Consider the following 114,864-nt stretch of genomic DNA (forward strand, 5'->3'; position numbering starts at 1 on the left):
CGAGCTGGGCCAGCGCGTACTCGGGATGGAACTGCTCCACCACCAGGCCCTGCGCGGCGAGCGCGCCGACCAGGGCACGGGCGTAGTCGGCGACCTGCTCGAGCCGGATCAGCCCGTAGCCGGGGCCGTCGAAGGCGGGCACGAAGTCGCCGCCGGCGGCGACCCGGCCGAGCGCCCACTCGGTCTCGAACGCCATCCGCAGGTGCAGGCCGCGCTCGGCAGCGGCGGCGACCTGCCGGGCGGCGAACGCCCGCTGGCAGGCGACGAACCGGGGGCCGTCCTGGGTGAACTTGTCGGCCGGCGCCCACGCCCAGCCCGGTTGGGCGGCCAGCCGCACCAGCCGGGACAGGTCGGGCACCAGCCGCAGATCACCGTCCGGCCCGCCGAGGTGGCGGCCGCGGACCATGACGTCGTCGAAGCAGAACGTCTCGAAACACGGGGACGCGCCGATGCCGTGCATGGCGGCGGTGGCCAGCCGGCGCAGCGGCACCGTCTTCACCCGGGTGGTGCCGGCGTTGTCCACGAAGGTCAGCGCGACCAGCTCCACGCCCTCGGCGTGCAACCGGCGGACCATCGCCTCGGCATCCCCGGCAGCGGCCGGGAGGTGGTCAGGCGTCACCTTGCCTGCCTACTCCGCCCCGGTGCGCCGCGCCAGCCCCCGCCCGGGCGGTTGGGAATCCGTGCCAGGATGGCCGGGTGCCTGACGACGCTGGAGCGCGGGGAAACGGGCGCCGACTGGTGCTGTGGGACGTCGACCTGACCCTGGTGGACTACCGCGGCATCGGCGGGGACTGGTACCGCAGGGCGCTGGCCGCGGTGACCGGTCACGAGATGGGCCGCGTGCCAACCTTCCCGGGCCGCACCGAGCGGTCGATCACCCGGGAAATCCTTGCCGCGCACGGGTTCGCCGGCTCCGACGAACTCATCGAGCGGATGTACGCGGAGCTGGTCGCGATCGCCGAGCGGGAGCGCGCCCACCTGCCGGAGAAGGGGCACGCGCTGCCCGGCGCCGCCGAGATACTGGCCGCGCTGGACGAACTGCCGCACGTGGTGCAGACGCTGGTCACCGGGAACCTGGCCGAGGTCGCGCACTACAAGCTGGCCGCGTTTGGCCTGGACGAGTTCGTCGACCTGGACATCGGTGGCTACGGCTCGGTGTCGGAGCACCGGGCCGACCTGGTGGCCGACGCGGTGCGGCGGGCCGGCGACAAGCACGGCGTGGACTTCCCGCCCGATGCGGTGGTGGTGCTCGGGGACACGCCGAACGACGTGGCCGCGGCGCTAGCGCACGGCGCGGTCGCGGTCGGCGTGGCCACCGGCCGCAGCGACGAGGCGGAGCTGCGCGAGTCCGGCGCGCAGGTGGTGCTGCCCGACCTCACCGAGATCGACGCCGTGCTCGCCGCGGTCCTCACCGACCCGGTTGGCGCGTAACCGGCGCGCTCAGCGGTCGCCGCGCGGGCCGGCGAGGATGTCCTGGACCGGCGTGTCCACGCGGACCGGCCGCGATGCCGAGAAGTCGCCCGTGACACGCGCCCGGCGAACCTCCAGGGGAGGCGCCGGCCGGGCTTCCCGCGGCTGCTCAGGACGGCGACCGGGCATGGTGCTCAGCCGCGGACGAGGGCGGTCAGGTGGCGGACGGCGTCCTCGACCGGCACCTCGGTGCGCTCGCCGGTGGCGCGGTCCTTGACCTCCACCACGCCCTTGGCCAGGCCGCGGCCAACCACCAGGATGGTGGGTACGCCCACCAACTCGGCGTCGGCGAACTTCACGCCGGGGCTGGCCGGCCGGTCGTCCAGCAGCACCGCGATGCCGGCGGTGTCCAACTCGGCGGCCAGCTCCTCGGCGCCCCCGCGGACCGCGTCGTCCTTGCCGGCGGTCACCACGTGCACGTCGAACGGGCTGACCTCGCGCGGCCACACCAGACCGAGGTCGTCGTGGTGCTGCTCGGCGATCGCGGCGACCAGCCGGGACACCCCGATCCCGTAGGAGCCCATGGTGATCCGGATCGGCTTGCTGTCCGGTCCGAGCGCGTCCAGCGTGAACGCGTCCGCGTACTTGCGGCCGAGTTGGAAGATGTGCCCGATCTCGATGCCGCGCGCGGCGACCAGCACGCCGGCGCCGTCCGGGGACGGGTCGCCCTCGCGCACCTCCGCGGCCTCGACGGTGCCGTCCGGGGTGAAGTCCCGGCCGCACACCAGATCAACCACGTGGTGGTCGGCCCGGTCGGCGCCGGTGACCCAGGCGGTGCCGGTGACGACCCTCGGGTCGACCAGGTAGCGCACCCCGTTCGCGGCCAGCGCCCCCGGTCCGATGTAGCCCTTGACCAGGAACGGGTTGGCCTCGAAGTCGGCGTCGTCGAGCAGCGCCACCTCGGCCGGTGACAGGGACGCCGCCAGCCGCTTCATGTCCACCTCGCGGTCGCCGGGCACGCCGACGCCGAGCAGCTCCCACTTGTCCTCGCCGGGCTGCCGGATCTTCACCATGACGTTCTTCAGCGTGTCCGCGGCGGTGAAGGTGCGGCCCAGGTTCGCGGCGTTGAGGAAGTCGACCAGGCTCTCGATGGTCGGCGTGCTCGGCGTGTGGTGCACCTGCGCGTCCGGCTTGCCCTCGATCGGCTGGGCCGGCGGCGCCGGCGTCGTCACCGCCTCGACGTTGGCCGCGAACCCGGACTCGGGGCAGCGCACGAAGGTGTCCTCGCCGACCTCGGACTCGGCCAGGAACTCCTCGGACGCCGAGCCGCCCATCGCCCCGGACATCGCGTGGACGATCACGTAGCGCAGGCCCACCCGGTCGAAGATGCGGATGTAGGCGTCCCGGTGCAGCAGGTAGGACCGGGACAGGCCGTCGTCGTCCAGGTCGAAGGAGTACGAGTCCTTCATCAGGAACTCGCGGCCGCGCAGGATGCCGGCGCGCGGCCGCTCCTCGTCCCGGTACTTGGCCTGGATCTGGTACAGGATGACCGGATAGTCCTTGTAGGAGCTGTACTCACCCTTCACGGTGAGCGTGAACAGTTCCTCGTGGGTCGGGCCGAGTAGGTAGTCGGCGCCCTTGCGGTCCTTGATCCGGAAGATGTTGGGGCCGTACTCGGTCCACCGGCCGGTCGCCTCGTAGGGCTCCCGGGGCAGCAGCGCGGGGAACTGGATCTCCTGCGCGCCGATCGCGTCCATCTCCTCGCGCACCACGCGCTCGACGTTGCGTAGCACCCGCAGCCCCAGCGGCAACCACGCGTACCCGCCCGGCGCGACCCGCCGGATGTAGCCGGCGCGAACCAGCAGCCGGTGGCTGGGCACGTCGGCGTCGGCCGGATCCTCGCGCAGGGTGCGCAGGAACAGCGACGACATCCTCGTGATCACGGCGGGTGCTCCTCGTGGCGCGATCGGTGCTCTCTGCCGCCTCGGCGGGCGGGCGTGCCTCGGCGGGTTTGTCCGGCGCCCCGCCGGGCAAGAGGTGCTTCGGCGGGTGCGGCCTCGACCTGCGCAGCCTAGTGAACACCGGCCGGCGCCGACCAACCGGTTCCTGCTGGCGGGGGCCACGGTTAACCTGACTCGACCGATCGGAAGGCTGCGTAGTCCGGATGTGATCTCGTTTCAGCCGGTCGGCGCGGAGCGGTCCGCGGGCCGGGTGCCGACCCGCCCGGTGCGGATCGGCTTCACGGCCGTCGTGATTCGCCCGAGCTGACCGACGACGACGTGGGAGCGTGAGGTGGCCGGCAACGAATCCGCGGGATCCTGGCCGGAGGCGATCCAGCGGGCCGACGAGCTGGCCGGGCAGGGCAAGCTCACCGAGGCCCTGGAGTTGTTGCGTGGGCAGGACGGCGGTGACGGCGGGAACTCCGAGGAGGACGCCCGCGCCGAGGCCGTCTGCTACGGGCGGATGGGCGCGCTGTGCTGGCAGCTCGGCGAGTGGGAGGAGGCGTGGCGGTACACGCGCCACGCCTACGACCTGTGCCACGCGCTCGGTGACGGCGTCGCGTGCATGGCGTACCTGGAGACGCTGTGGGTGCTGTGCGAGGAGCGGGACGCCCCGGAGGACGCCAGGACGATCGCCGGGCTGGCCGCGCAGGACTGCCGGGACGCCGGGCTCGGCCGGCTGCTGCCGCGCTGGCTGGCCCGGTACGGGCAGGCGCTGCTGCGGCTGGACGACACCCCGGCGGCGCGGGAGTTCGCGAACGTCACCGTGAGGTACGCGAACGAGCTGCTGGACACCGACCCGGACGAGTTCAGCCGGGTACTGGGCAACGTGGCGGACGTGCTGCGCCACACCGGTGACCGGGCCGGCGCGCGGTCGCTGTACGAGCAGGCGCTGGACCGGCGGCGCGCGGCCGGGCTGACCGACGCGATTCTCGGCGTGCTCTACGGCAACCTCGGCCACCTGCTGCTGGAGGAGGACTCCCCGGACGCCGAGTGGGCGTTGACGGAGGGTCTGGCGCTGCTGGCGGGCAGCCCGGACTCCGATCCGGCGCGGCTCGCCGACGTGCGGAACAACCTCGCGGTGTTCCACTACCGGCGCGGCGACCGCGACCACGCCCGGCAACTGCAGCGGCAACTCGTCGCGGAGGGCGTGGTGCCGGGCACGGCCCGGCAGCACCTCGACCTCTTACCCCGCAGCCGGCCGGAGGCCACGGGTGCGCCGCCGGACCCGGAGCCGCCCGGCCCGCAACCGGGAACCGGGGGACCGGCCGGCGGGCCACCGGCACCCGAGCCGCCGCCGGAACCCACGGACCAGCCCGGCACCCTGCCCGCCGATGAGCCGGTCGCCCGGCCCGCCGACGGACCGGTCGGCGAACCGGCCGAGCCCGCAACGGCGGCGGAACCCGCGGAGCCCGCGCCGGGGGACCGCACCCTCGATCTGCCGGACACCCAGCCCTACCGGCTGCGGCCCGACCCCTCGCTTGACCCGCCGGACCGGGTGCCTCACCCGGCGGCGCACCGGCCGCACGAGCCGGAGGCCGGTCGGAACCACCCCGATGTGCCGCCGCACGATCCGCCCATCGGGCGGTTCGCCGACCTGGTACTGCGTGCGGGAGTGGAGCGGCAACTCGGCGACCACGAGCGGGCCGAGGAACTGCTGCAGGAGGCGGAGTGGCTGGCCGACCACGAGGCCGGCCCGCACTCCTGGCAGGCGGCGGTGGTGCGTGCCGAGCTGGCCACTGGCCACGAGGGCGACGCCGAGCGGCTGTTCGCCGACGCGCTGGCGCTGGCCAGGCAGGCCACCGACTGCCCGTCGCGCATCGTCCAGCACGTCCGCAACGACCTGGGGCTGTGGCTGCTGTGGCGGCGCCGCCCGCAGGACGCGGTCCGGGTACTGGAACACGCCGCGGTCAACGTGGACCCGCGCGCCGTCGACCACCACGGCCTGGCCACGCTGACCAACCTGGCGCTGGCCTACCACCACACCCGCCGGCTGCGCCGCGCCGAGCAGCTCTACCGGCTGATCCTCAAGCGTCGCCGGGAGCTGCTGCCCGAGTCGCATCCGCTGCTCGCCCAGTCACAGTTCAACCTGGGCATCCTCTACCTCGGCACCGGGCGGCTGGACGACGGGCTCGCCCTGCTGCGCGAGCAGTTCGACCTGGAGGACCGCTGGCTGGACGAGACGTTCGCGTGTGCCGACGCCGAGCAGCATGCCGGGGTCGCGGAACGGCTGGTGGAGTACCTCGACACGCTGGTGAGCGAGCTGCTGCCGGCGGTGCGCCGGGACGCCGCCGGGCCGGCCAGCGAGCTGCTGCTGGACGCTCTGCTGCGCCGCAAGGGCGTGGTCGCCGACGCGGCCGACGGCGGCTGGCTGGCCGGGGCGGACGACCAGGCGCGGAAGGTGGTCGCCGAGCTGGCCGCGGTGCGGCGCCGGCTGCACCGGCTGGCGCTGGACGATCTCACCCCGGACCGGCGGGCCACGGCGGAGCTGGCCGAGCGGCAGCGGATGCTCGGCGACGAGCTGGCCGAGCGCCTGCCCCGATTCGGGTACCGCCGGTGGTTGCGCGCGACCCGCTGGCACACCGTGGCCGAGGCGCTGCCGGAATCCACCGCGCTGGTGGAGTTCTACCGGATGCGGGTCGGCGACCAGGCCGGCTACCTCAGCGTGGTGCTCGCCGCCGGCGCCGGGCCACGGGCGTTCGTGCACGGACCCGCGGACCAGCTGGACCGCGGCGTCGACGCGTGGCGCGAGCTGGTGCTGCGGGACGACGACGCGTCCGCCGAGGCGGAGCTGCGGCTCGGCCGGGAGTTGCACTGGGTCCTGATCGGCCGGATCGCCGCCGCGCTGCGGTCAGTGACCCGGTTGCTGATCGCGCCGGACGGTGCGCTGCACCGGCTGCCGTTCGCCGCGCTGCCCGACCCGGAAGGGCCGCGGCTGATCGACCGCTTCGAGATCGGCTTCCTCGGCAGCGGCCGGGACCTGCTGCGCCCCCGGTTGCCCGGGGCGTCCGACCGGGCGCTGGTGGTGGCCGATCCCGACTTCGACGCCGGCGACCCGGCGGTGCCGGTGGCGTCCCCCCGGTTCGATCCGGTGCCGCACGCCTGGGCGGAGGGCTCGTGGATCGCCGAGCACCTGGGCGCCGACCTGTGGGCCGGCGGCAAGGCCCGCAAGTCCCGCATGCGGGTACTGCGGGCGCCCCGGGTACTGCACATCGCCACGCACGCGTTCGCGTCGAACGTGCCGCTGCGGCCGGATGTCCCCGCGGGCGGCTGGCCGGCCGGGGCGGCGGCCGACCCGCTGCGGTGTACCGGGCTGGTGCTGGCCGGGGCGAACCGATGGCTGGCCGGGCAGCCGCAGGAGGACGGCGACGACGGTGTGCTCACCGCGGCCGAGGTGGGCGGGCTGGACCTGGCAGGCACCGAACTGGTGGTGCTGTCGGTGCGCACCGCGGACCCGGACGGGGCGGGCCGCCTGCACGTGCTGCGCCGGGCGTTCGAGGCGGCGGGCGCCCGGTCGGTGGTGATCGGCGCCTGGGCGGTGCCCAGCGAGCCGACCACGCTGCTGATGCGCGAGTTCTACCGCGGCCTGGTGCGTGGCCTGCCGAGGACCGGTGCGCTGCGCAACGCCCAGCAGGCGGTGCGCCGCCGCTTCCCCGGCCCGAAGGTGTGGGCGTCCTTCGCCTGCTTCGGCGACCCCACCCCGGTCCGCGGCTGGTCCTGATCAACGGCCGTACCGCAGCCCCTAGGCTGGCGGGCCGTGCTGGTTCTGCTGCCTCCTTCGGAGACCAAGGCCGCCGGTGGCGACGGCCCACCGCTCGACCTGCACGCGCTGTGCTTTCCCGAACTCGGCCCGGTGCGCGCCGATCTGGTCGACACGCTGGTGTCGCTGGCCGCCGACCTGCCGGCGAGCCTGGACGCGCTGCGGTTGTCCGCCCGGCAGGCCGACGAGGTGGACCGCAACGCCAAGCTGCGGGACGCGCCCACCATGCCTGCGCTGGCCCGCTACACCGGGGTGCTCTACGACGCGCTCGACGCGGGCGGCATGACATCGGCCGAGTGGGGCCGGGCGTGTCGGCGGCTGGCCGTGGCGTCGGCGCTGTTCGGTGTGGTGCGGGGCGGTGACCCGATCCCGGCGTACCGGTTGTCGGCGGGTTCGTCGCTGCCCGGCGTGGGGGCGCTGCGCCGGGTGTGGCGGCCAGCCCTGGAGCCCGTGCTGTCCACAGTGGACGACCTCGTGGTGGATCTGCGCTCCGGCGCGTACGCGGCGCTGGCGCGGGTGCCGCACGCCGTCACCGTGCGGGTGGTCACCGAGGACGGCGACGGCCGGCGGAAGGCGGTCAGCCACCACAACAAGGCACACAAGGGACGGCTGGCCAGGGCGCTGGCCACCACGCGGAAGGAGCCCGCCGACGTGGCCGACCTGGTCCGCACCGCCGCCGCGGCCGGCCTGCGCCTGGAAGCCACCGGCGACCGCGCTCTCGACCTCTTCGCCCGCGCATCCTGATGCGACGATGATAAGATGCACACATGCGCACGACGATCGACCTGCCCGATGACCTCCATCGGCAGGCGATGTCCATCGCCAGGGACACCCACCGAACCCTGAGCGAAACCGTCGCGGACCTGATGCGCCGCGGTCTGGTCGGGGGTGGCACCACCGAGACATCGCGAAGCGACCGCACGGGTCTTCCGGTGGTGCGTCTCGGCACCGTTATCACCACTGAGGACGTCCGCGCGCTGGAGGACCAGGAGTGACCGTCCTTCTGGACACGAATGTCCTTGTAGCGCTGTTGGTCGCCGATCACGTGCACCACGAAGCCGCCGAGACATGGTTCGCCCACATCGATCGGCGCTTCGCCACCTGCCCGATCACCGAGGGCGGCTTGGTACGGATACTCATCCGCCAAGGCCAGCCGGCCGAGTCGGTCTCGTCGGTGATGTCTGCGGTGTCCAGCCACCCTGGGCATGAGTTCTGGCCCGACGACCTGCCGTACCGGGTCATTCCGATGACGGGAGTGATCGGCCATCGCCAGGTCACCGACGCGTACCTGGCACAGCTCGCACGAACCCGCGGCGGGCGACTCGCCACCTTCGACCAGGGTTTGGCCAAGCTGCATGATGACGTCGCGGACCTCGTGCCGACGAAGGGATAGCCACCGCGACCGGCGCGGGCCGATCAGGTAACATCGTTCGCGCATCGCGGTCGGTGCACCGTGGCGTTCTGCCGATCATGGTTCACCCCGAGACGTTGGCCGCCGATGCGATCCACCCACAAGTGGCGCGATCACGCGCCGGGCCCGTCCTTGCGAACCGCCCCGTGCCCCGACGTGCGGAGCCTCCCGGGACGCGCCGTCTCCCGGAGGTTCTTCTTGCCATCCACCCCGAACCGCCGCCCTGACCATGGCTTCCGCAAGCCGCGCCACCGCCGTGGCGCCCAGGGTGGCCCCGCCCGGCAGCACCACCTCGCCGAGCACGTTCTCACCGACCACGACCTCGATCTCACCGCCGTCGAAATCCCGGCCGGCCCGCCGCCGTCGTTCGCCGAACTGGGCCTGCCCGAGCCACTGGTGACCGCCCTCACCGACGCCGGCATCACCACACCGTTCCCGATCCAGGCCGCGACCCTGCCGGACGCGCTGGCCGGCCGGCACGTGCTCGGCCGGGGGCAGACCGGCTCCGGCAAGACGCTGGCCTTCGGGCTGGCCATGCTGGCCCGGCTGGCCGGCGGGCGGGCCCAGCCCCGGCAGCCGCGCGGCCTGGTGCTGGTGCCCACCCGCGAGTTGGCCATGCAGGTCAGCGACGCGCTGCTGCCGTTCGCCCGGGCGCTGGGCCTGTGGTGCCGGACCGTGGTGGGCGGTACCTCGTTCACCCGCCAGGCGGATGCGCTGCGCCGCGGGGTCGACCTGCTCATCGCCACCCCGGGCCGGCTGTCCGACCACGTCCGGCAGGGCACCTGCGCGCTCTCCGACGTGGTGGTGACCGCGCTGGACGAGGCCGACCAGATGGCCGACATGGGCTTCCTGCCGCAGGTGCGGGCGATCCTGGAGTTGACCCCGGCGGACGGCCAGCGGCTGCTGTTCTCCGCCACCCTGGACCACGACGTGGACGCGCTGGTCCGCGAGTACCTGCACGACCCGGTGACCCACTCGGTCGCGCCGGCGTCGGCCAGCGTGACCACGATGGAGCACCACCTGCTGCTGGTCTCCGCGGAGGACAAGCTGGCGGTGGTCGCCGAGGTGGCCGCCCGGGAGGGGCGCACGATCCTGTTCGTGCGCACCAAGCACCAGGTGGACCGGCTGACCCAGAAGCTGCGCTCGATCGGCGTGCGAGCCGGTGCGCTGCATGGCGGCAAGGCGCAGAGCGCCCGCACCCGCGTGCTCGGCGAGTTCCGCGAGGGTCGCACCCCGGTGCTGGTCGCCACGGACGTCGCCGCGCGCGGCATCCACGTGGACGACGTGAGCCTGGTGGTGCATGTCGACCCGCCCGCCGACGCCAAGGACTACCTGCACCGCGCTGGCCGCACCGCGCGCGCCGGCCGGTCCGGCACGGTGGTCACCCTGGTCACCCACCGGGAGCGCCGGCAGGTGCAGGGCATGACCGCCAGGGCCGGCGTGCGCCCGCTGGCCACCCGGGTGCGGCCGGGCGACGACGACCTGGCGCGGATCACCGGCGCCCGGCGCCCCAGCGGCGAGCCCGTGGTGGACGAGCCGGCGCCGCGCCCGCGGCGGCGCGGTGGCCCGGCCGACCGCCCGGCCCGCCGAGGCCGCCCGAGCGGCGGCTTCCGTGGCGACCGGCGGCCCCGCGCGGAGCGGCACAGGCCGCAGCCGGCGCGCTGAGTCCGGGCGGGTCGCCTACTCCCGCCGCCGCGGCCTACCAAGCTCGCGGCGGCGGGAGTTCCTTGTGCCCGGCGCCGCACCCGGCAGCCCAGGAAGCGCGGCCGGCCGGGCAGGCGCGCCGTCATTCCGACGAGTGCCCACGGCGCATCGACGGGACCAGTCACGTCAACGGGGATAACCACCGGTTCGCACGGACTGGACCTCCGTCACCGGGAAAGCCCAGCTCGGCGGGTCCACCCAGGTAATACCCTTCAGGACGCTTGCCGCCAATCGCGCCGCGAACCGATACTTTCGCTCAGGCATATCGCCACTCGGTTCGGACGAGGAGGTCACCGTTGAGTGACGGTTCACGCATGCCCGGGTGCGAGCACGGAGATATCCGAGCGGAATGGTTCTACCGGCGCACGCCCACCGCCGCGGGTTTCTTCGCCAATACCCTGCCATGGTGAGGAAAAGGCGGATGACGACCATTCCACCGCAGGTCATGAGCCATATCCATGACGGCGCGACATATTATCCGGACAATCCTGCCGAGTACTACCGGGCCCTGCGGAAGGAGGTGGTCTCCCTCCGGCAGAGCACAATGGTCGCGGCGGCGCTCCGGGCCAACCATCGCGCCGGCGGTCACCCGGCCGTCCAAGCATTCGTGGAGCGGGTCAGAAGCCTCGCCGAATCGTCGACCGACTCTCGCCTCAGCCTGATGACGCATCCGGCGTTCCTGGTCTGGCTGCGCCAGGTCGCCACCCTCTCGGACGCCGAGGTCGACGGACCTCCCCGCGAGGAGGCGCTCCACTGGCTGGGCGAGTTCCACCGGGTGTGCGACCGCTGCCTCGGGTCCGGCTCCGGGCCGACCCCGTTCGTGGAGAACCGGATACCGGTGCGGCGGGACGACGTCGACCCGCTGATCGCAGAGATCGCGCCGCCGACCTACGACTTCTCGCCACTGCAGGGCACCGAGGGCGTATGCCGCGCGGCGGCGTGGTCGGCCTATCCGCTCGGCTTCTTCGCCGAGGCGGCGTCGGTCGCGCTCCGCCGGTGCGGAGCGGTGTGGCCGGAACTCGCGGAGATGGTGCCGCATTTCGTGCACACCATCGTGCACGTCCCGGACGGAGAGTTCCGCAGCGCCTCGGCCGCCCGGTACACGGGAGTGGTGTTTCTCGCCGCCGACGACCAAACCCTGCTCGAACTGGAGGAGTCGCTGGTGCACGAGTTCGGGCACCAGGTGCTGTACTGGGTCATGGAACTCGATCCGGTGATCCTCAACGACACCGACACCGAGTTCGCGCTTCCCTGGTCCGGCGCGGAGCGCGATTTTTACGGCTTCTACCACGCCTTCTACATCTACATCCTGCTCGCGCTGTACTACGACCGCGTACGAAAGCTGCGACCGACCGAGCGGGATGTGGCGACAACCCGGCTCCATGAGATTGCCACCGGGCTGTCCGCGGCCATACCGGAGATCAACAGAGCCGGGAGGTTCACACCCCTGGGACGGGCATTCACCGACAACCTATGCCGTGCCGCGACCGGCGTGATCCGCGAAGCGTCGTGATATCCGGTGGCGGCCGCGACATCGAGGAGAAACCATCCGTGAATTCATCAGTGACCAGCACCGACGAGAACGCGGACGGACCTTTCCAACCCGAGACCGTCATCCAGCCGGCACTGGCGGTCCAGGACATGAGCGTGGGTGAGGACACCGTGCTCTTCGACGCGCTCCGTAACAGGGCGTACCGGCTGAGCCCGGCGGCCGGCGACGTCTGGCGGTTCGTGCAGCACCGGCCCGACGCCAGCTACGAGCAACTGGTCGACCATCTGGTGACCGCCCACGACCTCGACCGGCACGACGCGGCATCCGCCGCCTCCTCGTTCCTGACCGAACTCCTGGCGCGAGGACTGATCGGCACCACGTAACGCCCGACGGCACAACAGGAGGAAAAGATGACCTGCGATCCGAGCTCTTCCGCGCGGCTGGAGATCACCGATCTGGGTGCCCTTTCCGAGTTCAGCCTCCGCGCGGGCACCGAGCAGCAACAGCAGCAGCAACAGCAACAGCAGGCGCAGCGTTCGGTCCGCCGCTTCATCGACCCGAGCACCTGCCTGCCCCAGGAGGAGGTGGTCGAGCGGCTGACCACCGAGATCAGGCAGACCAACGCCATCGCACCCAGCTAGGCGTGGACAGCGGCTGAACGCGGCTTTCCGGCGTGCCGGAAAGCCGCGTTCAGCCCGCTCGGTGCGGCTCGTCCGTCGAGTGCGGCACGTGGTCGGGCAGCCCGGCGCCGAGGGCGGCGACCGGGCCGACGACCACCACGGCCGGCGGCCGGATGCCCTGCGCGGCCACGTCCGCGGCGACGGCGTCCAGGGTGGACCGCAACACCCGCTGGGCCCGCATGGTGCCCTCCTGCACCACCGCCACCGGGGTGTCCGCCGGCCGCCCGTGGCCGACCAGCGCCTTGGCGAACGCCTCGATCCGCTCGACGCCCATGAGCAGCACGATGGTGCCGCGCATCCGGCCGAGCGCGGGCCAGTCGACCAGCGAGCGGTCGTCGTCCGGGGCGACGTGCCCGGACACGACCACCACCTCGTGCGCCACCCCCCGGTGGGTGACCGGCACGTCGGCCACGGCGGGCACGGCGAACGCGCTGGTCACCCCGGGCACCACGGTGACGGGGACACCGGCCTCCGCGCAGGCGATGAGTTCCTCGAAGCCGCGGCCGAACACGTACGGGTCGCCGCCCTTGAGCCGCACGACGAACTTCCCGGCCTTCGCGTGCTCGACCAGCGTCCGGTTGATCACGTCCTGGCTGGCCGCGCGGCCGTACGGGATCTTGGCCGCGTCCACCACCTCGACCTGTGGCGGAAGCTCGTCGAGCAGTTCGCGCGGGGCCAGCCGGTCGACCACCACCACGTCCGCGCGGGCCAGCAGCCGCCGGCCCCGGACGGTGATCAGCTCTGGGTCGCCGGGACCGCCGCCAACCAGGGCCACCCCTGGCAGCTTCCCGCCCTCACCGGGGTGGTCGGGCACCCGGCCCTCGCGCAGCGCGTCCAGCAGCCCGTCCCGCACCGCGGCCGAGCGGCGCGGCCGGCCACCCGCGAGCACGCCGACGAGCAGCCCGTCGTGCTCGCCGACCGCCGGGGTCACCGCGCTGCCCCGGGCGCCGGCGTCGGCCCGCACGCAGAACACCCTCCGCCGCTCCGCCTCGGCGGCCACCGCGGCGTTCACCTCCGGGTCCGGCGTGCAGGTGAGCGCGTACCAGGCGCCGTCCAGGTCGCCGTCGGCGTAGCGGCGGCGGTGCCAGGTCAGCTCCCCCGCGGCGGCCATCGCCTCCACCGCCGGGGTCACCTCCGGCGCGATCAGCTCGACCGCGGCGCCGGCGGCGACCAGGCGGGGCAGCCGGCGCTGGGCCACCGTGCCGCCGCCGACCACCACGACGCGGCGGCCGGTCAGCTCCAGCCCCACCAGATAGTGCTGCTCAGCGTGCATGTGAGGAAGCATGCCCGTGCGCGGCGGCCACGTCAGCGCCGTGCCCGTGGCTGTGACCATGGCCATGTCCACCAGCCGGGTCGTCCGGGTGATGGTGCGGCGTCTGCGGCGCGCCGAGCTTGCTCTCGAAACCGGGCAGCAGCACGCGGTAGGCGCAGGTGTCGCAGTTCATCCGGATGTCGCCGTGCAGGGCTTCGTGGTAGCGCTCCACCACCAGGTCGACGAGTTCGTCGCAGTCGCCCAGGTAGCCGGCGACCGCCACGTCCACGTCCGGGGTGGCCGCGCCGAACTCGACCGACTGGCGGGCCACCCGCTGCGGCAGCACCCCGTCGAAGAGGAAGTACGGCGCGACGACCACCCGGCGGGCGCCGAGCCGGCGCACCCGCTCCAGGCCGTCCGGGACGGCGGGCCGGGCCAGCGAGACGAACGCGGTCTCCACGAAGGCGAACCCGCGGGTTTCCTGGAGCAGCCGGCTGACCTTGCACACCTCGGCGTTGGCGTCCGGGTCGGTGGAGCCGCGGCCGACCAGCAGCACGGCGGTGTCCGCCCACTCCGCCCGGTCGGACACCGCGGCGATCCGCTGTTCCAGCAGGTCGAGCAGCACCGGGTGCGGGCCGAGCGGCCGGCCGAAGCGGAACGAGGTGCCGGGGTGGCGGCGCACCTCGCGCTCCAGCGCGGCCGGGATGTCGCCCTTGCCGTGCCCCGCCGCGACCAGTACCAGCGGCACCGCCGCCATCCTGCGGTGACCCCGGTCGACCAGTTCGGCCCACGCCTCGGTCACGGCGGGGGCGGACAGCTCGATGAACCCGCCCGCGGTGTCCACCGTGGACGGTGCCATCCGGGCGCGGACCCGCTCCACGAAGGCGTGGAACTCGCGCACCCCGGAGTCGTCCACGGTGCCGTGGCCGACGAGTAGCAGCGGTTCGGGTCGGTTCATCCGGTGCTTTGCCTTTCCGCGAGTTCGCGCCGCCACGGCGCGCGAGAATGGTTGCGATCGGTGCCGCGAGGTGGCACGGGCATCAGCGTCCGCCATCCGGGTTGAAGTACAGCAACGCGTTCAGCGCCGCCGCGGCGATCGCCGCGCCGCCGCGCTCGGTCACGGTGCGCAGCGCCGGCAGCCCGGACCGGCCCAGCGCGGCCTTGGCCTCGACCGCGCCGACGAACCCGACCGGCACGCCGACCACCAGGGCCGGCCGCATCCGGCCGGTCTCGGCCAGCCGCACCAGTTCGGCGAGCGCGGTGGGCGCGTTGCCCACCGCCCACACCGCGCCGTCGTAGTGCGCGGCGGCGGCCAGCCGGATGCCCGCGGCGGACCGGGTGATGCCCTGCTCGGCGGCCAGCTCGGTGACGCCGGGCTCGTCGATCGCGACCACCGCGTCCCGCGCGGTGACCCCGGCGGCCACCATCCGCACGTCGGTGACCAGCGGCGCGCCGGTGAGCAGCGCGTGCCGGCCGGCGAGCAGCGCGTCCTCGTCGGCCACCACGTCGCCCACCCAGGTGGGGTCCGCGGTGGTGTGCACGATCCGCTCCACCACCGCACGGGTCAGTGCCGGCAGCGCCGAGGTGTCCACCCGGGACCGCAGGATGCGGTACGACTCCTCCTCGATCGGGTGCACCACGCGGGTCATGCGCGCCCCCGGTAGCGGCGGTCGTAGCCGCCGAGCTTCCACCACAGCAGGGCGGACCCCCAGGTCAGCACGAACATCCCGGCGATGCCGTACCCGAACCACTCGAAGTGCTCGGACAGCCCGCCGAAGCCCGCGAGCCAGCTCACCCCGGCCTTCTCGGCAAGCATCTCGGCCAGGTACACCGCGGCCACGAACATCGCGATGACCACGGTGATCCCGGTGGTGGCGGTGTTGTAGAAGAGGGTGCGCACCGGGTTGCGGTAGGACCACGAGTACAACCGGGTCATCAGCAGCGAGTCCGCGGTGTCGAAGGCACTCATCCCGGCGGCGAACAGCAGCGGCAGGCTGAGCACGCCGAGCAGCGGCAGTCTCCCGCCGGACGCGGTGGACGCGGTCAGCGCGAGCAGGGTGACCTCGGAGGCGGTCTCCAGGCCCAGGCCCATCAGCAGGCCCACCGGGTACATGTGCCAGGACGACCGGATCAGCATCCGCATCCGGCCGCCCATCAGCCGGTTCAGCAGGCCGCGGTCGGTGAGCGCACGCTCCACGTCGCTGTCCACCAGTTCGCCGCGCCGCAGCCGCCGCCACAGCCGGGCCAGGTTGCCCAGCACCGCCGCGTTCAGCGTGGCCACCAGCACGAGGAAGGTGACCGCGATGACCTGGGCCACCGTGCCGCCCACGTCCCGCACGCCCTGCATGTCGGATTGGGTGAGCGACCCGGCGGCCGCGGCGACGACGAGCGCGAGGACCAGCACGACGGTGGAATGGCCCATGGCGAAGAAGAACCCGACCCCGATCGGCCGGCGGCCGCGCAGCAGCATCAGTCGGGTGGTGTCGTCGATCGCGGCGATGTGGTCGGCGTCGAAGGCGTGCCGCATGCCCAGCACGTACGCGAGCGTGCCGGCGCCGGCCAACCCGCCGGCCTCGGCGGCGTGCCCGGAGTACGCCAGGTACAGCGCGACGCCGAGCACGTGCAGCAGCACGACCACGCCGAGCACGCCGGCCAGCCGGCGGCGTTCGGCCACGGTCCAGGAACCGGTGGGGGGTAAAGCCGCCGACACCGCGGCGGGAGACGGGGCCGTCATGCCGGACCTCCTTGGGTGCCTCGCCCGAGAGGTGGATCCACGCGCCGCGGCGCGGCGCGGGGCCGGCGCGAGTGTCCTGGCTCCCGGATCGTCGTCGGCGCCCCGGCCTTCCCAGAGCGATGTACTCCAGTGGCGCGCGGTGGGGCGACGGCTCCCCGGTCACAGTGGCGGGACCGCCCCGGATTCACACCGGGTTCCTCCGCAACCGACGCGGGCATCCTCACCCGACCATGACCACCCGGTCAAACCGCCCGGCGGATAACCGCCCCCGTGTCCCACATCCTGACGCCGTCCGACCAGGTAAGAAAGGTCACACCGGGTCCACGGCCGCCCTCGTCACCACGCTCGGCCCATCCAGCCGGCCACCGCTTGAACCGATCACGGGTGCCGAGAGTGGTGTATGCGACACGTTTCGCGCGGAGGGGGTGCGGCTGAGACGGGCTGGCACGTCGCCGTGCGAGGGAGGGAGGCGTGATGCAGTCCGACCAACTCCCGTCGCTGTATGACCGCCTCGGCGGCGTCTACAACATCCGTTACAACATCCGTCCGCCGCACCGGCCATGGCCGGCGGGGTTCAGCGCCGGGAGGCGGCGTGGTGGGCGACCGCCGCGTGGTCGTGGGCGTCCGCCGTGGCCGCGGGGTGCGGGTGGACGTGGGCGCGCAGCAGGTGGCGCAGGCCGTGCAGCAGCCGGTGTTCCACGTCGTGGGCGATGCGGTGCGCGTCGACCAGGCTGGCCGCGCGATCCACCACCACGGTCAGCTCGGCGAGTTGACCGTGGCCGGACCAACGCAGCCGCACCTCCTCCACGGCCAGCACGCCGGGCGCCTCGGCGGCGATCCGCCGCGCGCGGTCCACCTCGGCCGGGTCGGCGGCGTCCAGCAGCCGGCCGAGCACCTGCCGTGCGGCGCCGACCAGCACGTGCGCGATCGCCACCGCGACCAGCAGGCCGATCACCGGGTCCGCCCAGCGCCAGCCCAGCGCGGCGCCCCCGGCGGCGAGCAGCACGGCCAGCGAGGCGACGCCGTCCACCCGGGCGTGCATCCCGTCGGCGACCAGCGCGGCCGACCCGATCCGCCGGCCGACGCGGATGCGCCACCGGGCGACCAGTTCGTTGCCGGCGCAGCCGAGCACCGCAGCCGCGGCGACCGCGCCGAGGTGGTCCAGCGGCTGCGGTTCGATCAGCCGGCGCACCGACTCGAACACGGCCAGCACCGCGGAGAACGCGATGAGTAGCACCACGACCAGGCCGGCCAGATCCTCGGCGCGGCCGAAGCCGTAGGTGAACCGCCGGGTGGCCGCCCGTCGGCCGAGCAGGAACGCCACCGCGATCGGCACCGCGGAGAACGCGTCGGCCACGTTGTGCAGGGCGTCCGAGAGCAGCGCGACCGACCCGCTGAGCACCACCACGCCGCCCTGGGCCAGCGCGACCAGCAGCAGCGCGCCGAACGACAGCCACAGCGCCCGCATGCCCGCTCGGCTGGCCGCCAGCCGGTCGTCCACCTGGTCGGCCACGTCGTGCGAGTGCGGGGTCAGCCAGTGCCGCAGCCGACCACCCCGAGGCCGGTGGCCGTGCCCGTGTCCATGGCTGTGTCCGTGACCGTGCTCACCGCCCATACCCGCAAGGCTACCGGAAGCTGTCCACTGTGGACTAAGTGCCAGAGTGCTGCTGTTGCCAGCGCCCCTTTGCTGCAACTGGTGCGCAACGCGGTACCGGCCAACCCACGGCGTCCGGGCCGGGCCAGGCACGCCACCGACACGCCCCGCTCCGCCGCCGCCCACGGCGAGCTGACCCGATCAGCCGCCGGTTCTCGTCGGCTATCGCGGTCAGCCGCTCCCGCCACGGCCGGCCGGTCGTGTCCGCGCGCGGAGACGAGATACCAGAGTGTGGCGATCGCGACGACGACGCCGATCCAGGCCCAGGGCCAGCTGATCAGTGCGGGCGGGCAGCCAGCCGTAGTCACCGGGTCGTCACGCGGCCGGCGACGAGGCGCGTCCGCGAGCAATCGACCCGCATTCGGGGTGCCATGGCCGGGCCTGGGTAGGACGCAAGGCTTCGTAGACCTCACGGAGTTCGGTGGCTTCCGGGAGCCCGCGGGCCTCGACGGCGGTGACGACCTCGGCGGCCCGCCAGTGGCTGGACGGCACCATGCGCCCGGAGGAGATCGCACGCATGGTGGCGTCGCACGCCTCGTCCAGGCGGTCGGTCACGAGCAGGGTGAGCGCGAGGTCGATGTTGGTGGTGGCCACCCGGCGGGGCCACTTCTCGACGTCCTCGGGCGGGGACAGTCGGGCGATGGTTTCTCGGGCGTAGCGTTCCGCCGCCGGATCACCGAGCCACGCCAGCGTGGTCGCGGCATAGGACACGGACTTGTCGGGGTCGTAACGGTAGTGGTGTTGGGGCCGCTCCGGTCGCGTTCCGGGAGAGACCAGCTTCTCCACCCTGGCGATGGCGGCATACGTCTCGGCGGGGCGGCGCAGGCGGGCCAACGCGCGTCCCTCCTGGGCCGTGGCCTGAATGGCGGCGGAACTGCCGGCTGGGGCCGCCGCCTGCGCGGCTCTGGACAGTTCCAGCGCCCGCGGGTAGTCGCCGCCGGTCAGCATCCGCCATGCTTCGGTCTCCAGGCACCAGGCGTGGATCTCGCGGTGTCCCGCGTGACACGCCAGGCTGGCCGCCGTCCTGAGCCGGGCGGTGGCGGCGTGCCACTGCCCGAGGTCGATGTGGACGGTCGCGCCCAGCAGCGACAGCCAGCCACCGATGACCAGCAGCCGGCGATGCTCGGCCAGGGTCTTGCGCGCGTCGAGCAATGTGTGCACGTAGCCGAGGTGCTGGCGGATACGGCCCAGCAGTGCCATCGGCAGTGTGGTGGCATAGGCGACGGCGAGGTCGTCGACGATGGTTTCGAGCCGCAAGAGGGTTTCCTCGCCGACGTCGCTGGCGGCGACCCGGCGAGCGAGTTCGAGTGCCTCCCGCTCGTCGTCAACGGTTGCGACGGACGCCAGCCCGACGGAACCGACGGGTTCGCCGCGGAATCGCGCCGCCTTGGCGAGCGTTTCGGCGAGCTCGGTTTGCCGCGTGTGCTTGTCGTGTGGGTGACATGCGGCGACCACCTCGTGGAAGGCCGCCAGCAGGGCGCCACCAGCGTGACACGCATGGTCGGCGGCCTGCCAGAAGGTCTCGTCCGCGCGCGTCCGGCCCTTCTCGATGTGCGCGACGCGGGTGCGGTCGCATGTGGTGGCCGCGGCGAGCTGTGCCTGGGTCAGGCCGGCGGCCCGCCGGAACGTGGCGAGCCGTTCGCCCAGGGCGCGCCGTAACTCCATGATCGGTTCTGGCTCTCGTGCCATCGCTGCACGCTCCCGAGGTGGGTCGCTCGGACGCTGATGCGCTCCAGCGTGGCACAGGCGATCACGTGGTGACAGCCGCCGTCACCTCGTCGCGCACCTTCCACGATCTTCGGTGTGCTGCTGCCGACCAGGACCTGCGTGGGAGGGAGCGGCCAACCACATGACGACGCGCCTGAACGCGAATGGTGTGCGCAGCGTGACCGTGCCGGACCGCTGGCTGGTGCCGCCGTGGCCAGCCCGCGCCGATGTGTGCGCGGTGGTGGGTCATTTCCTGATCCGTTGGCCGCATCCCAGCACGAGCGCCGACGACCAGGTGGCCTACTGCGAGGGTTACCTCGCCGCGCTGGAGGCGGCGCCCGAACACACGCTGACCCATTCCGGTCACGAGCGCTGGTACAACGAGCTGCGGGACTGCCTGCTGCGGTGGGTGATCGTGTACCGAACGCGGGCAGCGGGTGTCAGGTCATCCAGCGGTAGCCGCGGGGGGTGACCATGCGGCCGGCGACGAGGCGGGTCTGGGACGAACCGACCACCACGGTGGTGAACATGTCTACTTCGGACTGATCGAACTCGGCGAGCGGGGCGTACCAGACCCGCTGGCCGTCCCGGCTGGCCTGGCGGACCGCGCCGACCGGAGTCTCCGGCGGGCGGTGCGCCCGCAGCAGGTCCAGCGCCGTGCCGAGCTGCCAGTCGCGCTGCTTCGAGCGCGGGTTGTAGAAGCAGACGACGAAGTCGCCCTCGGCGGCGGCGCGGACCCGGCGCTCGATCGCCGGCCACGGCGTGTGCAGGTCGGACAGGCTGATCAGCGCGTGGTCGTGGCCGAGCGGCGCGCCGAGCAGGGCGGCGGCCGCGAGCGCGGCGGTGATCCCGGGCACGCCGACCACCTCCACCTCGGCGGTGGCCCGCTCCAGCGCGGGGCTGGCCATCGCGTACACGCCGGCGTCGCCCGAGCCGATCAGCGCGACGGCGCGGCCGGCGGCGGCCTGCTCCACCGCATCCCTGGCCCGCTCCTCCTCGGCGCCCAGGCCGCTGGTGCGGATCTCGGTCCCCGGCCGCAGCAGGTGCCGCACCTGATCCACGTACTGGTCGAGGCCGACGACGACGGACGCGCGGCGCAGTTCGGCGTCGGCGCGGGCGGTGCGCAGGTCGGCCGAGCCGGGTCCGAGGCCGACCACGGCGAGCCGGCCGCGCGGGTGAATCCGGGCGGCGGCGACGGTGACGTTCTCCCCCTTGGTCTTCGGCGCGACCAGGGTGACCCGGGCACCATGCGCCAGCTCGCGCGCGGCGTGCAGTGCGGCGGCCTCGGCGACGCTGGGCGTGCCGACCTCGGCGCGCACCACCTCGCTCGGGTTGGGAACGTCCACGGTGGACAGTACGTCCGCCGGGTAGGACAGCAGCGGCAGTTCGGCCGCGCCGTGCCAGAAGCCGTGGTCCTCGACGGCCTCGAGGATGCCACGCTCGCCGGCCTTGCGGTCGACGGTGGCGAACGCCCGCACCGCGCGCAGGTCGAGGCCGTGCCGGTGTTCCAGTTGGGACAGGGTGCTGGCCACCGCGGTGGTGGACACGTCCCGGGCGGAACCCACGCCGACGACCAGGGTGCGCGGCACGATCCGCAGCAGCTTGCCGTGCTCGGGCAGTACCGGCCGGCCTGGCCAGGCCGCGGCGTGTTCCCGCTCCACCGGGATCCGGTCGTCCACCACGACCGTCCACTCCGGATCGTCGGCGTGCGGGTCGACGTTGGCCGGCAGGGCGGGCAGCGGGAAGCCCAGCGGGTTGACCAGCCGCACCGGTGCGCCGTCCAGCACGGCCACCCCGCAGCCGGCCAGGTCGCCGTCCACCGTGGCGTCCAGCAGCTCGACCAGCTCGTCCAGCGGGGTGGTACCGGTGGCGTCGCTGGCGGTAGTGATCACCGGGGTGCAGCCGAGCGCTTCGGCGACCCGCTCGGCCAGCGCGTTCGCCCCGCCCGCGTGGCCACCGGTGAGGGCGACGGCGAACCGGCCGGCCTCGTCCACGCACACCACGCCCGGGTCGGTGTGCTTGTCCGCCAGCAGCGGCGCGACCAGCCGCACGGTGGCGCCGGTGGCCAGGAAGAACACCGCGGCGGACAGCTCGGGCCAGAGGCGGTGCAGCGCGGGCCGGATCGGTCCGTCCACCACCATGGCGTCGTCACCGAGGCACTTGGCCAGGTCGGTGGCGGCCCGCCGGCCGGCGGCGGTGACCGCGAAGAGCCCGATCACGCCCGCACGCCCCAGAGCACGGTGACCGGGTTGGTGGCCGCCCACCGGCTGGACCCATCGGGCAGCTCGGCCAGCCGGGACGCGGTGAGCTGGCAGCCCTCCACCTGGTAGCCGGCGTCCCGCAGGGCATCCCGGGCGCCGACGATCCGATCCACCGCGACCAGCGCGACCACGATCCGGTTGGCCCCGGCGGCGGCGCAGGCGCGCACCACGTCCGCGCCGCCGCCGCCGACGAACACCGCGTCCGGCTCGGGCAGGCCGTCCAGGGCGGCCGGCGCCTCGCCCTCGACCATGCGCAGTTCCACGCCGTGCGCGGTGGCGTTGGCGACGATCCGCACGCACTGCACCGGGTCCCGCTCGACGGCGACCACCGCCGCGCCGAGCCGGCCGCATTCCACGCCGACCGCGCCGGAGCCGGCGCCCACGTCCCAGACCAGGGTTCCGGGCCGGGGCGCCAGCTTGGCCAGCGCGAGCGCGCGCACCTCGGCCTTGGTGACCATGCCGTCGCGGTGCGAGAAGGCATCCTCGGGCAGGGCCCAGCCGTCCGCCGGGGGCAGCGGCTCGCCGCCGGCCACCCAGCCGCGTGCCGGCACGGTCTCCGGGTCGGCCAGGCAGAACACCATGTTCGGGTCGCGCCACTGCCGGGCCGCGGCCTCCGCCGGCTCCAGGGCGGTGATCTTCTCGTCGCCGCCGAGATCCTCGGCCACCACGAGGGTGCGGTGCCAGCCGACCAGCCCGGCACCCAGCTCGGCCGGTCCGGCGCCGGGCGCGGTGAGCACGGCGACCGACGGCCGGGCGCGGCACACGTTCAGCGCCGGCCGCAGCTCACGGCCGTGCGCGCTGACCACGGTGAGGTCGTCCCAGGGCCGGCCGATGAGCGCGGCCAGCCGCTGCACCGAGGACACCGACGGCAGCACGGACACCCGCAGGCCGCGCTCGCGCAGGGCGCGCAGGATGCCGAAGTATCCCGGGTCGCCGGAGGCCAGTACCACGGCCGGACCCTCGCCGTCGGGGTGCGCGGCCAGTGCGTCGAGCGCCGGCTCCAGCGGGCCGAGTTCGATGGTCCGCGCCCCTTCCGGGGCGTGCGCGTCCAGGTGCCGCCGGCCGCCGACGACCAGCGCGGCCTTGCCGACCAGTTCGGCTCCGCCGGGCGGCAGTTCCGAACCGTCCACCCCCATCACGGTCACCGTCACGGTGTCTCCCACCTCGGTTGTCCCCAGTTGCTCGTTGTGCCGACGCACACCATGGTGCCCGCCATCGCCGGCCGGCAGCCCACCTGGTGATCGGCTCGCGGTGCGCCTCAGCCGCCACGCCTGGTGCGGCGGGTCCGGGCGGTGCTCCGGCCCTTCGCCGCGGGCGCCGCCTTGCCGCCGGCGCCCTTGGCCTGCGACGCCTTTCCCGCGGAGGCGTTGGCGGCGGACTTCTTCGTGGCCGGCCGGCCCGACGCCGGTGATTCACCAGCCTGGTCAGCCGCGCTGGTCCTGTCGGCGGCGCCGGGTTTGTCGGCGGAGGGCTTGCCGGCAGCGGTGCCGCGTTTGTCCACAGTGGACGACTTCGCGGCGGACGCCGTGCGGGACGCGCGACCACGGACCGCGATTCGCGTGTCCGCCCCCATTCGGCCAGCCGGTTCGGTGCGCGCGGACTCGGTCAGCCGCACCCGTACCGCCTTGCCGGGGCTCGTGCGCTCCGGCCGGCGGACGGCGGCCCCAGCCAGCGCGACGGTGCCGGCGGTCGCGGTGCTCGGCTCGGGTTCGGCCTGCTGCGACGCCGCGCGCGGCGACCAGCGGCCGGCCTCCCCGGCGGCGGTCGGCGCGGCGAACCCGGTCGCCCGCCGCAGCCACCGGCCCCGGGTGGTCGGCCGGCGCGCTGTTTCACCCTCCGCGGAGCCGGACGGCTCAGCCCGCCCGGCGCGCAGCGCGCGGCGCGCCTCCGGGTCGGCCCTGCGGAAGGTGTGGAAGTGGCCGGCGTGGTACAGCCGGGACCGGGTGCCCTTGGCCTGCAACGACTTTCCGACCAGGAACAGGGTGTGCCGCCACAGCTTGTGCCGCTTGACCGTGGCCTCCAGCTCGCCCAGCGTGGTATGCAGGATCAACTCGTCCGGCCAGGTCACCTTGTAGGCCACCAGCACCGGCGTGTCCTCCGGGTAACCGCCGGCCCGTAGCTCGTCGGCGAGCGCGCCGGTGCGCGCGGCGGACAGGAAGACCGCCATGGTGGTGCCGTGCCGGGCGAACTCGCGCACGTGCTCGGCGTCCGGCATCGGGGTCTTGCCGCCCTCCAGCCGGGTGAGGATCACCGACTGGGCCACCTCGGGCACGGTCAGCTCCCGCCCGGCGACCGCCGCGGCCGCGGTGAACGCGGACACCCCGGGCACGATCTCCACCTCCAGGCCGAGCCGCCGGCAGGCGTCGTGCTGCTCCTGCACCGCACCCCACAGCGTCGGGTCACCGGAGTGCACCCGGGCCACCTTCAGCCGCTCCGCCGCCGCACGCCGGTAGATCGCCAGCACGTCCTCGTGGGTGATCCGGGAGGAGTCGACCAGTTCCGCGTCGGCGCGGGCGTGGTCCCGGACGCAGGCCGGGTCGACCAGGCTGGCCGCCCACACCACGACGTCCGCCTCCGCGATGCGCCGGGCGCCGCGCAGCGTGATGAGGTCCGCGGCGCCCGGGCCGGCGCCGATGAAGGAGACCCGACCGGTCACAACTGCTCCCCTCTCCCGCCACGGGGCGGGAGTACCACGACGGTTGACAGGTAGGGCGCGCGCTCCGCCTCGACGTCCACCTCGCGCAGGGGAAGCACCCGCGCATCCGGCGTGCCGAGGTGTTCCGCGTACACCGAGCGGTCCAGCGCCCCCGCCGCCGCGATCACCGAGCGCAGCTCGCCGAGCCGCCGGCCGCCCTTGTAGGCGACGACCGTACCGTTCCCCCGCAACGCCTCGGCGAGCCCGGTCACCTCCCGGGTCACCGGCACCACGGTGAGCGGTTCCGCGCCCTCCACCAGCGGAACGCCGGCGGCGGAGGCGGTGGCCTGCATCGCGGTGATCCCGGGCACGGTGGCCACCTCGACGCCGGGCAGCAGTTCCCGCACGGTGGCCGCGAGGTAGGTGAAGGTCGAGTAGACGCACGGGTCGCCGATGGTGGCGAACGCGGCGGTGCCGCCGTGCTCCCGCAGGTGCGCGGCGACCCGCCGGGCGGCGGCGTCCCAGTGGTCGTGCCGGCGCGCCTGCGGGCCGCGTACCGGGTCGTTGAGCGCGAACACCAGCCGCTCCACCGGCGCGTCCGGCTCGACGTGCGCGCGCACCACGGCCTCCGCCCGGCCCCGCTCGTCCGGGCCGAGCACCGGCACGAACACGCGGCCGGCGGTGCGCAGCTCGCGCAGCCCGGCCAGGGTGAGCAGTTCCGGGTCGCCGGGGCCGACGCCGACGCCGACCAGCCGTGGGGCGCTCACCGGCCCGCCTCCGCGGGTTCGTAGCCGACGGTCGTTCGCGGAGCGGGGAGCTGGGTCGCGGCGGCCACGAACCGGGTGACCGACTCGGGGTTACCGGCCGGGTGGGTGTGCAGGTAGGAGGCGTGCACCCGGCCGGAGACGAAGCCCTCGGTACCGCCGCGCCAGTGCCAGGCCGGGGTGGCGCCGTGGCCGGGGCGCAGCGCGGTGCGATGGAACTCGTGCCCGGTCACCCGCGCGCCGGCCGGGTACAGCGCGGAGTCGGCCGCGGCGACCGCGTCCCGGTAGCCCAGGGTGAGCCGGCCCGACATGGTGGCCTCGGCGTCCAGCACCCCGCACATGGACTGGCCGTCCAGCTCGCGGGCCAGGTAGAGCAGGCCGCCGCACTCGGCGTGCACCGGCGCGCCGCGTTCCGCCAGCGCTGCCACCGCGGTGCGCAGCGGCCGGTTCGCGGCGAGGTCGGCGGCGTGCTGCTCGGGGAAGCCACCCGGCAGCACCAGCGCCGAGGTGCCCTCGGGCAGGGCCTCGTCCCGCACCGGGTCCACCACGGCCACGTCGGCGCCGGCCGCGCGCAGCAACTCGACGTGCTCGGCGTAGCCGAAGGTGAATGCCGGCCCGCCGGCCACGGCAACAACCGGGCGGCCCGCAGCGGTGCCCACGGGGCGGCCCGCCGCCGTGACGACCGGGCGGCCCGGGACCGCGGCGACCTCGGCGGCCGGGTCCCACGGCGGCGCGGTGAGCGGCGGCGCGGTACCCGCCAGCCGGACCACGGCGTCCAGGTCGACGTGCGCGGCCACCGCGTCCCCGATGGCCCGCACCGCGGCCACCGCGGCGGCGCCGTGCTCGGCCGCGGTGACCAGGCCGAGATGCCGGGATGGCACGGCGAGCGCCGGGTCGCGGGGCAGCGCGCCGAGCACCGGCAGCCCGACCTCGGCGCACGCCTCGCGCAGCACCTCCTCGTGCCGCGCCGAGCCGACCCGGTTGAGCACCACGCCGCCGATCCGCACCGCCGGGTCGTAGCCGCGGAAGCCGTGCAGCAGCGCGGCCAGGCTGCGACCCTGGCCGCGCGCGTCCACCACGAGCACCGCCGGCGCGGCGAGCAGGGTGGCCACCTCGGCGGTGGACCCGGCGCCCTCGGTGCCGACCCGCCCGTCGAACAGGCCCATCACGCCCTCGACCACGGCGATCTCGGCGCCGCGCACGCCATGCGCGAACAGCGGAACGATCCGCTGCGCGCCGACCAGCACCGGGTCCAGGTTGCGCCCCGGCCGGCCGGCGGCCAGCGCGTGGTAGCCCGGGTCGATGTAGTCGGGGCCGACCTTGAAGGGGGCGACCGCGGTGCCGCGCGCCCGCAGCGCCGCGATCAGCCCGGTGGCCACCGTGGTCTTGCCGCACCCCGACGCTGGCGCGGCGACCACGAGCCGGCTCACCACTCGATCCCCCGCTGGCCCTTCTGGCCGGCGTCCATCGGGTGCTTCACCTTGGTCATCTCCACCACCAGGTCGGCGGCGTCGACCAGGGCGGCGGGCGCATTGCGGCCGGTGATCACCACGTGCTGCCGGCCGGGCCGGGCGCGCAGCGTGTCGACCACCTCGGCCACGTCGACCCAGCCCCAGTGCAGCGGGTAGGTGAACTCGTCCAGCACGTAGAGCTGGTGGCGTTCCTCAGCGAGCCGGCGGGCGATCTCCCGCCAGCCCTCCCGCGCGGCCTCCGCGTGGTCGGACTCGGTGCCCTTCTTCCGGGTCCACGACCAGCCCTCGCCCATCTTGTGCCACTCGACGGGCCCGCCCTCGCCGGTCTCGTCGTGCACCCGGCCCAGCGCGCGGAACGCGGACTCCTCACCAACCCGCCACTTGGCCGACTTGACGAACTGGAACACCGCGATCGACCAGCCCTGGTTCCAGCCGCGCAGCGCCAGTCCGAACGCGGCGGTGGACTTGCCCTTCATCTCGCCGGTGTGCACCACCAGCAGCGGGCGGTTGCGGCGTTGCCGGGTGGTCAGCCCGTCGTCCGGGACCACGGACGGCTTTCCCTGCGGCATCTCGACCTCCCGTTCAGGCGGCGCCGCGCCGGCGGTCGGCGCGGGCGGCGTGGACGACTCCGGCGACGTGCTCGGCGGACAGATCGGACAGCCGCAGGCAGGGGCCGCCGAGCGCGCCGGCCAGCCGGGGCGCGAGGCCGATCCGCACCGGGCCGTGCTCGCAGTCCACCACCACGGCGGCCACGCCATCGGCGGCGAGCAGTGCGGCGGCCCGCAGCGCCGCGCCCACCGGCTCATGCCCGGCCGGTGCCGACGTGGCCCGGCCGTCGGTGAGCAGCACCAGCAGCGCCCGGCGGCGCGGGTCGCGCAGCCGCTCGGCGGCCAGCACCCGGCGGGACCGCAGCAGGCCGTCGGCCAGCGGGGTGCGCCCGCCGGTGCGCAGCGCGCGCAGCCGGGCCGCGGCGGCGTCCACAGAGGACGTCGGTGGCAGCGCCACCTCGGCGCCGGAACCGCGGAAGGTGACCACGCCGACCTTGTCCCGCCGCTGGTAGGCGTCCCGCAGCAGGGACAGCACCGCGCCGGTCACCGCGGACATCCGCTGCCGGGCGGCCATCGAGCCGGAGGCGTCCACCGCGAACAGCACGAGGTTGCCCTCCATGCCCTCGCGCACGGCCAGTCGCAGGTCGTCGCGGTGCAGCCGGAGGCCGGGGCCGGTGCGGCCACGGGCGAGCTGGTGCGGGGCGGCCGCGGCCAGGGTGCCGGTCAGGTGCAGCCCAGAACCGTCCGATGTGGACGCCCGGACCACCCGGCCGGTGCGCGCCCGGGACCGGGAGCGCCGGCCGGGCGCGCCCTCGCCGAGCCCGGGCACCTGCAGCAGCCGGGCGCGGAAGGCCGGTGACGGGGCCGCCGGGGACCGCTCGCCGGACCCGCCGCCCGCACCGTCCGGTGTGGACTCTCCGGAGCCCGGCGCGGACCCATCGCCGTCGCCGGGGTCCGCGCCGCCGTCCGGGCCGCCGTCGGGCGGCTCCGGCGGCTCGGGGGGGTCGTCGCCGTCCGCCTGCTCGGCGGCCTCGCGCAGCGCCTCCCGCAACTGCTCCTCGTCCATGCCCGGCTCGTCGAACGGGTCGCGCCGCCGGCGGTGCGGCAGCGCCAGCCGGACCGCGGTCTCCACGTCGGTCTCCGCCACCGCGTCCGCGCCCCGCCACGCCGCGTGCGCCGCCGCGGTCCGGGCCACCACCAGGTCCGCGCGCATGCCGTCCACCTCGAACGCGGCGCACACCGCGGCGATCCGGCGCAGCTCGGCATCGGGCAACGCCACGCCGGGCAGCGCGGCGCGGGCGGCCACGATCCGCTCGGCCAGTTCCCGGTCGGCGTCCCGCCACGCGGCGGCGAAGCCGTCCGGGTCGGCCTCGTAGGCGAGCCGGCGGCGGATCACCTCGGTGCGGGTGGCCACGTCCCGCGCGGCGGACACGCCCACGGTCAGCCCGAACCGGTCGAGCAGCTGCGGGCGCAGCTCCCCCTCCTCCGGGTTCATCGTGCCGACCAGCAGGAACGACGCCGCGTGCGACACCGAGACGCCCTCCCGCTCGACGTGCGCGCGGCCCATCGCGGCCGCGTCCAGCAGCAGGTCCACCAGGTGGTCGTGCAGCAGGTTGACCTCGTCGACGTAGAGCACCCCGCGGTGCGCGGCGGCCAGCAGGCCCGGCTGGTAGGCGCGCACCCCCTCGTTCAGCGCGCGTTCCAGGTCCAGCGAGCCGACCAGCCGGTCCTCGGTGGCGCCGACGGGCAGCTCGACCAGCCGCGCCGGGCGCCGCTCGGCCACCGTCACATCGTGCTCGGCATCCGGGCAGCGCGGGTCCGGCGCGGCCGGGTCGCAGCCGAACCGGCAGCCGGACACCACGTCCACCTCGGGCAGCAGGGCGGCCAGCGCCCGCACGATCGTCGACTTCGCGGTGCCCTTCTCGCCGCGCACCAGCACCCCGCCGATGCCCGGGTGCACCGCGTTGAGCAGCAGGGCCAGCCGGAGGTCGTCGTGCCCGACGACCGCGGAGAACGGGAACGCCGCGCTCATCGCCGCACCTCCGGCGACGCGGCGGCCGGCGCTAACGGAGAGCCAGGGAGATCGCGGGTCATACCCACCGGTCCTTCCTCGGGTGTCCACGCCCGGGGTCGACGTTGGCGGGCGCGGCCGGTCGGCCGCGCCCTTCAGGCGGGGGCGGAGTGTCCTGGCTCCCGGATCGTCGCGCCGCCTCCGGCCTTCCCAGGGCACTCGCCCCGGTGGCACGCGTGGGAGACACGCTTCCCGGTCACAGTGGCGGGACCGCGCCGGATTCGCACCGGCTTCCTCGCACACCCTCGCTTCGGGTCAGCGCGCATCGTCGCACCCGGCCGGCGGCGAAACCAAGTCCGCCGGCGGTGCGCTCCCGGTCAACACGGCGTGGGTGTGGGCGAGGACACCGGCTCGGACCCGTTCCAGGGTCATGCCGCCGCGCTGCGTGAGGTGGTCGACCAGGTCCCCGCGCAGGCCGGCCAACACCGCGTAGGCCAGGTAGTCGGCGTCGGCGTCCGGCCTGGCCTCGGCGATCAGCGCGGCCGCTCGCGCCTCCACCGGCACCGTCCCCATGATCGAGCCGGTCATCGGCCAGGCACACCCGCTGGCCGAAGCCGCCGCCGCGCACCGGGAGTTCGAGGAACGCACCGCCGTCGGCAAGACGGTGCTCCTCCCCTGACGGCGTCGTGGCCTCCCGCCCGGCTCGCCGGGCGGGAGGCCACGCACCCGTGCCCGCACGGCGGTGCCGCCGGCGGCCGGTGCGACACTGGCTGCCGTGAGTTCCAGCAGGCAAACCCCTCCGGAGGCGGTCTTCGACTGGATCGACGCGCGCGCCAGGGAGCGGGACGGCGCGGGCCTGCGCCGCCGGCTCCGCCCCCGCCCCGCCGAGACCGACCTGCTCGACCTGGCCAGCAACGACTACCTCGGCCTGACCCGGGACAAGCGGGTGACCGGCGCGGCGGCCGCGGCCACCATGCGCTGGGGCGCGGGGTCGACCGGGTCCCGGCTGGTCACCGGGTCCACCGACCTGCACGCCGAACTCGAACTGGAGCTGGCCTCATTCTGCGGGGCGCAGGCGGCGCTGGTGTTCTCCTCCGGGTACGCCGCCAACCTCGCCGCGGTCACCGCGCTGTCCGGCAAGGACACCGCGATCGTGGCCGACCAGTACATCCACGCCTCGCTGATCGACGGCTGCCGGCTGTCCAAATCGGACGTCGCGGTCGCCGGGCACGCCGACGCCGGCCAGGTGGCGCATGCGCTGGCCACCCGGAAGGCGCAGCGCGCGCTGGTGGTCACCGACTCGGTGTTCTCCGTGGACGGCGACGTGGCGCCGCTGCGCGAGCTGGCCGGCACGTGCCGGGAGCACGGCGCCGCACTGGTGGTGGACGACGCGCACGGGCTCGGCGTGGTCGGCGACGGCGGCCGGGGCGCGGTGGCCGCCGCCGGTCTGGCCAGGGCGGCGGACGTGGTGACCACGGTCACCTTGTCCAAGTCGCTGGGCGCCCAGGGCGGCGCGGTGCTCGGCCCCCGCCGGGTGATCGACCACCTGGTCAACACCGCGCGCACGTTCATCTTCGACACCGGACTCGCGCCGGGCTGCGCCGCGGCCGCGCTCACCGCGCTGCGGGTGCTGCGCGAGGAACCGGAACGGGCCGAGCGCGCCCGCGCGGTGGCGGTGGAGCTGGCGACCCGGCTGCGGGACGCCGGGCTGCACACCAGCGACCCGGAGGCGGCCGTGGTGTCGGTGCGTGCGCCCTCCCCGGATGCGGCGGTCGAGTGGGCCGCGGCCTGCCGGGACGCGGGCGTGCACGTCGGCTGCTTCCGCCCGCCGTCCGTGCCGGACAAGATCTCCCGGCTGCGGCTCACCGCCCGGGCCGATCTCACCGAGGCGGACATCGAGCGGGCCATCGATGTGATCATCCGCACCCGCCCGGCCGGCGAGTGAACGGATGGCCGGCGGTCAGCGGGTGGCCGGCCGCCGCATGCTGACGTGCGGGATGCCGTCCTCCAGGAACTCGCCGCCGACCGCCTGGAAGCCGAGGGAGGCGTAGAAGTCGCTGACGTAGGTCTGCGCGTCCAGCACGCAGCTCGCGTCGCCCACCTCGGCCAGCGCGGCCTCCATCAGGCGGCGGCTGAACCCGTGCGCCCTGGCTTGGCGGGCGGTGCACACCCGGCCGATCCGGTACTCCCCGGCGTCCTCGGTCAGCCGCAGGTAGGCCACCACGTCGCCGGTGCGCTCCTGCTCCAGCCAGAAGTGCCGGGTGCCCGGTGCGAGATCGAGGCCGTCGAGCTCGCGGTAGGCGCAGGACTGCTCGACCACGAAAACCTCGACGCGCAGCCGGAGTACCGCGTAGAGCTGTTGCGGCGTCAGGTCCGCCGCCCACACCCTGCGCAGGGTGGCGGTGAACGGTTGTGCTGGCACTCGACGTGGATACCACACGATCGACGCCGCGGTTCAGCCGTTGACCTGCGCGGCGACGTCGTCGTGGTAGGTGGCGAGCCGTGCGTACACGCCCGGCTTGCCCGGCCGGCCGCAGCCCTCGCCCCACGACACCAAGCCCACCAGGCGGCCGTCCACCACCATCGGGCCGCCCGAGTCGCCAAGGCAGGCGTCCCTGCCGCCGCGCGGATCGCCGGCGCAGACCATCGCGGGGGACTTGAAGTCGGGTTCCGCCCTGGCGCAGTCGGCGTCGGCGACGATCGGCACCGTGACCGACCGCAGCCTGCTGGACTGCGGCTCGTTCTCCCCGGTGCGGCCCCAGCCGAGCACGGTGGCCATGGTGCCCGGCCGGTAGCTGGCCGTGTCGCCCGCGGCGACCAGCGGCAGCGTCCGGTACGGCAGCGCGTCGGCCAGGGTGAGTACGGCCACGTCGAAGCCCTGCGTCGCCGCGGTGAACCGGGGATGCACCCAGATGCGGGTGACGTCCACCGTGCTGCCCGCGGTGCTCCGCATGTCGGTGCGGCCGGCGACGACCCGCACCGACGAGGCCGGGTCCGGCCGGCCGTTGGTGGTCACGCAGTGCGCGGCGGTCACCACCTTGCGGGCGGCGACCAGGGTGCCGCCGCAGAACGGCGCGTCCCCGTCGGTCGTCAGCTCCACCGCCCACGGGTACCGCTCCGTGCTGGTCTCGGTGCCGCCGACGATCCGAGGCGAAGCGTGCCCGCCGCCCGCCGGCGCGGCCGGCTCGGCCAGGGCCGTGCCAGTGGTGTCAGCCATCGGCCCCAGCAGCGTCGCGGCCAGCAGTGCCGCATACCCGGCCAGCGAGCGACGGCCGGGTCTACCCGAAGAACTCCGCACGGACGCCCCTTCTCCCGGTGCCGCGTGCCGGCACCGTCGCAGTGATCGACAGACCGTCGGCCGCTCGGCGCCGCCGCCCCCGCCGGCGGCACGCCCACGCGCGCCGGCCGGGTTCCGAGCACCCCGGTCCTGGTGCGCACGAAGAGTAGCCGATCGCGTGCGGAGCGCACGATCCGTGCCGGGAACGTCCACCCGGTCCGGTACCGCCCGGGCGGATGACCGCGGCTACTCGCCGCCCTCGGCGCGTTCCAGCGGGCGGACCGGCCGCGGGGGCCGCACCCGCCAGTGCCGGCCCCGGGGTCGGCGGTGCTGCCAGACGGCTCCGGTGGTCACCGCGATCGTGGTGACCACCAGGGTGAGCGCGAGCGGCTGGCGGCTGGCCGGCGTCCAGGCCATCGCGCCGATCACGGTGATCAGGGCCCCGACCACGAAGCAGGACAGGTAGGGGAAGCCCCACATGCGCACGGTGAGCCGCGCGCCCTCGCGGTCCCGCCGCCGGCGGCCGGCGATCTGGGTGGCCGCGATGCACAGGTACACCACCACGGCCACCGCCGCGGACGAGTCCAGCAGGAAGCTGAACACGATGGCGGTGGGCAGGAAGTAGTTGGCCACCACCGCGAGGAACCCGGCGGCGGACGCGGCGAGCACGGCAAGCACCGGCACGCCGGAGCGGGTGGTCAGGGACAGTGCGGCCGGCGCCTCGCCGAGGCGGGACATCGCGTAGAGCATCCGCGAGGACGAGTAGATTCCGGAGTTCAGGCAGGACAGCACGGCGGTGAGCACGATCAGGTCCATGACCACCGCGGCGCCCGGGATGCCCAGGTGGGCGAGCACCGCGGTGTACGGGCTGGCGGTGACCTGGGTGGCGTTCCACGGCAGCAGGGTCACCACGATCAGGATGGAGCCCCCGTAGAACACCAGCACCCGCCAGGCCACGCTGCGCATGGCGCGCCGAACCGCGTGCGCCGGGTCCTGCGCCTCGCCCGCGGCGAGGGTGACCACCTCGGTGCCGAAGTAGGAGAAGAACACCACGAGCAGGGCGGTGAGGATCGGCGCGGGCCCCCGGGGAAACAGCCCGCCAAGGCCGGTGAGGTTGGCCAGCCCCGGCGGCCGGACGCCGGGCAGCGCGCCGAGCAGGGCCAGCGCGCCGAGCGCGATGAACACCACGATCGCGGTCACCTTGATCAGCGCGAACCAGAACTCGAACCGGCCGAACGACCGGACCCTGGTCAGGTTGACCCCGGTGAGCAGCGCCATGAACACCAGCGCGGCCACCCAGGACGGCGCCCACGGCGCCTCGCGCACCGCGATCGCCGCGCCGGCGATGGCCTCGAAGGCGACCACCACGCACCAGTGGTAGGCGTACAGCCAGCCCACCGCCAGCCCCGCCCACGGCCCCAGCTCGCGCGTCGCGTACGCGGCGAACGACCCGGTTTCCGGGCTGGCCACGGCCAGTTCCGCGAGCATGCGCATGACCAGGATGATCACGCCACCGGCGCCCAGGTAGACCAGGACCACACCCGGCCCGACCGAGCCGATGGCCTTGCCGCTGCCGACGAACAGCCCGGCTCCGATCACCCCGCCGAGCGCGATCATGGTGAGCTGCCGGGTGGTGAGGCTGCGGTGCAGTGCGGTCGGCGAGCCGGTGGACGTCTGCGTCTTCATCGAATCCCCAGTCGGCGATACCCCGGCGGTTCGGCCGGGCCCGGAGCCGCTCCCCGGCTCCGGGTGATGTCGGTGCCCGGGCGGTGGCGGTCGAACGCGGCCGCCGGAGGAGGCCCGGAACTCCGGTGCCCCCGGGGCGACCTCCCCGGGGGCACCGACGTGCTCATGGCGTGGTCCGTGCCGCTTCCCGAACCGGCCCCACGATCGCGTCGCCACGGCCGGGCATCCGGCCCCACGGGTCGCCGTGGGCGGCTGCCGCGCCCCGCCGCGACCGTGTGGCTTCGCCCGGCGCTTTCATCGGCGTCAGAACTGCGGGCCCATCTCGGGCTGTCCCGCGCTGATGATCGGCTCCGCATGGCCCCAGCCGTTGGTCAGCAGGCCGGCCAGCCGGGTGTAGACGCCGGGCTTGCCCGGCCGCGCACAGCCATCGCCCCAGGACACCAGGCCGATCAGCTTGCCGCCGGCGATCAGCGGGCCGCCGGAGTCGCCCTGGCAGGAGTCCACGCCGCCCTGCGGGTAGCCGGCGCACACCATGGACCTCGGGTCGTACAGCCCCGGGTAGGCCGCCGCGCACCCGGCATCCGACAGCAGCGGCACCCACGCGGCGCGGATCTGGCCGGGGGAGGCTGGGCCGCCCTCGGCGATGCGGCCCCAGCCGAGCACGGTGGCCAGGGTGCCGGGCGCGTACAGCGCCCGGTCGCCCGGCTGCGCCAGCGGGATCGAGGGGTACGGCAGCGCGGAGCGGAGCTGCACGAGCGCGACGTCATCGCCGCGCTCGGGCGACACGTAGCCGGGGTGCACCCCGATCCGCGTGACGTCCGCCACCATGCCACCCGGGCCGGTGAGATCGGTACGGCCGGCGATCACCCGGAGGTCCCGGGGCCCGCGCCCGGCAACGCAGTGCGCGGCGGTGATCACCATGGTGGGTGAGACGAGGGAGCCACCGCAGAACGCGAAACCGCCCGCTGTCAGCAGGGCAACCGTCGACGGGAACCGACCGACGCTGGTCGGGTAGCCGCCCACGATCCGTGGCCCGGCGTGTGCCGCGGCGACCCCGGACAGCGCGAGGGCCGCGCTCACCACCGTGGCTCCGGCCAGCCGGAGCAGACGTCTGCGTACCGAAACCGCCATCACGTTTCCTCCCCCGTCCCGTGTCACGGCCGCTGCGGCCGCCGATTCAGCGCAACAGAGGGGTGATCGGGCCGCCAACTCGGAGCGGCGAAGTCAACGCCGGCAGGTGACCGGTGACACCACCGTCGCGTGAACTCGGTGCCTTACCGAGAAGTTCGCGTCATGCGGCGAGCCCCTGCGGTCGCCACGCCCGCCGCCACACCGGCCGCTCACCCGGGCCCGGCGGCCCGCGATCGCCGCGCCGGTTCGGCGCGACGCTCGCTGACGGGCACACTGTCGAGGTGGACTTAGCGATGACAGCGGACGTGCTCGGCGACGACTTCCTGGCGCAGACGATCCCGCTGGACGGCGACGACGTCGCGACCCTGGTCCGGTACCAGCCGAAGGACGCCCCGGCGCCGACCCGCGGCGCGGTGCTCTACCTGCACGGGTTCATGGACTACTTCTTCCAGCGGCACGTCGCCGTGCACCTGGCGGCCCGCGGGTTCGCCTTCTACGCCCTGGACCTGCGCGGCTACGGTCGCTCGCTGCGCGACCACCAGTTGCCCAACTACGTCACCGACCTCGCGGTGTACTTCGCCGAACTGGACACCGCCGCGGAGATCATCAGGGGCGAGGACGGCCACGGCCGCCTGGTGGTGCTCGGTCACTCCACCGGCGGGTTGATCACCTCGCTGTGGGCGGACCGCCGGCGCGACGACGGTGTGCTGGACGCGCTGGTGCTGAACAGCCCGTGGCTGGATCTGGCCGAGTCGTGGTTCCTGCGCACGGTCGGTACCGCGCTGATCGACGTGGTCGGCCGGTTCTTCCCACGGCTGGTGGTCCGGTCCGCCACCGACCGGGTGTACGGGCCCAGCCTGCACCGGGATCACCACGGCGAGTGGGAGTACGACCTGCGCTGGAAACCGATCACTGGCTTCCCGGTGCGGGCCGGCTGGCTCCGCACCATCCGCCGCGGTCACGCCCGGGTGCACCGCGGCCTGGACGTGCGGGTGCCGGTGCTGGTGCTGCACGCCGACCGGAGCCTGCGGGCCAACCGCTGGTCCGAGGTGGCGAGCCGGGCGGACACCGTGCTCGACGTGGCGCAGATCGCCCGGTGGGCACCGAAGATCGGCACCGACGTGACCACCGTCGTGGTGGAGGGCGCCGTGCACGACCTTTTCCTGTCCGCCGAGCCGGTGCGCAACCGGGCCCTCGCCGAGATGGACGCCTGGCTGGACCGCGTTCTCGGCGCGTCCGCGGCCGACGGTGACCAGGGCGCGCTGGCCGGCGAAGCCTGAGGGCGCCGCGAAGCGCGGAGAAACCTGACCGTCGGCTGAGACTTCGCTGAAGGCTCGCCGCGCCACACCGACAAGCCGGCCAACCTGTGGTGACCTGGGATCGACGAACCAGGACGAGCGCGGAGGGTCGCCGTGGCCGGCAGGGTGGGCAGCGGGCGGCGCTGGCTGGTGCCGGTGCTGCTGGTCGCCCTGCTGTGCCTGTCCGGCGGGCTGGACGGCGACACGTCGGCCCGGTCGCTCGCCGCGAACACCGGGGTGCGCAGCGTCTCCCGTGCCGAGCGGGAGGACACCGCGAACTACTGGACCCCGCAGCGGATGGCGCAGGCCAGCCCGCGCAGCGCCACCGGCACCCTGCCGCAGCCCGGGCCGGACGCCTGGCCGCCCACGGCGACCCCGCTGCCGGAGGGCACCGATCCGCCCGCCGGGCAGCAGTTCTCCGGTATCCCCGCGGTTGGCGCGCTGTTCTCCACCGACAGCGGGCTGAACGGGCACTACTGCACCGCGAGTGTGGTGCACAGCCCGACCAGGGATCTGGTGATCACCGCCGCGCACTGCATCCATGACGGCGAGGACGGCGACTACCAGAGCAACGTCGCGTTCGTGCCCGGCTACCACGACGGGCAGAGCCCGTACGGGGTGTGGGTGCCCACCAAGATGGTGGTGGACCCGCGGTGGATCGCCTCCTCCGACCCGAGCCTGGACGTCGGTTTCCTGGTGGTGCGCAAGGCGGGTAGCGACGCGCACGTCGAGGACGTCACCGGCGCTAACCAACTCGGCACGGCGGCGTCGTTGCACGGACAGGTCCGGGTCACCGGCTACCCCGACGACCTGGACGAGCCGATCACCTGCCAGAACGCCGTGCGGTGGGAGGACGACAACCTGCCCCGGTTCGACTGCGCGGCGTTCTCCGACGGCACCAGCGGCGCGCCGTGGGTGATGGACGCCGACCCGCGCACCCAGTTGGGCACGCTGGTCGGCGTGATCGGCGGCTTCCAGTTCGGCGGGGAGAGCGACGACGAGTCCTACAGCCCGGTGTTCGGCGAGGACGTCCAGTCCCTGTACGCCACCGCGCTCCGCTCGGGCTGAGCCGGGTTCCTTCCGCGCCGGCAGGCGCGCCTCTCGCCCAGCTGGCGACGCGCCCTTCGAGACGCCGGCTACTCCTCGAGATCGCCCTCCAGGTCCAGGTAGACGGCACGCAGCCGGTCCAGCACCTCCTGGTCGGGCTCGGCCCACAGGCCGCGGTCGGCGGCCTCCAGCAGCCGCTCGGTAATGCCGCGCAGCGCCCACGGGTTGGACCGCCGCATGAACTCCTGCACGCCGTCGTCGAACACGTAGGACTCGGCGAGCTTGGTGTACATCCAGTCGTCCACCACGCCGGCGGTGGCGTCGAAGCCGAACAGGTAGTCGACGGTGGCGGCCAGCTCGAACGCGCCCTTGTAGCCGTGCCGCTGCATGGCGGCGATCCAGCGGGGGTTGACCACCCGGGAGCGGAACACCCGCCGGGTCTCCTCGCCCAGCGACCGGGTGCGCACCGCGTGCGGCACCGCCGAGTCGCCCACGTACGCGGCCGGGTTGCGGCCGGTCAGCGAGCGCACCATGGCCACCATGCCGCCGTGGTACTGGAAGTAGTCGTCGGAGTCGGCGATGTCGTGCTCGCGGGTGTCCACGTTCTTCGCGGCCACCTGGATACGGCGGAACGCGGTCTCCATGTCCGCGCGTGCCTCCCGCCCGTCCAGGCCGCGGCCGTAGGCGTAGCCGCCCCAGGTGGCGTACACCTCGGCGAGGTCGGCGTCGTCCCGCCAGTTGCGCGCGTCGATCAGCGGCAGCAGGCCCGCGCCGTACGCGCCCGGCTTGGACCCGAAGATGCGGGTGGTGGCGCGCCGGGAGTCGCCGTGCTTGGCGAGGTCGGCCCGGTAGTGCGCGGCGAGGTAGTTGTCCTCGTCCGGTTCGTCCAGCCGCGCCACGGTCTCCACCGCGCGGTCCACCAGGGACACCACGTGCGGGAAGGCGTCCCGGAAGAACCCGGAGATGCGCATCACCACGTCGATCCGCGGCCGGCCCAGCTCAGCGACCGGCACCACCTCGAAGCCGGTGACCCGCCGGGACGCGTCGTCCCAGGTGGGCCGGCAGCCGATGAGCCAGAGCAGTTCGGAGATGTCGTCGCCCTGGGTGCGCATCGCCGAGGTGCCCCACACGGTGAGGCCGACGCTCGCCGGCCACTCGCCGGTGTCTTCGCGGTGCCGGGCCAGCAGCGAGTCGGCCAGCGCGACGCCGACGTCGAAGGAGTTGCGGGACGGGATCGCCTTCGGGTCGACGGAGTAGAAGTTGCGGCCGGTGGGCAGCACGGACACCAGGCCGCGGGTGGGCGACCCGGACGGCCCCGGCGGCACGAAACCGCCGTCCAGCGCGTGCAGCACGTGGCGCACCTCGTCGGTGGTGCGGGCCAACCGGGGCGCGAGCTCGCCGCAGGCGAACCGCAGCACCGACTCGACCTGCGGCACGCGTTCGCCGATCACGTCGGTGACCACGTCGCCGGCGCGGTCCGGATGCCATTCCCGTTCGTGCAGGCCGGTCACCAGCCGGCGGGCCAGCGACTCCAGCAGGTCGACCACGTCCGCCCCGGTCCGCGCTGGGCCGTCCACCAGCGCGGTCAGCGCCTCCGGGGCCTTGGCGGCCGCGCCGGGTGCGGCCAGCAGCTCCTGCTCGTCGAGTCCGAAGTGGACGGCGAGGGCGGAGCGCAGGCCAGGCAGCGCACCGACCGTCCCGCCGAACACCTGCCGGGCGCGCAGCACCGCGAGCACGTCGTTGACCAGTTCCTCGCCCTCCGGCGCCCGGCCGAGGATGTGCAGCCCGTCCCGGATCTGCACGTCCTTGATCTCGCACAGGTAGCCGTCGATGTGCATGACGAAGTCGTCGAAGGAGTCGGCATCCGGCTGCTGCTCGGTGTGCAGGTCGTGGTGCAGCTCGGCTGCGGTGACCAGGCTCCAGATCTGCGCCCGCAGGGTGGGCAGCTTGTCCGGGTCCATCGCCTGCACGGTGGCGTACTCGTCCAGCAGTTGCTCCAGCCTGGCCAGGTCGCCGTAGGTGTCGGCGCGGGCCATCGGCGGGATCATGTGGTCGACGACGACGGCGTGGCCGCGACGCTTGGCCTGGGTGCCCTCGCCCGGGTCGTTGACGATGAACGGGTAGACCAGCGGCAGGTCGCCGAGCACCGCGTCCGGCGCGCACTCCGCGGCCAGCCCCAGCCCCTTGCCGGGCAACCATTCCAGTGTGCCGTGCTTGCCCAGGTGCACGACGGCGTCCGCGCGGAAGTCCTCGGCCAGCCACCGGTAGGCGGCCAGGTACTGGTGCGAGGGCGGCAGGTCCGGATCGTGGTAGATGGCGATCGGGTTCTCCCCGAACCCGCGCGGCGGTTGGATGAGCAGCACAACGTTGCCGAACCGCAGCGCGGCCACGTACACCTCGCCGTCGGCCACGTACAGCTCGCCGGGCGGGGCGCCCCAGTGCTCAGTCATCGCCTGCCGCAACGATTCCGGCAGCGCGTCGAACCACTCCCGGTACCGCTGCCGCGGCACCCGGATCTCGGCCTGCGCCATCTGGTCCTCGGTGAGCCACTCCACGTCGTGCCCGCCGGCGGCGATCAGCCGGTGCACCAGCGCGTCACCGTCCACCGTGGACGGATCGAGGCCGCCCAGGTCGTAGCCGGCGTCGGCGAGCGCCTCGAGCAGCACCACCGCGGAGGCCGGGGTGTCCAGGCCGACCGCGTTGCCCACCCGGGAGTGCTTGGTCGGGTAGGAGGACAGCACGATCGCCAGCCGCTTGTCGGCGTTGGCGTTCTTCCGCAGCGCGGCCAGCTTCGCGGCCGTGCCGGCGACGCGGGCGGCGCGCTCCGGGTCCGCCACGTACACCGGGATGCCGTCCGGGCCGGCCTCCTTGAAGGAGAACGGCACGCCGATCAGCCGGCCGTCGAACTCCGGGATGGCCACCTGCATGGCGGCGTCCAGCGGGGAGAGCGCCGCGTCGGAGTCCTGCCAGGTGGCGCGGGAGGTGGTGAGGCAGAGTCCCTGGAGCACCGGCACGTCCAGCGCGGCCAGCGCGCCGACGTCCCAGGCTTCCTCGTCGCCGCCGGCGCTGGCGTCCGCCGCGGTGCTGCCCCCGGCGGCCAGCACCGTGGCGACCAGCGCGTCGCAGCCGGCGAGCAGCTCGCGCAGGCCCGCCGCGTCGTCGGCGGCCAGCCCGCGCAGCGAGCCGCAGTACACCGGCCGCGGGTTGGCCCCGGCCGCGCGCACCGCGTCGGCGAGGGTGTCCACGAACGCGGTGTTGCCGGCCAGCGCGTGCGCCCGGTAGAACACGATGCCCACGGTGGGCCGGTCCGGGTCGTGCGCGGGTTCGCCGTGCAGCCCGTACTGCGGCATGCGCGCGGGCGGTTCGAAGCCCTCCCCGGTGAGCAGCACCGTGTCGGAGAGGAACCGGGCCAGCTCGCGAAGGTTCGCCGGCCCGCCCTCGACCAGGTAGCGCAGCGCCTCGGCGGCCACCCCGGCGGGCACCGTGGAGGCGGCCATCAACTCGGCGTCCGGGGTGACCTCGCCGCCCAGGCAGACCGTGGGCACCCCGGAGTCCAGCACCGCGGCCAGCCCCGCCTCCCAGGCCCGCCGGCCGCCGAGCAGCCGAACCACCGCGACGTCCACCCCGTCGAGCAGCGCCGGCACGTCCTCGGCGTCGACCCGGGACGGGTTGGCCACCCGGTAGCCGCCGCCGCAGTCCCGGGCGGCGAGCAGGTCGGTGTCGGCGGTGGACAGCAGCAGCACGCGTGCGGTCACGGCGGAGTTCCCTCCTCGGGGTCGCGCGCCCCGGGTCGAGACGGCCGGCGGCTGGAGTGTCCTGGCTCCCGGATCGACGCCGCCGCCCCGGCCTTCCCAGAGCCTTGCGCTCCAGTGGCACGCGAGAGGGCGCGACTCCCCGGTCACAGTGGCGGGACCGCCCCGGACTCGCACCGGGTTCCTCCACTGCCGCCGCTTGGCGCCGGCCATGCTATCCGTCCGGGCGCCGCGCCGAAGAGCCCGCGCCGGCGGACTATGTCCCGCGCATGCCCGCCGGTCTCGGCACGGCCACGATGGTGAGCAGATCTGCCAACCCGGTGATCGAGAAACAGCTTGTCGGTTCCTTTGACTTTCCTGTGAATCCGCGCGCGCTTTACCGGCAAAATGACGAACCCGATACCGACGATCACCGGTTGACAGTTCCGGAACGCGCGGTGTGCCCGGCCGAGTCCCGCGCCGCTACACTCGGGTGAACAGCTCGATGTCCTGCTGGAACTCGGCGAGCATCGGGTCGGTCAGGGTGGGCCGAACCTCGGCGACCGCGGTCAGGTAGTCGTCGGTGTCCGGTGGCCGGGCGCCGCGGTCGGCCACCGCCCGCTCGAACGCGGCCTGGGCGCCCTTGCGCGCGGCGAACTCGATGTCCGCCGGAGTGAAGAACTCGCTGGCCTGCACCAGCCGCTCCAGGTCCACGCCGCCAGCGTGCGGGCCGAGGTAGCGCGACCAGATCGCCCGGCGCGCGGGCGGATCGGGCGGCCCGACCGGGATGACGTAGTCGAACCGGCCCGGCCGCAGGAACGCCGGGTCCAGGGTGCGCACCGAGTTGGTCGCGCAGACCAGCAGCCGGTGGTCGTGCTCGCGGAAGGTGGGTATCAGCTTGAGCAGCTCGTTGGTCACCCCCTGGGAGGGGTTCTCCGCCAGGCCGGACCGGATGCCGGCGATCTCCTCCACCTCGTCGATGAACAGCACCAGATCGTCCAGTTCGGACAGTTCGGCGAACGCCTCGCGCAGCGACGCGGCCAGCCCGCCGCCGCTGGCAGCGGCCAGCCGGGACGGGAACAGCTCGACGAACGGCCAGCCCAACCGGGAGGCCACCGCCTTGGCGAAGCTGGTCTTACCGGTGCCCGGCGGGCCGAACAGGATCACCGCGGACGGCGGCTGCACGCCGTACCGCTCGGCCAGGTCGGCGTGCGCGAGCGGCAGCACGATGCGCCGCTCGATGACCTCCTTCTCCCGCTCCATCCCGGCCAGCGCGTCCCACAGCCCGGGCGGCACCAGCCGGCCGCCGAACTCGTCCAGCAGGCTGGCCTCGGCCGGGTCCAGCGGCTCCAGCCGCTCGTAGTAGGCCAGCCCGCCTCGGTGCCGGTAGCCCGAGTTCTCCAGGGCCTTCGTCCCGGTCGCGCCGTCGGGCAGCACGGTGCAGATCCGGCGCACGCCCAGCGACCGCAGCCGCCGCTCCAGCTCGGCCAGCAGCGCACTGCCGATGCCCCGGTTGCGCCACCGCGAGGACAGCGCGAGCAGCAGCACCCAGGCCCGCTCGCCGTGCGCCTGGGCGACGACCATGCCGACCATCTCGTCACCCACCACGGCGACCACGGCCGGCTGGCCGGACCGCGCCGCGGTGACCACCTCGGCCAGGGAGAACACCGACTCCTGGCCGCCCCTGCTCTCGTCCCACACCTGGATGGCCTGGTCCAGGTCGTTCTCGTGGAAGTCGCGCAACCACCAAGCGGGCATCCGGGACGTTCCTCCCCCAGAGGACGAACAGGTGAGCCCAGCCTGCGACCGGCGCACCCGCTCGGCAAATCGGGCCGCTCGCTCACGGCGAACGCGCCCCGGAAACAACCCAGCCCCGCGCGCGGTTGAGTGAAGACGACTCAACTTTTTCGCGCGAGGGTGTGATGGCATTGGGTGAGACGTTGGCTCTGCCGGTGCTGCCGCTGGACGACGCCGTGGTGCTGCCCGGCATGGTGGTGCCGGTGAAGCTGGCCGGCGACGGCGACGCGGAGGCGCGCGCGGCGATCGAGGCGGCCAGAACCGCGGCCGAGCCGGGCGGCGAGACGCGCGTGCTGCTGGTTCCCCGGCTGGACGGCCGGTACGCGGCGGTCGGTGTGCTCGGCGTGGTCGAGCAGATCGGCCCTCTGCCCGGTGGCGAGCCGCCGTGGTGCGCGGCACCGGCCGGGTACGCATCGGTACCGGCACGTCCGGGCCGGGTGGCGCGCTGTGGGTGCGGGGTGAGCTGCACGAGGACGGGCCGGCCGACGAGCGGGCCCGGGAGCTGGCCCGCGAGTACAAGGCGCTGGTCACCACGATCCTGCAGCGCCGAGGCGCCTGGCAGGTCATCGACTCGGTGCAGCGGGTCGGCGACCCGGCCGCACTGGCCGACCTGGCCGGCTACGCGTCGTTCCTCACCGAGGAGCAGAAGCTGCGGCTGCTGGAGGAGACCGGCGTCACCGCCCGGCTGGAGCAGCTCGTGACCTGGGCCCGGGAGCACCTGGCCGAGCTGGACGTGGCGGAGACCATCCGCAAGGACGTCCAGGAGGGCATGGACCGCCAGCAACGCGAGTTCCTGCTCCGCCAGCAGCTCGCCGCGGTCCGCAAGGAACTGGCCGAGCTGACCGGCGAGCCAGCGTCCGAGGAGGAGGACTACCGCGCCCGGGTGGAGGCCGCCGACCTGCCGGAGGCGGTCCGCGAGGCCGCGCTGCGCGAGGTGGACAAGCTGGAGCGCACCGCGGAGCAGTCTCCGGAGGTGGGCTGGATCCGCACCTGGTTGGACACCGTCCTCGACATGCCGTGGAACCACCGCACCGAGGACGCCTACGACATCCCGGCCGCGCGGGCGGTGCTGGACGCCGACCACGCCGGCCTGGACGACGTGAAGGAACGCATCGTCGAGTACCTGGCGGTCCGGCGGCGGCGGGCGGACCGCGGCCTGGGCGTGGTCGGTGGCCGGCGCAGCGGCGCGGTGCTGGCCCTGGTCGGGCCACCGGGTGTGGGCAAGACCTCGCTGGGCGAGTCGGTGGCCCGCGCCATGGGCCGGAGGTTCGTCCGGGTCGCGCTCGGCGGCGTCCGCGACGAGGCGGAGATCCGTGGCCACCGCCGCACCTACGTCGGCGCCATGCCCGGCCGGATCGTCCGGGCCATCCGCGAGGCCGGCTCGATGAACCCGGTGGTGCTGCTCGACGAGGTGGACAAGCTGGGCGCGGACTACCGGGGTGACCCGGCGTCGGCGCTGCTGGAGGTGCTGGACCCGGCGCAGAACCACACCTTCCGGGACCACTACCTGGAGGTCGAGCTGGACCTGTCCGACGTGGTGTTCCTGGCCACCGCCAACGTGCTGGAGGCCATCCCGGCGCCCCTGCTGGACCGGATGGAGCTGGTCCGGCTGGACGGCTACACCGAGGACGAGAAGGTGGTCATCGCCCGCGACCACCTGCTGCCCCGGCAACTCGAGCGCACCGGGCTGACCGCCGACGAGGTGACCGTCACCGAGGACGCGCTGCGCCGGATGGCCACCGAGTACACCCGGGAGGCCGGCGTCCGCGAGCTGGAGCGGGCCATCGGCCGGGTGCTGCGCAAGGTCACCGCGCAGGCCGCGCTCGGCGAAGCCACCTGGCCCACCACGGTCGACGCCGGCGACCTGCGCGGCTACCTGGGCCAGCCCCGGCACACCCCGGAGTCGGCGGAGCGGACCGCGGTACCGGGCGTGGCCACCGGGCTGGCGGTCACCGGGGCCGGCGGCGACGTGCTGTTCGTCGAGGCGTCCCTGGCCGAGCGGGACACCGGCGGCGCCGGCCTGGTGCTCACCGGCCAACTCGGCGACGTGATGAAGGAGTCCGCCCAAATCGCCCTCTCGTATCTGCGGTCCCGCGGGCCGGAGCTGGGCTTCCCGGTCGACGGGCTGGCCGACCGGGCGGTGCACGTGCACGTGCCGGCCGGCGCGGTGCCCAAGGACGGGCCGAGCGCCGGGATCACCATGACCACCGCGCTGGCCTCGCTGCTGTCCGGCCGGCCGGTGCGGGCGGACGTGGCGATGACCGGCGAGGTGTCGCTGACCGGGCGGGTGCTGCCGATCGGTGGGGTGAAGCAGAAGCTGCTCGCCGCGCACCGGGCCGGCATCACCACGGTGCTGCTGCCGCAGCGCAACGAGCCCGACCTGGACGGCGTGCCCGAGTCGGTGCGCGAGGCGCTGGAGATTCACCTGGTCGGCGACGTCCGCGAGGTGCTCGACCTGGCCCTGCAACCGGCCACCGCGGCGGCCGCCGCCTGATCCGGCAACCCGCGGCGGGCTCGACGGGACAACCGCCGAGCCCGCCGCGTCACCCGTCAGTGCCTGTTCCGCGACACGGAACGGGCTGTCAGTGGCCCACGTCGATGACGACGCGGGTCGGCGAGCCGAGGGTGAACACGTGCACCCAGCTCGCGTGGTCCACGCCGAGCCCGACGCTGAGCACGGCCTCGAAGTCACCGGTCAGGGCGACCGCGCGGACGTTGGTCAGCGACGGCGTGGTGAACGTCCTCGGCCCGGTGTAGGTCGGGTTGCCCGCGTCGTTGTGCGCCGCCGCCGGCCGCGCGGTCACCGCCAGGAACACGTTGCCCGGAATCAGCACCGGGCGGCCGGACGGGTCCGCGGTGAGCTGCGCGACGAACCGGTAGCTGGTCGCGGGTCTGTTCCCGCACAGGTCGAGCACGACCCGGTCGTAGCTGTCGTGCCGGCCGACCCGGATGTTCGTCAACTGGGCGGCGTAGGGCGAGGTGTCGCAGGCCGCGGCCGCCCGGGACGGCGCGGCGCCGGCCGAGCCCGCGACGAGCGCCGAGGCGAGGGTGAGCAGCAGGACCGCGGGCGCCACCAGCAGCCGCCATACGCGTGTGGTCATCGGATTCCTCCCGGAGAGCGAGACATTTCGGACGAAAATTCGGACGTGTCCGGCGTCACCGGGTTGCGCGCCGCGACCCGTCGTGACCACACCGAGACGGGGCATGTGCCGGTGCGCGGTCGACCGGCCGGCCGACTAGGGTGGAACCGCCAGGAAGATCATGTCGACGCCGTTCTAGGAGGACCGTCGATGAGCCTCGAGCGTCCAGTCGCTCCGGACCCCTACTCCCTGCTGCCCAAGGTTCCTTCCTTCACCGTGACCTCCAACGACGTGCGCGACGGGCAGGCCATGTCGGAGGCGCAGGCTTTCGCCGGCGGCAACTCGTCGCCGCAGCTGAGCTGGTCCGGCTTCCCGCAGGGCACCAGGAGCTTCGTGGTGACCTGCTTCGACCCGGACGCGCCGACCCCGTCCGGCTTCTGGCACTGGCTGCTGGTGGACATCCCCGCCACGGTGACCGAACTGCCGTCGAACGCGGGCCGCAAGGACTCCACCGACCTGCCGCCCGGTTCCTTCCACGTGCGCAACGACTTCGGCGAGCCGTGCTTCGGCGGCGCCGCACCGCCGGAGGGTGACCGCGCGCACCGGTACTACTTCGTGGTGCACGCGGTGGACACCGAGCGGCTCGGCGTGGACGCCAACGCCACCCCGGCGTTCGTCAGCTTCAACCTCGCCTTCCACACCCTCGGCCGGGCCATCATCACCCCCACCTACCAGCTCTGATCGGGATGCGGGAATCACCGGCCGCACGCGGTGGTTTCCGTACCGGGTGCGCGAACCAATCGCGCGAGGCAGCGCTCGGGGTGGAGCGCCGGGCCACCGCCCGGTGCTTCGCCGCGAGCACTTCAGCGGCAGGTGAGACGTGCGGCACTTCGACCTGGTCATCATCGGAACGGGCTCCGGCAACTCCATCCTCGACGAGCGGTTCGCCGGCTGGGACGTGGCGATCGTCGAGCGGGGCACCTTCGGCGGCACCTGCCTGAACGTCGGCTGCATCCCGACCAAGATGTTCGTGCACACCGCCGACGTGGCCGGCGCGCCAGCGGCCAGTGCCCGGCTGGGCGTGGACGCCGAGTTGCACGGCGTGCGCTGGACCGACGTGCGGGACCGGATCTTCGGCCGGATCGACCCGATCGCCGAGGCCGGCCGGCGGTACCGGGCCGAGGACAACCCCAACGTCACCGTCTACTCCGGACAGGCCCGGTTCGTCGGCCCGAAGACGCTGGACACCGGCACCGGCGAGACGATCACCGCGGACCGGTTCGTGCTGGCCGCCGGCGGCCGGCCGATCATCCCGGAGATTCCCGGCATCGCCGACCTCGACGTCTACACCAACGAGAACGTGATGCGGCTGGAGCGGCTGCCCCGGCGGATGGTCATTCTGGGCAGCGGCTTCGTGGCCGCCGAGTTCGCCCACGTGTTCTCCTCCTTCGGAGTGGACGTCACCCTGGTCGCCCGCTACGACCGGCTGCTGCGCGGCGAGGACGAGGCGATCTCCGTCCGGTTCACCGACCTGGCCCGGGACCGCTGGGATGTGCGGCTGAACCGCAAGGCGGTGCGCGCGGAACGCACCGACGGCGGGCTGGCCCGGCTGCACCTGGAGGGACCGCTCGGCGAGGACGTCGCCGAGGGTGACGTGCTGCTGGTCGCGATCGGCCGGCGGCCCAACTCCGACCTGCTCGACCTGGACGCCACCGGGGTGGTCACGCACGCCGACGGCCGGGTCGTGGTGGACGACGCGCAGCGCACCTCGGTGGACGGCATCTACGCGCTCGGCGACATCAGCTCCCGGTTCCAGCTCAAGCACGTGGCCAACCACGAGGCGAGGGTGGTCCAGCACAACCTGCTGCACCCGGACGCGCCGGTGGGCAGCGACCACCGGTTCGTGCCGCACGCCGTGTTCACCGCGCCGCAGATCGCCTCGGTCGGGATCACCGAGCAGGAGGCGAGGGCGCGCGGCGTGAAGTACGTGACCGCCAGCCAGGACTACGCGGGCATCGCCTACGGCTGGGCGATGGAGGACACCACCGGGTTCGCCAAACTGCTCGCCGATCCGGACACCGGCCGCCTGCTCGGCGCGCACATCATCGGCCCGCAGGCGCCCACTCTGATCCAGCCGTTGATCCAGGCGATGAGCTTCGGACTGGACGCGCGCAGCATGGCCCGCGGCCAGTACTGGATCCACCCGGCCATGCCGGAGCTGGTGGAGAACGCCCTGCTCAAGCTGCCGCTGGACTGATCTTCTCGCACTCACATCGCGCGTTCGGAGCAGCCGCCGCGGCCGAGAACGCCCGCGAAGCGCTCGTCCGGGCCAGTGCGCCGGCGACCCGGCCCGCCCTAGGCTTGGGTTTCGCTGGCGCGGCGGTGGCGCCGCCTGGTCGTCGCCGTCGGAGACGACCAGTATCCGAACCGTTCCTGGTCGTTCCGCGAGGAAGCCCGGAGGTGCCGATGGACGCTCGCGCAACCACTCCCGCGCCGGCGGGACCGCCCGCGTCCGAGGCACCACACGCCACGCCCGGCGGGAACGGAACGGTGGTGTCCCGGCGCGCCGCGCTGACCGGTCTGGGCGGCGCCGCCGCGCTGGCCGCGGTCGCGGCCTGCGCGCCAGCGGAACGCACCTCCGCCGAGCCACCGAACCCGAACCAGGTCCCGCCCACGCTGAGCGGTGACCCCGGCCGCACCATCCACGAGCAGCGGGCGCTGATCGACCAGCTCGACGGGCAGATCAGCGACCTGCTCGCCCAGCGGGCCATCGCCTCGCACAACGTGCAGGTCGCGCGGGAGCAGGCCGGCGGGCCCCGGCTGGACCCGGCCAGGGAGCAGCAGGTGATCGCGCGCTACCGGGACCGGCTCGGCCCGGCCGGCGAGCAGATCGCCAGGGCCATCCTGGACGCCGACCGCGGCGCCGGCCCCTCCGGCGCGCCCGCGGCCACGCCGCCCCGTTAGCCGACCGGCACCGCGTCGCTCGGCGGCGCTCCCGGCGGCAGCGTCGGCAACCCGCCCGGGGCGCCGGACTCCAGCAGCCGCAGCACGGCCTCGGTGTCCAGGTGGTCCGCCACCAGGTCGCCGAGCAGGTCCAGCTGGGCCGCCCTGGCGGCGGCGAACGAGACGCCCTCGGCCGCCCGGAACCCGTCCCGGCCGGCCCGCTCCGCGGCCCAGCGGAGGAACGCGCGGCGGAACGCGTCGTTCTCCAGCAGCCCGTGCCAGTGCGTCGCCGCGACCGGCCCGGCGAGTGCGCCCTCGACTTCCCCGCCGGGAAGTTCCACCAGGCCCGCGAGGTCGTCGCGGCGGCGGGCCACCCGGCCGTGGTGGATCTCGTAGCCCCGCACCGGTTCCCCCATCGCCACGCCGGCCGGCCGGCGCAGCGTCTTGTCCGGCTCGAAGACCAGGTCCACGCCGAGCAGTCCGAGGCCGCCAACCTCGCCCGCACCGGACTCCACCCGGTCGTCGATCCGGGTACCGAGCATCTGGTAGCCGCCGCAGATGCCGAGCAGCGGCCGGCCGGCGCGCACGTGTGCGGAGATCGCGTCGGCGAGCCCGGTCTGCCGCAGCCACGCCAGGTCGGCCACGGTCGCCTTGGACCCGGGCAGGACCACCAGGTCGGCGTCGGCCAGCCGGGACGGCTCGGTGACGAACCGCACCGCCACGCCGGGCTCGCAGGCCAGCGCCTCGGCGTCGGTGGCGTTGGAGATCCGGGGCAGCCGCACCACGGCGACCCGCAGCCACTGCTCCCCGACCGGCGGGGCGGGCCGGCCGATCACGCCGTCGGCCACATAGGACAGCGAGTCCTCGGCGTCCAGCCACAGCTCCTCGCGCCAGGGCAGCACGCCGAGCACCGGCCGGCCGGTGAGCGCGTCGAGCTGCCGCAGCCCCGGTTCCAGCAGCGCCGGGTCGCCGCGGAACTTGTTGATCACGAAACCGGCGACCAGCGCCTGGTCCGCCGGGTCGAGCAGGGCCAGCGTGCCGAACAGGTGCGCGAACACGCCGCCCCGGTCGATGTCCCCGACGACAAGCACGGGCAGCCCGGCGGCCCGGGCCAGGCCCATGTTGGCGATGTCGTGCGCGCGCAGGTTGATCTCGGCTGGCGAGCCCGCGCCCTCGCACACCACCACGTCGAAGTCGGCCCTCAAGGTGTCCAGTGTGGACAGTACGACGCGGAGCAGTTCGGCCTTGCGCTCCGGGTAGGACAGCGCGCGCACCTCGCCGACCGCCCGGCCCAGCACGACCACCTGCGAGGTGCGGTCGCCGCCCGGTTTGAGCAGTACCGGGTTGAACCGCACGCTCGGCTCCAACCCGGCGGCCGCGGCCTGCAGCGCCTGCGCCCGGCCGATCTCCCCGCCGTCCGGGGTGACCATCGAGTTGTTCGACATGTTCTGCGCCTTGAACGGCGCCACCCGCACCCCCCGCCGGGCCAGCCACCGGCACAGCCCGGCGACCAGCACGCTCTTGCCGGAGTCCGAGGTCGTCCCGGCGACCAGCAGTGCTCCACCCACCACGGCTCCCCTCGACGCGTACTCCTGAGGGGACATCCTCCGCCACGGCCGGCTGGGCGTGGACGGCCCCATGCTGGAACGCCGGCCCCGGCCTACCGGGCACCGTGCCGCCTCAACCCCGCGTGCCTGCGGGAACCGACCGGGAAATCCAGCCGCGGACGCCGAACGGAGCCCCCGCTTTGTAGGCGTCGATGCCGGCGGCGGGATAGTCGATGAGCCGGTTGGGCAGGCGCCCAGCGGAAACCACCGAACACCGGAGCACTTGTCCGGTTCGCGGTTGGTGGGTTCACCGATCCAGCGCCGAGCCTCGAAGAACAGCCCGAGTCGGGGCTCCGGGCCGGAGCCGCTGACGTGGAGCGTGTGCACTAGGCGGAGGTCATCCGGGGCGACAAGGACGCCGACCTCCTCTTCCACCTCGCGGACCGCGGCGTCGAGCACGGACTCACCGGCGTCCAGCTTGCCGGAGGGGAGGTGCCAGCGGCCGTCGAAAGCCGGGTTGGTATCGCGCCGCCGGGTGAGCAGGACCCGGTCCCCGTCAACGAGGAGCACGTGCACGTCGATCAGGTGACGGTCGGCCATCGGCGGAGGTCCTCGCGGGGCTGTCGACTTGGTGCGGCGTCACGTCCGGGTACTGAGCGCGATCCGGACGCGGCGCAGCCTACCCGGTGGCGGAACCGTCCCCGCGGAGGTCTGCAAGTCGAGCGATTCGCCGGCCAATCACCGCGCTGACCTCCTCGATCGATACCCTGGTGGCTGCCGCCCCTCGTGGTCGGCGGGCTGGCGGCGCTGGCCGGCCTGGCCCTGGTGGTTCGCACCGTGCGGCTGTTCGCCACGGAGGGCAGCGGCACGCTGGCGCCCTGGGACCCGCCGCGGCGGATGGTGGTGCGCGGCCCGTACCGGTACGTGCGCAACCCGATGATCAGCGGGGTGATGGCCATCCTGCTCGGCGAGACGCTGGCGCTGGGCTCGCCAGCGCTGGCCGTGTGGTTCGCCGCTTTCGTCGCGGTGAACGCCGCATACATCCCGCTGATGGAGGAGCCGGGGCTCACCCGGAGGTTCGGTGCGGACTACGTGGCGTACCGCCGCGCGGTGCCGCGCTGGCTGCCGCGGCTGCACCCCTGGCAGCCGGAATAGCAGCCGCTCACGGCAGGGTGAGGATCTCCGCGCCGTCCTCGGTGACCAGGATGGTGTGCTCGAACTGGGCGGTGCGCTGCTTGTCCTTGGTGGTCGCCGTCCAGCCGTCGTCCCACAGGTCGTACTCGATAGTGCCGAGGGTGATCATCGGCTCGATGGTGAACGTCATCCCGGGTTCCAGTTCGATGTCCACGCTCGGCTCGTCGTAGTGCAGCACCACGAGGCCGCTGTGGAAGGTGCGGCCGATGCCGTGCCCGGTGAAGTCACGCACCACGCCATAGCCGAACCGCTTGGCGTACGCCTCGATGACCCGGCCCACCACGTTGAGCTGCCGCCCCGGCTTGACCGCCTTGATCGCCCGCATCATCGCCTCGTACGTGCGCTCGACCAGCAGCCGCGACTCGTCGTCCACGTCACCGGCCAGGAAGGTGGCGTTGGTGTCGCCGTGCACACCGTCCAGGTAGGCGGTGACGTCCACGTTGACGATGTCGCCGTCCTCGATCACGGTCGAGTCCGGGATGCCGTGGCAGATGACCTCGTTCAGCGAGGTGCAGCAGGACTTCGGGTAGCCGCGGTAGCCCAGGGTGGACGGGTAGGCGCCGTGGTCGCACAGGAACTCGTGCACCACCGCGTCGACGTCGTCGGTGGTGGCCCCCGGGCGCACCGCGTTACCGGCCTCCTGCAGGGCCTGCGCGGCGATCTTGCCCGCCACCCGCATGGCCTCGATCACCTCGGCCGGCTGCACCCACGGGTCCTTGTTCGGTGCCGGGGCTGGCTTGCCCACGTACTCGGGACGGGGGATGTTCGGCGGCACCGGACGTTGCGGGGACAGTCGGCCGGGCTTCAGCGGGGCACGGACAGGCATGTCCCCCACCCTACGACGCGCCCGGGGGCGCCGTCGGCAGCCCAACCTCCTCGGCCGCCGAGAGCAGCCGCTTGTCGTCACCGACGAACGCGTGGAGATCCGGCTGGCGTCGCGTCGGCGAGGCGAGGCGGATGGCGTCCGACGACCGGATGGCTTACGGCAGAAGGCCCGCGGTGTCGAGCACGTAACGGTTAGTGGACGCCCCGCAGGAAGGCGCCGGCGACGTCCACGGCCGGGGTGGAACTGTCCGCGCCCAGCAGCAGCACGGCGAAGGCCAGGTCGCCGCGGAAGCCGACGAACCAGCCGTGCGAGTGGACGCCGTCGCCGAACTGCGCGGTGCCGGTCTTCCCCGCCACGTCGGGAATGTCCTTCACGTGCGTCGCGGTGCCGTAGGCGACCACCTCGCGCATCATCTGCCGCACCGAGTTCAGCACCGGCTGCGGCACCGGCGGCGGGCTGGCGTCCGCCCTCGCGGCCTGGCCGCGCAGCAGGGTGGGCATGGGCATCGTGCCCCTGGCCACCGTGGCCGCGGCCAGCGCCATGCCGAACGGCGAGACGATGTCCTTGCCCTGGCCGAACCCGTCCACGGCGCGTTCGGTGCTGTCGCTGGCGGGCGGGACGCCGCCGGTGAGGGTGGTGGCCCCGGGCATGTCGAAGTCGACGCCGATGCCGAGTTGCTTGGCCGTGTTGGTCAGCGCGTTCGCCGAAAGCCGGGTGGCGACCTGCGCGAACGTGGTGTTGCAGGAGAACGCGAACGCCGCGTGCAGCGGGATCACGCCCTTGTCGAACTTGTCCTCGTTCGGGATCTCATGCCCGTTGACCTGCGTGGTTCCCGGGCACGGCTCGGGGGTGTCCGGGGTGACCTTGCCCGACTCCAGCGCCGCCGTCGCCGTGACGATCTTGAACGTCGAGCCGGGCGGGAAGCGGCCACTGAGCGCGATCGGGCCCTGGGCGTCGGCGGGGGCGTTCTGCGCCACGGCGAGCAGTTCGCCGGTGGACGGGCGCATCGCGACCAGCACCGCCGGCTGCGGCACCGGGTCCACCGCGGCCTCGGCGGCGTTCTGCACGTTGCGAATGATCGTCGTGGTGACCGCCTGCGCCGGCTCGGCCGGCTTGCCGGCCAGCTCCTCCACCTCCGCGCCGGCCGCATTGACGGTGACCACTCGCCAGCCGGACTTGCCGGCCACCTGGTCGTCCACCGCCCTGCGGACCGCGCCGAGCACCTGACCGGCGTAGTTCTTGTCCGACGCGAGCAGCCGGGTCTGCGGGGCGAACCGCACCCCGGGCAGGTTGGCGATCTGCTGCCTGACCTGCTGGTAGTCGGCGTCCCGCAGGGTCAGCACCGGATACGCCTGGCCGTCCGGAGTCTTGTTCGCGCCGTCCACGAGCGACTGCGGGGTGAGTCCGGGATCGAACCGGGACAGCGAGCCGGCCAGGCTGGTGGCGACACCGGTCAGGTCACCCGCCTGCCCGCGGTCCAGTGAGATCGCGACGACCTTGTCCGGGGTGAGCAGCGGCGCGCCGTTCGCGTCCAGCACCGGCGCCAGGTCGGGCTGCTGCACCCGCAGCGCGAGGCTCTGCTGCGCGCCGAGCTTGGGGTGCAGCACCGACGGCACCCAGTGCACCTTCCAGTCGCCGTCATCCTGCCGCAGGTCGAAGGTGTTCTGGTAGGCCAGGATGCGGCCGTGGCCAAGGTCCCAGGAGGCCTGGTAGGTGGCGTTCGCCGAGCTGCCCTGGTCCTTGTCGTTGACGGTGACCCTGCCGAGCGTCGCGCTGACCGCGGCGGGTTTGAGCGCCTCCCGCGTCCGGTCCAGTAACGCTTTGGCGCCGGCCGGATCGTCGGTGGCCTGCGCGGCGCCCGCGGTGTCCCCCGAGGCGAGCGCGGTCAGGAAGGTGCGCGCCGCGACGTCCGGGCCCGGCTTGGACCGGAACAGCCCGCATCCGGCGAGCGGGACGAGCAGCACGAGCGCGACGACCGCGCCGAGGCACCGCCGAGGACGCAGACGGTACCGCGGGCCAGGGCGAACATCAGCCACGTCGCGCAGTATGCCCGTGTCGCTCCCGATCACGTCGCCAGCCCACCTCCGCGGCGGTCGGTGCCTGTCTCCGGACAGGGTGTGTCAGATGATCGAGTCGGGCTGCCTGATCAGCCCGGCCACCACCGTGGACAGCGAACCGCTCTCGGTCCAGATCGTCCTCGGCGCGGGGCCGCGGATGTCCACCCGGGCGGCTCCTCCCGTGCTGTCGCCGTAGACGTAGAGAAGGTCGACGTAGCCGGGACCGTCGTACTTGCCGACCAGCGCGATCGGTTTCCCGCGCTCGTCGTTCACCGGCCACCAGCGCCACTGGTCGACATGCTGCAGCGCGCCCAGCTCCGGAACGAGCTGGACGACCTCGTCACCAACGACGTACTCGGACCACGTTGGGCCATCGAACACCGATCACCACCGCACACCGCGAGTTACGCGACCGGAGTAACCGTAGGGCACGTTTGCCCCACCCGCGCGGCCCACTCTAGAAAAGCACGGTCGCATACCGGCCGACCTGGGTAAATCCAGCTCGACAGTACGCCGAACGAGCGGCGCCGTTGTAGCCGTTCACGTAGAGACTGGCCACCCGGCCGAGGCCGCGCACCAGCCGTTCGGCCACCGCGGCCGTGCCGGCCGTGCCCAGGCCGTGACCTCGGCGGTCCGGGTGCACCCAGACTCCCTGGATCTGGCCGACGCGGGCGGACAGCGCGCCCACCTCGGCCTTGAACACCACCTCGCCGTTCTCGAAGCGGGCGAACGCGCGGCCGGACGTGATCAGGTCGGCGACCCGGGCGCGGTAGCCGGCGCCGTTGTCGTCCATCCGCGGGTCGACGCCCACCTCCTCGGTGAACATGGCGATGGCCGCGGGCAGGTAGCGGTCCAGCTCGTCCAGGCGCACCGGCCGCACCAGCGGGTCCGGCGGCACCGCCGGTGACCCGTACAGCGCCATCAGTGGCTGGTCGTCCCGCACGTCCCTGGCCGGCCCCCACTCCGGGGCCAGTTCCTCCCACAGGCCCATCACCTGATCCGCCGGACCGACCAGCGAGGAGCACATCCGCCGACGGCGCAGCGCCCGGTCGGCGAAGCTGCGCAGCACCGAGCGGGTGCCGCGCAGCGGGATCAGGTTGGGGCCGGAGAAGCACAGGCCGTCCAACCGCCCGCCGCGCACCGGGCGGTGGTCGAAGCCCCACAGCTCGCCGCCGAGCCGCCACGGGTCCAGGCCGGCGGCTTCGACACGCGCGGCGACCATGCACGAGGCCACCGGATCGTCGGCCAGCACGGCGGAAACCGCATGGGTATCCCGTTCGTCGAGCAGCCGCGCCGCCCCGAGCCGCAACACGCCCATAGCGTGCCAGAACGGATACCCCTCGTGCGCCCCGCGACGCCCGGTTGGCGCAATGTCCACCCTGCGTGGCTGTGCCTGTTCCGACGCGCGCCGCGATCGTCCCCGCCGGGATTCACCCGTACCGGTATCCATCGGTTGGGCTGTTCGGGCACCAAGCCGCCGCGATCTGTGCCCGCCTTTCACGCGCACCACCATCGCCCGGACGCGCATCGGGGCTTCGCCGGCGGGCCAGCCGGTCAGGAGACGGTGACCTGCGGGGCGCCCGCCTCACCGCCGGACTCCATGTCCTCGGCGATCCGCATGGCCTCCTCGATCAGCGTCTCCACGATCTTGTGCTCGGGCACGGTCTTGATCACCTCGCCCTTGACGAAGATCTGACCCTTGCCGTTGCCGGAGGCCACGCCGAGGTCGGCCTCCCGGGCCTCGCCCGGGCCGTTGACCACGCAGCCCATCACGGCCACCCGCAGTGGCACCTCCATACCCGAAAGGCCCGCGGTGACCTCGTCGGCCAGCTTGTACACGTCCACCTGGGCGCGGCCGCAGGACGGGCAGGACACGATCTCCAGCCGGCGCGGCCGGAGGTTCAGCGACTCCAGGATCTGGATGCCGACCTTGACCTCCTCCACCGGCGGCGCGGACAGCGACACCCGGATGGTGTCGCCGATGCCCCGGGACAGCAGCGCGCCGAACGCGGTGGCCGACTTGATGGTGCCCTGGAACGCCGGGCCGGCCTCGGTCACGCCCAGGTGCAGCGGGTAGTCGCACCGCTCGGCGAGCAGCTCGTAGGCGCGCACCATGACCACCGGGTCGTGATGCTTGACCGAGATCTTGATGTCGTGGAAGTCGTGCTCGGCGAACAGCTCGGCCTCCAGCAGCGCCGACTCGACCAGCGCCTCCGGGGTGGCCTTGCCGTGCCTGGCCAGCACCCTGGGGTCGAGGCTGCCCGCGTTGACGCCGATCCGGATGGGCGTGCCGTGGTCCTTCGCCGCCTGCGCGATCTCCTTGATCTTGTCATCGAACTTCTTGATGTTGCCCGGGTTCACCCGCACCCCGGCGCAACCCGCCTCGATCGCGGCGAAGACGTACTTGGGCTGGAAGTGGATGTCGGCGATCACCGGGATCTGCGACTTCTTCGCGATCGCCGGCAGCGCGTCCGCGTCGTCCTGACTCGGGCAGGCCACCCGGACGATGTCGCAGCCGGACGCGGTCAGCTCGGCGATCTGCTGCAGCGTGGCGTTGACGTCGGCGGTGACCGTCGTGGTCATCGACTGCACCGAGATGGGGTACTCGCTGCCCACCCCGACGTTGCCGACCTTGATTTGACGGGTCTTGCGTCGCTCGGCGAGCACCGGGGCCGGCAGCCCGGGCATGCCGAGCATGGTGCCGGAGCCGGTGTTGCCGCTCGAGTCGGTCAGCAGACCTTCGGCACTCATCGAACATTCACCTTTCCGGGGTTTCCCCTACTGCCCGAAGACCCTGATCGGGTTGACGATGTCCGCGGTGACCGTGAGCAGCACCACCGCACCACCAACAAAGATCACCGCATACGTCAAAGGGAGCAACTTGGTGTAGTCCACCGGGCCGCCGGCCGGCTTGCCCCACAGCCGGCGGACCGAGTCCCGCACCTTCTCGTACAGGTTGACCGCCACGTGGCCGCCGTCCAGCGGCAGCAGCGGGAGCAGGTTGAACACCCCGATGAAGAAGTTCAGGTTGGCCAGCAGCAGCACGAACAGCGGCCAGAGCCCCTGCTCCGCGGCCTCACCGCCGATCCGGGTCGCGCCGACCACGCTGACCGGGCTGTTCAGGTCGCGCTGCCCGCCGCCGATCGCCTTGATCAGCGGCGGGATCTTGCTCGGCAACTGCTTGAGGCCGGTCCAGGCGCCGGCGAACATGTCGCCGGTGAACCGGGTGGCGCCGCCCAGCGCGCCGACCGCGCCGTAGTGGAACATCGTGGTGTTGGCCAGGCCGACCGCGCTCACCGTGGCCAGCTTGTTGTTCTGGCCCGGCCGGGCGTTCAGGTCGGTCACCCGCTGCACCTTGGCCACGTCCACGATCAGCGTCAGCCGCTGGCCGCCGCGCTCCACCACGAACGGGGTCGGCCCGCTGGCCTGACGGGTGACGTTGACCACATCGGTGTAGGTCGGGGTGGGCCGGCCGGCCACCGAGACGATCAGGTCACCGGGCTTGATGCCGGCGTTGCGCGCCGGAGCCGGGTCGTTCGGCCCGCACGGCGAGTACTGGAACGTCCTCGGGTCCTGCGTGGCCGGCGCGCACTGGCTGACCTCGCCCACCACCGGCTTGTCCTGCAGGTTCGGCAGCCCCATGCTGACCGCCATGAAGTAGAGGATCACGAAGCCGAGGATGAAGTGGGTCACCGACCCGGCGCACAGCACGATCACCCGCTGCCACACCGGCTTGCGGTAGAACGCCCGGGGCGAGTCCGCCTCCGGCACCTGCTCCAGCGCGGTCATCCCGACGATCTCGCAGAACCCGCCGGCCGGGATGGCCTTCAACCCGTACTCGGTCTCGCCCCGGCGGAACGACCACAGCCGCGGCCCGAACCCGATGAAGTACCGGGTGACCTTCATGCCGAAGGCCTTGGCGGTCAGCAGGTGGCCGAACTCGTGCAGCGCGACGGACACGCCGATGCCCAGCGCGAACAGCACGATCCCGAAGACGTAGGCGACCACTTCAGTCCCTTCCCCACCCCGCCGTCGGGGCGACCAGTTCGCGTGCCCTTTCCCGCGCCCACTTCTCCGCGGCGAGCACGTCGCCGACGCTCGCCGGTTCGGCGTCCCAGCCGTCCGCCTCGTCGAGGACCCGCGCCACGGTGTCCACGATCGAGGTGAACGGCGTCCCGCCGCCGAGGAACGCGGCCACCGCCTCCTCGTTGGCGGCGTTGTAGATCGCCGGCATGCACCCGCCCGAGTTACCGGCCTGCCTGGCCAGCCGAACCGCGGGGAACGTCTCCTCGTCCACCGGCTCGAACGTCCATGCGGTCGGCACTACGAACGTACACGGCGAAGCGGCCCCGGAGACGCGGCTCGGCCAGGCGAGGGCCAGCGAGATGGGCAGTCGCATGTCCGGCGGGCTGGCCTGAGCCAGCGTCGAGCCGTCGGTGAAGGTGACCATCGAGTGCACCACTGACTGCGGGTGCACCACCACGTCGATCCGGTCGTAGGGCACCCCGAACAGCAGGTGCGCCTCGATCACCTCCAGGCCCTTGTTGACCAGGGTGGCCGAGTTGATCGTCACCACCGGGCCCATCGACCAGGTGGGGTGGGCCAGCGCGTTCTCGACGGTGACCCCGTCCAGCTCGTCCCGCCGCCGGCCACGGAAGGGCCCGCCGGAGGCGGTCAGCACCAGCCGGGCCACCTCGTCCGCCCGGCCACCGCGTAGGCACTGGGCCAGCGCCGAGTGCTCCGAGTCCACCGGCACGATCTGGCCGGGCCTGGCGGCGCGCAGCACCAGCGGCCCGCCGGCGACCAGGGACTCCTTGTTGGCCAGCGCCAGCGTGGCGCCGGTGGCCAGCGCCGCCAGGGTGGGCGCCAGCCCCTGCGACCCGGGCATGCCATTGAGCACCACGTCCGCCGGGGTGGTGGTGATCAGCTCGCCCACCGACTCCGGCCCGGCGAGCAGCCGGGGCAGCCGGAACTCGCCGCGGGCGTAGCCGCGACGCTGCGCCTCCGCGTAGAGCGCGAGTTCGACGTCCTCGGCGGCGGTGGCCCTGGTCACCGCGATCGCCGGGGCCCCGGTGGTGAGCGCCTGCGCGGCCAGCGCGGCCGGGTCGGACCCGCCGGCGGCCAGACCGACCACCCGGAACCGCTCCGGGTTGGCGGCGATCACGTCGAGGGCCTGGGTCCCGATCGAGCCGGTCGAGCCGAGGATCAGGACGGTGCGCGGCGCCGGCTCGCCGGGCGGCGGAGTGGCGGGAAGGGGATCGGTGGGCGAGGTGGACGACTCCATCACGCCTATTGTCCCCGAAACCGCGCCGGCCGCGCGGCGGTGGGGCACCCGCAGACCGGAGGCCGAGCCGGGCCGCCGCGCCGCCATGTGGGACGATGGGCGGTGGCAGGATCGGAGATCAGGAGTTCCGGCGGCTGGTTCAGTCGCAGTGGGCTGACCACGGCGCGCGCCAGGGCCGGCAGGCCCGTGATCGGGATGGCAGTGCACGGTGGGTCGCGACGCGGCCCGCATGGGTGAGGGCCCTGCCGGCACGATCGCGGCGGCGCGCGGAGTCGCGAGAAGGAGGAGTCGTGGCGACCTCGGAGCTGGAGAAGCGCCCCGCGAGCACCGTGGACATCCACGAGGAGCCGTCCGCCGAGTGGGGCTGGCACGGGAGGTTCCCGAGGGCCACCCAGGTGGCCGGCTGGTTCTCCACCATCGTGCTGGTGCTGATGGCCCTGGTCGGCAACCACCGGGGGCACGTCGAGGTGGTGTGGCTGCTGGGCATCGCCGCGGTGATGGCCGTCATGCTGATCCGCGACCTGATCAAGCGGCGCCGGACCTTCCTCCGCTGACGTACGCGTCAGCCCGCGGCGCGAGACGGATCGCCAGGTTGGCGGTTCGACTCACAGGGCCAGCACGCGGCGCAGTCCCGCGTCGACGTCACGCATCAGGTTCGCGGGGACCCGGCCCACCCGCTGGGTCAGATCGTCCTTGTTCAGGGTGACCAGCGCGGTCACGTTCACCACCGAGTCCCGGGGCAACCCGGTCACGGACGCGGGCAGGAAGACGTTTCCCGGCGCGGCGGCCAGCCTGGTGTTGGATGTGACCGCCGCGACCAGCACGGTCGCGAGTCGGCTGGCGTTGTAGGGGTCGGCCTGCACGACGAGCACCGGGCGGAGCTTGGCGGGCCGGGAGCCGTCGGTGTCGCCGAGATCGGCCCAGTGGATGGTGCCCCGCTGGATCACCACTCGTCATCCGTCCGCGCCAGGCGGCGCCGGCCCGCGGCGGCGGCCGCCGCGGCGGAGTCCTCGTCGTCGCCGACACGTTCGAGGGCCGCGTTGATCTCCTCGGTGAGCGACTGCTCCTCCAGGTGATCGAGGTAGTAGCGCGCGGCGCGCGCGTAGAATTCGGAGCGGGTCAGTCCGAGACACTTCGCGGTCTGCTCCACGCGCGCGAACGTCTCGTCGGGTACCGAGATCGCCGTTTTCATACCCTCAGTATAACCGGGTATAACCCTGCGCGGTCAGTTCTTGTTCCTGAACGCGCGCCGCGATCGCGTCGCCGGGGCGCGATCGGGACCCAGCACTCCGGTCGTGCCTGACCAGGCGCCCCGCCCCCGCGATCGCGGGGCTTCGCCCTAGCGCGTTCCCATACTCGTCATCGCAGGGTCGGTCCGGTTCCGAAACAGGCGGTCAGTTGTCCGCGGCGAGCTGGCCGCAGGCGGCGGCGATCTCCTGGCCGCGGGTGTCCCGCACGGTGCACTCCACACCCTGCTCCCGCACCCGGCGCACGAACTCGTGTTCCACCGGCTTGGGGCTGGCGTCCCACTCGCTGCCCGGCGTGGGGTTCAGCGGGATGACGTTCACGTGCACCAACCGGCCCAGGTGTGCGCGCAGTACCCGGCCCAGCAGGTCGGCCCGCCACGGCTGGTCGTTCACCTCGCGGATCAGCGCGTACTCGACGGACACCCGCCGGCCGGTGCGGTCGGCGTAGTACCGGGCCGCGTCCAGCACCTCGGCGACCTTCCACCGGGTGTTCACCGGGACGAGCGTGTCCCGCAACTCGTCGTCCGGAGTGTGCAGGGAGACGGCGAGGCGGACCTGGAGATTCTCCTCGGCCAGCTTCCGGATGGCGGGCACCAGCCCGACGGTGGACACCGTTACCGACCGCTGCGAGATGCCCAGCCCGTCCGGAGCCCGGTCGCAGATGCGGTGCACCGCGTCCACCACCCTGCGGTAGTTGGCCAGCGGCTCGCCCATCCCCATGAACACGATGTTGGACAGCCGACCGGGGCCGCCGGGCAGCGCGCCATCCCGCATGGCCGCGGCCGCGGTGCGCACCTGGTCGACGATCTCCGCGGTGGACAGGTTGCGCCGCAGGCCGCCCTGGCCGGTGGCGCAGAACGGGCAGGCCATCCCGCATCCGGCCTGGCTGGAGATGCACACCGTGGCGCGGTCCGGGTAGCGCATGAGCACGCTTTCCAGCAGGGTGCCGTCGTGCGCTCGCCACAGCGTCTTGCGGGTGGCGCCGCCGTCGCACGCCACATGCCGCACCGGCGCGAGTAGCGGCGGCAGCAGTGCCTCGGCCAGCCGCTCCCGGGCCGCCGCCGGGATGTCGGTCATCGCGGCCGGATCGGCGGTCAGCCGGGCGAAGTAGTGGTGGGAAAGCTGGCGGGCGCGGAACGGCTTCTCGCCCAACTCGGCGACGGCCGCCCGGCGGTCGGCCGCGGAGAGGTCCGCGAGGTGGCGGGGTGGCAGGCCGCGTCGGGGTGCGTCGAAGACGAGCGGGAGTGCGGTCATGGCGTCCACCAGTGTCCCATGGCCGCCGCGGTGCCCGGAGCCACGCGCTCGCCGCTCAGGTCAGCGAGCACGACCAGCGAGGCGGCCCCGGCCGGCCAGCTCTTCTCCCGCCGCCGCGAACACCAGCAGGGCCATCCGGTGCGGGTTTCGGCTGGTCACGTCCACGTGGCCGGCGTTAGCCGCGGGATCTGACGGTCCCGGCCGAAATGTGGCGCGGACGGTTGCCGATGCATCGTCGTTGCATCGCGATACGTTTGCGATATATCGTTAGAGCGTCCCGCACCGATCGAGGGAGGAAGCATGCGAGGCCCGTTCCCCGACTTCGACCATCACCACCGTCACCACCACCCGCACCACGGGTTCGGCTTCGGCCCCGGCGACCCGAGCGCCGGCGAGTTCCCCGGCGTGCCGCCCGAGGCCCACTTCGACCCGCGCGCTGGCCGCCTGCGACACGGCGGCTTCCCGTGGCCCGGCGGCCGCGCGGGCTTTCCCGGATTCCCCGGCTTCCCACCGTTCCCCGGCGGTCCGGGCGGGGGCTTCGGGTTCGGTGGCCGGCGCGGCGGGCGGGGCGGCCGGCGGCAGCGCCGCGGCGACGTGCGCAACGCCGTGCTCACCCTGCTCGCCGAGCGGCCCATGCACGGCTACGAGATCATCCAGGAGATCACCGAACGGTCGAACGGCCTGTGGCGGCCGAGCCCCGGCTCGGTGTACCCCACCCTGCAACTACTCGCCGACGAGGAACTGGTGTCCACCAGCGAGGAGTCAGCGGGCAAGAAGCTGTTCACACTGACCGACGCCGGCCGGGCGCAGGCAGAGAAGCTGGACGACACCCCGCCGTGGGAACGGCTCACCGCGGACGTCGACCCCGTCGAGCTCGCCCTGCGCACCGCCTACGGCAACCTCACCACGGCGATCTTCCAGCTCGCCTGGGCAGCGGACGGCGAGCAGAAGTCCAAGGCGGTCGAGGTGCTGGACGGGGCGCGCCGGCAGCTCTACGCGATCCTCGCGGAGAGCGGCATCGAACCGACCACCGACCTCGGTGAGCCGGACGAGTACGGCGAGGACGAGGACTGATCTGGGACTGGCCGGCGATCGGAGGACCAGGGGCGCCGCCGATCGCGCCGGGCCGGACCCACCGACGCCGGCCTGGTGCCGCCCCGATCAGGGCAGCACCAGGCCGGTGGGCTTGCGCCGCACGTGCAGCCGGTAGCCGACCGGGATGGTCAGGCCGGGCGTCTCGGCGATGGCCCTGGCCGCGACCTCGGCGGAGAACTCGATCCGCAGCGTGGCCTCCAGGCTGGCCCGGTCGGGGAACCGCCAGATGGTGTCCACCCGGCGGCAGGTGAACCCCTGCTCGGCGAAGAACGCGGTCACGTCGGCCGGGTCGTAGTGCGGCAGGTCGGCGCACATCCAGGTGCCGTACGGCGGGCGGGCGGCGTCCAGGTCGACGATCGCGAGCGCGCCGCCCGGCCGCAGTACCCGCTCCGCCTCACGCAGTCCGGGTTCGCAGCCACGGCCGAAGAAGTAGGCGGTGCGCGCGTGCACCAGGTCGGCGCAGCCGTCCGGCAGCGGCATCCGCTGTGCCGCGCCGGCGACCACGGTGACGTGGTCCAGAGCCGCGGTGCGCCGCTGCGCACGCCGCACCAGCGGCGGATGGGGTTCGACGCCGACCACACTGCGGGCGGTGGCGGCGAAAACCGGAAGGTGGAAGCCGTCGCCGCAGCCGACATCCACCACGTCCGACCCGGCCCAGTCGCACTCCGCGCGCAGCGCCCGCCACAGCGCGCCCCCGGCGTCCTGCGCCCGGTTCTCCATCTCGTAGACGTCCGGCCAGTGCCAGATGTTCGGGCTGGGCACGACGTCGACCGGGTGCAGCGCGGAGATCGCCGCACGAAGAAAGCCCCGCACCGGGACACTGTACGGGCCGCCCCCGCGACGGCGGGAAGGTCAGCCCGGCACGAACAGGCGGAGCAGCAGCCAGGCCACCACGGCGGAGGGCAGCAGCGAGTCCATCCGGTCCATCAGGCCACCGTGACCGGGCAGCAGGTTGCCCATGTCCTTGATCCCCAGGTCCCGCTTGATCAGCGACTCGACCAGGTCACCCATGGTGGAGGTGACCACGATGGCGGCACCGAACAGCAGCCCCTGCCACCACCGCCCCGGTCCGGGCAGCAGCAGGCTGACCGCGAGCGCACCGGCGGTGAGCCCGGCGACCGCCGAGCCGGCGAAGCCCTCCCAGGACTTCTTCGGGCTGATCGACGGCGCCATCGGATGCCGGCCCAGCAGCACCCCGGCGGTGTAGCCGCCGGTGTCCGAGCACACCACGCAGATCAGGAAGCACAGCACCCGGGCGGTGCCGTCCGGCGGCACCACCAGCATCGCCGCGAACGAGGCGAACATCGGCACGTAGGCCGCCGTGAACACGGACGCGCTGACGTCCCGCAGGTACCCGGAGGCACCGCCGCGGAACCGCCACAGCAGGCAGGCCAGGATGGTGACCACGAACGCGGCGAGCAGACCCACCCGCTCGAACGGCCAGGACAGCCACAGCATCGCCTGGCCACCCACCAGCACGGGGACCAGCGCGACGCGGATGCCGGCGCCGCGGCGGAGGGCACCGGCCAGCTCCACCGTCGCGGTCGCCACGGCCAGCGCGATGATGCCCAGGAACACCTGCCGCACGGTCAGCAGCACGGCCAGCACAGCGGCACCGAGCAGCACGCCGACGGCGATCGCGGCCGGCAGGTTGCGCCCCGCCCGCCGGACCTTGGCGCCGGGGTCCCTGCCCGGTGACCCGCTGGCGTCGCGCTGACCGTTGGAGGCCACTACCGCTCCCACCGCGACCCTCGCTCGGTGACGGATCGGGTGCTGGGAACAGCCGCTGCGGGCGCGGCGCCGCGCCCGCAGCCGCCCACGACGACGCCTGGCCTCGAGTGGGGACCGGAGAGCTGGGGGAACGGGGTCGGCAGCACCTAGACCTCGAGCAGCTCGGCTTCCTTGTGCTTCACCAACTCGTCGACCTGGGCCACGTAGCGGTCGGTGAGGTGCTGCAGCTCCTTCTCCGCGCGCACCACCTCGTCCTCGCCGGCCTCACCGTCCCGGACGATCCGGTCCAGCTCGTCCTTGGCCTTGCGGCGGATGTTGCGGATGGAGACCCTCGCCTCCTCGCCCTTGGCCTTGGCGACCTTGACCATCTCCTTGCGCCGCTCCTCGGAGAGCTGCGGCACGACGACACGGATGATGGTGCCGTCGTTGGTCGGGTTGACCCCGAGGTCGGAGTCGCGGATGGCCTTCTCCATCGCGCCGAGCTGACTGGCGTCGTACGGCTTGACGACCACCATGCGCGCCTCCGGCACGCTCACGCTGGCCAGCTGGTTGAGCGGGGTCGGCGAGCCGTAGTAGTCGACGTGGATGCCGTGGAACATCGCCGGGTTGGCGCGACCGGTGCGGACCGTCGCCAGCTCGTCCTTGGCCACGGTCACCGCCTTCTGCATTTTCTCCTCGGCATCGAGGAGGGTTTCGTCGATCACGACTGCTCCTTTCGCGGCTTCGCGCGCCCGCGCGATCGCGTCGGCAGGGCGCCCCTCACCAGTCCCGTCACGTCGCCTTCCGAAACGCCCTGCCAGCGGAGAACGCGGACCGGCCGGGCCCGGCGCGCGCCGGCGCCGCCGGGTGTGCCGAGGCTTGCCACGATCATCGAATCTCCCTGGTGTGCGGGCCGGTGTAGGAGTTGCTGGTCACAATCCCAGCACGGTCGGCGGGGACGGTCAGCCGGGGGTGCTCACCAGCGTGCCGATCTTCTCACCACGCACGGCACGCGCGATGTTCCCCTCGATCAGAAGGTTGAACACGATGATCGGCATGTTGTTGTCCATGCAAAGACTGAACGCGGTGGCGTCCGCGACCTTCAGTCCCCGCTCGATGACCTCGCGGTGGGTGATGTGGTCGAACCGCACCGCGTCCGGGTCGGCCTTCGGGTCCGCGCTGAACACCCCGTCCACCGCCTTCGCCATCAGCACCACCTCGGCGCCGATCTCCAGTGCCCGCTGGGCGGCGGTGGTGTCGGTGGAGAAGTACGGCATGCCGACGCCGGCGCCGAAGATCACCACGCGGCCCTTCTCGAGGTGGCGGATGGCGCGGCGCGGAATGTAGGGCTCGGCGACCTGGCCCATGGTGATCGCGGTCTGCACGCGCGTCTCGATGCCGTGCCGGCGCTCCAGGAAGTCCTGCAGCGCCAGGCAGTTCATCACGGTGCCCAGCATGCCCATGTAGTCGGCCCTGGCCCGCTCCATGCCGCGCTGCTGCAACTGCTGGCCGCGGAAGAAGTTCCCACCGCCGATCACCACGGCGACCTGCACGCCCGAACTGACGACGTCGGCGATCTGCCGGGCGACGGCCTGCACCACGTCGGGGTCGACGCCGAGGGCCCCGCCGCCGAACATCTCCCCACCGAGCTTCAGTAGCACCCGCCGGTAGCCGGCGTGCGTCCAGCCGTCCTCGCTCACCCGTCCTCCTCGCTCTTCCTTGTTGCCCTACCCGTTACGGGCGCCGGCAACCACCGGGCGGCGCTCGCCGGTGACCGGTCCGCGACGCGCGAGGGCGGGGCCGCCACTGCGCTGTCGCCGCCTCCGCGGAAAATCGCGTCAACGGGGAGCAACGACTGCGCACGGCGACCCCGCCCAGGACACCACCGCCTGTTCCGCGCCGGGCGCGTCAGGCCTGGCCGACCTCGAAGCGGGCGAAGCGGGTGACGGTCACACCGGCCTCGTCCAGCACCGCCTTCACGGTCTTCTTCTGCTCCTGGACGGACGGCTGGTCGAGCAGCACGGTGTCCTTGAAGAAGCCGTTCAGCCGGCCCTCGATGATCCTCGGCAGGGCCTGCTCCGGCTTGCCCTCCTCGCGGGCGGTCTGCTCGGCGATGCGCCGCTCGTTCTCCACCACGTCGGCGGGCACCTCCTCACGGGTGAGGTAGCGCGGCCGCATCGCGGCGACCTGCATCGCCGCGCCCCGGGCGGCCTCCTCGTTGCCGCCGCTGTACTCGACCAGCACGCCGACCGCCGGCGGCAGGTCGGACGCGCGGCGGTGCAGGTACGTGGCCACGGTGCCGTCGAAGACGGCGACCCGGCGCAGCTCCAGCTTCTCGCCGATCTTGGCGGACAGCTCCTGGACGACGTCCGCCACGGTCTTGCCGTCCAGCGGGGCGCCCTTGAGTTCCTCGACGTCGGCTGGCTTGGTCTCCCCGGCCACGCCGACGATCTTCGACGCCAACTCCTGGAACTCGGCGTTCTTGGCGACGAAGTCGGTCTCGCAGGTCAGCTCGACCATCACCCCGCCGTCCGCGGCGACCAGCCCGTTGGCGGTGGAGCGCTCGGCGCGCTTGCCGACGTCCTTGGCGCCCTTGATGCGCAGGATCTCGACCGCCTTGTCGAAGTCCGCGCCGGACTCCTCCAGCGCCTTCTTACAGTCGAGCATGCCCGCGCCGGTGATCTCGCGGAGACGCTTCACGTCGGCCGCGGTGTAGTTCGCCATCGTGCGTGTTCCGTTCCCTCTTCGGTGTACGCGCGTATTCGGTGTCGATGTCCTGGCCGCGCATCGCGTCGCCGGTCGGGCGCGACGCGCGGGCCGCGGTCAGGACTGGGCGGGCTGCTCCTCGAGAGTCTCGCCACCGGCCAGCAGTTCCTGCTCCCACTCGGCGAGCGGCTCGTCGGAAGCCACGCCCGCCTCCGGCTTCTCCTCGCCCTCCGCGGCCGTCCGCTGGCCGGCCCGCGCCATCAGGCCCGCCGCTGCGGCCTCGGCGATCACCTTGGTCAGCAGCGCGGCCGACCGGATCGCGTCGTCGTTGCCCGGAATCGGGTAGTCGACCTCGTCCGGGTCGCAGTTGGTGTCCAGGATGGCCACCACCGGGATGCCCAGCTTGCGTGCCTCGCCGACGGCGATGTGCTCCTTCTTGGTGTCCACCACCCAGACCGCGCTCGGCACCTTCTGCATGTCCCGGATGCCGCCGAGCGTCTTCTCCAGCTTCTCCTTCTCGCGGGTGAGCATCAGGATCTCCTTCTTGGTGAGACCCTGGAACCCACCGGTCTGCTCCATGGACTCCAGCTCCTTCAGCCGCTGGAGCCGCTTGTGCACGGTGGAGAAGTTGGTGAGCATTCCGCCCAGCCAGCGCTGGTTGACGTAGGGCATGCCGACCCGCAGGGACTGCTCGGCGATCGCCTCCTGCGCCTGCTTCTTGGTGCCGACGAACAGGATCGTGCCGCCGTGGGCGACGGTCTCCTTGACGAACTCGTACGCCCGGTCGATGTAGGTCAGCGTCTGCTGCAGGTCGATGATGTAGATGCCGTTGCGCTCGGTCAGGATGTAGCGCTTCATCTTCGGGTTCCAGCGCCGGGTCTGGTGACCGAAGTGCACACCGCTGTCGAGCAGTTGCTTCATGGTGACGACGGCCATGGCCGGATGCACCTCTTGGCGTCGGGCGCGCCGCGTGGCGCGCGGGTCGGTTCTCGCGACGAGCCGGGTGACCCGTCGCCCTGGCGCCGTGCCGGCGTCCGGACCCCCGGTGGCACTGCTCCACCCGAGGGACCGCCGGACACCGTGTCCCGCATCGACGGGACCCGCATCGGCGCGCGAAGTCGCCCCGTGTTCACACGGGTCGCGGCAGCAGTCTACGCCCTCACCCGGACGGACTTCCCGTCAAGTCGACCAACCGTGGCCCGTCGTCCACAGGGCCGTGGTTCGTCCACAGGCACGCCGATCAACCCCGGTCGCGGGAGGCCGGTACTAGACCGTGGTGCCATGCGCACCGCGACCGCCTCGCCGCACCGTCCGACCCTGTTCCGGCGCCCTCGGATACCGGGCCCGCTCCGGCACTCTCGGGTAGCGCCCGGACACGCCGTCGCGTTGCTGGCCGTGCCGCTGCTCCTGGCCGGGCTACCGCCACTGCTCGTGCCCGTCCCGTCACGGGCGGCGGCCGCCGCGCGGACGACGACGGCTGGCCGAACCGCTGACCTGCTCGCTTTCCCGGCCGCGGTCCTGGCCGCTCCTCGGGTCGGTCTCGCCGCCGCTCTCCCGGCGACCCTTCCAGCGGCTTCCCCGCCCGCTCTTCCCGTCCCCCCGGCCTCGCCTGTGGGCAGCCCCTGGGCACCCAGGGCCCGCTTCGGCTGGCCGCTCGCCCAACCCCACCCGGTACTGCGCCGGTTCGACCCGCCGGCCAGCCGGTACGGCCCCGGCCACCGGGGCGTCGACCTGGGCGCGCCCGCCGGTGCGCCGGTGTTCGCGGCCGGTGACGGCACGGTGGTCTACGCGGGCCCGGTGGCGGACCGGCCGGTCGTCTCGATCGAGCACGCCGGCGGTCTGCGCACCACCTACGAGCCGGTGCTGCCCACGGTCACGACCGGCCAGCACGTCCGGCGCGGGCAGATGATCGGCCACCTGCTGCCCGGCCATCCCGGCTGCGGCGGTGACAGGCCGGTGACCACCGCGCCGATGGCACCGGGCCCGCCGACTCCAGCGGGCGCCCCAACGACGCCGGGCGCGCCGCTTGCCGAGAACGTACCGAGCCCCGGACCGCCTGCGGTGACGCCGCCGGCCGGGCCGCCCATGTCTGTGGCTGGAACCGCCGCCTGCCTGCACTGGGGTGTCCGGCGGGGCGAGCAGTATCTCGACCCGCTCCGCCTGGTCCTGATCCACGTCCGGCTGCTGCCCTGGGCGGGCACCGCCGGGTAGCCCTCGAGCCGCTCAGCCCTCGAGCTGTTCCATGAGCTTCGCGCGGAGGCGCAGCACCGCCCGGGTGTGCAACTGACAGACCCGCGACTCGGTCACCCCGAGTACCCGACCGATCTCCGCGAGCGTGAGGTTCTCGAAGTAGTACAGGGTCACCACGATCCGGTCGCGTTCGGTGAGACGGGCGATGGCGTCCGCGAGCTGGCGGCGGCTGTCCTGGTCGACCAGGGTGGCCACCGGGTCCTCGGCGTGGTGGTCGGGCAGCGTCTCGGCGAGCGAGGCGTTGCCCCGGCCCGCGGCGATCAGCTCGTCGAGCGCGGCCACGCTGGTGAGCTGCAGCTGCGCGTACACCTCGCGCAGCTCCTCGATGCCGATACCCAGCTCGGCCGCGACCTCGGCGTCGGTGGGCGTGCGCTGCAGCCGCGCGCCGAGCCGCTCCAGGGCACGCTCCACGTCTCTGGCCCGGCTGCGCACCGAGCGGGGCACCCAGTCCTGGGACCGCAGGTCGTCCAGGATCGCGCCGCGAATCCGCTGCATCGCGTAGGTCTCGAACTTCAGCCCGCGCTCCGGCTCGAACTTCTCGATCGCGTCGACCAGCCCGAAGATGCCCGACTGCACCAGGTCGGCCACGTCCACGTGGGACGGCAGACCGGTACCGACCCGGCCGGCGACGTACTTGACCAGGGGTGCGTAGTGCAGCACGAGCCGGTCGCGCAGCGCCTGGGAACCCGTCTCGCCGTAGCTGCGCCACAACGCGACGATGCCGGCCTCGACCTCGTCGGCGCTGCGGTGGTCACCCACCGGGTAGTCGACCGCCGGCTCGTCCGCGGCCTGCCCGCCCGCATCGCCGTTGGCGCTCCTCGGCGAAGTGGCAGGCACCGCGTCATGACGTTCGCCCGCCGACTCCGCGCCCGCCCGGCGGGCCGCGCCACCATGTGGCCCGTCGTCGCGCTGGCCGGGAAGCTGGTGTGGCCGGATGGAGGGAGCGGTCGCCGTGCGGGAACCTACCCCGGATTCGTCAGGCACGGGGGTGGGTTCGGTCATGGATCGCCTTCAGCCGTTCGACGGTGACGTGGGTGTAAAGCTGGGTCGTCGCGAGCGTAGCGTGACCGAGCAGTTCTTGAACGCTTCTCAGATCGGCGCCTCCCTCGAGAAGATGAGTCGCGGCCGAATGTCGTAACCCATGTGGCCCAATATCGGCCGCCCCTGGAACGGCCGCGACCGCCTGGTGCACGACCCGCCGTGCGGTTCTGGGATCCAGCCGCCCTCCCCGCGCACCCAGGAACAGAGCCGCTGGTGAAGCCGGCTTCACCAGCGCAGACCGGCCCTCGGACAGCCACCGTCGGACGGCGCGCTCGGCCGGCACGCCGAACGGCACCGCCCGTTCCCGCCCGCCCTTGCCCGATACACGAACCACTCGGTTGGAGTAATCGATGTCATCGATGTCGAGTCCGCACAGCTCGGCGACGCGCACCCCGGTGGCGTAGAGCAACTCCACGACGGCCTGGTCACGCAGCGCAACCGGGTTGGCCTGTTCCGCCCCGGCCTCGGCGGCCCGCATCAACTCATCCGCCTGCTCGGCGCGCAGCACCGGCGGCAGGCCGCGGCGCACCGCCGGCGCGGCCAACCGCAGGCCCGGGTCGGCCGGCAGATGGCCCGAGTGAGCCGCCCATGCCGTGAACGTACGGGCGGCCGCTGCCCTGCGGGCGAGCGTCGCGCGGCTCGCCCCGGCGGCACGTTGGGCGGCCAACCACGAGCGCAGTGTCGCCAGGTCAAGGCCGGCGACGCCGCCGTCGAGGCCGTGCTGCCCGCCAGCCGCGCGAGGGTTCTGGGCCTCATCCACGCACTGATCCGACGTCGGCTGATGGGGCTTCGGCTGATGCGGCGCCCGCCGCCGTGCCGGCTGCTCGTACGCGCCGTCGCCACGGGGCGGTATGCGGCCGTGAACGACGTGATCCAGCAGGGAGACCACGTCGCCGACGTAGGCCCGGGCGGTGTGGGGCGACAGTCCCCGTTCCAGGCTCAGGTACCGCTCGTACTCGTCGACGACCGCACGGACGTGGCCGGGCAGCGCCGCCCGCAGCCGGAGCAGGTCGGGTCGCCGTCGGCGAGGGGATGGCACGTGCACAACATCAAACGCTGCAAGGCCCGGCCCCTGTCGTCAAGCATCGCCGCGCGGTGTCGTCCCGGCCGGCGCCACCGGTGGCTGCGGCCGGATGGCCGCCCCCTCGCCGGTGCCGGCAGATGGTTGTCCCCCGGCGGCCGGCGGCGATGGCCCAGCGACGATCGCCCAGCGACGATCGCCGGGCGACGGCCAGCAGGCGACGGCGACCAGGAGGAGACGGCCGGCACGAGACCGGGCCCACGGGGTGGCGACCGGACGACGGCTGCCGAGCGGCCGCATCACGACCACCGGCAGGCGGCGGCTGGCGTGTCGGCGTGACACGGCAAGGCGCCAAACTCGCCGCCTGCCCGCGGGTCACCGCTCGCGGCTCGGTGTCGGCGCGCGGGCGCGGCGCCAGCCGGTCGTGCAGCGGACCGCCAGGCCGCCGAGTTCCAGCGTCGGTAGGAGGGCCCGCACCCGAGGCAGCGGAACACCGGCCTCGACGGCGATCCGTTCGGGGCTGCGGCCGGAGCGGGTGCTGAGCGCGTCATACACGCGCGCGGCGTCGCCGTCGAGGCCATCGGTGGCCCGCGTTTCGGCCGCACCGAGATCGACCAGGTCGGCACCGAGCCGACCGGTGCTCTCGATGATTTCCTCCACCGTGCTCACCGCGACCGCCTCGCCGGAGCGCAGCAGCTCGTGGCAGCCCACCGAGGTGGCCGAGGTGATCGGGCCGGGCACGGCCATGAGCACCCGGCCGAGGGCCCGGCTGACCGCCGCGGTGCTCCGTGCGCCGCTACGGGCACCGGCCTCCACCACCACCGTGCCGCCGCCGAGCGCGGCGATCAGCCGGTTGCGGACGAGAAAGCGGTATCTCGCCGGTGTGGTGCCCGGCGGGTATTCGCTGACCACCGCCCCGTGTTCCGCGATGCGCCCGAGGAGGGTGCTGTGCCCGGCGGGGTACGCGATGTCCACGCCGCAGGCGAGCACGGCGACCGTGGGTCCCTCGGCGGCCACCGCCCCTCGATGGGCGGCCCCGTCCACCCCGTAGGCCGCGCCGGACACGACGGTGACACCGGCGGAGGCCAGACCGTGACCGAACTCGGTTGCGACGTGCTGGCCGTAGCCGCTGGCGGCCCGGGAGCCGACCACCGCCACCGCCCTTTCGGCCATCTCACCCAGCCCGCCGGCTCCACGGACCCACAGGGCGAGTGGTGGCACCCCGCCGCGCAGGCCACGAGCCGCCGCGACGGACAGGGCGGTGAACGGCCAACTCGGCCACTCCTCATCCTCGGGTGTGACGAGGCGGGCGCCCACCGCGGCCGCCTCGTCGAGGTCCGCCCGGCCGAGGTCGAGGTGTCGCCGCGCCGATGTCTCGTCCGCGACCGGGCCGGGCACGCGCCCCTCACGCACCAGGTCGGCCGCGCGGACCGGCCCGACCTCGGCGACGAAGTCGACCAGCGCCGGGGCCGGCGGCTCGGCGACCCGCAGCAGGTAGGCGCGCGCCACCCGGCTGGGCTCCGGGTTGCCTGGTTCCGGACCGTGCATGGGACGTTCTCCGCGAGTTCGCGCGCGGGGGCTCATGTGGGTGCCGCGGCCTGGCTCATGGCCACTCATCCGACGCTCCGTTCGCGGAACTCCAGTGCCGCGGCGACGTGCTCGGCGTCTGGCCGGTCGCGGCCGGCGAGATCCGCGAGTGTCCAGGCGACACGCAGGCACCGGTCCGCGCCACGGCCGGTGAGCGCGCCCGTGCGCAGGCCGCGGTCCAGCAGGGAGGTGGCCTCCCGGGGCAGGCCGTACTCGCGGCGCAGCACCGGGCCGGGCGCGTCGGCGTTGGTTCGCCACGCGCGGCCGGCCCAGCGGTCGGCCGCCCGCGCCCTGGCCCGCTGTACCCGGGCGCGCACCACCGCGGTCGGCTCGGGTTCGCCGACCTCGGCCGGGTCCATCGCGGTGATCGGCCGCATCGGCACCCGGAGGTCGACTCGGTCCAGCAGCGGGCCGGACAGCCGTGCCAGGTAGCGCCGCCGCGCGTTCGGCGAGCAGGAGCAGTCCACGTCCCGCGCCGGGGCGCACGGGCAGGGGTTGGTCGCGAGGATGAGCTGGAAGCGTGCCGGGTAGCGCACGATGCCGTCCTTCCGGCCGATCCGCACCTCGCCCTCCTCCAGCGCGGTGCGCAGCGCCTCCAAACGGTGCGAGCCCCATTCACAGGCCTCGTCGATGAGCAGCACGCCGCGGTGCGCCCTGCTGACCGCGCCCGGCCGCGCCAGTCCCTGCCCTCCGCCGATCAGCGCGGCCATCGAGATGGAGTGGTGCGGTGCGACGAACGGCGGCACGCCGACCAGCGGTGACTCCTCGGAGAGCGTTCCGGCGACGGAGTGCACCGCGGTCACCTCGAGCGCCTCGTCGGCCGACAGCGGCGGCAGCAGGCCGCCCATCCGCCTGGCCAGCATCGTCTTGCCGGTGCCCGGTGGACCGATCAGCAACAGGTGGTGACCACCGGCTGCGGCGACCTCCAGCGCCCACCGCGCCTCCGGTTGGCCGAGCACGTCGACCAGGTCTGGCACGGCGGGCGGCGCGGGCGCCACGGTCTCCGCCGGGCGGGTGAGCGTGTCCGGTTCGCCCCGCAGCCAGTCAAGGACGTCACGTAACCGCGCGGCGCCGAGGATGTCGATGCCGTCCACGAGAGCCGCCTCGGGCAGCGTCGCCACAGGCACCACGGCCCTGCGCAGCCCGGCGCGCCGTGCGGCGAGCAAACCCGGCAGCACGCCGCGCACCGGCCGGACCCGGCCGTCCAGGCCGAGCTCACCCAGCAGCAGTGTGCCGACCAGCGGACCGGCCGGCACGGTCTGCGCAGCGGCCAGGACCGCGCAGGCCAGCGCCATGTCGTAGCCCGAGCCGCCCTTGGGCAGCGAGGCCGGCGACAGCGCGAGCGTGACCCGCTGCTGCGGCCAGGACACGCCGGTGTTGCGCACCGCCGCCCGGACGCGTTCCTTGGCCTCGTGCAGCGCGGTGTCCGCAAGCCCGACCAGTTGCACCCCGGGAAGGCCGGCGCCGATGTCCGCCTCGATCTCCACGGCCACGCCGTCCACCCCGAACAGCGCGACGGACCACGCCCGTGCCAGCGCCATCAGAACGCACCCCGCAGGTGCTCGACGTGCGCCGGCCCGTCCGGTGGCCACAGCACGGAGATGACGTCGAAACGCACCTCGCACCAGCCGACCCGGTACGTGGACAGCCACAGCTGGGCGAGCCGCCGGATGCGGTGGATCTTCGCGGCGGTCACCGCCTCGGCGGGGACGCCGAAACCGGCGCCCGACCGGGTCTTCACCTCGCACACGATCAGCCGTCTGCCGTCCGTGGCGACCAGATCGAGTTCGCCCTCGCGGCAGCGCCAGTTGCGGGAAAGCAGGACCAGTCCCTGGCTTTCCAGGTACCGGGCGGCCAGGTCCTCGCCGCGGCGGCCGAGATCGTTCCGGGTGGCCGCGTCCTTCGCGTCCATCAGGTCAGCGGTCATGGTGCCCCCTTCGCTCCGGGTTCGTGCCCCTCGACACGCTGCTCCGGAGCGAGAGGTGATGCCAGACCAGTTACCGGCATTGTGGACAACCCGGACCGCTGTGGATGGTCGCCCCCAAATCGGTCGAGGCGGGCGCGGATCGTCGGTGGGATGTGGTAGCGGGTGCCGGCCCCGGCCGAGGATGGCGGTTGGGCCCGAGGTGAGCACGACGGCGCCGAGTCGGGTGCGTCAATGGCGGCGGCCAGGCGGCGGAGGGTGTCCGGCCCCGGACCGAGGTGGCCGGGCCGGCCACGCCGAGTCACGGTGCACGCGGCGGGGTCAGGTCACCCGCGCGGTCCTGCCACGCCAGACCGGCCGGCGAGACGCCGCGGATGAGGAAGGATCAGCCGCCGAACGGGCCGTCCTCGGGGAGCCGAAGCTCGGGCTTGTCCAACTCCTCGACGTTGACGTCCTTGAAGGTGATGACCCGAACGTTCTTCACGAACCGCGCCGGGCGGTACATGTCCCACACCCAGGCGTCGGACATGCGCACCTCGAAGTACACCTCGCCGTCCACGTTGCGGACCTGCACGTCCACCGCGTTGGCCAGGTAGAAGCGTCGCTCGGTCTCCACCACGTACGAGAACTGGCCGACGATGTCGCGGTACTCCTTGTAGAGCTGCAGCTCCATCTCGGTCTCGTACTTCTCGAGATCCTCCGCGCTCATCGGATCCGCGCTCCTCCTCGTCGCGAGCTTGACACCCCCTCCGGAGGGGACCCCCCATTGTGAACCACGCCCAGGGCGGACACGCTCCGCGCCACCCGGCGCGGCGGCGCCATCCCATGTGCGGCGGCTGCCTCCACCACGTTCACATACGACCAGCGGTGATGCTCGCTCGGGCCGTGCTCGAGCAGCGCGGCGCCGTGCTCCGGGGTGCAGTAGCCCTTGTGCGTGTCGAAGCCGTAGACGGGCAGCTCGGCGTGCAGGTCGGCCATGATGCGGTCCCGGGTCACCTTGGCCAGCACGGAGGCCGCGGCGACGCACGCGGCCGCCTGGTCGCCCTTGGCCACCGGCACGCTGGGCGCGGTCAGCCCGGGCACCCGGAAGCCGTCGACCAGGACGTATCCGGGATGGGTGCCCAACCGGGCGACAGCGCGCCGCATGCCGTCGATGTTGGCCACGTGCACGCCCCGCTCGTCCACCTCATCGGTCGGGATGACCACCACCGAGCACGCCAGCGCCCGGCTCAGCACGAGGTCGTAGAAGCGGTCGCGGACGCTCGGGGTGAGCAGTTTGGAGTCGGTCAGCCCGTCGAAGCGGGCGGCGTCACCGGGCCGTAGCACGCAGGCGGCCACCACCAGGGGCCCGGCGCAGGCTCCTCGGCCGGCCTCGTCCACTCCGGCCACCGGACCCAGGCCGCGCCGGTCCAGGGCGCTCTGCAGCGCCCAACTCCCCGAACTGCGGCGCACCACCGCACGAGGCGGGCGCAGCGACTCCCGTGCGCCGGTCACCGGCTAACGCCGCCCTCCAATTCCGCGGCTTCGCGGCCTGACACAGGCATCAGGGCACCCTCCGACGCCGACCCCTGGCGCCGCGGGACACCCCGAGTCGCAGCCCGCGCCGGCCCAGCCAGAGCACGGGGAACGCCGCGGCGAAGCCCACCGCGGCCGGCGCCCCGACCTGCCACGGCGGCGCCGGAAGCGCCACCGGCTGGGGGTTCTTGTCGTCCACCCCGCCCCACCGGGACGGCGGCAGCACGATGAACCGCGCCTTGCCGATCACGTTGCCGATCGGGACCAGGCCGCGCTCGCCGCCACCGCCCTGGTAGCGGGAGTCGAGCGAGTCGTTGCGGTTGTCACCCATCACGAACAGTTTGCCCTGCGGCACCGTCACGGGCGCAAAGGGTTCCTGCGTGGTGCCCCGCCCCGGCTCCCAGTACAGGTACGGCTCGTCCAGCGGCCTGCCGTTGACCACCACGCGGTTCTGCGCGTCGCAGCACTGCACGGTCTGCCCGCCGACGGCGATCACCCGCTTGACGAAGTCCTGCTCGTCCGGCGGCGCCAGCCCGATCACCGACGCGGCCTCCTGGAACCAGCGCAGCACGACGTTGTCGGAGTAGTTGGAGCGGAACTCGGTCTGCTCCCAACTGTCCGGGCCACGGAACACGACGACGTCACCCGGCCGGGGTTGGGAGAAGTCGTAGGTGATCTTGTCGACGAACACCCGGTCGTTGGTGCAGCCGGCGCAGCCGTGCAGCGTCTCCTCCATGGACTGCGACGGGATCAGGTAGACGCGCCCGATGAAGGTCTGGATGAGAAAGGTCAGCACCAGCGCGGTGATCACCAGGATGGGCAACTCGCGCCAGAACGAGCCCTTCTTGCGTTTCTTGGCATGCCGACCGCCGGTTCCGCTGCCCGGCTTGGCGGCCCCCGAGGGCCACCCCGGGCGTTCGGTGCTCTCCTGCGGACCCTCCCGGGGTGCCAGGTCACTCACGAAGCCAGCCTACCCATCTGGTACGGACAACATTCGGTGGCGGCGGCCACGCGGGCCATGGTGCCCAGAGCGGGGCCGGACGCCGCAAACGGAAGCAAACCACGACGCCGGCCGCCCGGCCGGATCACCGGGGCGTGCGCGGCAAAACCCACCCCGGTGGGTGCTTGGGAAGATCAGTGCGGCCCGGCGGCGAGGGTCTGCGGATCGTAGTCCGAGACGCCCGACCAGCGGGACATCGGCATGATGATGAACCGAGCCTTGCCGATCAGGTTGCGTACCGGCACCATGCCGGCCAGCCCGCCGCCGCCCTGGATGCGCGAGTCGGCCGAGTTGTTGCGATTGTCACCCATCACGAACAACTCGCCGTCGGGCACCGTGACCGGCGGGAACCGCTTCTGGTCGGCCGGCCCGGTACCGGGCACCCAGTGCAGGTACGGCTCGTCCAGCGGCTTCCCGTCGACCACCACGCGGTTCTGCGCGTCGCAGCACTGCACGGTCTGCCCGCCGACGGCGATCACCCGCTTGACGAAGGTCCGGTCGTCCGCGGTGAGGCCCACCGCCGCGCCGACGTCCTGGAACCACCGCGCCACCGGGTTGCTGGAGCGATCGACCTGGAAGTCGTTGTCCCTCCAGGTGTCCGGGCCGCGGAAGACCACCACGTCGCCCGGCTCCGGCCGGAGCAGACCGTAGATGACCTTGTCGACTAACACCCGGTCGTTCACGCATCCGGTGCACCCGTGCAGGGTGGTCTCCATCGAGGCCGACGGGATGACGTAGACGCGCGCGACGAAGGTCTGGATGAGGAACGTCAGCACCAGCGCGCTCAGCACCAGGATGGGCAGCTCGCGGAAGAACGAACTCCGCCGCCGGCGGCCCCGGCGTGGCGGGACCGCCGCGGCGCGGCGACGGCCGGGGACCACCGGCTCGCCGTCACCCCGGGACGAGGTGGTTGACATCACGTCGGCCACGGCAGCGAGGATACGGACCGGGCGGTGTGCCCGGCGTCAGGAAGCGGACGGCTCCCGCTTCTCCTTGATCTTCGCGGCCTTCCCGCGCAGGTTGCGCAGGTAGTAGAGCTTGGCCCGGCGGACGTCACCGCGGGTGGCCACCTCGATCTTGGCGATGTTCGGCGAGTGCACCGGGAAGGTGCGCTCCACGCCGACGCCGAAGGAGACCTTGCGCACGGTGAAGGTCTCCCGGATGCCCCCGCCCTTACGGGTGATCACGACGCCCTGGAACACCTGGACCCGCTCGCGGGAGCCCTCGATGACCCGGACGTGAACCTTCACGGTGTCACCCGGACGGAAGTCCGGGATGTCGGAACGCAGCGACTGGGCGTCCAGAGCGTCCAGGGTGTTCATGGGGTTCCGTCCTCGTCCTCAACGTGTCTCTCGTGCGCCCCCGGCAGGACATGGACCACCGTATGACGGCCCGATCGGGGGGTTAACGTCCATGGTGCGCGCCGGAACCTGACCCGGCAGCGGCAACCCGTCTAGTGTGCCAGACGGGTTGGTCCGCCCGGAAATCGGGGCCGGCGGCGGGCCCCGCCGGGCGGCGGCTCACTCCGGCGGGGCGGTGGCCCCGGGGTCGCGCTCCGTACGCAGCCGGTCCAGCACGGCCCGGTCGTGCCGGTCCAGGGCCTCGTCGGGCAGCGCGGCCAGCAGGTCCGGGCGGCGATGGAAGGTGCGCTCCAGCGCCCGGTCACGGCGCCACCGGGCGATCGCCGCGTGGTTGCCGGAGCGCAGCACCTCGGGTACCGCGAGCCCGCGCCACTGCTCGGGGCGGGTGTAGCAGGGGCCCTCGAGCAGGCCGTCGGAGAAGGAATCCTCGGCGGCCGAGGCGGGGTTGCCCAGCACGCCGGGCAGCAGCCGGACCACCGCCTCCACGATCACCAGCACCGCGGCCTCGCCGCCGACCAGCACATAGTCGCCGATGGAGACCTCGTCCACCGGCATGCGTCGGGCGGCGTCGGTGACCACCCGCTCGTCGATGCCCTCGTACCGGCCGCAGGCGAAGACCAGCCACTCCTCCTCGGCGTACTCCCTGGCCAGGCGCTGGGTGAACGGCCGGCCGGCCGGGGTAGGCACCACCAGGCGCGGCGGCCGCCCCTCGGCGGCGATCCGCTCCGGGCCGCACACCTCGTCCAGCGCCTCACCCCACACCTGCGGCTTCATCACCATGCCGGGCCCGCCGCCGTACGGGCTGTCGTCCACCGCCCTGTGCACGTCGTGCGTCCATTCCCGCAGGTCGTGGACGTGCACGCCGATCAGCCCGCGCTCGATCGCCTTGCCCAGCAGCGCGGCGCGCAGCGGGGCCAGGTACTCGGGAAAGATGGTGACGACGTCGATGCGCATGGTCATGACTCGTCGAGCAGCCCGGGGGGCGGGTCGACCACCAACCGGCCGGCGCGTACGTCGACCTCGGGCACGATGTCCCGGACGAACGGCACCAGCACCTCGCCGCCCGAGGCACGCTCGACCACGAGCAGGTCGCCGGCCGGGCCGTGGACGATCTCCCGGACGGTGCCGACCGCGGTGCCGTCGGTCAGTTCGGCCGCCAGGCCCTCCAACTCGTGGTCGTAGAACTCGTCCGGGTCCTCGGTGGGCGGCAGGTCGCGGGCGTCCGCGGACAGCACGGCACCGCGCAGCGCCTCGGCCGCGTCCCGCCCTTCGACCCCGGCGAAGCTCACCAGGAGCCGGCCGCCATGCGGCCGCGCGGCCGAGACGGTAAGGGTGCGGACGGTGCCGTCGCGCAGCTCGGCACGCACCGTCGCACCCTCGGAGAACCGCTCCTCCGGGGAGTCGGTGCGCAGCTCGACGGCGAGTTCTCCGTGCAGGCCGTGCGCCTTGGCCACTCGCCCGACGACGCGGACGGTGGTACCGGGATCCGGGAGCGACACGGTACTGCGGTGGGTCAGCGGTCGGTATCCACCACGTCCACCCGCACACCGCGACCGCCGATGCCGGCCATCACGGTGCGCAGGGCGGTCGCGGTGCGCCCGCCACGGCCGATGACCTTGCCGAGGTCGTCCGGGTGGACGTGCACCTCGAGGGTCCGGCCGCGCCGGGTCGTCACCAGGTTGACGCGGACGTCGTCCGGGTGGTCGACGATGCCGCGGACGAGGTGTTCGAGGGCATCCGCGAGAACGCTCACCCGAACTCCCCGTCCCGGCCCGGCATGCCAGAGCGGCTGGTCACGACTCGCCGCCCTCGGCCTTCCCGGCCTCGCCGGCGCTCTCGTCCTTGGTCTCGGCCTTCTTGCCGCCACCCTTCTTCTTCGGGGTGGTGGCCTCGGCGACGGGCTCCTCGCCGGCCTCCTTGAGCGCGGCCTCGAACAGGGCACGCTTGTCCGGCCGGGGCTCCGGCTGCTTGAGCGTGCCCTCGGCCCCGGGCTCGCCCTTGAACTTCTGCCAGTCACCGGTGACCTGGAGGATGTTCTTCACGGGCTCGGTCGGCTGGGCACCGACGCCGAGCCAGTACTGGGCGCGCTCGGAGTTGACCTGGATGAAACTCGGCTCCTGCTTCGGGTGGTACTCGCCGATCGTCTCGATGGCTCGACCACTCCGGCGGGTGCGCGAGTCGGCCACGATGATCCGGTAGTGCGGCTCCCGGATCTTGCCGAGCCGCTGCAGTTTGATCTTGACGGCCACGAGTTGCGGTGCTCCTGTCGACTCTCGTTGCTCACGGTGCGGCGCCCGCTACCCGAGTGGGGACGGGCGGGGCGCCAGCGATGTCAGGGCAGCCACGGCGCGGTGAGAGGGGCCCGGTCGTGGCGGACAGCCACTCATTGTGCCAGACCACGCCGCGGACCCACGAATCGGCGGGTGCGGAGGACTCAGGCCGGCGGGGCGAACGGGGCGAGCGGCACGCCGGCGGACTCCAGGGTGGCCCGCACCGCCCTGGCGTGCGCCACCGCACCCGGGGTGTCGCCGTGCAGGCACAGCGAGTCGGCCGGCATCGGGATGACGGTGCCGTCGGCGGCCACCAGCTCGCCGCGCTCGGCCAACTGGACGGCCCGGCCGACCACCGCGGCGGTGTCGGTGAGCAGCGCGCCCTCGGTGCCCCGGGGCAGCAGCGTGCCGTCCGGGGCGTAGCCGCGGTCCGCGAACGCCTCCCGTACGGCCACTAAGCCGGCCTTCTCGGCGAGGGTGAGGAACACCGACCCGGGCAGCCCGAGCACGGGGAGGTCGCCGAACGCCCGCACCCCGTCGACCACCGCCCTGGCCTGCGCCTCGTGGTGGACCACCGCGTTGTAGAGCGCGCCGTGCGGCTTGACGTAGCTCACCCGGCCGCCGGCGGCGCGGGCGAACGCCTCCAGCGCGCCGATCTGGTACAGCACCTCGTCGGCCAGTTCGGCCGGGTCGACGTCGATGAACCGCCGGCCGAACCCGGCCAGGTCGCGGTAGGACACCTGGGCGCCGATGGCCACCCCGCGGGCGTGCGCGGCCGTGCACGCGCGGCGCATCGTGTGCGGATCGCCGGCGTGGAACCCGCATGCGACGTTCGCGCTGGTGACCACGTCGAGCAGGGCCTCGTCGTCGCCCAGCCGCCAGGCCCCGAAGCCCTCCCCGAGGTCGCTGTTGAGGTCCACGTCACCTCCCGCCTGTCAGCCCGGCATCAGGCCGAGCGCCACCAGCAGGATGCCAAGCGCGGGCAGCAGGTTGTTCAACTGGTGGGCGATGACACTGCTGACCAGCCGGCCGGTGATCAGCCGGCCCAGCCCGATCGGCACCGCGATGACCAGCAGCAGCGGGGTGCGCAGCGGTTCGAGGTGGGCCACCGCGAAGATCATCGTGGTGAGCACGAACGGGGTCCACCGGCCCCACCGCTGCCGCTCGATCGCGCCCCACAGCAGCCCGCGGTAGATGACCTCCTCGCACAGCGGGGCCAGCAGCCACAGGTGCAGGAACATCAGCACGGCGATGGCCGGCGAGAGGTGCACGCCGTCCAGCAGCGAGCCGACCGCCGAGTTGGCGTTCTTCTGGCCGACCCACCGGGTCCACAGCACGGACGCGATCATGGTGACGACGAAGCCGCCGAGGCCCAGGCTCAGCCCGACTCCGACGTCCGCCCACCGCCAGCACAGCCGCAGGTCCACCTTGGGGCCGTTGCCCCGGACCACGGTGGCCAGCACCGCCACCCCGGCGGCGAGCACCGTCGGCACGGCCAGGCTGACCAAGAGTCCCACCGGCGACACTCGCCCGTCCGGCGCCTTGAACGGCAGCACGATGAACACCGACGAGATCAGGAACACCGCTTCGACCAGAAGGAACGCGCCGAAGCCCCAGCGGTGGTCCGGCTCGTCCTGGGGCGGTGCGGTCAGCGCCGGCAGCGGCGGCCGGCCGCCGGCGGGCTGCTCCGAGGCGGTCACGCGCGGCTCGGACTGGTGCGGCGAGTTCACGGGCGCCTCCGTCGAGCCGGGCCTGATCCAGCGGGGTGATGGCCGGAGATCGGGGTCGCGCTCCTGGCCAACGGCCGGTACTTCCGAGACTAACCTCGGCCACTTCGGTCGGGTGGCCGGTCCGGTGTCGCCGCCAAACCACCGTCCCCGGGAAGTACCAGCGCCTGAGAAAGAACGACGGCGCCCGGCGAACGTTGCTCGTGTCGTGCGCGACAGCGGCGCGGCAGCCGGCCACCGGCGACGATCCCGGCGCGCGGTCAGCGGACCACGGCGCCGCGCAAGAGGATCCGGGTGGGCCGGCGCAGCGCGTCCAGGTCGGTCCTCGGGTCCTCGGCGCAGGCCACCACGTCCGCCGGGGCGCCCTCCACCAGGCCGGGCCAGCCCAGCCATTCCCGAGCCGCCCAGGACGCCGCGCCGATGGCCGCCTCGGCGGGCAGGCCGACCCGGTGCAGTGCGGCGATCTCGTCGGGTAGCCGCCCGTGCGTGATGCCGCCGCCGGCGTCGGTGCCCGCGTAGACCGGGATGCCGGCCTCGATGGCCGCGCCGATGGTGTCCGCGACCCGCGCGTGCAGGTCCCGCATGTGTGCCGCGTAGGCGGGGTACTTGCTGGCGCCGTCCGCGATGGACGGGAAGTTGTCGATGTTGATCAGCGTGGGGACCAGCGCGGTGCCCCGGCGGGCCATCTCGTCGATGGTGCCGGCGGACAGCCCGGTGCCGTGCTCGATGCAGTCGATGCCGGCGGCGAGCAAACCGGGCAGCGCGTCCTCACCGAACACGTGCGCGGTGACCCGTGCCCCCGCGTCGTGCGCCACGCCGATCGCCTTGGCCAGCACCTCGTCCGGCCACAGCGGGGCGAGGTCGCCGACGGAGCGGTCGATGTAGTCGCCCACCAGCTTCACCCAGCCGTCCCCGTACGCGGCCTGCTCGGCGACCGCGGCCGGCAACTGCTCCGGGTCCTCCAGTTCCAGCCCGAGGTGCCGGATGTAGCGCTTCGGCCGGGCGATGTGCCGGCCGGCGCGGATGATCCGGGGCAGGTCCAGCCGCTCCTGCAGCGGCCGGGTGTCGATCGGTGAGCCGCAGTCGCGGATCAGCAGGGTGCCGGCGTCCCGGTCGGTCTCCGCCTGGTCGGCGGCCTCGTCCAACTCGACCGGACCCTGCGGGCCGATGCCGATGTGGCAGTGCGCGTCGACGAGGCCGGGCAGCAGGAAGCCGCCGTCCACCACGGTCCGCGCGCCGGGCACCGGCTCGGTGCGGATCCTGCCGTTGACCACCCACAGGTCGCGCTCCTCGTCGTCGGGCAGGACGACGCCGCGCAGGTGCAAGCCGGACATGAGCGGCCTACTTCTTGCCGAACTTGAGCTTGGACGGGTCGAAGCCGGGTGGCAGGTCGTTCAGCCCGCCGCCGAACCCGGGTGGTAGCTCGCCGCCGCCCTGGGGCATCGGGGGAAGGCCGGGCATGCCGCCGGGGAACCCGCCGCGCACCTTGGGCGGGGTGGGGCCGCGGCCCTTGCCCTTCTTGCCCTTCTTCCCCTTCTTGCTCCTGCGGCCACCGCCGACGCCTGGCATGCCGAACCGGCCGGCCATCTGCTGCATCATCTTCCGCGCCTCGAAGAACCGGTCCACGAGGTCGTTGACCTCGCTCACGGACACCCCGGAGCCGCGCGCGATGCGGGCCCGGCGGGAACCCTTGATGATCTTCGGGTCGGCGCGCTCCTGCGGGGTCATGCCTCGGATGATCGCCTGCACCCGGTCCAGGTGCTTCTCGTCGAGTTGGGCCAGCGCGTCCTTCATCTGCCCGGCGCCGGGCAGCATGCCGAGCAGGTTGCCGATCGGGCCCATCCGGCGGACGGCGAGCATCTGCTCCAGGAAGTCCTCCAGGGTCAGCTCACCGCTGCCGATCTTGGCCGCGGCCTCCTCCGCCTGCTTGGCGTCGAACGCCTGCTCGGCCTGCTCGATCAGGGTGAGCAGGTCGCCCATGCCGAGGATGCGGCTGGCCATCCGGTCCGGGTGGAAGACGTCGAAGTCCTCCAGCTTCTCGCCGTTGGAGGCGAACAGGATCGGCTGGCCGGTGACCTGCCGGACGCTCAGCGCGGCACCGCCGCGTGCGTCGCCGTCCAGCTTGGTGAGCGCCACGCCGGTGAACCCGACGCCGTCCCGGAACGCCTCGGCGGTGGTCACCGCGTCCTGGCCGATCATCGCGTCGACCACGAACAGCGTCTCGTTCGGCTGGACCGCGTCCCGGATGTCGGCGGCCTGGCGCATCATCTCCTCGTCGATGCCCAGCCGGCCGGCGGTGTCGATGACCACCACGTCGTGCTGGGCGCGGCGGGCCTCGTCGATGCTGCGGCGGGCCACGTCCACCGGGTCGCCCACGCCGTTGCCCGGTTCCGGCGCGAACACCGGCACGCCCGCCCGTTCGCCGACCACCTGGAGCTGGGTGACCGCGTTCGGCCGCTGCAGGTCGGCGGCGACCAGCATCGGGGTGTGCCCCTGGCCGGCCAGCCAGCGGGCCAGCTTGCCGGCCAGCGTGGTCTTACCGGAACCCTGCAGACCGGCCAGCATGATCACGGTCGGCGGGTTCTTGGCCAGATTCAGCCGCCGGGTCTCGCCGCCGAGGATACCGATCAGCTCCTCGTTGACGATCTTGACGACCTGCTGGGCCGGGTTGAGCGCCTGGGACACCTCGGCGCCCTTGGCCCGCTGCTTGACCTGCCCGATGAAGGAGCGCACCACCGGGAGAGCGACGTCCGCCTCGAGCAGGGCGATGCGGATCTCACGGCAGGTGGCGTCGATGTCGGCCTCGGAGAGCCGGCCCTTGCCGCGGAGGTTGGAAAGGACCGAGGTGAGCCGATCGGAGAGGGTGTCGAACACGGTGCCGCCAGACCTCGCAACGTCAGTGGTTCCCCGACAGTAGTTCCCCGACGAGGGTAACGGGCCGCGGCCGGCGGATGCGGCAGACACCGTTTCGGGGCGGCCCAACCCCTCACTGGGCCGCCCCGAACGGCTCACGCTGCGACGGAGCCACGATCCCCGTCGCCACCCGGACCCCCGTGCCGGGTGCCTCCCCCGCCGCGTCGCGTCCCCCCGGGCCGCGGCAGGTCCCGGTGCACCACGTCACCCCCGGTCGTGGTGATCCCCTGCCGCGGTTCCCCCGTACCGCATCGGCAAGGAAGAGCCTGCCGGTTCGGCGGCCGGGGAAAGAGCGTGATCGCCCCCGAACCCGGATGGGTAGTGCTACGCAGTCCCGACCGGGTGCAGTCCCGCACGCGGGTGGCGGGGGCCACGCAGCACACCGCCCGCGCCGCGGGCGGGCGGCGCGGGCGGGAGCGGTCATTGGCCTCGGCGGCCTGGTGTCGTGGGCGGGGCGGGTAGGGGCCGGGTCAGCGGGCGGCGGCGAGCACCGCGCGCTCGATGCGGCCGCGCTGCACCGGGTCGGGCATACCGCGCCCGGGCGCGCCCCCGTCCTGACCGGGCGGCATGCTCAGGCAGAACGAGTCGACCACCGTGCCACCCAGGGTGGCGACCTTGGCCCAGCGGACATTGACGCCGCAGCCCTCCAGCGCGGCGGCCACCCGGTGCAGCAACCCGATCCGGTCCGTGGCGCGCAGTTCCAGCACGGTCGCGCCGGTGGCCTCGTCGTCGAACCACAGCACCCTCGGGGTGGGGGCGTCCGCCGGCGGCCCGCCGCCGTAGTCCCGCTCCTTGGCCGCGAGCAGGTCGGTCAGCGGCATCCTGCCGTCCACCGCCCTGGCCAACTGCTCGCGCAGCAGGGTGGCGTCGGGCAGCGAACCGAACCGGGGCGAGACGCTGAACACGTCCACCGCCACGCCGGCGTGGCTGCGCAGCACGGCGGCGTGCACCTCCAGCGAGTTCAGCGCGAGCACCCCGGCGGCCCGGGAGAGCAGGCCGGGCCGGTCCGGGGCCACCACGGTCACCGTGGCGGTGTGGTCGGTCTCCGTGAGCAGCACGTCCGGCCGGCGCGACGCGGCGACCGCCTCGGCGAGCTTGCGCTGGTCGTCGTCCAGCGGCTCCGGTTTGGGCAGCGGCTCGCCGGCGAGCACCGAGCGGCACCGATCGACCAGGTCGGCGATCAGCGCCGCCTTCCAGTCGTTCCACACGCCCGGCCCGGTGGCCAGCGAGTCCGCCTCGGCGAGGGCCTGCAGCAGTTCCAGCAGCACCAGGTCGCCGCCGACGGCCTGGACCACCCGGTGCACGGTGGCCGGGTCGCCGATGTCGCGGCGGGTGGCGGTGTGCGGCAGCAGCAGGTGGTGGCGGACCATCGCGGCCAGGGTGGCCACGTCCCGCTCGGCCAGCCCGATCCGCTCGCCGACCTGGGTGGCCAGCGCGGCGCCCACCACGGAGTGGTCGGCGTCCCGACCCTTGCCGATGTCGTGCAGCAGGGCGCCGAGCAGCAGCAGGTCGGGGCGGGACACGGTAGTGACCAGCCGGCCGGCCCGCGCGGTGGCCTGCACCAGGTGCCGGTCCACGGTCCAGATATGTGCGGCGTCCCGGGGTGGCAGGTCGCGCACCCAGCCCCACTCCGGGAACAGCCGGCCCCACAGGCCGGTGCGGTCCAGCGCCTCCACCACGTCGACCAGCCCGCTGCCGGTGCCCAGCAGGGCGATCAACTCCTCCCGGGCCGCGGCCGGCCACGGGCGGCGCAGTTCGGGCGCGGAGTCGGCGAGGGTGGCGAGGGTGCCGGTGGCGATGGGGTGACGGCTGCGCGCCGCCGCGGTGGCCACCCGCAGCAGCAGCGCGGGGTCGCGGCTGGGTTGCGCGTCCCGGGCCAGGGTGACCTCGGCGCCGCGGTCCGGTTCGCCGTGCAGCACGACGCCCTCGTCCAGCGGCCGGCGGGCCGGGCCGCGGCGCAGCGCGGAGCGGCCGAACTCGACCAGGCCCCGGCGGGCCGGTAGCGCGGCCCGGGCCGCGCGGAACGCCACGTCCAGCGCGTACATCACGGTGCGACCGGCCGACGACAGCGCCCTGGCCAGCTCGAAGCGGTCCGCCATGCCCAGCGCGCCGGCCACCTCGTCGCCGTCCTGGGCGTGCAGCACGTCCCGGGCCCGCCCGGCGATCCGGCGCAGTTCGGTGCGCACGTCCAGCAGCAGGTGCCGGGCCTCGGCGAGTTCGGCGCCGGGCCGGTCGATGAGCTGGGCGATGGACAGCGCGTTCAGCAGTTGCAGGTCGCGCAGGCCGCCGTGGCCATGTTTGAGGTCGGGTTCGACGCGGTGGGCCACCTCGCCGCTGCGCGCCCAGCGGCGCCGCGCCGACTCGGTCAACTCGTCCAGCCGGTTGCGCATGCCGACGCGCCACGCCTGCCGTGCCGCGTCGGCGAGCCGGCCGGACACGTCGGTGTCCCCGACCACGTGCCGGACCTCCAGCAGGCCCAGCGCGGTCCGCATATCGGACTCGGCCGCCCGGAGCGCCTCCCCGACGGTGCGCACCGAGTGGTCCAACCCGATACCCGAGTTCCACAGCGGGTACCAGAGCTTCTCGGCGATCGATTCGACGTCCTGCCGCCCGTCGTGCACCAGGACGAGGTCGAGGTCGGAGTACGGGACGAGTTCCCGCCGGCCCAACGCCCCGACCGCCGCTAGCGCCACCCCGCCGCCCTCCGGCCGTACGCCGGCCGCCGTCGCATGCGCGGCGAGCCAGAACTCGTGCAGGTCGGTGAGGGCCTCGCGGAGGGCGCCGGGCGCGAGTCTGCGCTGTCCCGGTGCGGGCGCGAGCAGTCGCTCCCGCGCCCGCACCAGGTCATCCGCCGCTCCCCCAACGACGTCTTTCACAGCGCGTCGGCGCCCCTTTCGCCGGTGCGGACCCGGACCACGGTGTCCACCGGGGTGACCCAGACCTTGCCGTCACCGATCTTTCCGGTGCGGGCGGCGCCGACCACGGCGTCCACCACCTTGTCCGCGTTGAGGTCGTCGGTGACCACCTCGACCCGCAGCTTGGGCACGAAGTCGACGGCGTACTCGGCGCCGCGGTACACCTCGGTGTGCCCCTTCTGGCGACCGTAGCCCTGCACCTCACTGACCGTCATGCCGAGCACGCCGAGTTGCTCCAGCGCCGACTTGACGTCGTCCAGCACGAACGGCTTGACGATCGCGGTGACCAGCTTCATGCCTTGCTCCCCTCCAGGACGGCGGCGCTGCCCGCGCCGTCCACCGCCTTGCCGCCGGTGCCGCGGACGCTACCGCCGCTGAAGCCGCCGAACTCGTACGCGCTCTCCGCGTGCTCGGCCTCGTCGATGCCGGCGACCTCGACATCCCTGGCGGCCCGGAAGCCGATGGTCACCTTGATCAGGAAGCCGATCACGAGCGCCCCGATGAAGGAGTAACCCATCACCGCGAAGGCCGCGATGGCCTGCTTGGTGAGCAGGCTGAACCCGCCGCCGAAGAAGAAGCCGTCCTTGGCGATGCCGGGGTTGGCGCTGCTGGTGCCGAAGAAGCCGATCAGCAGGGTGCCGACCAGGCCGCCGACCAGGTGCACGCCGACCACGTCCAGCGAGTCGTCGAAGCCCAGCTTGTACTTCAGGCCCACCGCCAGGGCGCACAGCGCGCCCGCGAGCACGCCGATGGCCAGCGCGCCGAGCGGGTTGACGAAGCCACAGGCCGGCGTGATCGCCACCAGTCCGGCGACCGCGCCGGAGGCGGCGCCCACCGTGGTCGGCTTGCCGTCCCGGATCTGCTCGATGATGAGCCAGCCGAGCACCGCGGCGGCGGTGGCCACCGTGGTGTTGGTGAACGCGGTGGCGGCGAGGTCACCCGCGGACAGCGCCGAGCCGGCGTTGAACCCGTACCAACCGAACCACAGCAGGCTGGCGCCGAGCAGCACGAACGGCACGTTGTGCGGGCGCATCGGATCCTTGCGCCAGCCGACCCGCCGGCCCAGCACGATGGCCAGCGCGAGACCGGCCGCACCGGCGTTGATGTGCACCGCGGTGCCGCCGGCGAAGTCCTCCGCGCCCAGGGTGTTGGCGATCCAGCCGCCCTTGTTGTCCGCGCCGGTGTAGCCGTTGAAGTTGAACACCCAGTGGGCCACCGGGAAGTAGACGATGGTCACCCAGAGGGCCATGAACAGCGTCCAGGACCAGAACTTGGCCCGGTCGGCGATGGCTCCGGAGATCAGCGCCGGGGTGATGACCGCGAACATCAGCTGGAACATCACGAACGACAGCGCCGGTATGGCGTCCGGTCCCGGCCACGGCGTCTTGCCGTCCGGGCTGGCCGCGCCGACCAGGTGCCCCATGGTGTTCTTCAGGGTGGCGAAATCCAGGTTGCCGACCAGCCCCGAGAACGCGTCGTTGCTGAACGACAGGCTGTAGCCGTAGAGCGCCCACAGCACGCTCACCACGGCGAGCGCGATGAAGTTCAGCATGAGCATGTTGAGTACGCTCTTCGAGCGGACCATTCCGCCGTAGAAGAACGCGAGCCCCGGAGTCATCAACATGACCAGGGCGGCGCTGGCCAGTACCCAGGCCGTATCTCCTGCGTTCATCCGTCCTCCCGTCCACGCTTGGTGCCGGTGAGGATCGGGGGACGCTGTTTCACCCGGTTTCGCCGTACGTTTCGCCGGCGTGAACTAGCACCCCTGCGACGTTACGGCTGTGTTTCGTCCATGTCGCCCGGATGCTCACGGTCGGGTGGCCCGGCGCCGGGCCGAGACGTCCGCGCTGGTCGCGGCCCCGGGCCCGGCGGCACGCGGCCGCCGGTCCGGCGCCGAGCCGCCCTCACGCTCAGCTGATGTGCTGGTAGGCCGGCAGGGTGAGGAAATCCACGAAGTGGTCGTTCACCGCGGTTTCCTCGAACAGGTTACGGGCCAGTTCGAGGTTCTTCTCGGGGACCTCGCCGCGCAGCGCGTCCACCGTCTCGGTGAGCACCGTGCGGACCAGTTCCGGGGTCACCCGCTGCCCGGTGTCCAGGCGGACCTCGTTGCGCACCCACTGCCAGACCTGCGAGCGGGAGATCTCCGCGGTGGCGGCGTCTTCCATCAGGTTGTGGATGCCGGCCGCGCCGTTGCCGCCCAGCCAGGAGGCGATGTAGCGGACGCCCACGTCGACCGCGCCGCGCAGCCCGGCCTCGGTGGCACGCCCCGGCGTGGCCGCCACGTCGAGCAGGTCGTCCGCGGTCACCTTGACGTCCTCGCGCAGCCGGTCCACCTGGTTCGGCTTCTCGCCGAGGACCTTGTCGAACTCCTCCCGGCACAGCTCGACCATGCCGGGGTGCGCGACCCACGAGCCGTCGAAGCCGTCGCCGGCCTCGCGTGCCTTGTCGTCCCGGACCTTCGCGAACGCCTGCTCGTTGACCTCCGGGTCCTTGCTCGGGATGAACGCGGCCATGCCGCCGATGGCGAACGCGCCGCGCCGGTGGCAGGTGCGCACCAGCAACTCGGTGTAGGCGCGCATGAACGGGGCGGTCATGGTGACGCTGTTGCGGTCGGGCAGGACGAACGTCGAGCCGGCGTCGCGGAAGTACTTGATGACACTGAACAGGTAGTCCCACCGGCCGGCGTTCAGCCCGGAGGCGTGCTCGCGCAGCTCGTAGAGGATCTCCTCCATCTCGAACGCGGCCGGGATGGTCTCGATCAGCACGGTGGCCCGGATGGTGCCGGGCTGGATGCCCAGCGCCTTCTGCGCGTGCACGAACACGTCGTTCCACAGCCGCGCCTCGAGGTGGCTCTCCATCTTGGGCAGGTAGTAGTACGGGCCGCTGCCCCGGTCGAGCAGCTCGCGGGCGTTGTGGAAGAAGTGCAGCCCGAAGTCGACCAGCGCGCCCACCACCGGCTGGCCGTCCACCAGGATGTGCCGCTCGTCGAGGTGCCAACCGCGCGGCCGGACCACGATCGTCGGCGGCTGGACGTCGGGATTCAGCGCGTAGTGCTTGCCCTCCGGCGAGGTGTACTCGATCTTCCTGCGCACCGCGTCGTACAGGTTGACCTGCCCGGCGACCACGTTGTGCCAGTGCGGCGTGTTGGCGTCCTCGAAGTCCGCCAGCCACACCTTCGCCCCGGAGTTCATCGCGTTGATGGTCATCTTGCGCTCGGTCGGCCCGGTGATCTCCACCCGGCGGTCCCGGAGGTCCGCGGGCGCGTCCGCGACCCGCCAGTCCGCTTCCCGGATCTCCCTGGTCTCGGGAAGGAAGTCCAGCTTCCCGGTACGCGCCGCGATCGCCCTGCGCTCGGCGCGGCGGGCCAGCAGCTCGTCCCGGCGGGCGGCGAACGTGCGGTGCAGGCCGGCCACGAACTCCAGCGCCGACCCGGTGAGGATCTCGTCCCCGCGCTCCACCGGCTCGCCGAGGACACGGACGTCGGTCATCGGAAGCACCTTCTTCTGGTCGCATGCGTTTCTACGGTGCGGACTGTAGTTTTTGCATCATGGAACCTCAACGCCTGTGAGGCACACCATTCAGTAGATCCCTCCTCTCTACAATCCGCAGCGGAAGAGCGGGGAGAGGAGCCGCAACGATCCTGCCGAGCGGCTGCGGGCGGACCGACCGCCCGCGGCGACTCGCGAAGGGAAAGGAGCCGCCGTGGCGCCGGAGAAGCCCGCCCGCGAGCCCTCCAGCGGCGTGCAGTCGCTGCAACGCGCGTTCAACCTGCTGGAGCGGTTGGCCGACGTGGGCGGCGAGGCCAGCCTCTCCGAACTCGCCGCCGCCTCCGGGCTGCCGCTGCCGACGATCCACCGGCTCATCCGCACCCTGGTCACGCTCGGTTACGTCCGGCAGAACACCAACCGCCGGTACGCCCTCGGCGCCCGGCTGATCCGCCTCGGCGAAACCGCCAGCCGGCAGTTCGGCACCTGGGCGCGGCCGCTGCTGGCCGAACTGGTCGACGAGGTGGGCGAGACGGCCAACCTGGCGGTGCTGGAAAGCGACGAGGTCGTCTACGTGGCCCAGGTGCCGTCCCGGCACTCGATGCGGATGTTCACCGAGGTGGGCCGTCGGGTGCTGCCGCACGGCACCGGCGTCGGCAAGGCGATCCTGTCCCGGCTGCCGGTCGACGACGTGCGCGCGCTGCTGGCCCGCACCGGCATGCCGGCGTTCACCCCGAACACCATCACCGACCCCGAGGAACTGATCCGGCAGCTTCGCCGGATCGCCGAGCAGGGTTACGCGCTGGACGAGAGCGAGCAGGAACTCGGCGTGCGCTGCGTCGCCGTGCCGCTGGATGGCGGCCCCACGCTGGCCGCCGTCTCGGTGTCCGGCCCGCAGGGCCGGCTGACCAAGCAGGCCGTGTCCCGCATCGTCCCGGTGGTCCGCCGGATCGCCGACCAGCTCTCCCAGCAGGCCGCCCACCCGATGACCGCCTGACCGGTGCGGACGCCGTCAGCGCTGCGGTTGGTCGTCGACCTGGACGACGTAGCGGTATCTGACAATCCTGCCGTGGCTGTCCTTGTCATCCAGCGCGTGGGTGACGGTGACGCCGTACCGGGCACCGCCGCGGGTCAGTTCGCAGCGGGTGCTGTCGTTCCTTCCCAGGAGCAGGAACGAATCCGGGCACTTCACGGTGTACGGGTCACCGCCGAACTTCCCGCTGAGCGCGCTGGAGACGTTCCGTTCGAGGTCGTCCCTGGACGTCACCGGGCGGACCGCCGTGAACGACGGGCCGCTGGTGGTCGTCGAGTACGTCCGGCAGCCACTGACCACCGCCCCGAGGCACAACACCGGCACCACGACCACGCGGACGGTACGGAACACGCGGAGATACCTCTCATTTCCATACGTCGGCGGGGATCAGGTCGAGGATGTCGCAACGCAGGTCGAGTGCCGGGATCAACTCGGCGGGATCGCGGTGGTCACTCACCGGGTCCAGCACCTCGAGTTGGTCGCCGAGCAGCGCGAATCCCCGGAACTGCCGGTCCTCGTTCAGCAGGAAGTTGGTCATCCTCGGGTTGAGCACGGCGCGGGCGAACCGCTCGTCGCCGGTGCTGACCTCGAACCGCTCGTCGAAGGCCGGATCGCCGATGCTCGGATACTGGCCGAGTGCCGCGTCCACGGTGCGCTGCGCCCGGCCCACCCGGCGCACGGTGAGCGGCGGCCGGGGCGCCGGCGTCCGTACCCAGATGCACCGCTGGGTGATCTGCTCGTGCCGGTGGTGGACGGTGAACGAGGCGGCCAGGAAGGGCCGGCCGCGGTGCGTGCCGGTGACGACGTCGCGGGCGGCGCTGGCTCTCGGCAGCGGGGTGAGCGGCTGTAACGGGTTCCGCTCGGTGAGCTGCACCTGGGCGTGGTACACGTCGACGTAGCGGTCGTCGCGCTCGGCGAAGGTCCAGCCCCGCCTGGCGGCCTCCTCCTGGAGCCGGCCCAGCGCCGCCTTCTCCGCCGCGGCGTTCGACCGGTTCAGCCAGATGACCAGCCACGCGATTCCGGCGAACACCAGCACGCAGCCGGCTCCGGCGATCGCGATCGCCACTCCGGGGCTCATCGGCCGGGCCCGGGCCGCCGGAGCACGTTGAAGTCCTCGAAGTAGGTGTCCTCGACGGGTTCCGGCCGCCGGATGGCCATGGGCGGCGCGGGGTCCCGTGGGCGCCGGTCACCGAACAGCCGCTCGTCGGCGTCGAGCACCCGGTCGAGCAGTTCGGTGTCGCCCAGCCCGCGGCGGACGACCTCGGCCTGCTGCCGTGCCGCGGCGGCCCGTGCCGCGGCGATGGTGTGCAGGACGGTGGCCGACAGGGCCGCCGGCGCGATGGCGCGGACCTGCTCGCTGAACGTGATCGAGGTGATCTCGCCGCCGGGGCCGGCGACCACGGTCACCACCCCGTCCGGTGAGCTGGCGCGGCCCTCGACGCCTTTGAGTTCGTCGGCCATCCGCTGGTAGGTCTCCGCGCGCTGGCGGTTGTTCGCGGCCGCGGTGTCGATCGCCTCGATGCGGCGCAGCAGTTGCCTGGCGGTCTCACTCATCGAACACCCTCGGGGCGGATGGTGGAAAGGAACTTCTGGAACTCGCCGACGACCGCGTCGAACCGGTCGGGCAGCGCGGTCAGCACGATGTGCAGCACGGCACGGCGCCGCGGGTCCCGGGTGTCCCGCATGCCGAGGAACACCTGCAACTGGACCAGATCCGTGGGCCGGCCGTTGATGTCGAGGCGCATCCGGACGGCCTGGGTGAGCCCCGGGTTCGCCGGCGAGCCGACCTCGCTGCGCCGGCCCACCTTCACCTCGCGGGCACCGGTCCGCAGCCGGTCCAGCACCTCGTCGGCGACGGCGGTGAGCGGGATGTCCTCGCCCCGGACCTCGCCGCTGATCGTGATGTTCGTGGTGAACCCCTGGCTGGCCGGCGGGCGCAGCGCGACGAACGCGGCCTCGGGCGCGCCGACCTCGTCCGGGGGCACCGATCGCCACCCCTCGGGCAGCGAGAACTCGATGGGCACCGGAATCGTGGATGCCACCACGTCGCCTCTTTCCGATCGGTCCCTACAGGCCAAGGAAGTGGCCGACATCCTTGGCCGCGCTGGTCACCCCGTGCCCGACATCGCCGGCCACGTGACCGACATCGCCGGCCACGTCGTGCACGGTGTCGACGACCTCGTGCGGGTCAACGGACATGTCGAAGCCGACCTTGCCGCCGACGCCGAGGGCGAGCCCGACCGATCCGCCGACATGGAACTTGCCGTCGGTGCCCATGCCGAACTGGCCACTGGCCTCCGCGCCGGCACCCGCCCACGCCTCGCCGTGCACACCGGCACCGACCCCGGCGACCTCGGCGCTGGCCTCGCCTTCGGCCCTGGCGCCGGCGAACGCCTCGGCGCTGCCCTGCGCGCCCGTCCAGCCGGCGCTGCCCTGCGCCTCCGCCTTGGCGCCGACCATACCCTCGGCCTTACCCGAGACACCGGCGTGGCCACCGAGCTTGACCTCGCCCTCCGCGCTGCCCCTGGCCAGGTACGCCTCCGCGCTGGCGGCCGCGTGCGCGCCGAGCGGGCCCACCCCGGCGTCCGCCTTCGCGTCGGCACCGAGCACCGAGCCTTCGAGCGTTCCCTTTCCGGAGAACGGTCCGGACTTGAAGTCCCCTTCGAGGCTGCCGTGCGCGACGTCGACGCCGGCGGACGCCTCCCAGGTCTGCTCCGGGACGTCGATGCCGAGCGCCTTGAGCGTGCCCGCGATCTTGTCGCCGAGCAGGCCGTCGGCCGGGTCACCGAACTCGCGCTGGTAGCTCCTGCCGCCCCGGCCCTTCTGCCAGCCGCCCGGGTCCTCCTCGACCCACTCCTTCTTCTGCTTGTCCCAGACCTTGTTCTTCTTCCGGTGGTCGGCGCCGAACTCCCTGTCCTCACCGAGGGACTTCTTGAAGCCGCCGTGGCCGTCCGGTTCGAATCCGAAGGCCGTGGCGACCGCGCCGCCGACCTGTTCGACCTTCCCGCGTGCGTTGTCCAGGATCGCCTGCGCGGCCTGCGCCATGGACTGCCCGGGGTCCTGGAACGGGGCAACGGTCTGACCGCCGGCCGCCGCGGCCTCGGTCCGCATCTCGTACTGCGCGGCGGCCGCGCGGCTCGCGGCCTGCGCCTGGGTGTACAGCTCGATCGCCCGCTGCGCCTCGCCCTGCCCCCAGGTGAGCACGTCGGCGTAGTCGGCGAGCGACCGGCCACCCTCCGCGGCGATGTCCACTGCCCGCAGCCACCTGGGCGGTTCGGCGCCGAAGGCATCCCGGAAGGCGGTGCTGGCCGCGCCGGTCCACCGCCCCGGGTCGACCCCGCCGAGACCGGCGCCAATCCGGTCGATCACTTCGACGTTGCGGACCAACGTGCGGAGGTCGTTCGCGATCGCCTCGGGCTCGCCCGGAATGAGTTCTCGCGGATCGGACGTCTGCCCCAGTTCCGCCGCCATCAGTAGAGAGGCCCTTCGTTCCCGTTGCCGGCTGGTGCGGTGCTGTCGGCCATGCCCGGGTTGAGTCGCCTGGCGATGTCGGGGTTGACGAACCCGCCGGGCGCGCCGGCGCCACCGCCACCGGTGGCGACCCCGGCGGCTGATCCGGCGGAGTCGAGCAGTCCGGCGACCCTGTCGAGGGCGGCGTCCGCCTCGGCGTCGGATTCGAGGTAGCCGGCGGCCGCGGCGATCAGGTTGTCGCCGTGCTGGTGCGCCCGGTCGTGCAGCTTCTGGATCTGGGCCTTCAGGTCCTCGACGAACCGCGCCCAGCCTGCCTGCACGCCGCGGTGCCCGTAGTCCCCGCTCGGCCCCTGCCACACCATGCCGGCGACGCCACCGACCGCGTCGGCGATCGAACCCGCCGCCCGACGCAGTTCATCGGCAACCGCGTCGAACCCGTCGCTCATGAGCCCCTTCCAGCCGCCGCGCCCGTCACCTCTTTGGCGCAGGCCGCTCACCTGTTCGGCTGACGATTTTCGGAATGATCAGTTTTGTCAACTCCGTGGCACGGCGTCCGGATGCGCCCTGCCCGTGCGGCGGGTGGGACGTGGCGACGTCCCGCCGTGGTTCCCAGGCCATCTTGTGACCCAGCGCACATCGGGCGACCCAGGGCGGCGCACGCGAGCCTGCGATCATGGCGCGGTGGGGGAATCCCGGCGCCCCTGGTGGACGCGATCGCCGAGTCCGTGGCGCGGGCGATGCCGGCGGTGGTCGACCGCGTTCCGGCCACGCCAGCCGCCGTACTGGGCCGGCTGGAGCGCATCGAGCGTCCGCTCCGCGACCGGCCGGTCACCGGCCGTCGCGGTTGGTGGAAGCCCCGCGCGGCCGCGCATCGCCCCCGACGACCTGGACCGTATCCAGGACGCCGGCGTCGCCTACCGCATCGCCTCGCCGATTCGAGGTCAGCCCAGCAGCGCGTCCACGAACGCGGCTGGCTCGAAGGGGGCCAGGTCGTCGGCGCCCTCGCCGAGGCCGACAAGCTTGACCGGCACGCCCAGCTCGCGCTGCACCTGGAAGACGATGCCGCCCTTGGCGGTGCCGTCCAGTTTGGTGAGCACGATCCCGGTCACGTCGACCACCTCGGAGAACACCCGGGCCTGGGTGAGCCCGTTCTGGCCGGTGGTGGCGTCCAGGACGAGCAGCACCTCGTCCACCTCGGCCTGCTTCTCCACCACCCGCTTGACCTTGCCCAGCTCGTCCATCAGGCCGGTCTTGGTGTGCAGCCGGCCGGCGGTGTCCAGCAGGACGGCGTCCACCCCGGACTCCACGCCGCGCTTGACCGCGTCGAAGGCGACCGCCGCCGGGTCGGCGCCCTCCCTGCCGCGCACGGTTTCCGCGCCGACCCGCTCGCCCCAGGTGGTGAGCTGCTCGACGGCGGCCGCGCGGAACGTGTCCGCCGCGCCGAGCAGCACCTTGTGCCCCTCGGCGACCAGCACGCGGGCCAGCTTGCCGACCGTGGTGGTCTTGCCGGTGCCGTTCACCCCGACGATCAGTACCACCGCGGGCGCGCCCTGGTGCGGCAGGGCGCGCACGGACCGGTCCATGTCCGGGTGCAGCGCGTCGATCAGCACGTCCCGCAGCACGGCGCGGGCGCCCTCGGCGTCGCGCACCGCCCGGGAGGCGAGTCGCTCGCGCAGCCGCTCGACGATCTCCGTGGTGGTGGCCCCGCCGAGGTCGGCGAGCAGCAGGGTGTCCTCGACCTCCTCCCAGGAGTCCTCGTCCAGGTCGCCCGCGCCGAGCAGGCCGAGCAGCCCCTGGCCGAGGGCGGACCGGGACCGGGAGAGCCGGCCGCGCAGCCGTTCCAGCCGGCCGGCCGGCGGGGCGATCTCCTCGACCGGTTCGGCGACCCGCCCGGGGACGGAAACGGTGTCCGGCACGGGGACGGCCTCGGTTGCGGCGGCCGGCGCGCTGACGTCCGGCACCACCTCGGCCGGTGCCTCCGGGGCCACCGCGTCGGTGGGCGGTTCCTGCCGCTCGGCCGGCTCCGCGGTGGTGGTGCCACCGGGCAGGGAGACGTCGAGGATGTCGCGGCGCGGCGCGTCCCGGGGCACCGCCGCGTCCTCGCCCACCGCGGGCTCGCCGTCCACCTCGGGGCGCTCCCCGGCCGGGGGTGGCGGCGCGGTCCGTGGGTCGCCCCCGGGTGCCAGGCTGATGCCGCCGCCGGCGCGGTAGCCCTGCCGCTCGGCGGGACTCGCCCGGCGCTGGTCGAGCTTGATCCGGCGCCGGCGGGCCAGCACGAGGCCGGTCACCACCGCGATGGCGAACACCACCAAGGCGAGGACGACGATCAGGATCAGTACGTGGCTCGACACGTCGCCATCCTCGCATCCGGGGCCGGACCCGCGCCGGGAACGGCGCTAAGGCGGAATTTTCACGTATTTGGCCTAAGTCTTTGTAAAGAATTCACAACTGCCCTTGTGCTCACCTGCGCTTTGACGTAGATCACACTCCGTGGAGCCGTGTCGCGTGGTCGGCCTGATCTCCGGAACGTCGATGGACGGCATCGACGTCGCCGTCGCGGACCTGCGAATGGCCGGCGCCGAGCTGGAGGTGGCGCTACGCGGCCACCTGACCGCCGGCTACCCCGATCGGGTGCGCGAGGCGCTGATCGGCAGCCTGCCGCCGGCCGCGTGCACCACGGTCGAGTTGTGCGAGCTGCACACCGCGGCCGGACAGGCGTTCGCCGCCGCGGCCGTGCGCGGCATCGACGAGCTGGCCGGCGGGCACGCCGACCTGGTGGCCTCGCTGGGCCAGACGGTGGCGCACCGGGTGAGCGACGGCCGCTGCCTGGGCACGCTGCAGCTCGGCCAGCCGGCGTGGATCGCCGAGGCGACCGGCCTGCCCGTGGTCGCCGACCTGCGCGCCCGGGACGTGGCGGCCGGCGGGCACGGCGCGCCGCTGGCGGCAACCCTGGACCGGTTGTGGCTGGCCGGCATGGCCAGCGCGGACCGTCCGGCGGTGGCGGTGAACCTGGGCGGCATCGCCAACATCACGGTGGTCAGCGGCGCGGACGAGCCGCTGGCCTACGACACCGGGCCGGGTAACGCGCTGCTCGACGCGGCCGTGCGGCTGATCTCGCACGGCCGACTGGACCTCGACACCGACGGCCGCCTCGCCGCGCGCGGCACCGTGCGCCGCGACCTGCTGGACACCCTGCTCGCCGACCCGTACTACGCCATGCGGCCGCCCAAGTCGACCGGCAAGGAGCACTTCCGGCTCGGCTACCTGCGCCGTGCGGTGCGTGGCCTGCCGCCGATCGAGGACACCGACCTGCTGGCCACCCTGGTCGAGCTGACCGCGGCCACCGTGGCCGACGCGTGCCTGGCGCACCGGGCGGGCCGGGTGATCGCCTCCGGCGGTGGGGTACGCAACCCGACGCTGATGGCCGCGCTGGCCAGGCGGCTCGACCCGGTACCGCTGTCCACCAGCGACGACCTCGGCCTGCCCAGCGACGCGAAGGAGGCCGTGCTCGCCGCCCTGCTCGGCTTCCTCACCTGGCACGGGGTGCCGGCCAACCCGCCGAGCGCCACCGGCGCGAGCGGACCCCGGCTGCTCGGCAGCATCACCCCGGGCCGCGCGCCGTTACGGCTGCCCGCACCGTGGCGGCGGCCGATCTCCCGGCTGCGGCTGCTCGACGCGGCCCTGCCGGTCGGCGGAGGGCGTCAATGATCGGGGCGGACCGGGGCACGGCGGGCGACCACCGCGTGCACCGGGCCGCGGCGTGAACCGGCGGCGGAAGGAGTTCCCGTGCATCCCGTTGACCTGGTCATCATCGTGGCCTACCTGCTGACGATGCCGGCGCTGGGCGTGCTGCTTGGCCGCCGCCAGCGCTCGGCCAGCGACTACTTCGTCGGCGAGCGGTCACTGCCGTGGCCGGCGGTGTGCCTGTCCGTGGTGGCCACCGAGACATCCACGCTCACCGTGATCAGCACGCCGGGCCTGGTGTGGGGCGGCGGGTTCACCTTCCTGCAGCTCGCGCTCGGCTACATCGTCGGCCGGACGATCGCCGCGGTCCTGCTGCTTCCCCGCTACTTCAGCGGCGACCTGGTCACCGCGTACGCGTATCTCGGCCAGCGGTTCGGCAGCGTGCTGCAGGGCACCGCGTCGGTGGCGTTCGTGGTGACCCGGCTGCTCGCCGAGGGGGTGCGGCTGTTCGCCGGGGCCATCCCGATCAAGGCGATCCTGGACGGCTTCGGCGTGCACGCCGCCTACTGGCAGATCGTCGTGGGGCTGACCGCGCTCACCGTGGTCTACGCGTACGTGGGCGGCATCCGCTCGGTGGTCTGGGTGGACGTGATCCAGCTGTCGCTGTACCTGGGCGGCGCGGTGGTCGCCGCCGTCGTGCTGCTCGGCAAGCTCCCGGCGGACTGGGCGCACACCGCCGCGGGAGCTGGCCGGTTCCGGTTCGTCGACCTCGCGTCGCACCTGCTGACCAACCCGTACACGCTGGTCACCGGGGTGATTGGCGGCGCGGTGTTCTCGATGGCCTCGCACGGCGCGGACCAGCTCATCGTGCAGCGGTTGCTGGCCTGCCGCAGCCTGCGCGACGGCCGGCGCGCGCTGATCGGCTCGGGCATCCTGGTTTTCGTCCAGTTCGGACTGTTCCTGCTGGTGGGCGCGATGCTGTGGGTGTTCTACGGGGGCGCCTCGCCGAAGGCGATGGGACTGTCCAGCACCGACGACGTTTTCCCGCGCTTCATCGTCGGCCAGCTTCCGGTCGGGGTGGCCGGGCTGCTCATCGCCGGCGTGCTCGCGTCCACCATGGGGGCGCTGGCCTCGGCGCTGAACGCGCTGTCCTCGTCCACCGTGACCGACCTGTACCAGCGGTTCACCCGCCGCGCCCTGCCGGACCGGCACGTGCTGCGGTATGGCCGGCTGTGGACGCTGGTGTGGGCGGCGGTGTTCGTCGGGTTCGCCTCGCTGTTCTCCTCCACCAGGGACCCGGTGATCGTGCTCGGCCTGGGCATCACCGGCTACACCTACGGCGCGCTGCTCGGGTCGTTCCTGCTCGGCCTGTTCGTGGCCAGGGCCAGCCAGGTGGACGCGCTGATCGCGTTCCTCGCCACGGTGGCGGTGATGGCCGTGGTGATCCTCGGGGTGCGGCTGCCCGGCCCGAACGGTGCCTCGGCGGCACTGGCGTTTCCCTGGTACCCGGCGCTGGGTGCGCTGGTCAGCCTGGTGGTGGGGGGCGCGCTGGCGCTGCGGCACCGGGGCACCCCCAGCCCGGTGGAGACACCGGCCAAGGCCGAGACGGCTGCCTGATGCGGGCTCGGCGGCCGGCGTGATCCGCGTCCCGAGGTGGTTTCCCCGATCAGCGGTTCGGGAAACGATGTCATGTCCTACACCCCGACGGAGGAGCCGGACATGGACCTGGACGTGCACAACGCTCCCGACCGGCAGCGCTACGAGGCCTACGTGGACGGAGAACTCGCCGGGCAGGCGGAGTACCGGCGGAACAACGGGACGCTGGTGTTCACGCACACCGAGGTCGGTGCGGAGTTCAGGGGCACCGGCGTGGCCGGCCGGCTGGTCCGCGGCGCGCTCGACGACGCCCGGTACCACGAGTTCACCGTGCGCCCCGAGTGCCCGTACGTGGCCCGCTGGATCACCAGGCATCCCGAGTACGCCGACCTGGTGCTCCCGGCCGACGCGGAGTTGCTGCCGAGCCGGAACGGCGATCAGGACAGCGCGTCCCGGTAGGGCTCCAGCGCCGCCAGCGCGTCCTCGAGTTCGTCGGTCTCGTCCTTGACCTGGTACCACTCGTTGTCGTCCGGGTCGCCCACCCGGTCCAGCACGGTGAGGGCGAGCTGCCGCAGGTCCTCGTCCAGCGTCGGCGGCTTCTCCACGTCGGCCCACCGCTCGATCGCGTAGTCGTCCTCCGGCAGGACGTCCTCGACCAGGCCGGCCACCATCGCCGCCGCCGCGATCGCCTCGTTGACCTCGATCACGCCGAGGTCGCCGTCGGGGTCGGCGACGGTGCGCAGCGCCGCCTCCAGCGCTTCCCGCGCCTCCGGCGCGGGCAGCTCGACCAGGTCGTTGACGAAGCTGCGGGCGTCGTCGTTGTCGAACGGCCCGGTTCCCCAAGACCCCATCTCGCGACTCGTCCTCCCCGCGTCCAACGCCCCCGGTGGCACGTAGGGCACCATCTCAGCACAATCCTCACCTTCCGGCGATGGCCGCTGACAACACCCCGCCGAGGTGAACATCACCCTCCGCCCGCGCCCACGACCGCCGCACCCAAGTTCGGTTCGGTGTTCAGTTCGTCGCCCTCCGCTGCCTGCTGCCGGCGAGAGCTCCGCAGCGCGTCATCCCCATTGGCCGACGCCTTCCGCACAGGGGCCCGCACCTCCGTCCGGGTGACAGTGATCCGGAACCGGTCGTGCTCGAAGCACATCCCAGATAGGGATTGAGTGATCCGGCTCCTGCCCGCGCGGTAGCACAGGGAAACCGCGAGGCATCGACGGTGGAGGGGGAGACAGGGTGGACGGCCGCAGCGCAGTGCTGCTGGAGCAGATGCGTCAGGGGCTAGCGCGGATCGAGGAGGCCAACCGGGCCGCGGAGAGCCGGTTGGCCGCCTACGACGACTTCAAGGAGCGGTGCGCCGCGATCCACGCGAGCGCGACCGCACCGGACCGGTCGGTGACCGCCGTCGCCGGCGCGGGCGGCGCGGTCCAGCAGGTGAGCTTCACCGAGCAGGCCACCCGGCTGACACCAACCCAGCTCTCCCAGATCGTCACCGCCACCATCCAGCAGGCGGTCGCGGCGGCGGCCCGGCAGCAGGCCGCCCTGGTGCAGGAGTTCGTCGGCGAGAACATCCGGATCAGCGATCGCGTCGCGAAGGCACAGCAGACACTGCCCGGGGAGCCGGCCAACCCGCCCACCGCGACCCGGCCAAGCACGCGTCCGACGCCGCAGGACGAGGAGGATGAGGGCTTCGGTGGTGTGTTCCGGAAGGAGTCGTGGTGACCGATCTCGTCGTCCACCCAGGTGAGATCGCCGACTGCGCCCACCAGGTCGGCACGTTAACCACGCAGTCGTCCGGTCTGAACAACACCGCGACCGGTGCGTCGGTGCCGGAGATCAGCTGGGGTGTGCTCGGTCACCTGATGGGCCTGTACAGCCAGTACGACACGCTGCTGGGCGAGCTGCACACGCACTACACGACAATGTCCACCGGCTTCGACAAGATCAGCGCCGCCCTGGCCGACACCGCCCGCTCGTACCACGACAACGAGCGCACCGCCGCCGAGGCGTTCAACCAGATCCTGGCCAACCGGCTGGACCACGCCACGGGACCCTCGGCGGTGATGACCGCGGCCGCCAGTGCCCCTTCCAACCTGGACGGGCTCGGCGCCAACTACGGCCGCCAGTGGGCCATCGACAGCGGCAAGGGCAACCTGGTCTCGCAGACGGCGAAAGCCGTGCCGCTGGTCAACGGCAGCTACCTGATCGTCAAGGACAGCCTGCAGCTTGGCCAGGACGCCAAAGCCGGTGACGCCGAGGCGATCGGCAAGGACGTCGTCGCCGTCCTGGCCGACATGAACACCTACATCCAGGACGGCATCACCCTGGCCGGGGCGATCGCGGACCCGCTCAACTTCCTGATCAGCAAAGGGCTGGGGTGGCTGCTCAACGTGGTAGCGCCGCTGAAACAGGCCGTCGACCTGGTCACCGGCGACCCGGACGCCACGAGCAAGGCCGCCACCACCTTCAACGACATCGCCAAGCAGACCGAGCAACTGGCCCGGACCTACGACGACCACCTCCGTACGGGGCTACGGAGCTGGAACGGCAGGGCGGCCGACGCCGCCGCGGTGAAACTCGCCCACTTCCACGACGGCATCGCGGGCACCGCCAGCACCGCCGGTCACGTCGCGGCCCTGCTGCAGGGCAGCAGCCTGCTGATGAAGGCGGCCGAGGACATCATCAAGGGCATCCTCAGCGACCTCATCGAGTGGCTGGTGGTCACCTGGGTGGCCGCTCAACTCGCCGCACCGGTCACCGCCGGAGGTTCGGAAGCGGTCGCGGCCGGCGCGTCGGCTGCGGAAGCGGCAGCGGCGACGACGAAGGCCACCGCCGAGGTCAACAAGGTCCGCCAACTGCTGTCACGAATCATGGAGGTGCTGCAGAAGGTCCGCGCGGTACTCAAGAACTCCAAGATCGGCGAAACCTTCACGAACAAGGTGGCAGAGGACCAAAAGCTCGGCAAGGTGGCGAAGACGCTCTCCGACGCCGTCGCGAAGAGCGTCGACAAGCGCATCGGCGAGGCGTTCCCCACGCCGGGCAAGGACCCAGACGGAGATGTGACGAAGACAGTCGACAGCTACGCCAAGGCGGTCAACACCTACGCTCGCTACGCCGACGGCGGGTACAAGATGGTCAGTGACCGCCTCCATGGCAACCTTCAGGACGACGACACGATCGATCGCGAGCTGGACATCTGACCATCCTCGATGGAGGGACCTGGCCGGTGGACCCCAACCTGCTCGGCAGCATGCCGCTCGCTGCCGGCTCTTCCAACCTCGCGCCGTTCGTGCCGATCGCCGCACTCGTGGTGTTGGGTATCGTCGGGCGCGTCGTGGTCCGCTCCCGCAAGGGCCACAACACACGCGTCCGGCCCGGAGACCTTGCTGAGCGGTACCGCGCGGCCGGCGTCCACTACACGTCACCACCCGGTGGGTTCGGTACGCCGACCGGGCAACCCTTGGACCACGTCGAAGGCATTCGTCACGGCGTCCGGTTCACGGCCTTCCGTCGCACCGAACAGACCGGTTTCACCTTCCACGTCAACGATCCCAATAACAGCATGGGCGAGCGCAACTTCACCAGCATCGTCCGAGTGAGCATCCCTTTGGCGCAGGCGGTTCCCCCATTGCGAATCACCGAGCGCACCGACAAGGAGCGGGATTCCTACCGAGCTTTCGTGTCGGATGTCAACGCTGGAGCGGTGGCGACCGGGATTCTCGAATTCGATGACCGCTTTCTCGTCCGGTGTAGCGACCTCGGATTCGTTCGGCGGATCATGGGCCCCGAACTGGCCGGATGGCTGCGCGGGCACCACCGGACCACGGCATATACCGACGTTTCTGGTCCGCTGAGCGGAATCGAGTTCGCCGAGAACACACTCAGCGTCGAACAGTGCGGCCACCTCGAACCCGACCTCGTTTTTCCCGCCCTGGACTTTCTGGTTGAGATGTTGTCAAAGGTGCCGCCGGAACTGGTTCCGCCCCGAGAAGCTGCCGCTCCACCAGCGCAAGGAGCCCCATGACCGCCGCCCGACCGCCCTCACCCCAGCCCGCGGGTGTGTTGCCAGGGTTGTGGCCGTGGTGTCCGGACGCGCCGTTGGTGGTCCCGGTCGACGGGCGGGTACGGATACCACGCAAACTACGCCAGCAAGTGTCCGAAGAGGACCTCCAGCCGGCGTTCATCCTCGAACTTGACCGCCTGCGCTTCGGCGTGCTGCGCGACGGCGCTCCGGTCGAGCCCGCACAGCCCAAGATCGGCCATGGACCGCCGATGTTTCCGCTGGCCGGCGTGCGGGTCGCAGAGCCGGGCACCCTCCGCGGACGGGACAAGCCGTTCGAGTTCCGTCCGCACGACGCCGACGGCATTCGCGTGCAAGAAGTCGCGTGTACCAATGGACCGGCGGTCTGGCTGCGGTCCATGCACGACTGGTTCGTCACGACCACCGCGCCACAGCAACTCGCCCAGGAGATCGAGCGCCGCCGGCGGCGAGTAGCGCGGCTGGGCGGCTTCGCGGCCAACGAGGTGTGGCAGCGTGCCCCGTCCCTCCGCGAAACCGGACCCGACGGTCCGCGACCAGGCAGAGGCAGGGACACACCCGACTATCCGCCCAGCCTCACGCACGGGGTGTGGCAACCCATGACCGCGCTTCCGGTATCGGAACCGTCCGCCGGGATCGACGCGGAGCCGCCCGGCCCGCCATCCGAACTGCCCTATCCCGAGCGACTGCGGGACTACGAGATTGTCCTGCGCTCCTCCGGACCGCCGCTGCGGCTGACGGTGACCGCTCGGCGGCTGCTGCTGAGCCAGGACCCGGTCCTCGGTGAGCCTTCCGTCGTCACCGAGCCGCCGGTGCCGCCCTCGGCCGCGACCGTGCCACTGGCCGCGCTGCACGTCGTGCGCGCCGGCCGGCTCACCGGCATGTCGCCCCGGCTCGCCCAGCGCTGGTTCACTCAGGATGCGCGCAGCGAGATCCGGCTCGACCGGGTCGACGGCCCCGCGCTCTGGCTGTGGGGACCCATGACCGAGTGGCTGATCTGCACGCCGGACGCCGCCGACCTCGCTGCGGACATCCGCCTGCGGCAATGGGTCAGCATGCGCTACCCCATCTCCAGCGACCTCGGACCGGAACGCCGAACGTGGTATGACCTTCCTATGACCCGCCCGGTCGACACGGGCGAAGGGCGGACGCTGCCACCCCCGCCCGCCTACGCGCCGGCGTCGCCGACCGTCGTCCCGCCCGGCGCATGGCAGCCACTGGACTGACGCGGCTCACACTTTTCCCGATCGGCACGTCCCATCGGTGGGGGGCCGCTAGATTCCGATCTCGTGCGCACGATCTCGGTGGCCTCCCGGGTACTGCTCGGACTCATCGCCGTCGCGGTGAGCGCGTGTTCCACCGCGCCCGCCCCGTCACCCGCGAAGCCGGCGCCGACGCTGCCGGCCGACTCGATCGCCTACGACAGGCTGCCGGTGCGGACCGACCGTCCTTCGCCGTTCGCGGGCGACTGCTCGCAGTTGGCCGCCAACCGCTCGGTAGTCGAAGCGATGGGCGTCGACCCGAACGACCCCGCGAACGTGGCGGCATTCCAACGCTCCAGCCGGCACAAACTGTGCGACCTCAAGGTTGACGGCGGCGAGGTTTTCGTCGCTGCGGAGGAGCCCCAGCCCGGGCATCCCGATCCCTGGGAGTCCGCATGGAACAACGGACCTGGAGACCACTTCCGGCGACTAATCCTGCTCGGCCGCTACTACGCCGCCTACGAGTTCCAGCAGACGATGCTTGGCAAGGGCTGTCAGATCACCGTGCAAACCGGGTCGCCCGCCGTTCTCAGCCTGAGCTTCTTCGACAAGCGGTTCGACAACGTCGACGTCACGGCGGATCGCCAGCAGGGCCGCGCGATCGGCCGGGAAACGTGCCCGCGGGCGCAGCACATGGCCGAGGCGCTGCTCTCCGCCATCGACCCGGACGGCGGCTCGCTGGCCTCCTCCTGAAACCGAACCGGTTTGGAAGGCCGGGCACGCTCGACGGCGTACCCGACCATGAAGTCAGGCAGCCTCACGCTTTCGGTAGCGCAGTACCGCCACCAGCGCCAAGCCGACCAGCAGCGCCGCCGCGATGTAGGTGGACGCCGGTGGAAGCGCGTCGTCCGCCGCCGCGACCGCGAGGGGAATCCGGAACGGGCTGAACCATGCCGCGACGTTCGGCGCCAAACCGGACAACGTCGTGAACGCCACCACGGAAACCAGGTAGGTCGTCAGCGCGGCGGCCGCGTTGGGTAGCAGTAACCCGATGATCAGTGCCCACGCCACGGCGACCAGCGCGCCCACCACCGCGGTGGCGACCACCGCGCCCGGCCGCAGGCCGAGCAGCGACTGCACGTCGCGGTTCTCGATGGACGGCGGCGCGAGCAGGCTGTACAGCACCAGCGCGATCAGGGCGTGCACGATCCACAGTGCGAGCGCGACCACGCTCTGCGCCGCCATGTAGCGCAGTCGGGACGGCTGGACGAGCAGTGTCGGTTGCGCGCTGCGGTACTGCCATTCCCCGGACACCAGCTTGACGAGGCTGCAGTTGGTCACCAGGGGGCCGTAAACCAGAATGGTGGCCAGCGGCAGGATCTGGGCCTGCCACGTGCCCTCGAAGACGTTCTGCGTGCAGGCCAGGGACCCGAAGGCGATCATCGCCACCGGGCCGACCACCAGCAGGATGCGGTCGCTGATGGTGGCGGCGAACTTGCGGAACTCGGCACCGACCAGCCGGGCGAACCGGGGACGCCGCAGTGCCATGGCCAGCCACGGCGGCTGCGGACCCAGGCCCGGCATCCCGCCGGAGATCGGCATTCCCGGCTGCGGTGCGCTCGGCGGCGGCTGCATCGGCGGCTGCATGGCCGGCGGCGGCCAACTCGGCTGCGGCATGTAAGACAACGGCACGGCCGGCTGCGCCGTGGGCGGCTGCTGTGGGGCGGTCGTCGGCTGCTGCGGAGCCGGCGGAACGGCACCCGGTGCCGGCCAGGTGGACGGAGCGGCCATCGGGACGGCGGGGGCCATCGGGGCGTAGGGCGTGCTTGTCGGCGCCGGCGGAACCCCTGGCGCCCACGGCTGCGGCGTCTGTGGATGCTGCGGGTTCACCCTTGCCCTCCGCTGGTCAGCCGGAAAAAGATCTCCTCGAGGTTCTCGTGCTCCTCGCTGAGCCCGAGCACCTGGACGTGTGCGGCGAAGGCGATCTCGGACACCTTCGCGGTCTCGGCCTCGGCCGACAATTCGTCGGGACCTACCTGCGTGACCCGGATACCGGCCTGCTGCAGCGCGTTGCCCAGGGTGGCCAGGTCGGTGGTGCGTACCCGGGTGCGGCGGGAACTGAGCATGTCGCGGAGCGGGCCGTCCGCGACGATCCGGCCGTGGCCGATCATCAGCACCCGGTCGGCCGTCTGGTCCACTTCGGACAGTACGTGACTGGACAGCAGCACCGTGCCGCCGCGGGCGGCATGGTCGCGCAGCAACTGGCGGATGGCGCGGATGCCTTCCGGGTCGAGACCGTTGATCGGTTCGTCCAGGATGAGCATGGGCGGGTTGGTCAGCAGCGCGTGCGCCAGGCCGAGCCGTTGGCGCATGCCGAGGCTGTACTTGCCGATCCGCCGTTTCGCGGCGTCCGCGAGCCCCACCTGGTGCAGCACCTCGTCCACCCGCCGGGTCGGCACCCCGGACACCAGCGCCGACGTCCGCAGGTAGCCGCGACCGGTCCGGCCGGGGTGTACCGCGGCGGCGTCCAGCAGCACGCCGGCGACGTACGACGGGTTGGGCCACTCGGCGAACCGCCGGCCCGCGATTCTCGCCTCGCCGTGGTCGGGCTCGGTGAGACCACAGATCATGCGCAGGGTCGTGGACTTACCGGCCCCGTTCGGCCCGAGGAACGCGGTGACGGTGCCCGGTTGAAGCTCGAAGCTCACCCGATCGACCACCGTGCGGCCGTCGTAGACCTTGGTGAGCCCGTGTGTAACCAACACGAGGTAGCACTTTATCGGCAGCGACCGTTGCAGTATGGCGGTTTGGCTCAGCAGCGGCGCTCATCACGTGCCGCGGTCCGGTCGGCGGATGCTCGACCCGGAACGACAATCGGCACACCGGACAACCAGCGGCGCCACAGCACGAACTCCTCCGGACGCGCCCCGCATGTGGCCAACGTGCCGCGCCGCGGTGGCGCCGGCTCGGTGCGGTTCCGTTCCGGGCCGGAAATGTTCGGCACCATCAATGCAGTAGCCGATGCCGCTCAAGTAACCCGAGCACCCGTTCCGCCGCCGTGTCGATGCCGATGTTCGTGGTGTCCAGCCGGAGTTCCGGATTCTCGGGTACCTCGTACGGGCCGTCCACGCCGGTGAGCCCCCGCAGTTGCCCGGCACGAGCGCGCGCATACAGGCCCTTGGGATCGCGCCGGGCACATTCGTCGACCGGCGTCGCCACATGCACCTCGAGCAGCACCGAGCCGCGTTCCTCATGGTGGCGCCGCACTGCCGCGCGGGTTCTCGCGAACGGGGTGATCACCGGAACGAGCACCAGTATCCGGTGCCGCGCCAGGAGTTCGGCGACGTAGCCGACCCGCCGGCCGTGCCGTTCCCTGTCCTCTTCGGAGAAGCCGAGGTCAGCCGAGATCGTTCGGCGCAGGTCGTCACCGTCGAGCACAGCCACCTGGACGAGCCCGGCCAGCCGTGCCTCGACGGCACGGGCGACGGTCGTCTTTCCCGCACCGGGCAGGCCGGTCAGCCACACCGTCGCGCCGCGCGTCAGTTGGGGCATGGACTTTTTTTAACGCAGCCGGCCTTCGCCGTGGCCGTTCCCAAGAAATGTCACTCGAAAGCCTTACCGCTCGCTCCGCCACCGGCAGTCAGGTTCCCTATAAGATGCGGCCCCATGGCGCGACGCGTCTACCTCCACATTGGGCTGCCAAAAACCGGAACGACCTCGGTGCAGGACACGCTGTGGGACAACCGGCACGTCCTCGCGCCGTCGGGCGTCTACTTCCCCGGTTATATCGTCGAGGCGCATTACCACGCGGCGATCGACCTTCAGAACGAGCGCTACCACGAATGGCTGAAACCATTGTCGGTGCGCGCCTGGGACCGCCTGGTGGCGGACATCCGCGCGTGGCCGGACACGTCGGTGGTCTCCTGCGAACTCCTCGCGACCGCCACCTCGGCGGAGATCGAGCGTGCGCTGTCGTCCCTGGCGTTCGCGGAGGTGCACGTGATCTGCACGGCACGTGACCTCGCGCGCCAGATTCCCTCGGCGTGGCAGGAGTACATCAAGACCGGCCACACCATCACGCTGCCCGAACTGCTTCAGGCGGTGCGCACCGGCGAGCCGGCCGAGACGAGCGAGTTGTTCTGGGATTACCAGGATCTGCCCCAGATCCTGCGCAGGTGGGCCGCGAACCTGCCGCCGGAACGGGTGCACGTGGTAACCGTGCCGCAGGCAGGACCCGGTGTGTGGCCGCGGTTCGCGAGTGTCATCGGCGTGGACCCCGACCGGATCACCCGCCGGCTGCGTTACAACACGTCGATGGGCGCGGTGGAGACCGAGTTGCTTCGGCGGCTCAACGCCGCGCTCGACATGGAATGGCACCATTACGCGGCGGTGGTGAAGGACCAGCTCGCCCGGGACATCCTCGCGCTGCGTCCCGATCCGCACCGGATCACGCTTCCCGCCGACGACGTGCTGTGGCTGCGCAAGCGGGCCTACCAGTTCGTCGACGAGATCCGCGAGGCCGGCTACCACGTCGTCGGCGACCTCGACGAGCTGGTTCCCGAGGAGCCGCTGCACGACAACGGATTCCCCGCGCCGGCGGACGCGGACATGCTCGACGTGGCGGTGAGCGTGCTCGCCCGGATGCTGCCGCGCGTGCCGCATCAGTGGCCGCGGCAACCGCGCCGCCTCAAGGAAACCCTGGTCGAACTCAGCGAGCGGAATCCACACGCGATGACGCTGCGACGCCTTTTCTGGAAGGGCAAGGCGCGCGCGTTCTCCGCCCGGGCTCGAGCACGCCGGAGCTGACACCAGGAATGCGGCAGCGCCTCCCCCGCAGCCGCTCATCGGTAAGCGCTCGTTGACGAGCCGATCGCCTCAGTGCAGTGTTGCGGCCGGCTATGCCGGAGCGGTCCTCCCCGCACTGCTCGCCGCGGGCGGCCGACAGCGGTTGCCGATTCCGCCCACGAGCGACGGTGCCCTCTGCTACCTTCCGAGATCAGTTGGCACGATCTGCGGTCGTCGGGAATCGCGAGGGGAGCCTTCGGTGGCAGCGGGGGATCAGACGCAGTACCTGGTCAACAACGTGACGAGCACCGGCGGGCAGCCGCCGAACGCCCAGGCCGGCCCGCCGCTGCCGCTCGGCGGCCAGCAGCCGGCCCCGGGTACGACCAACATGGCCGGCAACCTGGTGACCAACGTCACCAACGCGAACAGCGGCCCGCGCCAGTTGACGAGCCTGCCTGACCTGATGGGCATGGGCGGCACACCGACCGCCCCGGCCAGCGCCGGCCAGTCCTACTCGTACTCGCCGGACCAACTGCAGGCGATCATCAAGAAATACCAGGACGTCTTGCAGACGCTGATGCAGGCCGCACAGAGTACCACATTTATCGGAATGATGGACCCGCCGGCGGACGAGGACGCCAGCAAGGAGTTCACCCAAAAGGCACTCGGCTCCGGTCGAGCGTTCCGTCAGGCCAACCAGCAGTCGATCGAGTACGTAAGCGGCGAGATCGACAAGCTCAAAGCGGTACTGCAACAGTACAACCAAGCCGAGGAGGCCAACGCCGAGCAGGCTCGCAGGATCCATCGCAACCTGTGAGCCGGCGGACAGACTCATCGGGTTACGTGGTAGAGGGAAAGGCAGGGAACCAGGTGCACGTCCGCATGATGTCGATTGCTGTCGGTGTCGCGCTGGTGGTAGGCACAGCCTGCGGATGCTCGAGCAGCACGGCGCCGAGCACACCATCATTGAGCAGCAGCGGCACGGCAGCGAGCACCGCCACCTTCTTGCCCGGCGGCGCACCCCATGTGGCGAGCCCGCTGGACACCGCCAAGTACCAGGCTGATCCGTGTCGGACCCTGACACGCGCACAGCTACAATCCCTCGGTCTTCCCGCGGCGACTCCGAACCCAGACATCGCGTTTCCTGCCGGACCCAAATGCTCCTGGTTCAGCACGCAGACTAATTCTTCCATAGCAATGAGCTTCCTCACCGGGAACAAGAGGGGCCTCAGCAACCTGTATCTCAAAAGGAAGGAAGCTGCCCTGTTTCAGGAGATTCCGCCGATCAACGGCTATCCGGCAGTCATTTTTGACGAGTATGCCGATCAGCGGTCGCGCGGTGCCTGCTCGGTGGCCGTAGGTATGAGCGACACTTTGATTCTCGCCGTCCCAGTGCAGGGCACTCCACAGACCAAGGACCCATGCGGAATCGCCCAGCAAGCCGCAGGGCTGATAATTGAGAACATCAAGGGGGGCGTGTAATGGGCCTCAAGGCGGACGAGATTTACCAGAAGATGTCCCAGGCGGATGCGAGTTCGCTGGACATGGCCAAGGCATCGGCGCAGAGTGCCGCCGCGCACTACAGCGACCTGGAGCAGCAGGTCCGGGAACTGTCGCAGATGATCGCGGCGGGTTGG

General features: G+C 72.9%; 109 protein-coding genes, 1 pseudogene and 3 riboswitches (2 of these 113 running past the window's edge). Of the genes and pseudogenes, 36 read left to right on the plus strand and 74 right to left on the minus strand.

Annotated features, from left to right (window positions below; all coding sequences use genetic code 11):
- Positions 1-619 carry the 5' portion of a type I glutamate--ammonia ligase gene (locus FFT21_RS10725; protein WP_225978291.1) on the minus strand. 761 nt of this gene lie to the left of the window's left edge, so 619 of the gene's 1,380 nt are visible here — the first part of the coding sequence; it begins with the start codon at positions 617-619; its stop codon lies off the left edge, out of view.
- Positions 620-696: 77 nt separating this feature from the next.
- Here FFT21_RS10725 and FFT21_RS10730 point away from each other — a divergent pair, with 77 nt between their 5' ends.
- Positions 697-1,431, plus strand: a complete 735-nt coding sequence (locus FFT21_RS10730; protein WP_137813659.1) for an HAD family hydrolase — start codon at positions 697-699, stop codon at positions 1,429-1,431.
- Between the two features lie 173 nt (positions 1,432-1,604).
- Here FFT21_RS10730 and FFT21_RS10735 read toward each other — a convergent pair whose 3' ends face one another.
- The gene (locus FFT21_RS10735; protein ID WP_137813660.1) at positions 1,605-3,353 is read right to left on the minus strand and encodes a proline--tRNA ligase; all 1,749 of its coding nucleotides are present in this window, start codon (positions 3,351-3,353) and stop codon (positions 1,605-1,607) included.
- A gap of 349 nt (positions 3,354-3,702) precedes the next feature.
- Between FFT21_RS10735 and FFT21_RS10740 the strand changes: the two genes are divergently transcribed.
- The 8 genes from FFT21_RS10740 (at position 3,703) to FFT21_RS10775 (ending at position 12,418) form a co-directional block, all read left to right on the plus strand.
- Positions 3,703-7,131: a CHAT domain-containing protein gene (locus FFT21_RS10740; protein ID WP_137813661.1), complete on the plus strand. Its 3,429-nt coding sequence runs from the start codon at positions 3,703-3,705 to the stop codon at positions 7,129-7,131.
- 36 nt (positions 7,132-7,167) lie between these two features.
- On the plus strand, positions 7,168-7,914 hold the full coding sequence (gene yaaA, locus FFT21_RS10745) for a peroxide stress protein YaaA (RefSeq protein WP_137813662.1): 747 nt from the start codon (positions 7,168-7,170) through the stop codon (positions 7,912-7,914).
- 23 nt (positions 7,915-7,937) lie between these two features.
- Entirely contained in the window at positions 7,938-8,165 is a 228-nt protein-coding gene (locus tag FFT21_RS10750) for an antitoxin (RefSeq protein ID WP_137813663.1), read from the plus strand.
- Entirely contained in the window at positions 8,162-8,563 is a 402-nt protein-coding gene (locus FFT21_RS10755; RefSeq protein ID WP_137813664.1) for a TA system VapC family ribonuclease toxin, read from the plus strand. Before FFT21_RS10750 ends, FFT21_RS10755 begins: the two co-directional genes overlap by 4 nt.
- Positions 8,564-8,923: 360 nt before the next feature.
- Positions 8,924-10,246: a DEAD/DEAH box helicase gene (locus tag FFT21_RS10760; protein ID WP_137813768.1), complete on the plus strand. Its 1,323-nt coding sequence runs from the start codon at positions 8,924-8,926 to the stop codon at positions 10,244-10,246.
- Between the two features lie 460 nt (positions 10,247-10,706).
- Complete coding sequence (locus tag FFT21_RS10765) at positions 10,707-11,798, plus strand: aKG-HExxH-type peptide beta-hydroxylase (protein WP_192909473.1); 1,092 nt, start codon at positions 10,707-10,709, stop codon at positions 11,796-11,798.
- Between the two features lie 38 nt (positions 11,799-11,836).
- Positions 11,837-12,160, plus strand: coding sequence for a PqqD family protein (locus FFT21_RS10770; RefSeq protein ID WP_192909474.1), 324 nt, complete (start codon positions 11,837-11,839; stop codon positions 12,158-12,160).
- 27 nt (positions 12,161-12,187) lie between these two features.
- A complete protein-coding gene (locus FFT21_RS10775; protein WP_137813667.1) occupies positions 12,188-12,418 on the plus strand; it encodes a hypothetical protein in 231 nt (76 codons plus the stop codon).
- A 49-nt stretch (positions 12,419-12,467) separates the two neighbouring features.
- On the opposite strand, the gene cobA is transcribed toward FFT21_RS10775, so the two are convergent.
- The 6 genes from cobA to FFT21_RS10805 form a co-directional block, all read right to left on the minus strand.
- The gene (gene cobA, locus FFT21_RS10780) at positions 12,468-13,730 is read right to left on the minus strand and encodes a uroporphyrinogen-III C-methyltransferase (protein ID WP_137813668.1); all 1,263 of its coding nucleotides are present in this window, start codon (positions 13,728-13,730) and stop codon (positions 12,468-12,470) included.
- A complete protein-coding gene (locus tag FFT21_RS10785) occupies positions 13,720-14,667 on the minus strand; it encodes a sirohydrochlorin chelatase (RefSeq protein WP_137813669.1) in 948 nt (315 codons plus the stop codon). Before FFT21_RS10785 ends, cobA begins: the two co-directional genes overlap by 11 nt.
- Before the next feature lie 82 nt (positions 14,668-14,749).
- Positions 14,750-15,358, minus strand: a complete 609-nt coding sequence (locus tag FFT21_RS10790; RefSeq protein ID WP_137813670.1) for a precorrin-8X methylmutase — start codon at positions 15,356-15,358, stop codon at positions 14,750-14,752.
- The gene (locus tag FFT21_RS10795; protein WP_137813671.1) at positions 15,355-16,443 is read right to left on the minus strand and encodes a HoxN/HupN/NixA family nickel/cobalt transporter; all 1,089 of its coding nucleotides are present in this window, start codon (positions 16,441-16,443) and stop codon (positions 15,355-15,357) included. Before FFT21_RS10795 ends, FFT21_RS10790 begins: the two co-directional genes overlap by 4 nt.
- A 70-nt stretch (positions 16,444-16,513) precedes the next feature.
- A riboswitch (cobalamin riboswitch) is annotated at positions 16,514-16,642 on the minus strand.
- A 375-nt stretch (positions 16,643-17,017) separates the two neighbouring features.
- On the minus strand, positions 17,018-18,058 hold the full coding sequence (locus FFT21_RS10800) for a cation diffusion facilitator family transporter (protein ID WP_137813672.1): 1,041 nt from the start codon (positions 18,056-18,058) through the stop codon (positions 17,018-17,020).
- A 354-nt stretch (positions 18,059-18,412) separates the two neighbouring features.
- Positions 18,413-19,786, minus strand: a complete 1,374-nt coding sequence (locus FFT21_RS10805; protein ID WP_137813673.1) for a helix-turn-helix domain-containing protein — start codon at positions 19,784-19,786, stop codon at positions 18,413-18,415.
- A gap of 160 nt (positions 19,787-19,946) precedes the next feature.
- Here FFT21_RS10805 and FFT21_RS10810 point away from each other — a divergent pair, with 160 nt between their 5' ends.
- Positions 19,947-20,276 (plus strand): hypothetical protein, encoded by a 330-nt coding sequence (locus FFT21_RS10810; protein ID WP_137813674.1) that lies wholly within the window; start codon positions 19,947-19,949, stop codon positions 20,274-20,276.
- On the opposite strand, the gene cobJ is transcribed toward FFT21_RS10810, so the two are convergent.
- The 8 genes from cobJ to FFT21_RS10850 form a co-directional block, all read right to left on the minus strand.
- Positions 20,245-22,023 (minus strand): precorrin-3B C(17)-methyltransferase, encoded by a 1,779-nt coding sequence (gene cobJ / locus FFT21_RS10815; RefSeq protein WP_225978292.1) that lies wholly within the window; start codon positions 22,021-22,023, stop codon positions 20,245-20,247. The genes FFT21_RS10810 and cobJ overlap by 32 nt on opposite strands.
- Positions 22,020-23,216: a precorrin-6y C5,15-methyltransferase (decarboxylating) subunit CbiE gene (cbiE, locus tag FFT21_RS10820; protein ID WP_225978293.1), complete on the minus strand. Its 1,197-nt coding sequence runs from the start codon at positions 23,214-23,216 to the stop codon at positions 22,020-22,022. Before cbiE ends, cobJ begins: the two co-directional genes overlap by 4 nt.
- Before the next feature lie 107 nt (positions 23,217-23,323).
- A complete protein-coding gene (cobM, locus tag FFT21_RS10825; protein ID WP_137813675.1) occupies positions 23,324-24,721 on the minus strand; it encodes a precorrin-4 C(11)-methyltransferase in 1,398 nt (465 codons plus the stop codon).
- Positions 24,718-25,467, minus strand: coding sequence for a precorrin-2 C(20)-methyltransferase (cobI, locus tag FFT21_RS10830; protein ID WP_137813676.1), 750 nt, complete (start codon positions 25,465-25,467; stop codon positions 24,718-24,720). The genes cobM and cobI overlap by 4 nt, the downstream gene beginning before the upstream one ends.
- A complete protein-coding gene (locus FFT21_RS10835) occupies positions 25,464-26,894 on the minus strand; it encodes a cobyrinic acid a,c-diamide synthase CobB (RefSeq protein ID WP_371856763.1) in 1,431 nt (476 codons plus the stop codon). Before FFT21_RS10835 ends, cobI begins: the two co-directional genes overlap by 4 nt.
- Entirely contained in the window at positions 26,891-27,505 is a 615-nt protein-coding gene (gene cobO, locus FFT21_RS10840) for a cob(I)yrinic acid a,c-diamide adenosyltransferase (RefSeq protein ID WP_137813678.1), read from the minus strand. Before cobO ends, FFT21_RS10835 begins: the two co-directional genes overlap by 4 nt.
- Before the next feature lie 13 nt (positions 27,506-27,518).
- Positions 27,519-29,516 (minus strand): putative cobaltochelatase, encoded by a 1,998-nt coding sequence (locus FFT21_RS10845; protein WP_137813679.1) that lies wholly within the window; start codon positions 29,514-29,516, stop codon positions 27,519-27,521.
- Positions 29,517-29,664: 148 nt separating this feature from the next.
- Positions 29,665-29,791: riboswitch (cobalamin riboswitch) on the minus strand.
- Positions 29,792-29,810: 19 nt separating this feature from the next.
- The gene (locus FFT21_RS10850) at positions 29,811-30,083 is read right to left on the minus strand and encodes a hypothetical protein (RefSeq protein ID WP_137813680.1); all 273 of its coding nucleotides are present in this window, start codon (positions 30,081-30,083) and stop codon (positions 29,811-29,813) included.
- On the opposite strand from FFT21_RS10850, the gene FFT21_RS10855 reads away from it, so the two are divergent.
- Both FFT21_RS10855 and FFT21_RS10860 read left to right on the plus strand, forming a co-directional pair.
- Positions 30,067-30,174: a zinc-binding dehydrogenase gene (locus tag FFT21_RS10855; RefSeq protein WP_137813681.1), complete on the plus strand. Its 108-nt coding sequence runs from the start codon at positions 30,067-30,069 to the stop codon at positions 30,172-30,174. The two genes, FFT21_RS10850 and FFT21_RS10855, sit on opposite strands and share 17 nt — an antisense overlap.
- Positions 30,175-30,270: 96 nt before the next feature.
- Positions 30,271-31,440, plus strand: coding sequence for an 8-amino-7-oxononanoate synthase (locus FFT21_RS10860; protein WP_371856765.1), 1,170 nt, complete (start codon positions 30,271-30,273; stop codon positions 31,438-31,440).
- Between the two features lie 15 nt (positions 31,441-31,455).
- Here FFT21_RS10860 and FFT21_RS10865 read toward each other — a convergent pair whose 3' ends face one another.
- From FFT21_RS10865 to FFT21_RS10880, 4 genes are all read right to left on the minus strand, one after another.
- Entirely contained in the window at positions 31,456-31,917 is a 462-nt protein-coding gene (locus tag FFT21_RS10865; protein WP_137813682.1) for a GNAT family N-acetyltransferase, read from the minus strand.
- A 33-nt stretch (positions 31,918-31,950) separates the two neighbouring features.
- Positions 31,951-32,712: a S1 family peptidase gene (locus FFT21_RS10870; protein WP_137813683.1), complete on the minus strand. Its 762-nt coding sequence runs from the start codon at positions 32,710-32,712 to the stop codon at positions 31,951-31,953.
- A gap of 306 nt (positions 32,713-33,018) precedes the next feature.
- On the minus strand, positions 33,019-34,458 hold the full coding sequence (locus FFT21_RS10875; protein WP_137813684.1) for an amino acid permease: 1,440 nt from the start codon (positions 34,456-34,458) through the stop codon (positions 33,019-33,021).
- 303 nt (positions 34,459-34,761) lie between these two features.
- Complete coding sequence (locus FFT21_RS10880; protein WP_137813685.1) at positions 34,762-35,589, minus strand: S1 family peptidase; 828 nt, start codon at positions 35,587-35,589, stop codon at positions 34,762-34,764.
- Positions 35,590-35,882: 293 nt separating this feature from the next.
- On the opposite strand from FFT21_RS10880, the gene FFT21_RS10885 reads away from it, so the two are divergent.
- Both FFT21_RS10885 and FFT21_RS10890 read left to right on the plus strand, forming a co-directional pair.
- Positions 35,883-36,869 carry an alpha/beta hydrolase gene (locus FFT21_RS10885; protein WP_192909475.1) on the plus strand — a complete coding sequence of 329 codons (987 nt, stop codon included), beginning with the start codon at positions 35,883-35,885 and terminating at the stop codon, positions 36,867-36,869.
- A 132-nt stretch (positions 36,870-37,001) separates the two neighbouring features.
- Positions 37,002-37,955 carry a trypsin-like serine peptidase gene (locus FFT21_RS10890; RefSeq protein WP_137813686.1) on the plus strand — a complete coding sequence of 318 codons (954 nt, stop codon included), beginning with the start codon at positions 37,002-37,004 and terminating at the stop codon, positions 37,953-37,955.
- Positions 37,956-38,023: 68 nt separating this feature from the next.
- Here FFT21_RS10890 and cobN read toward each other — a convergent pair whose 3' ends face one another.
- The gene (gene cobN, locus FFT21_RS10895; protein WP_137813687.1) at positions 38,024-41,689 is read right to left on the minus strand and encodes a cobaltochelatase subunit CobN; all 3,666 of its coding nucleotides are present in this window, start codon (positions 41,687-41,689) and stop codon (positions 38,024-38,026) included.
- 55 nt (positions 41,690-41,744) lie between these two features.
- A riboswitch (cobalamin riboswitch) is annotated at positions 41,745-41,872 on the minus strand.
- 83 nt (positions 41,873-41,955) lie between these two features.
- On the opposite strand from cobN, the gene FFT21_RS10900 reads away from it, so the two are divergent.
- Positions 41,956-42,162 carry a hypothetical protein gene (locus FFT21_RS10900; protein WP_137813688.1) on the plus strand — a complete coding sequence of 69 codons (207 nt, stop codon included), beginning with the start codon at positions 41,956-41,958 and terminating at the stop codon, positions 42,160-42,162.
- On the opposite strand, the gene FFT21_RS10905 is transcribed toward FFT21_RS10900, so the two are convergent.
- Positions 42,149-43,423 (minus strand): ATP-binding protein, encoded by a 1,275-nt coding sequence (locus FFT21_RS10905; RefSeq protein ID WP_137813689.1) that lies wholly within the window; start codon positions 43,421-43,423, stop codon positions 42,149-42,151. The genes FFT21_RS10900 and FFT21_RS10905 overlap by 14 nt on opposite strands.
- Before the next feature lie 170 nt (positions 43,424-43,593).
- Here FFT21_RS10905 and lon point away from each other — a divergent pair.
- Positions 43,594-45,956, plus strand: a pseudogene (gene lon / locus FFT21_RS10910) (endopeptidase La).
- Positions 45,957-46,044: 88 nt separating this feature from the next.
- Here the strand turns inward: lon and FFT21_RS10915 are convergent.
- On the minus strand, positions 46,045-46,563 hold the full coding sequence (locus tag FFT21_RS10915; protein ID WP_137813690.1) for an AMIN-like domain-containing (lipo)protein: 519 nt from the start codon (positions 46,561-46,563) through the stop codon (positions 46,045-46,047).
- 189 nt (positions 46,564-46,752) lie between these two features.
- Here FFT21_RS10915 and FFT21_RS10920 point away from each other — a divergent pair, with 189 nt between their 5' ends.
- The 3 genes from FFT21_RS10920 (at position 46,753) to FFT21_RS10930 (ending at position 49,506) form a co-directional block, all read left to right on the plus strand.
- Positions 46,753-47,283, plus strand: a complete 531-nt coding sequence (locus tag FFT21_RS10920) for a YbhB/YbcL family Raf kinase inhibitor-like protein (RefSeq protein ID WP_137813691.1) — start codon at positions 46,753-46,755, stop codon at positions 47,281-47,283.
- Positions 47,284-47,422: 139 nt separating this feature from the next.
- Positions 47,423-48,799: a mycothione reductase gene (locus FFT21_RS10925; protein ID WP_137813692.1), complete on the plus strand. Its 1,377-nt coding sequence runs from the start codon at positions 47,423-47,425 to the stop codon at positions 48,797-48,799.
- A 209-nt stretch (positions 48,800-49,008) separates the two neighbouring features.
- Complete coding sequence (locus FFT21_RS10930; protein ID WP_137813693.1) at positions 49,009-49,506, plus strand: chorismate mutase; 498 nt, start codon at positions 49,009-49,011, stop codon at positions 49,504-49,506.
- On the opposite strand, the gene FFT21_RS10935 is transcribed toward FFT21_RS10930, so the two are convergent.
- On the minus strand, positions 49,503-51,632 hold the full coding sequence (locus FFT21_RS10935; protein WP_307722919.1) for a cobyric acid synthase: 2,130 nt from the start codon (positions 51,630-51,632) through the stop codon (positions 49,503-49,505). The genes FFT21_RS10930 and FFT21_RS10935 overlap by 4 nt on opposite strands.
- A 186-nt stretch (positions 51,633-51,818) precedes the next feature.
- On the opposite strand from FFT21_RS10935, the gene FFT21_RS10945 reads away from it, so the two are divergent.
- On the plus strand, positions 51,819-52,187 hold the full coding sequence (locus tag FFT21_RS10945; protein WP_192909476.1) for a methyltransferase family protein: 369 nt from the start codon (positions 51,819-51,821) through the stop codon (positions 52,185-52,187).
- 7 nt (positions 52,188-52,194) lie between these two features.
- On the opposite strand, the gene map is transcribed toward FFT21_RS10945, so the two are convergent.
- From map to dxr, 7 genes are all read right to left on the minus strand, one after another.
- Complete coding sequence (gene map, locus FFT21_RS10950) at positions 52,195-53,052, minus strand: type I methionyl aminopeptidase (RefSeq protein WP_137813696.1); 858 nt, start codon at positions 53,050-53,052, stop codon at positions 52,195-52,197.
- A 191-nt stretch (positions 53,053-53,243) separates the two neighbouring features.
- Positions 53,244-55,088 carry a penicillin-binding transpeptidase domain-containing protein gene (locus FFT21_RS10955; RefSeq protein ID WP_225978294.1) on the minus strand — a complete coding sequence of 615 codons (1,845 nt, stop codon included), beginning with the start codon at positions 55,086-55,088 and terminating at the stop codon, positions 53,244-53,246.
- Between the two features lie 84 nt (positions 55,089-55,172).
- Entirely contained in the window at positions 55,173-55,490 is a 318-nt protein-coding gene (locus FFT21_RS10960; RefSeq protein WP_137813697.1) for a hypothetical protein, read from the minus strand.
- 76 nt (positions 55,491-55,566) lie between these two features.
- The gene (locus FFT21_RS10965) at positions 55,567-56,421 is read right to left on the minus strand and encodes a GNAT family N-acetyltransferase (RefSeq protein WP_192909477.1); all 855 of its coding nucleotides are present in this window, start codon (positions 56,419-56,421) and stop codon (positions 55,567-55,569) included.
- Positions 56,422-56,663: 242 nt separating this feature from the next.
- Positions 56,664-57,797 carry a flavodoxin-dependent (E)-4-hydroxy-3-methylbut-2-enyl-diphosphate synthase gene (ispG, locus tag FFT21_RS10970; protein WP_192909484.1) on the minus strand — a complete coding sequence of 378 codons (1,134 nt, stop codon included), beginning with the start codon at positions 57,795-57,797 and terminating at the stop codon, positions 56,664-56,666.
- A 90-nt stretch (positions 57,798-57,887) separates the two neighbouring features.
- Positions 57,888-59,117, minus strand: coding sequence for a M50 family metallopeptidase (locus FFT21_RS10975; protein WP_137813698.1), 1,230 nt, complete (start codon positions 59,115-59,117; stop codon positions 57,888-57,890).
- Position 59,118: 1 nt separating this feature from the next.
- On the minus strand, positions 59,119-60,393 hold the full coding sequence (gene dxr / locus FFT21_RS10980) for a 1-deoxy-D-xylulose-5-phosphate reductoisomerase (protein ID WP_137813699.1): 1,275 nt from the start codon (positions 60,391-60,393) through the stop codon (positions 59,119-59,121).
- A 290-nt stretch (positions 60,394-60,683) separates the two neighbouring features.
- Here dxr and FFT21_RS29690 point away from each other — a divergent pair, with 290 nt between their 5' ends.
- Positions 60,684-60,947, plus strand: a complete 264-nt coding sequence (locus FFT21_RS29690; RefSeq protein WP_225978295.1) for a DUF2631 domain-containing protein — start codon at positions 60,684-60,686, stop codon at positions 60,945-60,947.
- 51 nt (positions 60,948-60,998) lie between these two features.
- On the opposite strand, the gene FFT21_RS10990 is transcribed toward FFT21_RS29690, so the two are convergent.
- The 3 genes from FFT21_RS10990 to rlmN all read right to left on the minus strand — a co-directional run bounded on the left by FFT21_RS10990 (position 60,999) and on the right by rlmN (position 62,894).
- On the minus strand, positions 60,999-61,343 hold the full coding sequence (locus FFT21_RS10990) for a type II toxin-antitoxin system PemK/MazF family toxin (protein WP_137813701.1): 345 nt from the start codon (positions 61,341-61,343) through the stop codon (positions 60,999-61,001).
- Positions 61,337-61,585, minus strand: coding sequence for a YlcI/YnfO family protein (locus FFT21_RS10995; protein WP_137813702.1), 249 nt, complete (start codon positions 61,583-61,585; stop codon positions 61,337-61,339). Before FFT21_RS10995 ends, FFT21_RS10990 begins: the two co-directional genes overlap by 7 nt.
- A gap of 202 nt (positions 61,586-61,787) precedes the next feature.
- Complete coding sequence (rlmN, locus tag FFT21_RS11000) at positions 61,788-62,894, minus strand: dual-specificity RNA methyltransferase RlmN (RefSeq protein ID WP_137813703.1); 1,107 nt, start codon at positions 62,892-62,894, stop codon at positions 61,788-61,790.
- Positions 62,895-63,194: 300 nt separating this feature from the next.
- Between rlmN and FFT21_RS11005 the strand changes: the two genes are divergently transcribed.
- Positions 63,195-63,968: a PadR family transcriptional regulator gene (locus FFT21_RS11005; protein WP_137813704.1), complete on the plus strand. Its 774-nt coding sequence runs from the start codon at positions 63,195-63,197 to the stop codon at positions 63,966-63,968.
- Between the two features lie 87 nt (positions 63,969-64,055).
- Here FFT21_RS11005 and FFT21_RS11010 read toward each other — a convergent pair whose 3' ends face one another.
- The 6 genes from FFT21_RS11010 to rpsB form a co-directional block, all read right to left on the minus strand.
- A complete protein-coding gene (locus FFT21_RS11010; RefSeq protein WP_371856766.1) occupies positions 64,056-64,802 on the minus strand; it encodes a class I SAM-dependent methyltransferase in 747 nt (248 codons plus the stop codon).
- Positions 64,803-64,841: 39 nt separating this feature from the next.
- Positions 64,842-65,720 (minus strand): phosphatidate cytidylyltransferase, encoded by an 879-nt coding sequence (locus tag FFT21_RS11015; protein ID WP_137813705.1) that lies wholly within the window; start codon positions 65,718-65,720, stop codon positions 64,842-64,844.
- A gap of 146 nt (positions 65,721-65,866) precedes the next feature.
- The gene (gene frr, locus FFT21_RS11020) at positions 65,867-66,424 is read right to left on the minus strand and encodes a ribosome recycling factor (protein ID WP_137813706.1); all 558 of its coding nucleotides are present in this window, start codon (positions 66,422-66,424) and stop codon (positions 65,867-65,869) included.
- A 237-nt stretch (positions 66,425-66,661) separates the two neighbouring features.
- Complete coding sequence (pyrH, locus tag FFT21_RS11025) at positions 66,662-67,399, minus strand: UMP kinase (RefSeq protein ID WP_137813707.1); 738 nt, start codon at positions 67,397-67,399, stop codon at positions 66,662-66,664.
- A 208-nt stretch (positions 67,400-67,607) separates the two neighbouring features.
- On the minus strand, positions 67,608-68,423 hold the full coding sequence (gene tsf / locus FFT21_RS11030) for a translation elongation factor Ts (RefSeq protein ID WP_137813708.1): 816 nt from the start codon (positions 68,421-68,423) through the stop codon (positions 67,608-67,610).
- 99 nt (positions 68,424-68,522) lie between these two features.
- A complete protein-coding gene (gene rpsB / locus FFT21_RS11035; RefSeq protein WP_137813709.1) occupies positions 68,523-69,341 on the minus strand; it encodes a 30S ribosomal protein S2 in 819 nt (272 codons plus the stop codon).
- A gap of 675 nt (positions 69,342-70,016) precedes the next feature.
- Here rpsB and FFT21_RS29695 point away from each other — a divergent pair.
- Positions 70,017-70,616, plus strand: coding sequence for a murein hydrolase activator EnvC family protein (locus tag FFT21_RS29695; protein ID WP_225978296.1), 600 nt, complete (start codon positions 70,017-70,019; stop codon positions 70,614-70,616).
- Between the two features lie 12 nt (positions 70,617-70,628).
- Here the strand turns inward: FFT21_RS29695 and FFT21_RS11045 are convergent, their stop codons facing one another.
- The 22 genes from FFT21_RS11045 to aceB form a co-directional block, all read right to left on the minus strand.
- Entirely contained in the window at positions 70,629-71,657 is a 1,029-nt protein-coding gene (locus FFT21_RS11045; RefSeq protein ID WP_137813711.1) for a FliA/WhiG family RNA polymerase sigma factor, read from the minus strand.
- A complete protein-coding gene (locus FFT21_RS11050; protein ID WP_371856769.1) occupies positions 71,632-72,735 on the minus strand; it encodes a tyrosine recombinase XerC in 1,104 nt (367 codons plus the stop codon). Before FFT21_RS11050 ends, FFT21_RS11045 begins: the two co-directional genes overlap by 26 nt.
- A gap of 357 nt (positions 72,736-73,092) precedes the next feature.
- Positions 73,093-74,265, minus strand: a complete 1,173-nt coding sequence (gene dprA, locus FFT21_RS11055) for a DNA-processing protein DprA (protein ID WP_137813712.1) — start codon at positions 74,263-74,265, stop codon at positions 73,093-73,095.
- Between the two features lie 65 nt (positions 74,266-74,330).
- Positions 74,331-75,845 (minus strand): YifB family Mg chelatase-like AAA ATPase, encoded by a 1,515-nt coding sequence (locus FFT21_RS11060; RefSeq protein ID WP_137813713.1) that lies wholly within the window; start codon positions 75,843-75,845, stop codon positions 74,331-74,333.
- On the minus strand, positions 75,845-76,231 hold the full coding sequence (locus FFT21_RS11065; RefSeq protein ID WP_225978298.1) for a YraN family protein: 387 nt from the start codon (positions 76,229-76,231) through the stop codon (positions 75,845-75,847). The genes FFT21_RS11060 and FFT21_RS11065 overlap by 1 nt, the downstream gene beginning before the upstream one ends.
- 382 nt (positions 76,232-76,613) lie before the next feature.
- Positions 76,614-76,937 carry a DUF2469 domain-containing protein gene (locus FFT21_RS11070; RefSeq protein ID WP_137813714.1) on the minus strand — a complete coding sequence of 108 codons (324 nt, stop codon included), beginning with the start codon at positions 76,935-76,937 and terminating at the stop codon, positions 76,614-76,616.
- Positions 76,934-77,722: a ribonuclease HII gene (locus FFT21_RS11075; protein ID WP_137813715.1), complete on the minus strand. Its 789-nt coding sequence runs from the start codon at positions 77,720-77,722 to the stop codon at positions 76,934-76,936. The genes FFT21_RS11070 and FFT21_RS11075 overlap by 4 nt, the downstream gene beginning before the upstream one ends.
- Before the next feature lie 49 nt (positions 77,723-77,771).
- Positions 77,772-78,704, minus strand: a complete 933-nt coding sequence (gene lepB, locus FFT21_RS11080; RefSeq protein ID WP_371856768.1) for a signal peptidase I — start codon at positions 78,702-78,704, stop codon at positions 77,772-77,774.
- 173 nt (positions 78,705-78,877) lie between these two features.
- The gene (lepB, locus tag FFT21_RS11085; protein ID WP_225978299.1) at positions 78,878-79,672 is read right to left on the minus strand and encodes a signal peptidase I; all 795 of its coding nucleotides are present in this window, start codon (positions 79,670-79,672) and stop codon (positions 78,878-78,880) included.
- A 36-nt stretch (positions 79,673-79,708) separates the two neighbouring features.
- Complete coding sequence (gene rplS / locus FFT21_RS11090; protein ID WP_137813716.1) at positions 79,709-80,065, minus strand: 50S ribosomal protein L19; 357 nt, start codon at positions 80,063-80,065, stop codon at positions 79,709-79,711.
- A 198-nt stretch (positions 80,066-80,263) separates the two neighbouring features.
- Positions 80,264-81,058 (minus strand): tRNA (guanosine(37)-N1)-methyltransferase TrmD, encoded by a 795-nt coding sequence (trmD, locus tag FFT21_RS11095; RefSeq protein ID WP_137813717.1) that lies wholly within the window; start codon positions 81,056-81,058, stop codon positions 80,264-80,266.
- A gap of 2 nt (positions 81,059-81,060) precedes the next feature.
- On the minus strand, positions 81,061-81,603 hold the full coding sequence (gene rimM, locus FFT21_RS11100; RefSeq protein ID WP_137813718.1) for a ribosome maturation factor RimM: 543 nt from the start codon (positions 81,601-81,603) through the stop codon (positions 81,061-81,063).
- A 14-nt stretch (positions 81,604-81,617) separates the two neighbouring features.
- Positions 81,618-81,857, minus strand: coding sequence for an RNA-binding protein (locus FFT21_RS11105; RefSeq protein WP_137813719.1), 240 nt, complete (start codon positions 81,855-81,857; stop codon positions 81,618-81,620).
- 40 nt (positions 81,858-81,897) lie between these two features.
- Positions 81,898-82,353 (minus strand): 30S ribosomal protein S16, encoded by a 456-nt coding sequence (gene rpsP / locus FFT21_RS11110; protein WP_137813720.1) that lies wholly within the window; start codon positions 82,351-82,353, stop codon positions 81,898-81,900.
- A 185-nt stretch (positions 82,354-82,538) separates the two neighbouring features.
- Positions 82,539-83,294, minus strand: coding sequence for a LamB/YcsF family protein (locus tag FFT21_RS11115; RefSeq protein ID WP_137813721.1), 756 nt, complete (start codon positions 83,292-83,294; stop codon positions 82,539-82,541).
- A 15-nt stretch (positions 83,295-83,309) separates the two neighbouring features.
- Positions 83,310-84,104: a CPBP family intramembrane glutamic endopeptidase gene (locus FFT21_RS11120; RefSeq protein WP_225978300.1), complete on the minus strand. Its 795-nt coding sequence runs from the start codon at positions 84,102-84,104 to the stop codon at positions 83,310-83,312.
- A gap of 257 nt (positions 84,105-84,361) precedes the next feature.
- Positions 84,362-85,435 carry an amidohydrolase family protein gene (locus tag FFT21_RS11125; protein WP_192909478.1) on the minus strand — a complete coding sequence of 358 codons (1,074 nt, stop codon included), beginning with the start codon at positions 85,433-85,435 and terminating at the stop codon, positions 84,362-84,364.
- A 7-nt stretch (positions 85,436-85,442) separates the two neighbouring features.
- Positions 85,443-86,975: a signal recognition particle protein gene (gene ffh, locus FFT21_RS11130; protein ID WP_137813722.1), complete on the minus strand. Its 1,533-nt coding sequence runs from the start codon at positions 86,973-86,975 to the stop codon at positions 85,443-85,445.
- Between the two features lie 509 nt (positions 86,976-87,484).
- Positions 87,485-89,890 (minus strand): [protein-PII] uridylyltransferase, encoded by a 2,406-nt coding sequence (locus FFT21_RS11135; protein WP_137813723.1) that lies wholly within the window; start codon positions 89,888-89,890, stop codon positions 87,485-87,487.
- Positions 89,887-90,225, minus strand: coding sequence for a P-II family nitrogen regulator (locus tag FFT21_RS11140; protein WP_137813724.1), 339 nt, complete (start codon positions 90,223-90,225; stop codon positions 89,887-89,889). The genes FFT21_RS11135 and FFT21_RS11140 overlap by 4 nt, the downstream gene beginning before the upstream one ends.
- Entirely contained in the window at positions 90,222-91,601 is a 1,380-nt protein-coding gene (locus FFT21_RS11145) for an ammonium transporter (RefSeq protein WP_192909479.1), read from the minus strand. Before FFT21_RS11145 ends, FFT21_RS11140 begins: the two co-directional genes overlap by 4 nt.
- A gap of 238 nt (positions 91,602-91,839) precedes the next feature.
- A complete protein-coding gene (gene aceB / locus FFT21_RS11150; protein WP_137813725.1) occupies positions 91,840-93,417 on the minus strand; it encodes a malate synthase A in 1,578 nt (525 codons plus the stop codon).
- Between the two features lie 214 nt (positions 93,418-93,631).
- Between aceB and FFT21_RS11155 the strand changes: the two genes are divergently transcribed.
- Entirely contained in the window at positions 93,632-94,411 is a 780-nt protein-coding gene (locus FFT21_RS11155; protein WP_137813726.1) for an IclR family transcriptional regulator, read from the plus strand.
- A gap of 15 nt (positions 94,412-94,426) precedes the next feature.
- Here the strand turns inward: FFT21_RS11155 and FFT21_RS11160 are convergent, their stop codons facing one another.
- From FFT21_RS11160 to ftsY, 7 genes are all read right to left on the minus strand, one after another.
- Positions 94,427-94,798: a DUF4333 domain-containing protein gene (locus tag FFT21_RS11160; protein ID WP_137813727.1), complete on the minus strand. Its 372-nt coding sequence runs from the start codon at positions 94,796-94,798 to the stop codon at positions 94,427-94,429.
- 13 nt (positions 94,799-94,811) lie between these two features.
- Positions 94,812-95,513, minus strand: a complete 702-nt coding sequence (locus FFT21_RS11165; protein WP_225978301.1) for a DUF3137 domain-containing protein — start codon at positions 95,511-95,513, stop codon at positions 94,812-94,814.
- 8 nt (positions 95,514-95,521) lie between these two features.
- Positions 95,522-96,001, minus strand: a complete 480-nt coding sequence (locus FFT21_RS11170; RefSeq protein WP_137813729.1) for a YbaB/EbfC family nucleoid-associated protein — start codon at positions 95,999-96,001, stop codon at positions 95,522-95,524.
- The gene (locus FFT21_RS11175) at positions 95,998-96,489 is read right to left on the minus strand and encodes a DUF1795 domain-containing protein (RefSeq protein WP_137813730.1); all 492 of its coding nucleotides are present in this window, start codon (positions 96,487-96,489) and stop codon (positions 95,998-96,000) included. The genes FFT21_RS11170 and FFT21_RS11175 overlap by 4 nt, the downstream gene beginning before the upstream one ends.
- Positions 96,490-96,514: 25 nt before the next feature.
- On the minus strand, positions 96,515-97,918 hold the full coding sequence (locus tag FFT21_RS11180) for a putative T7SS-secreted protein (RefSeq protein ID WP_137813731.1): 1,404 nt from the start codon (positions 97,916-97,918) through the stop codon (positions 96,515-96,517).
- Complete coding sequence (locus FFT21_RS11185) at positions 97,918-98,364, minus strand: hypothetical protein (RefSeq protein ID WP_137813732.1); 447 nt, start codon at positions 98,362-98,364, stop codon at positions 97,918-97,920. The genes FFT21_RS11180 and FFT21_RS11185 overlap by 1 nt, the downstream gene beginning before the upstream one ends.
- 495 nt (positions 98,365-98,859) lie before the next feature.
- The gene (ftsY, locus tag FFT21_RS11190) at positions 98,860-100,269 is read right to left on the minus strand and encodes a signal recognition particle-docking protein FtsY (RefSeq protein ID WP_137813733.1); all 1,410 of its coding nucleotides are present in this window, start codon (positions 100,267-100,269) and stop codon (positions 98,860-98,862) included.
- 181 nt (positions 100,270-100,450) lie between these two features.
- Between ftsY and FFT21_RS11195 the strand changes: the two genes are divergently transcribed.
- From FFT21_RS11195 to FFT21_RS11205, 3 genes are all read left to right on the plus strand, one after another.
- Complete coding sequence (locus FFT21_RS11195; protein WP_137813784.1) at positions 100,451-101,626, plus strand: anhydro-N-acetylmuramic acid kinase; 1,176 nt, start codon at positions 100,451-100,453, stop codon at positions 101,624-101,626.
- Positions 101,627-101,704: 78 nt separating this feature from the next.
- Positions 101,705-103,219 (plus strand): sodium:solute symporter, encoded by a 1,515-nt coding sequence (locus FFT21_RS11200; protein WP_137813734.1) that lies wholly within the window; start codon positions 101,705-101,707, stop codon positions 103,217-103,219.
- Positions 103,220-103,291: 72 nt separating this feature from the next.
- A complete protein-coding gene (locus FFT21_RS11205) occupies positions 103,292-103,657 on the plus strand; it encodes a GNAT family N-acetyltransferase (protein ID WP_225978303.1) in 366 nt (121 codons plus the stop codon).
- On the opposite strand, the gene FFT21_RS11210 is transcribed toward FFT21_RS11205, so the two are convergent.
- Entirely contained in the window at positions 103,636-104,049 is a 414-nt protein-coding gene (locus FFT21_RS11210; protein ID WP_192909480.1) for a DUF4259 domain-containing protein, read from the minus strand. The genes FFT21_RS11205 and FFT21_RS11210 overlap by 22 nt on opposite strands.
- A 388-nt stretch (positions 104,050-104,437) precedes the next feature.
- On the opposite strand from FFT21_RS11210, the gene FFT21_RS11215 reads away from it, so the two are divergent.
- The 5 genes from FFT21_RS11215 to FFT21_RS11235 all read left to right on the plus strand — a co-directional run bounded on the left by FFT21_RS11215 (position 104,438) and on the right by FFT21_RS11235 (position 109,195).
- Entirely contained in the window at positions 104,438-104,923 is a 486-nt protein-coding gene (locus tag FFT21_RS11215) for a YbaB/EbfC family nucleoid-associated protein (RefSeq protein WP_137813736.1), read from the plus strand.
- Entirely contained in the window at positions 104,920-106,401 is a 1,482-nt protein-coding gene (locus FFT21_RS11220) for a hypothetical protein (protein WP_137813737.1), read from the plus strand. The genes FFT21_RS11215 and FFT21_RS11220 overlap by 4 nt, the downstream gene beginning before the upstream one ends.
- A 26-nt stretch (positions 106,402-106,427) precedes the next feature.
- The gene (locus FFT21_RS11225; protein ID WP_137813738.1) at positions 106,428-107,225 is read left to right on the plus strand and encodes a hypothetical protein; all 798 of its coding nucleotides are present in this window, start codon (positions 106,428-106,430) and stop codon (positions 107,223-107,225) included.
- Between the two features lie 128 nt (positions 107,226-107,353).
- Positions 107,354-108,466, plus strand: a complete 1,113-nt coding sequence (locus FFT21_RS11230) for a hypothetical protein (RefSeq protein ID WP_137813739.1) — start codon at positions 107,354-107,356, stop codon at positions 108,464-108,466.
- Positions 108,467-108,529: 63 nt separating this feature from the next.
- Positions 108,530-109,195 carry a hypothetical protein gene (locus FFT21_RS11235; RefSeq protein WP_137813740.1) on the plus strand — a complete coding sequence of 222 codons (666 nt, stop codon included), beginning with the start codon at positions 108,530-108,532 and terminating at the stop codon, positions 109,193-109,195.
- Between the two features lie 54 nt (positions 109,196-109,249).
- Here FFT21_RS11235 and FFT21_RS11240 read toward each other — a convergent pair whose 3' ends face one another.
- From FFT21_RS11240 to cysC, 3 genes are all read right to left on the minus strand, one after another.
- Entirely contained in the window at positions 109,250-110,119 is an 870-nt protein-coding gene (locus tag FFT21_RS11240) for a hypothetical protein (RefSeq protein ID WP_137813741.1), read from the minus strand.
- Positions 110,120-110,328: 209 nt separating this feature from the next.
- Positions 110,329-111,207 carry an ABC transporter ATP-binding protein gene (locus FFT21_RS11245; RefSeq protein WP_137813742.1) on the minus strand — a complete coding sequence of 293 codons (879 nt, stop codon included), beginning with the start codon at positions 111,205-111,207 and terminating at the stop codon, positions 110,329-110,331.
- Between the two features lie 241 nt (positions 111,208-111,448).
- Positions 111,449-111,994, minus strand: coding sequence for an adenylyl-sulfate kinase (gene cysC / locus FFT21_RS11250; RefSeq protein WP_225978304.1), 546 nt, complete (start codon positions 111,992-111,994; stop codon positions 111,449-111,451).
- Positions 111,995-112,108: 114 nt separating this feature from the next.
- Here cysC and FFT21_RS11255 point away from each other — a divergent pair, with 114 nt between their 5' ends.
- A complete protein-coding gene (locus FFT21_RS11255; protein WP_137813743.1) occupies positions 112,109-113,248 on the plus strand; it encodes a hypothetical protein in 1,140 nt (379 codons plus the stop codon).
- Between the two features lie 238 nt (positions 113,249-113,486).
- Positions 113,487-114,044, plus strand: coding sequence for a hypothetical protein (locus FFT21_RS11260; protein ID WP_137813744.1), 558 nt, complete (start codon positions 113,487-113,489; stop codon positions 114,042-114,044).
- 22 nt (positions 114,045-114,066) lie between these two features.
- On the opposite strand, the gene FFT21_RS29700 is transcribed toward FFT21_RS11260, so the two are convergent.
- Entirely contained in the window at positions 114,067-114,273 is a 207-nt protein-coding gene (locus FFT21_RS29700; RefSeq protein WP_225978309.1) for a hypothetical protein, read from the minus strand.
- Here FFT21_RS29700 and FFT21_RS11265 point away from each other — a divergent pair.
- Both FFT21_RS11265 and FFT21_RS11270 read left to right on the plus strand, forming a co-directional pair.
- Entirely contained in the window at positions 114,194-114,709 is a 516-nt protein-coding gene (locus tag FFT21_RS11265; RefSeq protein WP_225978307.1) for a DUF3558 domain-containing protein, read from the plus strand. The two genes, FFT21_RS29700 and FFT21_RS11265, sit on opposite strands and share 80 nt — an antisense overlap.
- Positions 114,709-114,864 carry the 5' end (the start) of a hypothetical protein gene (locus tag FFT21_RS11270; RefSeq protein ID WP_137813746.1) on the plus strand. It continues 1,026 nt past the right edge of the window, so only the first 156 of its 1,182 coding nucleotides appear in the window; it begins with the start codon at positions 114,709-114,711; the stop codon falls past the right edge of the window. Before FFT21_RS11265 ends, FFT21_RS11270 begins: the two co-directional genes overlap by 1 nt.

It is taken from the genome of Gandjariella thermophila (assembly GCF_005405885.1).
GTDB classification, from domain to species: domain Bacteria; phylum Actinomycetota; class Actinomycetes; order Mycobacteriales; family Pseudonocardiaceae; genus Gandjariella; species Gandjariella thermophila.

Excerpts from the sequence above, each read along its gene's own strand:
- FFT21_RS10905 (WP_137813689.1), bottom strand. The coding sequence starts at position 43,423 with ATGCCCGCTTGGTGGTTGCGCGACTTCCACGAGAACGACCTGGACCAG.
- FFT21_RS11005 (WP_137813704.1), top strand. The coding sequence starts at position 63,195 with ATGCGAGGCCCGTTCCCCGACTTCGACCATCACCACCGTCACCACCAC.
- cysC (WP_225978304.1), bottom strand. The coding sequence starts at position 111,994 with ATGCCCCAACTGACGCGCGGCGCGACGGTGTGGCTGACCGGCCTGCCC.
- FFT21_RS11210 (WP_192909480.1), bottom strand. The coding sequence starts at position 104,049 with ATGGGGTCTTGGGGAACCGGGCCGTTCGACAACGACGACGCCCGCAGC.
- FFT21_RS10750 (WP_137813663.1), top strand. The coding sequence starts at position 7,938 with ATGCGCACGACGATCGACCTGCCCGATGACCTCCATCGGCAGGCGATG.
- rpsB (WP_137813709.1), bottom strand. The coding sequence starts at position 69,341 with ATGGCCGTCGTCACCATGAAGCAACTGCTCGACAGCGGTGTGCACTTC.
- trmD (WP_137813717.1), bottom strand. The coding sequence starts at position 81,058 with ATGCGCATCGACGTCGTCACCATCTTTCCCGAGTACCTGGCCCCGCTG.
- FFT21_RS10795 (WP_137813671.1), bottom strand. The coding sequence starts at position 16,443 with ATGACGGCCCCGTCTCCCGCCGCGGTGTCGGCGGCTTTACCCCCCACC.
- FFT21_RS10790 (WP_137813670.1), bottom strand. The coding sequence starts at position 15,358 with ATGACCCGCGTGGTGCACCCGATCGAGGAGGAGTCGTACCGCATCCTG.
- FFT21_RS10785 (WP_137813669.1), bottom strand. The coding sequence starts at position 14,667 with ATGAACCGACCCGAACCGCTGCTACTCGTCGGCCACGGCACCGTGGAC.
- dprA (WP_137813712.1), bottom strand. The coding sequence starts at position 74,265 with ATGCACGGTCCGGAACCAGGCAACCCGGAGCCCAGCCGGGTGGCGCGC.
- FFT21_RS11070 (WP_137813714.1), bottom strand. The coding sequence starts at position 76,937 with ATGAGCGCGGAGGATCTCGAGAAGTACGAGACCGAGATGGAGCTGCAG.
- FFT21_RS11065 (WP_225978298.1), bottom strand. The coding sequence starts at position 76,231 with ATGACCGCTGACCTGATGGACGCGAAGGACGCGGCCACCCGGAACGAT.
- FFT21_RS11125 (WP_192909478.1), bottom strand. The coding sequence starts at position 85,435 with ATGTCCGGCTTGCACCTGCGCGGCGTCGTCCTGCCCGACGACGAGGAG.
- FFT21_RS10850 (WP_137813680.1), bottom strand. The coding sequence starts at position 30,083 with ATGACCGGCTCGATCATGGGGACGGTGCCGGTGGAGGCGCGAGCGGCC.
- cobA (WP_137813668.1), bottom strand. The coding sequence starts at position 13,730 with ATGCACGCTGAGCAGCACTATCTGGTGGGGCTGGAGCTGACCGGCCGC.
- FFT21_RS10885 (WP_192909475.1), top strand. The coding sequence starts at position 35,883 with ATGACAGCGGACGTGCTCGGCGACGACTTCCTGGCGCAGACGATCCCG.
- FFT21_RS11185 (WP_137813732.1), bottom strand. The coding sequence starts at position 98,364 with ATGAGCGACGGGTTCGACGCGGTTGCCGATGAACTGCGTCGGGCGGCG.
- FFT21_RS11045 (WP_137813711.1), bottom strand. The coding sequence starts at position 71,657 with ATGACCGAACCCACCCCCGTGCCTGACGAATCCGGGGTAGGTTCCCGC.
- rplS (WP_137813716.1), bottom strand. The coding sequence starts at position 80,065 with ATGAACACCCTGGACGCTCTGGACGCCCAGTCGCTGCGTTCCGACATC.
- FFT21_RS10915 (WP_137813690.1), bottom strand. The coding sequence starts at position 46,563 with ATGACCACACGCGTATGGCGGCTGCTGGTGGCGCCCGCGGTCCTGCTG.
- FFT21_RS10880 (WP_137813685.1), bottom strand. The coding sequence starts at position 35,589 with ATGGCGGTTTCGGTACGCAGACGTCTGCTCCGGCTGGCCGGAGCCACG.
- FFT21_RS10765 (WP_192909473.1), top strand. The coding sequence starts at position 10,707 with ATGACGACCATTCCACCGCAGGTCATGAGCCATATCCATGACGGCGCG.
- FFT21_RS10870 (WP_137813683.1), bottom strand. The coding sequence starts at position 32,712 with ATGGCTGACACCACTGGCACGGCCCTGGCCGAGCCGGCCGCGCCGGCG.
- FFT21_RS10810 (WP_137813674.1), top strand. The coding sequence starts at position 19,947 with ATGACGACGCGCCTGAACGCGAATGGTGTGCGCAGCGTGACCGTGCCG.
- FFT21_RS10875 (WP_137813684.1), bottom strand. The coding sequence starts at position 34,458 with ATGAAGACGCAGACGTCCACCGGCTCGCCGACCGCACTGCACCGCAGC.
- FFT21_RS10920 (WP_137813691.1), top strand. The coding sequence starts at position 46,753 with ATGAGCCTCGAGCGTCCAGTCGCTCCGGACCCCTACTCCCTGCTGCCC.
- FFT21_RS10930 (WP_137813693.1), top strand. The coding sequence starts at position 49,009 with ATGGACGCTCGCGCAACCACTCCCGCGCCGGCGGGACCGCCCGCGTCC.
- rlmN (WP_137813703.1), bottom strand. The coding sequence starts at position 62,894 with ATGACCGCACTCCCGCTCGTCTTCGACGCACCCCGACGCGGCCTGCCA.
- FFT21_RS11180 (WP_137813731.1), bottom strand. The coding sequence starts at position 97,918 with ATGGCGGCGGAACTGGGGCAGACGTCCGATCCGCGAGAACTCATTCCG.
- ispG (WP_192909484.1), bottom strand. The coding sequence starts at position 57,797 with ATGCCCGGGCTGCCGGCCCCGGTGCTCGCCGAGCGACGCAAGACCCGT.
- FFT21_RS11195 (WP_137813784.1), top strand. The coding sequence starts at position 100,451 with ATGGACGGCATCGACGTCGCCGTCGCGGACCTGCGAATGGCCGGCGCC.
- FFT21_RS11170 (WP_137813729.1), bottom strand. The coding sequence starts at position 96,001 with ATGAGTGAGACCGCCAGGCAACTGCTGCGCCGCATCGAGGCGATCGAC.
- FFT21_RS10855 (WP_137813681.1), top strand. The coding sequence starts at position 30,067 with ATGATCGAGCCGGTCATCGGCCAGGCACACCCGCTGGCCGAAGCCGCC.
- FFT21_RS10775 (WP_137813667.1), top strand. The coding sequence starts at position 12,188 with ATGACCTGCGATCCGAGCTCTTCCGCGCGGCTGGAGATCACCGATCTG.
- tsf (WP_137813708.1), bottom strand. The coding sequence starts at position 68,423 with ATGGCGAACTACACCGCGGCCGACGTGAAGCGTCTCCGCGAGATCACC.
- FFT21_RS11145 (WP_192909479.1), bottom strand. The coding sequence starts at position 91,601 with ATGAACGCAGGAGATACGGCCTGGGTACTGGCCAGCGCCGCCCTGGTC.
- FFT21_RS11205 (WP_225978303.1), top strand. The coding sequence starts at position 103,292 with ATGTCCTACACCCCGACGGAGGAGCCGGACATGGACCTGGACGTGCAC.
- FFT21_RS10935 (WP_307722919.1), bottom strand. The coding sequence starts at position 51,632 with ATGGCCGACCGTCACCTGATCGACGTGCACGTGCTCCTCGTTGACGGG.
- dxr (WP_137813699.1), bottom strand. The coding sequence starts at position 60,393 with ATGGAGTCGTCCACCTCGCCCACCGATCCCCTTCCCGCCACTCCGCCG.
- FFT21_RS10995 (WP_137813702.1), bottom strand. The coding sequence starts at position 61,585 with ATGAAAACGGCGATCTCGGTACCCGACGAGACGTTCGCGCGCGTGGAG.
- FFT21_RS10805 (WP_137813673.1), bottom strand. The coding sequence starts at position 19,786 with ATGGCACGAGAGCCAGAACCGATCATGGAGTTACGGCGCGCCCTGGGC.
- cobO (WP_137813678.1), bottom strand. The coding sequence starts at position 27,505 with ATGCCGCAGGGAAAGCCGTCCGTGGTCCCGGACGACGGGCTGACCACC.
- aceB (WP_137813725.1), bottom strand. The coding sequence starts at position 93,417 with ATGACCGACGTCCGTGTCCTCGGCGAGCCGGTGGAGCGCGGGGACGAG.
- FFT21_RS10900 (WP_137813688.1), top strand. The coding sequence starts at position 41,956 with ATGCCCGCCGGTCTCGGCACGGCCACGATGGTGAGCAGATCTGCCAAC.
- FFT21_RS11140 (WP_137813724.1), bottom strand. The coding sequence starts at position 90,225 with ATGAAGCTGGTCACCGCGATCGTCAAGCCGTTCGTGCTGGACGACGTC.
- map (WP_137813696.1), bottom strand. The coding sequence starts at position 53,052 with ATGCCTGTCCGTGCCCCGCTGAAGCCCGGCCGACTGTCCCCGCAACGT.
- FFT21_RS11255 (WP_137813743.1), top strand. The coding sequence starts at position 112,109 with ATGGCGCGACGCGTCTACCTCCACATTGGGCTGCCAAAAACCGGAACG.
- FFT21_RS11060 (WP_137813713.1), bottom strand. The coding sequence starts at position 75,845 with ATGGCGCTGGCACGGGCGTGGTCCGTCGCGCTGTTCGGGGTGGACGGC.
- FFT21_RS10800 (WP_137813672.1), bottom strand. The coding sequence starts at position 18,058 with ATGGGCGGTGAGCACGGTCACGGACACAGCCATGGACACGGGCACGGC.
- FFT21_RS11240 (WP_137813741.1), bottom strand. The coding sequence starts at position 110,119 with ATGCCGCAGCCGAGTTGGCCGCCGCCGGCCATGCAGCCGCCGATGCAG.
- FFT21_RS10845 (WP_137813679.1), bottom strand. The coding sequence starts at position 29,516 with ATGAGCGCGGCGTTCCCGTTCTCCGCGGTCGTCGGGCACGACGACCTC.